This window comes from Eubacterium callanderi (assembly GCF_900142645.1).
Lineage (GTDB): Bacteria > Bacillota > Clostridia > Eubacteriales > Eubacteriaceae > Eubacterium > Eubacterium callanderi.
In genome coordinates, this window is the sequence record NZ_FRBP01000002.1 from 168,576 (window position 1) to 283,918 (window position 115,343).

The 115,343-nt window shown below is 47.0% G+C and carries 110 protein-coding genes, 7 tRNA genes and 1 riboswitch (1 of these 118 only partly in view); of the genes, 23 read left to right on the top strand and 94 right to left on the bottom strand.

Translation table 11 applies throughout. The annotated features are described in order from the left end of the window. Positions 1-124 precede the first annotated feature (124 nt). The gene (locus tag BUC22_RS03050) at positions 125-784 is read right to left on the bottom strand and encodes a hypothetical protein (RefSeq protein ID WP_073382318.1); all 660 of its coding nucleotides are present in this window, start codon (positions 782-784) and stop codon (positions 125-127) included. Between the two features lie 154 nt (positions 785-938). Here BUC22_RS03050 and BUC22_RS03055 point away from each other — a divergent pair, with 154 nt between their 5' ends. Then, positions 939-1,106 carry a YjzC family protein gene (locus tag BUC22_RS03055; protein WP_013379637.1) on the top strand — a complete coding sequence of 56 codons (168 nt, stop codon included), beginning with the start codon at positions 939-941 and terminating at the stop codon, positions 1,104-1,106. A 74-nt stretch (positions 1,107-1,180) separates the two neighbouring features. Continuing rightward, positions 1,181-1,396 carry a KTSC domain-containing protein gene (locus tag BUC22_RS03060; protein ID WP_041690115.1) on the top strand — a complete coding sequence of 72 codons (216 nt, stop codon included), beginning with the start codon at positions 1,181-1,183 and terminating at the stop codon, positions 1,394-1,396. On the opposite strand, the gene BUC22_RS03065 is transcribed toward BUC22_RS03060, so the two are convergent. The 5 genes from BUC22_RS03065 to BUC22_RS03080 form a co-directional block, all read right to left on the bottom strand. After that, positions 1,391-1,900 (bottom strand): GNAT family N-acetyltransferase, encoded by a 510-nt coding sequence (locus BUC22_RS03065; RefSeq protein WP_013379635.1) that lies wholly within the window; start codon positions 1,898-1,900, stop codon positions 1,391-1,393. The two genes, BUC22_RS03060 and BUC22_RS03065, sit on opposite strands and share 6 nt — an antisense overlap. 101 nt (positions 1,901-2,001) lie before the next feature. Beyond that, entirely contained in the window at positions 2,002-2,340 is a 339-nt protein-coding gene (locus BUC22_RS03070) for a cupin domain-containing protein (protein WP_013379634.1), read from the bottom strand. Positions 2,341-2,570: 230 nt separating this feature from the next. Then, positions 2,571-2,726, bottom strand: coding sequence for a hypothetical protein (locus BUC22_RS22015; RefSeq protein WP_013379633.1), 156 nt, complete (start codon positions 2,724-2,726; stop codon positions 2,571-2,573). A 38-nt stretch (positions 2,727-2,764) separates the two neighbouring features. Continuing rightward, a complete protein-coding gene (locus BUC22_RS03075) occupies positions 2,765-3,385 on the bottom strand; it encodes a lysozyme family protein (protein ID WP_050814041.1) in 621 nt (206 codons plus the stop codon). A 197-nt stretch (positions 3,386-3,582) separates the two neighbouring features. After that, a tRNA-Gly gene (locus BUC22_RS03080) sits at positions 3,583-3,657 on the bottom strand. 221 nt (positions 3,658-3,878) lie between these two features. Here BUC22_RS03080 and BUC22_RS03085 point away from each other — a divergent pair. Then, positions 3,879-4,466: a hypothetical protein gene (locus BUC22_RS03085; RefSeq protein ID WP_013381521.1), complete on the top strand. Its 588-nt coding sequence runs from the start codon at positions 3,879-3,881 to the stop codon at positions 4,464-4,466. 70 nt (positions 4,467-4,536) lie between these two features. Here the strand turns inward: BUC22_RS03085 and BUC22_RS03090 are convergent. The 9 genes from BUC22_RS03090 to BUC22_RS03130 all read right to left on the bottom strand — a co-directional run bounded on the left by BUC22_RS03090 (position 4,537) and on the right by BUC22_RS03130 (position 10,425). Next, a tRNA-Cys gene (locus BUC22_RS03090) sits at positions 4,537-4,610 on the bottom strand. 7 nt (positions 4,611-4,617) lie between these two features. Continuing rightward, positions 4,618-4,692: transfer RNA gene (locus tag BUC22_RS03095), tRNA-Gly, on the bottom strand. A 42-nt stretch (positions 4,693-4,734) separates the two neighbouring features. Then, positions 4,735-4,810, bottom strand: a tRNA-Phe gene (locus BUC22_RS03100). Between the two features lie 107 nt (positions 4,811-4,917). Further along, positions 4,918-4,994: transfer RNA gene (locus BUC22_RS03105), tRNA-Asp, on the bottom strand. Between the two features lie 15 nt (positions 4,995-5,009). Continuing rightward, a tRNA-Val gene (locus BUC22_RS03110) sits at positions 5,010-5,085 on the bottom strand. A gap of 84 nt (positions 5,086-5,169) precedes the next feature. Continuing rightward, on the bottom strand, positions 5,170-5,913 hold the full coding sequence (locus BUC22_RS03115) for a class I SAM-dependent DNA methyltransferase (protein ID WP_013381522.1): 744 nt from the start codon (positions 5,911-5,913) through the stop codon (positions 5,170-5,172). Positions 5,914-5,936: 23 nt separating this feature from the next. Beyond that, positions 5,937-7,124: a M20 metallopeptidase family protein gene (locus BUC22_RS03120; RefSeq protein WP_013381523.1), complete on the bottom strand. Its 1,188-nt coding sequence runs from the start codon at positions 7,122-7,124 to the stop codon at positions 5,937-5,939. A 125-nt stretch (positions 7,125-7,249) separates the two neighbouring features. Continuing rightward, on the bottom strand, positions 7,250-8,071 hold the full coding sequence (locus BUC22_RS03125) for a PRD domain-containing protein (protein WP_073382320.1): 822 nt from the start codon (positions 8,069-8,071) through the stop codon (positions 7,250-7,252). A 125-nt stretch (positions 8,072-8,196) separates the two neighbouring features. Continuing rightward, a complete protein-coding gene (locus tag BUC22_RS03130; RefSeq protein ID WP_013381526.1) occupies positions 8,197-10,425 on the bottom strand; it encodes a PTS sugar transporter subunit IIABC in 2,229 nt (742 codons plus the stop codon). Positions 10,426-10,795: 370 nt separating this feature from the next. Continuing rightward, positions 10,796-10,966: riboswitch (Lysine riboswitch) on the top strand. 141 nt (positions 10,967-11,107) lie between these two features. On the opposite strand from BUC22_RS03130, the gene BUC22_RS03140 reads away from it, so the two are divergent. The 7 genes from BUC22_RS03140 to BUC22_RS03170 all read left to right on the top strand — a co-directional run bounded on the left by BUC22_RS03140 (position 11,108) and on the right by BUC22_RS03170 (position 17,353). Next, on the top strand, positions 11,108-12,106 hold the full coding sequence (locus BUC22_RS03140; protein ID WP_013381528.1) for an aspartate-semialdehyde dehydrogenase: 999 nt from the start codon (positions 11,108-11,110) through the stop codon (positions 12,104-12,106). A gap of 45 nt (positions 12,107-12,151) precedes the next feature. Further along, positions 12,152-13,033, top strand: a complete 882-nt coding sequence (dapA, locus tag BUC22_RS03145; protein WP_013381529.1) for a 4-hydroxy-tetrahydrodipicolinate synthase — start codon at positions 12,152-12,154, stop codon at positions 13,031-13,033. A gap of 40 nt (positions 13,034-13,073) precedes the next feature. Continuing rightward, positions 13,074-13,829: a 4-hydroxy-tetrahydrodipicolinate reductase gene (gene dapB, locus BUC22_RS03150; RefSeq protein WP_073382323.1), complete on the top strand. Its 756-nt coding sequence runs from the start codon at positions 13,074-13,076 to the stop codon at positions 13,827-13,829. Between the two features lie 20 nt (positions 13,830-13,849). Then, entirely contained in the window at positions 13,850-14,581 is a 732-nt protein-coding gene (dapD, locus tag BUC22_RS03155; RefSeq protein ID WP_013381531.1) for a 2,3,4,5-tetrahydropyridine-2,6-dicarboxylate N-acetyltransferase, read from the top strand. Positions 14,582-14,588: 7 nt separating this feature from the next. Then, positions 14,589-15,803 (top strand): aspartate kinase, encoded by a 1,215-nt coding sequence (locus BUC22_RS03160; RefSeq protein WP_013381532.1) that lies wholly within the window; start codon positions 14,589-14,591, stop codon positions 15,801-15,803. 9 nt (positions 15,804-15,812) lie between these two features. Next, positions 15,813-16,304 carry an ACT domain-containing protein gene (locus BUC22_RS03165; protein ID WP_013381533.1) on the top strand — a complete coding sequence of 164 codons (492 nt, stop codon included), beginning with the start codon at positions 15,813-15,815 and terminating at the stop codon, positions 16,302-16,304. 164 nt (positions 16,305-16,468) lie between these two features. Then, positions 16,469-17,353, top strand: coding sequence for a hypothetical protein (locus BUC22_RS03170; protein WP_013381534.1), 885 nt, complete (start codon positions 16,469-16,471; stop codon positions 17,351-17,353). 125 nt (positions 17,354-17,478) lie between these two features. Here the strand turns inward: BUC22_RS03170 and BUC22_RS03175 are convergent, their stop codons facing one another. Further along, the gene (locus tag BUC22_RS03175) at positions 17,479-18,411 is read right to left on the bottom strand and encodes a helix-turn-helix transcriptional regulator (protein ID WP_013381535.1); all 933 of its coding nucleotides are present in this window, start codon (positions 18,409-18,411) and stop codon (positions 17,479-17,481) included. A 106-nt stretch (positions 18,412-18,517) separates the two neighbouring features. On the opposite strand from BUC22_RS03175, the gene BUC22_RS03180 reads away from it, so the two are divergent. Next, a complete protein-coding gene (locus BUC22_RS03180; protein WP_073382326.1) occupies positions 18,518-19,165 on the top strand; it encodes a type 1 glutamine amidotransferase family protein in 648 nt (215 codons plus the stop codon). 93 nt (positions 19,166-19,258) lie between these two features. On the opposite strand, the gene BUC22_RS03185 is transcribed toward BUC22_RS03180, so the two are convergent. The 4 genes from BUC22_RS03185 to BUC22_RS03200 all read right to left on the bottom strand — a co-directional run bounded on the left by BUC22_RS03185 (position 19,259) and on the right by BUC22_RS03200 (position 21,171). Next, entirely contained in the window at positions 19,259-19,693 is a 435-nt protein-coding gene (locus tag BUC22_RS03185; RefSeq protein WP_013381538.1) for a hypothetical protein, read from the bottom strand. A gap of 18 nt (positions 19,694-19,711) precedes the next feature. Continuing rightward, positions 19,712-20,179: a hypothetical protein gene (locus BUC22_RS03190; protein WP_013381539.1), complete on the bottom strand. Its 468-nt coding sequence runs from the start codon at positions 20,177-20,179 to the stop codon at positions 19,712-19,714. A 17-nt stretch (positions 20,180-20,196) separates the two neighbouring features. Continuing rightward, positions 20,197-20,397 (bottom strand): helix-turn-helix transcriptional regulator, encoded by a 201-nt coding sequence (locus BUC22_RS03195; protein WP_013381540.1) that lies wholly within the window; start codon positions 20,395-20,397, stop codon positions 20,197-20,199. 210 nt (positions 20,398-20,607) lie between these two features. Continuing rightward, entirely contained in the window at positions 20,608-21,171 is a 564-nt protein-coding gene (locus BUC22_RS03200) for a TetR/AcrR family transcriptional regulator (RefSeq protein ID WP_013381541.1), read from the bottom strand. 148 nt (positions 21,172-21,319) lie between these two features. Here BUC22_RS03200 and BUC22_RS03205 point away from each other — a divergent pair, with 148 nt between their 5' ends. Together BUC22_RS03205 and BUC22_RS03210 are read left to right on the top strand one after the other, a co-directional pair. Then, complete coding sequence (locus BUC22_RS03205; protein ID WP_013381544.1) at positions 21,320-24,934, top strand: ABC transporter permease; 3,615 nt, start codon at positions 21,320-21,322, stop codon at positions 24,932-24,934. Positions 24,935-25,095: 161 nt separating this feature from the next. Continuing rightward, a complete protein-coding gene (locus tag BUC22_RS03210) occupies positions 25,096-26,211 on the top strand; it encodes an LCP family protein (RefSeq protein ID WP_073382330.1) in 1,116 nt (371 codons plus the stop codon). A gap of 78 nt (positions 26,212-26,289) precedes the next feature. Here BUC22_RS03210 and BUC22_RS03215 read toward each other — a convergent pair whose 3' ends face one another. From BUC22_RS03215 to BUC22_RS03310, 20 genes are all read right to left on the bottom strand, one after another. Next, the gene (locus BUC22_RS03215) at positions 26,290-28,530 is read right to left on the bottom strand and encodes a C1 family peptidase (RefSeq protein WP_013381547.1); all 2,241 of its coding nucleotides are present in this window, start codon (positions 28,528-28,530) and stop codon (positions 26,290-26,292) included. A 10-nt stretch (positions 28,531-28,540) separates the two neighbouring features. Then, complete coding sequence (locus BUC22_RS03220; RefSeq protein ID WP_013381548.1) at positions 28,541-28,978, bottom strand: DUF5684 domain-containing protein; 438 nt, start codon at positions 28,976-28,978, stop codon at positions 28,541-28,543. Continuing rightward, positions 28,975-30,969 carry a chitobiase/beta-hexosaminidase C-terminal domain-containing protein gene (locus BUC22_RS03225; RefSeq protein WP_013381549.1) on the bottom strand — a complete coding sequence of 665 codons (1,995 nt, stop codon included), beginning with the start codon at positions 30,967-30,969 and terminating at the stop codon, positions 28,975-28,977. The genes BUC22_RS03220 and BUC22_RS03225 overlap by 4 nt, the downstream gene beginning before the upstream one ends. A 45-nt stretch (positions 30,970-31,014) precedes the next feature. Further along, positions 31,015-31,923, bottom strand: coding sequence for a CPBP family intramembrane glutamic endopeptidase (locus tag BUC22_RS03230; RefSeq protein WP_013381550.1), 909 nt, complete (start codon positions 31,921-31,923; stop codon positions 31,015-31,017). Between the two features lie 135 nt (positions 31,924-32,058). Beyond that, a complete protein-coding gene (locus BUC22_RS03235) occupies positions 32,059-33,408 on the bottom strand; it encodes a GHKL domain-containing protein (RefSeq protein WP_013381551.1) in 1,350 nt (449 codons plus the stop codon). Further along, a complete protein-coding gene (locus tag BUC22_RS03240; RefSeq protein ID WP_013381552.1) occupies positions 33,405-34,124 on the bottom strand; it encodes a LytR/AlgR family response regulator transcription factor in 720 nt (239 codons plus the stop codon). Before BUC22_RS03240 ends, BUC22_RS03235 begins: the two co-directional genes overlap by 4 nt. A gap of 55 nt (positions 34,125-34,179) precedes the next feature. Then, complete coding sequence (locus tag BUC22_RS21225; protein ID WP_013381553.1) at positions 34,180-34,812, bottom strand: zinc ribbon domain-containing protein; 633 nt, start codon at positions 34,810-34,812, stop codon at positions 34,180-34,182. Positions 34,813-34,848: 36 nt separating this feature from the next. Further along, positions 34,849-35,343, bottom strand: coding sequence for a peptidylprolyl isomerase (locus tag BUC22_RS03250; protein ID WP_013381554.1), 495 nt, complete (start codon positions 35,341-35,343; stop codon positions 34,849-34,851). Positions 35,344-35,417: 74 nt separating this feature from the next. Next, entirely contained in the window at positions 35,418-36,149 is a 732-nt protein-coding gene (locus BUC22_RS03255) for an ATP-binding cassette domain-containing protein (RefSeq protein ID WP_013381555.1), read from the bottom strand. Continuing rightward, positions 36,142-37,059, bottom strand: a complete 918-nt coding sequence (locus tag BUC22_RS21375) for a glycine betaine ABC transporter substrate-binding protein (RefSeq protein ID WP_041689906.1) — start codon at positions 37,057-37,059, stop codon at positions 36,142-36,144. Before BUC22_RS21375 ends, BUC22_RS03255 begins: the two co-directional genes overlap by 8 nt. After that, positions 37,056-37,685: an ABC transporter permease gene (locus BUC22_RS21380; RefSeq protein WP_317416941.1), complete on the bottom strand. Its 630-nt coding sequence runs from the start codon at positions 37,683-37,685 to the stop codon at positions 37,056-37,058. Before BUC22_RS21380 ends, BUC22_RS21375 begins: the two co-directional genes overlap by 4 nt. A gap of 123 nt (positions 37,686-37,808) precedes the next feature. Then, entirely contained in the window at positions 37,809-38,228 is a 420-nt protein-coding gene (locus BUC22_RS03270) for a Fur family transcriptional regulator (RefSeq protein WP_013381556.1), read from the bottom strand. A 209-nt stretch (positions 38,229-38,437) separates the two neighbouring features. Continuing rightward, entirely contained in the window at positions 38,438-40,807 is a 2,370-nt protein-coding gene (locus BUC22_RS03275; RefSeq protein ID WP_013381557.1) for an endonuclease MutS2, read from the bottom strand. Positions 40,808-40,814: 7 nt separating this feature from the next. Next, positions 40,815-43,217, bottom strand: coding sequence for a U32 family peptidase (locus BUC22_RS03280; RefSeq protein ID WP_013381558.1), 2,403 nt, complete (start codon positions 43,215-43,217; stop codon positions 40,815-40,817). Positions 43,218-43,385: 168 nt separating this feature from the next. Beyond that, positions 43,386-45,017, bottom strand: a complete 1,632-nt coding sequence (locus BUC22_RS03285; protein ID WP_073382332.1) for a D-alanyl-D-alanine carboxypeptidase family protein — start codon at positions 45,015-45,017, stop codon at positions 43,386-43,388. 14 nt (positions 45,018-45,031) lie between these two features. Further along, complete coding sequence (locus BUC22_RS03290) at positions 45,032-47,950, bottom strand: insulinase family protein (protein WP_013381560.1); 2,919 nt, start codon at positions 47,948-47,950, stop codon at positions 45,032-45,034. Positions 47,951-48,011: 61 nt separating this feature from the next. After that, entirely contained in the window at positions 48,012-49,352 is a 1,341-nt protein-coding gene (locus BUC22_RS03295) for a replication-associated recombination protein A (RefSeq protein WP_013381561.1), read from the bottom strand. Positions 49,353-49,382: 30 nt separating this feature from the next. Further along, positions 49,383-51,401 (bottom strand): Eco57I restriction-modification methylase domain-containing protein, encoded by a 2,019-nt coding sequence (locus tag BUC22_RS03300; protein ID WP_013381562.1) that lies wholly within the window; start codon positions 51,399-51,401, stop codon positions 49,383-49,385. 81 nt (positions 51,402-51,482) lie between these two features. Beyond that, the gene (locus BUC22_RS03305; protein ID WP_013381563.1) at positions 51,483-52,712 is read right to left on the bottom strand and encodes a serine hydroxymethyltransferase; all 1,230 of its coding nucleotides are present in this window, start codon (positions 52,710-52,712) and stop codon (positions 51,483-51,485) included. Positions 52,713-52,748: 36 nt separating this feature from the next. Next, the gene (locus BUC22_RS03310) at positions 52,749-52,943 is read right to left on the bottom strand and encodes a hypothetical protein (RefSeq protein WP_013381564.1); all 195 of its coding nucleotides are present in this window, start codon (positions 52,941-52,943) and stop codon (positions 52,749-52,751) included. A 218-nt stretch (positions 52,944-53,161) separates the two neighbouring features. Between BUC22_RS03310 and BUC22_RS03315 the strand changes: the two genes are divergently transcribed. Together BUC22_RS03315 and BUC22_RS21670 are read left to right on the top strand one after the other, a co-directional pair. After that, entirely contained in the window at positions 53,162-53,419 is a 258-nt protein-coding gene (locus BUC22_RS03315; RefSeq protein WP_013381565.1) for a GlsB/YeaQ/YmgE family stress response membrane protein, read from the top strand. Positions 53,420-53,448: 29 nt separating this feature from the next. Beyond that, positions 53,449-53,607 (top strand): hypothetical protein, encoded by a 159-nt coding sequence (locus BUC22_RS21670; protein WP_013381566.1) that lies wholly within the window; start codon positions 53,449-53,451, stop codon positions 53,605-53,607. 184 nt (positions 53,608-53,791) lie between these two features. Here BUC22_RS21670 and BUC22_RS22020 read toward each other — a convergent pair whose 3' ends face one another. From BUC22_RS22020 to BUC22_RS03330, 4 genes are all read right to left on the bottom strand, one after another. Next, positions 53,792-53,968 carry a hypothetical protein gene (locus tag BUC22_RS22020; RefSeq protein ID WP_013381567.1) on the bottom strand — a complete coding sequence of 59 codons (177 nt, stop codon included), beginning with the start codon at positions 53,966-53,968 and terminating at the stop codon, positions 53,792-53,794. Positions 53,969-54,071: 103 nt separating this feature from the next. Next, positions 54,072-55,352: a serine--tRNA ligase gene (serS, locus tag BUC22_RS03320; protein WP_013381568.1), complete on the bottom strand. Its 1,281-nt coding sequence runs from the start codon at positions 55,350-55,352 to the stop codon at positions 54,072-54,074. Positions 55,353-55,574: 222 nt separating this feature from the next. Continuing rightward, the gene (locus BUC22_RS03325) at positions 55,575-56,516 is read right to left on the bottom strand and encodes a GGDEF domain-containing response regulator (protein WP_041689908.1); all 942 of its coding nucleotides are present in this window, start codon (positions 56,514-56,516) and stop codon (positions 55,575-55,577) included. Between the two features lie 483 nt (positions 56,517-56,999). Continuing rightward, positions 57,000-57,785 (bottom strand): HAD family hydrolase, encoded by a 786-nt coding sequence (locus BUC22_RS03330; protein ID WP_041690359.1) that lies wholly within the window; start codon positions 57,783-57,785, stop codon positions 57,000-57,002. A 163-nt stretch (positions 57,786-57,948) separates the two neighbouring features. Between BUC22_RS03330 and BUC22_RS03335 the strand changes: the two genes are divergently transcribed. Then, complete coding sequence (locus tag BUC22_RS03335; RefSeq protein WP_013381571.1) at positions 57,949-59,385, top strand: sensor domain-containing diguanylate cyclase; 1,437 nt, start codon at positions 57,949-57,951, stop codon at positions 59,383-59,385. Between the two features lie 26 nt (positions 59,386-59,411). Here BUC22_RS03335 and BUC22_RS03340 read toward each other — a convergent pair whose 3' ends face one another. Together BUC22_RS03340 and BUC22_RS22415 are read right to left on the bottom strand one after the other, a co-directional pair. Further along, the gene (locus BUC22_RS03340; protein ID WP_013381572.1) at positions 59,412-59,702 is read right to left on the bottom strand and encodes a hypothetical protein; all 291 of its coding nucleotides are present in this window, start codon (positions 59,700-59,702) and stop codon (positions 59,412-59,414) included. 324 nt (positions 59,703-60,026) lie between these two features. Then, entirely contained in the window at positions 60,027-60,152 is a 126-nt protein-coding gene (locus BUC22_RS22415; protein ID WP_013381573.1) for a hypothetical protein, read from the bottom strand. 201 nt (positions 60,153-60,353) lie between these two features. Here BUC22_RS22415 and BUC22_RS03345 point away from each other — a divergent pair, with 201 nt between their 5' ends. After that, complete coding sequence (locus BUC22_RS03345; RefSeq protein ID WP_013381574.1) at positions 60,354-60,536, top strand: FeoB-associated Cys-rich membrane protein; 183 nt, start codon at positions 60,354-60,356, stop codon at positions 60,534-60,536. Positions 60,537-60,555: 19 nt separating this feature from the next. Here the strand turns inward: BUC22_RS03345 and BUC22_RS03350 are convergent, their stop codons facing one another. Continuing rightward, a complete protein-coding gene (locus BUC22_RS03350; protein WP_013381575.1) occupies positions 60,556-61,002 on the bottom strand; it encodes a flavodoxin in 447 nt (148 codons plus the stop codon). A gap of 109 nt (positions 61,003-61,111) precedes the next feature. Then, positions 61,112-61,516: a DUF3887 domain-containing protein gene (locus BUC22_RS03355; protein ID WP_013381576.1), complete on the bottom strand. Its 405-nt coding sequence runs from the start codon at positions 61,514-61,516 to the stop codon at positions 61,112-61,114. A gap of 154 nt (positions 61,517-61,670) precedes the next feature. Between BUC22_RS03355 and BUC22_RS03360 the strand changes: the two genes are divergently transcribed. Further along, positions 61,671-62,129: a hypothetical protein gene (locus tag BUC22_RS03360; protein ID WP_013381577.1), complete on the top strand. Its 459-nt coding sequence runs from the start codon at positions 61,671-61,673 to the stop codon at positions 62,127-62,129. 19 nt (positions 62,130-62,148) lie between these two features. On the opposite strand, the gene BUC22_RS03365 is transcribed toward BUC22_RS03360, so the two are convergent. The 14 genes from BUC22_RS03365 to BUC22_RS03430 form a co-directional block, all read right to left on the bottom strand. Beyond that, on the bottom strand, positions 62,149-65,655 hold the full coding sequence (locus BUC22_RS03365; protein WP_013381578.1) for an FAD-dependent oxidoreductase: 3,507 nt from the start codon (positions 65,653-65,655) through the stop codon (positions 62,149-62,151). Positions 65,656-65,669: 14 nt separating this feature from the next. Further along, a complete protein-coding gene (locus tag BUC22_RS03370; RefSeq protein ID WP_013381579.1) occupies positions 65,670-67,430 on the bottom strand; it encodes an NADH-quinone oxidoreductase subunit NuoF in 1,761 nt (586 codons plus the stop codon). 3 nt (positions 67,431-67,433) lie between these two features. Further along, the gene (gene nuoE / locus BUC22_RS03375; RefSeq protein WP_013381580.1) at positions 67,434-67,952 is read right to left on the bottom strand and encodes an NADH-quinone oxidoreductase subunit NuoE; all 519 of its coding nucleotides are present in this window, start codon (positions 67,950-67,952) and stop codon (positions 67,434-67,436) included. Between the two features lie 223 nt (positions 67,953-68,175). After that, a complete protein-coding gene (locus BUC22_RS03380) occupies positions 68,176-69,081 on the bottom strand; it encodes a DMT family transporter (protein ID WP_013381581.1) in 906 nt (301 codons plus the stop codon). A gap of 12 nt (positions 69,082-69,093) precedes the next feature. Then, on the bottom strand, positions 69,094-69,582 hold the full coding sequence (ilvN, locus tag BUC22_RS03385; RefSeq protein ID WP_013381582.1) for an acetolactate synthase small subunit: 489 nt from the start codon (positions 69,580-69,582) through the stop codon (positions 69,094-69,096). A gap of 10 nt (positions 69,583-69,592) precedes the next feature. Next, positions 69,593-71,230, bottom strand: a complete 1,638-nt coding sequence (ilvB, locus tag BUC22_RS03390; RefSeq protein ID WP_041690361.1) for a biosynthetic-type acetolactate synthase large subunit — start codon at positions 71,228-71,230, stop codon at positions 69,593-69,595. Between the two features lie 95 nt (positions 71,231-71,325). Then, positions 71,326-72,477, bottom strand: coding sequence for a DUF362 domain-containing protein (locus BUC22_RS03395; RefSeq protein ID WP_013381584.1), 1,152 nt, complete (start codon positions 72,475-72,477; stop codon positions 71,326-71,328). An 11-nt stretch (positions 72,478-72,488) separates the two neighbouring features. Next, positions 72,489-73,337 (bottom strand): CvfB family protein, encoded by an 849-nt coding sequence (locus BUC22_RS03400; protein ID WP_013381585.1) that lies wholly within the window; start codon positions 73,335-73,337, stop codon positions 72,489-72,491. Between the two features lie 88 nt (positions 73,338-73,425). After that, positions 73,426-73,872, bottom strand: coding sequence for a hypothetical protein (locus BUC22_RS03405; RefSeq protein ID WP_013381586.1), 447 nt, complete (start codon positions 73,870-73,872; stop codon positions 73,426-73,428). After that, the gene (gene coaD / locus BUC22_RS03410) at positions 73,869-74,360 is read right to left on the bottom strand and encodes a pantetheine-phosphate adenylyltransferase (RefSeq protein WP_013381587.1); all 492 of its coding nucleotides are present in this window, start codon (positions 74,358-74,360) and stop codon (positions 73,869-73,871) included. Before coaD ends, BUC22_RS03405 begins: the two co-directional genes overlap by 4 nt. Continuing rightward, positions 74,357-74,926 (bottom strand): 16S rRNA (guanine(966)-N(2))-methyltransferase RsmD, encoded by a 570-nt coding sequence (rsmD, locus tag BUC22_RS03415; RefSeq protein WP_013381588.1) that lies wholly within the window; start codon positions 74,924-74,926, stop codon positions 74,357-74,359. Before rsmD ends, coaD begins: the two co-directional genes overlap by 4 nt. 12 nt (positions 74,927-74,938) lie before the next feature. Then, complete coding sequence (recG, locus tag BUC22_RS03420) at positions 74,939-76,990, bottom strand: ATP-dependent DNA helicase RecG (RefSeq protein ID WP_073382335.1); 2,052 nt, start codon at positions 76,988-76,990, stop codon at positions 74,939-74,941. A gap of 15 nt (positions 76,991-77,005) precedes the next feature. Then, positions 77,006-78,625, bottom strand: coding sequence for a DAK2 domain-containing protein (locus tag BUC22_RS03425; protein ID WP_013381590.1), 1,620 nt, complete (start codon positions 78,623-78,625; stop codon positions 77,006-77,008). Positions 78,626-78,637: 12 nt separating this feature from the next. Next, entirely contained in the window at positions 78,638-78,985 is a 348-nt protein-coding gene (locus BUC22_RS03430) for an Asp23/Gls24 family envelope stress response protein (RefSeq protein WP_013381591.1), read from the bottom strand. 155 nt (positions 78,986-79,140) lie between these two features. Between BUC22_RS03430 and rpmB the strand changes: the two genes are divergently transcribed. Next, positions 79,141-79,329, top strand: a complete 189-nt coding sequence (rpmB, locus tag BUC22_RS03435; protein WP_073382339.1) for a 50S ribosomal protein L28 — start codon at positions 79,141-79,143, stop codon at positions 79,327-79,329. A 53-nt stretch (positions 79,330-79,382) separates the two neighbouring features. On the opposite strand, the gene BUC22_RS03440 is transcribed toward rpmB, so the two are convergent. The 14 genes from BUC22_RS03440 to dapF form a co-directional block, all read right to left on the bottom strand. Further along, the gene (locus tag BUC22_RS03440) at positions 79,383-80,027 is read right to left on the bottom strand and encodes a thiamine diphosphokinase (protein WP_013381593.1); all 645 of its coding nucleotides are present in this window, start codon (positions 80,025-80,027) and stop codon (positions 79,383-79,385) included. A gap of 1 nt (position 80,028) precedes the next feature. Next, complete coding sequence (gene rsgA, locus BUC22_RS03445; protein ID WP_176731155.1) at positions 80,029-80,919, bottom strand: ribosome small subunit-dependent GTPase A; 891 nt, start codon at positions 80,917-80,919, stop codon at positions 80,029-80,031. Positions 80,920-80,936: 17 nt separating this feature from the next. Beyond that, positions 80,937-82,679 (bottom strand): Stk1 family PASTA domain-containing Ser/Thr kinase, encoded by a 1,743-nt coding sequence (gene pknB, locus BUC22_RS03450; protein WP_073382341.1) that lies wholly within the window; start codon positions 82,677-82,679, stop codon positions 80,937-80,939. After that, the gene (locus BUC22_RS03455) at positions 82,672-83,418 is read right to left on the bottom strand and encodes a Stp1/IreP family PP2C-type Ser/Thr phosphatase (RefSeq protein ID WP_013381596.1); all 747 of its coding nucleotides are present in this window, start codon (positions 83,416-83,418) and stop codon (positions 82,672-82,674) included. The genes pknB and BUC22_RS03455 overlap by 8 nt, the downstream gene beginning before the upstream one ends. A 4-nt stretch (positions 83,419-83,422) precedes the next feature. Then, positions 83,423-84,445: a dual-specificity RNA methyltransferase RlmN gene (gene rlmN, locus BUC22_RS03460; protein ID WP_013381597.1), complete on the bottom strand. Its 1,023-nt coding sequence runs from the start codon at positions 84,443-84,445 to the stop codon at positions 83,423-83,425. Positions 84,446-84,548: 103 nt separating this feature from the next. Continuing rightward, complete coding sequence (gene rsmB / locus BUC22_RS03465) at positions 84,549-85,874, bottom strand: 16S rRNA (cytosine(967)-C(5))-methyltransferase RsmB (protein ID WP_013381598.1); 1,326 nt, start codon at positions 85,872-85,874, stop codon at positions 84,549-84,551. Between the two features lie 6 nt (positions 85,875-85,880). After that, positions 85,881-86,579 carry a zinc metallopeptidase gene (locus BUC22_RS03470; RefSeq protein WP_013381599.1) on the bottom strand — a complete coding sequence of 233 codons (699 nt, stop codon included), beginning with the start codon at positions 86,577-86,579 and terminating at the stop codon, positions 85,881-85,883. A gap of 68 nt (positions 86,580-86,647) precedes the next feature. Further along, on the bottom strand, positions 86,648-87,589 hold the full coding sequence (gene fmt, locus BUC22_RS03475) for a methionyl-tRNA formyltransferase (protein ID WP_013381600.1): 942 nt from the start codon (positions 87,587-87,589) through the stop codon (positions 86,648-86,650). Then, positions 87,586-88,026: a peptide deformylase gene (gene def / locus BUC22_RS03480; RefSeq protein WP_013381601.1), complete on the bottom strand. Its 441-nt coding sequence runs from the start codon at positions 88,024-88,026 to the stop codon at positions 87,586-87,588. The genes fmt and def overlap by 4 nt, the downstream gene beginning before the upstream one ends. Positions 88,027-88,039: 13 nt before the next feature. After that, positions 88,040-90,268, bottom strand: a complete 2,229-nt coding sequence (gene priA, locus BUC22_RS03485; RefSeq protein WP_013381602.1) for a replication restart helicase PriA — start codon at positions 90,266-90,268, stop codon at positions 88,040-88,042. Between the two features lie 8 nt (positions 90,269-90,276). Continuing rightward, positions 90,277-90,609 carry a DNA-directed RNA polymerase subunit omega gene (gene rpoZ / locus BUC22_RS03490; RefSeq protein WP_013381603.1) on the bottom strand — a complete coding sequence of 111 codons (333 nt, stop codon included), beginning with the start codon at positions 90,607-90,609 and terminating at the stop codon, positions 90,277-90,279. Between the two features lie 2 nt (positions 90,610-90,611). Beyond that, complete coding sequence (gene gmk, locus BUC22_RS03495) at positions 90,612-91,244, bottom strand: guanylate kinase (RefSeq protein ID WP_013381604.1); 633 nt, start codon at positions 91,242-91,244, stop codon at positions 90,612-90,614. Positions 91,245-91,283: 39 nt separating this feature from the next. Next, positions 91,284-92,165: a YicC/YloC family endoribonuclease gene (locus BUC22_RS03500; RefSeq protein WP_013381605.1), complete on the bottom strand. Its 882-nt coding sequence runs from the start codon at positions 92,163-92,165 to the stop codon at positions 91,284-91,286. Between the two features lie 26 nt (positions 92,166-92,191). After that, positions 92,192-93,070, bottom strand: coding sequence for a diaminopimelate epimerase (dapF, locus tag BUC22_RS03505; protein ID WP_073382344.1), 879 nt, complete (start codon positions 93,068-93,070; stop codon positions 92,192-92,194). Positions 93,071-93,215: 145 nt separating this feature from the next. On the opposite strand from dapF, the gene BUC22_RS03510 reads away from it, so the two are divergent. After that, positions 93,216-95,027 (top strand): Rqc2 family fibronectin-binding protein, encoded by a 1,812-nt coding sequence (locus BUC22_RS03510; protein WP_041689909.1) that lies wholly within the window; start codon positions 93,216-93,218, stop codon positions 95,025-95,027. A 277-nt stretch (positions 95,028-95,304) separates the two neighbouring features. Here the strand turns inward: BUC22_RS03510 and BUC22_RS22025 are convergent, their stop codons facing one another. The 9 genes from BUC22_RS22025 to BUC22_RS03555 form a co-directional block, all read right to left on the bottom strand. Further along, a complete protein-coding gene (locus BUC22_RS22025; RefSeq protein ID WP_013381608.1) occupies positions 95,305-96,228 on the bottom strand; it encodes an RluA family pseudouridine synthase in 924 nt (307 codons plus the stop codon). Positions 96,229-96,249: 21 nt separating this feature from the next. After that, on the bottom strand, positions 96,250-96,984 hold the full coding sequence (locus BUC22_RS22030; RefSeq protein WP_013381609.1) for a YlmH/Sll1252 family protein: 735 nt from the start codon (positions 96,982-96,984) through the stop codon (positions 96,250-96,252). Between the two features lie 9 nt (positions 96,985-96,993). After that, on the bottom strand, positions 96,994-98,337 hold the full coding sequence (locus tag BUC22_RS03525) for an MATE family efflux transporter (RefSeq protein ID WP_083257326.1): 1,344 nt from the start codon (positions 98,335-98,337) through the stop codon (positions 96,994-96,996). A gap of 136 nt (positions 98,338-98,473) precedes the next feature. Beyond that, positions 98,474-98,839, bottom strand: coding sequence for a hypothetical protein (locus tag BUC22_RS03530; RefSeq protein WP_073382346.1), 366 nt, complete (start codon positions 98,837-98,839; stop codon positions 98,474-98,476). Positions 98,840-98,942: 103 nt separating this feature from the next. Continuing rightward, positions 98,943-99,212 carry a YggT family protein gene (locus BUC22_RS03535; RefSeq protein WP_013381612.1) on the bottom strand — a complete coding sequence of 90 codons (270 nt, stop codon included), beginning with the start codon at positions 99,210-99,212 and terminating at the stop codon, positions 98,943-98,945. A gap of 2 nt (positions 99,213-99,214) precedes the next feature. After that, the gene (locus tag BUC22_RS03540; RefSeq protein ID WP_013381613.1) at positions 99,215-99,706 is read right to left on the bottom strand and encodes a cell division protein SepF; all 492 of its coding nucleotides are present in this window, start codon (positions 99,704-99,706) and stop codon (positions 99,215-99,217) included. 10 nt (positions 99,707-99,716) lie between these two features. After that, complete coding sequence (locus tag BUC22_RS03545) at positions 99,717-100,379, bottom strand: YggS family pyridoxal phosphate-dependent enzyme (protein ID WP_013381614.1); 663 nt, start codon at positions 100,377-100,379, stop codon at positions 99,717-99,719. Between the two features lie 26 nt (positions 100,380-100,405). After that, positions 100,406-101,527 carry a hypothetical protein gene (locus tag BUC22_RS03550; RefSeq protein WP_013381615.1) on the bottom strand — a complete coding sequence of 374 codons (1,122 nt, stop codon included), beginning with the start codon at positions 101,525-101,527 and terminating at the stop codon, positions 100,406-100,408. Positions 101,528-101,707: 180 nt separating this feature from the next. Continuing rightward, positions 101,708-101,784 (bottom strand) — tRNA-Pro (locus BUC22_RS03555). A gap of 281 nt (positions 101,785-102,065) precedes the next feature. Here BUC22_RS03555 and gadC point away from each other — a divergent pair. From gadC to BUC22_RS03570, 3 genes are all read left to right on the top strand, one after another. Continuing rightward, entirely contained in the window at positions 102,066-103,493 is a 1,428-nt protein-coding gene (gene gadC / locus BUC22_RS03560; RefSeq protein WP_013381616.1) for a glutamate/gamma-aminobutyrate antiporter, read from the top strand. Between the two features lie 17 nt (positions 103,494-103,510). Beyond that, positions 103,511-104,548 carry a 2-hydroxyacid dehydrogenase gene (locus BUC22_RS03565; RefSeq protein WP_013381617.1) on the top strand — a complete coding sequence of 346 codons (1,038 nt, stop codon included), beginning with the start codon at positions 103,511-103,513 and terminating at the stop codon, positions 104,546-104,548. A 112-nt stretch (positions 104,549-104,660) separates the two neighbouring features. Then, entirely contained in the window at positions 104,661-106,385 is a 1,725-nt protein-coding gene (locus BUC22_RS03570; protein ID WP_013381618.1) for a SpoIIE family protein phosphatase, read from the top strand. Between the two features lie 31 nt (positions 106,386-106,416). Here BUC22_RS03570 and BUC22_RS03575 read toward each other — a convergent pair whose 3' ends face one another. From BUC22_RS03575 to BUC22_RS03615, 9 genes are all read right to left on the bottom strand, one after another. Then, complete coding sequence (locus BUC22_RS03575) at positions 106,417-108,378, bottom strand: FUSC family protein (protein ID WP_013381619.1); 1,962 nt, start codon at positions 108,376-108,378, stop codon at positions 106,417-106,419. A gap of 149 nt (positions 108,379-108,527) precedes the next feature. After that, on the bottom strand, positions 108,528-108,809 hold the full coding sequence (locus tag BUC22_RS03580) for a metal-sensing transcriptional repressor (protein ID WP_013381620.1): 282 nt from the start codon (positions 108,807-108,809) through the stop codon (positions 108,528-108,530). Between the two features lie 36 nt (positions 108,810-108,845). After that, complete coding sequence (locus BUC22_RS03585) at positions 108,846-110,174, bottom strand: MATE family efflux transporter (RefSeq protein ID WP_013381621.1); 1,329 nt, start codon at positions 110,172-110,174, stop codon at positions 108,846-108,848. Positions 110,175-110,274: 100 nt separating this feature from the next. After that, positions 110,275-111,060, bottom strand: a complete 786-nt coding sequence (thiD, locus tag BUC22_RS03590; RefSeq protein ID WP_013381622.1) for a bifunctional hydroxymethylpyrimidine kinase/phosphomethylpyrimidine kinase — start codon at positions 111,058-111,060, stop codon at positions 110,275-110,277. Next, positions 111,053-111,706, bottom strand: coding sequence for a thiamine phosphate synthase (gene thiE / locus BUC22_RS03595; protein WP_013381623.1), 654 nt, complete (start codon positions 111,704-111,706; stop codon positions 111,053-111,055). The genes thiD and thiE overlap by 8 nt, the downstream gene beginning before the upstream one ends. Positions 111,707-111,804: 98 nt before the next feature. Next, the gene (thiM, locus tag BUC22_RS03600; RefSeq protein WP_013381625.1) at positions 111,805-112,650 is read right to left on the bottom strand and encodes a hydroxyethylthiazole kinase; all 846 of its coding nucleotides are present in this window, start codon (positions 112,648-112,650) and stop codon (positions 111,805-111,807) included. A gap of 73 nt (positions 112,651-112,723) precedes the next feature. Beyond that, a complete protein-coding gene (gene thiC, locus BUC22_RS03605; protein ID WP_013381626.1) occupies positions 112,724-114,058 on the bottom strand; it encodes a phosphomethylpyrimidine synthase ThiC in 1,335 nt (444 codons plus the stop codon). A 216-nt stretch (positions 114,059-114,274) separates the two neighbouring features. Further along, a complete protein-coding gene (locus BUC22_RS03610; protein WP_073382358.1) occupies positions 114,275-114,889 on the bottom strand; it encodes a manganese efflux pump in 615 nt (204 codons plus the stop codon). A gap of 371 nt (positions 114,890-115,260) precedes the next feature. Continuing rightward, positions 115,261-115,343 carry the final stretch of a DUF2238 domain-containing protein gene (locus BUC22_RS03615; RefSeq protein WP_013381628.1) on the bottom strand. 772 nt of this gene lie beyond the right edge of the window, so the window shows 83 of its 855 coding nt (coding positions 773-855); its start codon lies off the right edge, out of view; it ends in the stop codon at positions 115,261-115,263.

The following is a 115,343-nucleotide window of genomic DNA, read 5'->3' on the forward strand; positions in this document are numbered from 1 at the left end:
ATGCACTTTGCCTCTGTTTACTGCTAAAATCTTGACAGAAAAAAATTCAAACGGATCTAAAACAGACAACTATTTTTAGCTATAGCCAATTTTAAACTCTAAAAGAGTAAAATTTTGCCTTTTTTTACGCTTTTTCTTTCATTTCTTTAAATAAAGGCTCGAAAAGCTCTCGAATAATAACCTCAACAGAAAAATATTCATCAATAGTATTAAAGGCTTCGATCATACTCTTTGGAATTGCTTGTCTTTGAAGCCTTATGCCGCAACACTGTTCTACTCCCTCGGCAACTTCTCTCTCCAACCCATCGGCATTCTCTATTTTACCTGTCAGATATTTTAAACAACACCGGTGGATAAGTCTGAGGGTTTTATACCAGAGGGGACGCTCGGGCACTAAGTCCATTCTTAATCCCAGACGCTCAACTCTTTTGCCAATGTCAAATCCAAAATTACACAAAATATGATTTACTGCAATTTCCTCTTTAAGCACAGTCTTACGTATATCCAGATCAACACTGATACCATCTGTATAGTTTAAGATTAAAATTCCTTTTGGCTTTTCCGTATAATTAGTCATGGCTAAAGAACCATAGCCTGATATTATTTTTTCCAGTTGTCCTGCCGTTATATTTCCTGTTAAGATCAAGTCGATATCCGAAAAACAGCCTGCCTTTCCTGCCGCCAGAGATCCCTCTAAAACAAGGGAAAGTCGCTGTTCATTGCATATATCCTGCATATAATCGATATACTTTCTGTGTTTTGGTGTTGGGTAATTTATTTTCATCTTTACTCTCCCAATTTCTAAATAAAACCGATTTTTCTTAAAGGTTTATTACTCTTACAGCAGGAGGCTGCTAAGAGCGTTATTCGTCATGCCCTTTGGATATATTTGTTCTATACAAATATAAAGACCTTTAAACTTGAAAGGAGTGATTTCTATGATGTCAGAACTCGTAAACCCTGGTACAGACAACCAGGCACCGGGTACCTATAAGGAAGTAGGCCCACGCGGCGGCGAAATTAAAAACGGCCGTGTTGTCACAATCGCCAAGGGAGACCGCCTTCCCCCTACTCAGGAAGCCGGCCATAAATGGAAAAAGCAATAATCCTACAAGCCACTGACTGTCAGTGGCTTTTTCCATATTCACATGTTATAATGAGAAAAAAGGGCGTGAATCCTATGTCAATGCATTTTGTCGCTTCTACCCTGGTCGATTCCATCGGCTACCACAACGGAAATTTGTATATCCAGTTTAAAAGCGGAAATTTATACGAATATTTTAATGTTCCTTTCCGCCATTACCAGGGCATGCTGGCTGCGGAATCCGTGGGCAAATATTACGGCAAACATATCCGCGGGCAGTACCCGCGCAAAAAAATCGCATATAGCTTATAGATAGCAATTCATCAAATTAGCCGGGGCGTACTGATCTCCGATTTTAAAGAATTTTTCGTAAATGCCGATGGTCCTAAAGCCAAATTTTTCATAAAGGTGAATAGCGGCCTCATTATCGGAACGAACTTCCAGCTCGACGACCTCACAGCTTATCCTCTCCTCTGCGAATGCCATCAGAGCCTGCATCATTTTTGTGGCGATCCCCTGATTCCAGTAAGACTTTCGAACAGTCAGGCCCAACTCGCCCCGATGACGGATACGCGGCTTATCATAGGCCGTGATCGAGCCCAGAGCTACGATTTCGCCATTAATTTTCCCAACATACATGACCGATTCACCGGATTCCTTTGTTCTTTGAATAAAAGTCTCCTGGGCTTCCACCGTCATGCCAGATCCTTCACTTCCATAGGTTAGATTATCACTCTCCGCGCCTATTGCGTCGCGGTATTGTAAGAGTGCCTTTGCGTCCTCCTTCTCAGCCTGCATAATGGTTAGATGATTCATCCTGTACTTTCCTCCTTTTCCGGTCATTAGCATTATATTATAATCTAAATTCCATTTTTTGACAAATAAAAAGCGGCCCTTTTGAGAGCCGGTTTTTTTACTTACTGAATGACCACTAAAAACATTTTAAATGCTTCAAGGGCATCCACACTGTGGGGAATACCTTTTGGCATAATAATCATTTCGCCTGCGCTGACAGCCTTCTGCGGATCATCACCGATGGTGATTCCTGCTTTTCCGTCCATAACGTAGAGCAATGCGTCGCCGCCCGCGACATGAGTACTCAATCCCTCACCTTCTGGGAAAGAAAAAACTGTGATACTCAAAACGTCGTTCTGGGCAAGGGTTCTGCTTTCTACTCTTCCCTCAGCGTAATCAACCAAATTCGCCAGGGCATGCACTGTTCTTAAATCTATATTTTTAAAACGTTCATTCATCATAAGTACCTCCATTTGTTTTGTTGTTATTAATATATACCCTTTTCCACAACAAGTCCGTGACATTCGCAACATTTAAGCGAAGCTTAAACAGAAAAATCCCCGGATCACAAAGACCCGGGGATTTTAAAAAAGGAAAAGTTGGGGGAGTAAGTTTTATTAATTTAAGTAAGAGGTATGTGTGTTCAAAAATAATTATACCCCTGTCAGAATGGTTTAATCATATCCGCAATCTAAACAATTAAATTTTTCTTCTTTTTAAAATGAACGCTCTCTTCTGGTGTCAGATTATCGACCTCTTTCAGCATTTGCTCAAGGATATTCTCAATCAGTCCGTCTACATAAAAAATATCCAGATTGCGGCTCTTCTGTTCCTGTGCTATCTTCATTTTTTCTCCTTTTATCAAAAATCCTGTTCTAGCCTTTCTCAGATATACTGGTAAACAAGCTGAACATAGAACATATTCCCATATTTATAACGCCAGCCACCATTTGCTTTCAGGGCAATGGGGTTTAGATAGGTCACTTCTTCACCGCCGGATTTCTGTCTGGCGTATTCCTCTGCCAGCTCAACAGTGTAGGTGCCTCCATTTTCTGCGACAAAGTCAAGAAACTCATCGCCGAAATTGTAAGCCTGCACGACAGTGTTAAAATCACATCCTTTTTCCGCAGCAAGCCTCAGCAGCTTTGCAAAATAGCGGCAGCCCTGGTTAATGGACTCATCTGTCTCAAGGCTGTTTGGCGGCAGCCCCAGCGACTCGCTGGACTGCATTACGTCCTCGTGGTTACCTCCGGATTCTACCTGCATAACCGCTAGCAGATAATCCGTATATTCTTCAATCCCATACTCGGCAGCGTACTGCGCGACCACAGGCCTGTATTCAACAACCGCTGACGAAAGCCCTCCTTCCTGGGCTTCATCATTGTTTTTATTTCCCCTTCCAGCCATAAAGCTGCAATTAAGAAGAAGGACACCTGCGATCACCACGATCCCCCAGATAAGCGGTCTGAACCGTTTCTTCTTTCTGGCACGCCTTCTTTTTTTCATAAAATTAAAATCCCTTTCAAAATAATGTTCAGACACTATTCTAATCTTTAAATCTTATATAAGAATTAATTTAAGCCCTCTATTAAATGTAAATTTAATAGAATTGTGCTGAGTACTTTATTCCAGGGCTGCCAAGTGCAAATAAAAAACCCGAACCCCAATCAGACACTGGGTTTCAGGCATCTTCTTTACTATAATGGAGCGGAAGACGGGATTCGAACCCGCGGTCCCCGGCTTGGGAAGCCAGTGCTCTACCACTGAGCCACTTCCGCTTAAGATTACTATTTTGTCTTATACTTATATCACTGAAATACGTCACACATGAGCAACTGCATATAATATTACTCTTTTACCTTGAAAATGTCAATAATATTTCAAAAAAATTTATGGACGGGCATAAGTAAAACCGATGTTTCATTATTTTCTTTTAGGATATATTAATGTAAAGGTGTGCTATAATGCCATTAAGACTTTAACAAGGAAGTGATTTTTTATGAATGGGCAAATCTTTAACCCGATTCCCTTCGAAATAACCATGGAGACTTTAAACGACGCTTTGAAGCTTCGGAATCGTAAACGGCTTTTAAATCAGGCGCAGCTCCTGCTGGATCAGACCAATGCTGCCGCAGTGCCAAAGGCGCTGGTCATTCCCGGCTCTGTCGATAAAAAAACGGAAACGCAGATTGTGATCAACGGCGCGTCCTTTACCAGCCCAAAGCTTATGACAAATCTGGATGAGGGCGATGCTCTTTACGCGTACATTGCGACCTGCGGCACTGAAATTGACGCTTATGCTGCTTCCTTAACGGATCAGATGGATCTTTTTATAATTGATGGCATCATGAACCTCCTGGTGGGCACCGGAAAGACCTTTGTATCGGAGAAGGTAAGCAGCTCCGTCGGCTGGCCTGATATTTACGACTATGTTCCCGGCATGGGTGAAGCATGGCCAAAAGACGAACAGGTTAAACTTTTTAACCTATTTGGCTGTTATCCTGCCGAAATCGGGGTTTCAATGGAGGACGCGGCCTTTGTTCTGCCCAGAAGATCCACCATCGGTATTCTGTCAAAAACCAAGTAATTTACCAAGAGCCTGCGAGGCTCTTTTTTAAATAAAAAAAGCCGCTGAATCAGCGACTAAAATTTAATATTGGAGGTGCTACCCAGAATCGAACTGGGGATAGAGGTGTTGCAGACCTTTGCCTTACCGCTTGGCTATAGCACCTTAAAAATGGAGCGGAAGACGAGATTTGAACTCGCGACCCTCGCCTTGGCAAGGCGATGCTCTACCACTGAGCCACTTCCGCTTATTAATCTATTAACACTGTCTGGCCACTTAGTGATCAAAGTGGTGCCCAGAGGCGGAATCGAACCACCGACACGAGGATTTTCAGTCCTCTGCTCTACCGACTGAGCTATCTGGGCTTGCATAAACTTGCAGTGACGAGTACTAATTATACTGTCTCAAGTTAATGTTGTCAAGTACTTTTTTAGAAAAAAATAAATACTTTTACGTTTATGTACAATAAAAATGGCGACCTGGAAGAGACTCGAACTCTCGACCTCCAGCGTGACAGGCTGGCATTCTAACCAACTGAACTACCAGGCCGCAGTACATAAAAAATGGTGGTCGCTATAGGGCTCGAACCTATGACCCCCTGCTTGTAAGGCAGGTGCTCTCCCAGCTGAGCTAAGCGACCATCAACTTGAGTACGTGCATTATTATACGGCAGCACGCACTCTTTGTCAACACTTTTTTCACACAAATTTTAAAAAAATTAAAATTATTTTTTTTCTGCCACAAACTGAACGCGGTCGCATTCGTTGCTTCCCTGCAGGAATGTGCCAAAAGCGTAGATTTTAATATTCATAAAGCCTGCGTTCTTGAGCATGTGGTAAATTTCCTCTACCGTATAAATATACTGACTCTGGCTTTCATCGTAACGGGAGTAGCGGCCGTCCTCCTCTTTTATGAAAAAGGAGAGATCGTAGTCCATACGCCCGGCTTCAAAGTCCGGCGAATTTTCCCACACGCAGTAGACATTGTCCAGGTCATAGACATAGGTATTGTCCTTTATAACCTCTTTAAACTTAACTGGGGTGTTGATGTCAAAAAGGAGTAGTCCGCCGCTTTTAAGGGCATCCTGGCTGCAATAAATGAAGTTCTGAACCGCCGCCTTGTCGGGCAGGTAGTTGACGCTGTCGCAGCAGGAAACCACCGCGTCAAATTCTTCGCCGATCTGAAAATTGCTCATATCTCCCATAAAGAACCGGACATCTCCCAGGTTCTGTTCGGCGATTTTTTCATCCGCGACAGTCAGCATTTCCTCGGACAAATCCACAGCGGTTACCGCATAGCCTTTTTGGGCCAGCTCGCTGGTAATATTACCGGTGCCGCAGCCAAATTCCAGCACGCTTTTCACTTCATTTTTCGCATTGAGCAGAAGGCGGAACACGTAATCCCCCCACTGCTTATAGTCAATTTCGCGCATCAGGTCATCATAGACCTGTGCAAATTCCTCATACATTCTGTTTTCTCCTCACTCTCTCTTTAAAGGGTGTATTCTCCCGCTTTGGTAAGAATATTCATATAAACCTGAAGTCCTCTCAGAAGAACCTTTTCGTCAAAATTAAAGCCGTGGGTGTGGAGGTTCTGGGTATAGCCCTTCTCCTCGCTGCCGGAGCCAAGGCCCATAAAAACACCGGGAATGGCTTTCCGGTACATGGCGAAATCCTCAGCCAGCATCACCTTTTTAAATAGCTTCTTTTCATCTGCCTCACCGCACAGGGGCCAGATCTGGTCGAACAGGACCTCACTGTTGATCACTGGAGGGTACATATCGACAAATCTGATTTCAATCCTGCAATGGTACATCTGCTCAATGCCTCTGGCCATATCCACCATGCGCTGTTTCATGGCCTTCTGGACATCCTCCGAGAATGAGCGCACTGTACCGGAAAGGATGACTTTATCGGCGATAATATTCATCCGTGTACCACCGTTTATGGTGCCGATGGACAGCAGGGCGCTGTCGTTTGGGCTCACTGTCCGGCTCACGATTTTCTGAAGGCCGGAAATGTAATCGGCAGTGGCTACAATGGCATCGATCCCCTGGTCCGGGTCGGCCGCGTGGCCGCTTTTCCCCAGAATATCGATATAAAATTCCGAGGTCATTGCCATCATCGGCCCTGGGGTGGTGCTGATGAGCCCTTCCTCTACAAAGGGGAACAGGTGGTAGCCAAAAATCGCTTTGGCTTTGTATTTTTCAAGCACGCCGCTCTCGACAATGGGGCCGGCTCCGCCTGGTCCCTCCTCGGCGGGCTGGAACACCAGCAGCGTGTTGCGCACTCGGGCTTCCGGGTGCTCCTTCAAATATCTGGCGACCAGGAGCACCATGCTCATATGGCCGTCGTGGCCGCAGGCGTGCATCATCCCCTCATGCTCGGAGGCAAAATCCACCCCGGTTTCTTCCACTACGCCCAGGCCGTCCATGTCGGTGCGGATGGCGATGGTCTCATCCAGCCCGTTCAGGCTTGGGATAAACAGGACAACGCCGGTATCGCAGACCTTCTCAGGGGTATAGCCCAGCTTTTCAAGGTAATCCATAATAAACGCTTGGGTTTCACGCTCATTAAAGCCCGTTTCCGGAATTTTATGTAAAGCCCGCCGGAGACTGACGGCTTCCGGCTCATAGGCTTTGATAGCTTCAGGAAGCTTTTGATAAAAGTCAACTGCCATGAAATCACTCCTTTTTTAAAGATTAAGCATAATTATATATTAAAGGCCGGGATAACACAAGCGCGCGCAGCCACCGCGGCCATTAAAAAAGATGACGTGTCAAAACGGCATGTCATCTCTTATGGTTAAGCGCTTCGGATACGCTCGATGTGCAGGGCCAGGTAGCTGACCTCTTTTTCGGTAAACGGCTCGCCCAGCTCGCGGGATAACTTTTCACAGATTTCTCCGGCCACCTCAAAGGCGTAGGCGCATTTTTCCTTTGTAAACTCGATCATATCGCTGTTGAGCTTCTCGTTATTGTGCACCCGGGCCATCATACACTTAATATGATATAAAAGCCGGTTGTAGGCAAAGGAGCCCATATCGATCCTGACGCCACATTCTTTCTCGATCCGTTCAATGCTCTCTCGGATGATTACTGGAATTTTGAGTGACTGGGAAACCTGAGTGTCGCTGAGAGCCGAGTGAATATACAGGGTAATGTAGCTGACCTCGTCGGGAATGCTGTAACCGGTACGCTCGCGGATGATCTCCCGACCCTTTTCGGCTATGGCATACTCTTCCTCAAAAAGCAAGCGGATATCCTCCGAAAAAGGGTTGGACAGATCCATCCGACTGTTCATACGGACAATGGAAAAGGCGATATGGTCAGCCAGCGGCAGCAGAATATTGGTATCCACAGCTTTGAATTTTTCCTCGGACAGACGGATAATATCATTGGCGATCTCCAGATAAACTGGATCGACCGCGCTGATAAGCTTGTCTGAAGGGCCTTTGCTGGTTTCTTTTTGCAAATGGTATTTTTTAACGCTTTTCGGGTCCTCAAAGGGCTGGTTGACTTTTTTGTTAAAGCCCACGCCCTTCCCCAGAAAGATGACCTCCTCCTTGCGTCTGAGGTCAACGGCCAGAACCGCGTTGTTATTTAAAACTTTTTTGACACAGTACACTCGCTGTATCCCCCCTTCTGTATCTTCTCTCAAAGCTGTAAAAAGGAAGGCCTTTCCTATTATAAAGAGCCTTCCTTTTGTCGTTCGCTGATGGTCTTGTTTTAGCTTTCTATCCTATTATACACTTATCCGTCAATTTCGACAACATCCATATCAGTGGTCGCGTCGCCTTTTGCCAGAATCTTCATATCCTTGCCCGCCGGCAGACCGGTAAAGATCATGGGCACAGCCGCGGACGGGGCGTTAGCCTCAATAAAGGGCAGGTCGATGGTCAGGAGCAGATCGCCGCGCTTGACCATATCGCCCTGCTCAACGTGCGGGGTAAAGCCCTTGCCGTCCAGATTAACGGTGTCAATGCCCACATGGATGAGCAGCTCTGTGCCGTCGGCGGATTTCATCCCAATGGCGTGGCCTGTGGGGAAAAGCACCTCAATGGAGCCATCACAGGGCGCGTGTACCTCGGAGCCGGTCGGGAATACCACAATGCCATCGCCCAGCATTTTCTGGCTGAAGGCATCGTCCGGGGTTTCCTCGATACTGGCAACGCAGCCGTCGATGGGGCTTGAGAAAAATTCGACAGTGCCATTCCTTTCAGCAGCTTCTGGCGTTTCTCCGGCCTTTGGCGCTTCGGTTTCAGCCACATCCAGCGACAGGTTATCCGCTTCCGGCGTTTCCAGGAATTCTTCAAGGTTTGACTTGATATTCGGTACGGTCGGTCCGTAAATAACCTGAACGCCCTGGCCCTTGATGACCACACCGGCTGCGCCGCTCTGTTTTAAAAGGTCTTCCCTGACAATGGATGAATCCTTGACCGTTGTACGCAAACGGGTTATACAGTTGTCCAGATCTTCGATATTCGCCTTACCCCCAAGGCCCACTGTGATCATGGCTGAAACAGGATCGCTGACGCCTACGGCAGGACTGCCTTCTGCGCCGCTGTTCTTTCTGGCGTCGACGTCGGCCCGGGTGTAGAGTTTGGTTTCTTCATCGTCATCCTCACGGCCTGGTGTTTTCAGGTTAAACTTCTTAATCAGGGTTCTGAACAGGATCCAGTAAATAAAGAAGTAAGCCACGCCCACCAGCACAATATTGACCCAGTGGGTCTTGTCATTGCCCTGGAGAATACCAAACAGGAACATATCAATGAGACCGCCGGAGAAGGTCATCCCAACCCCAACGTTTAAAATGTGCATGAGCATATAGGAGAGACCGCAGAGCACACAGTGAATAATGTATAAGAACGGTGCCACGAACAGGAAGGTGAACTCGATGGGCTCGGTAATCCCTGTCAGGACAGCTGTCAGAGCTGCGGACAACAGCAGGCCGCCGACGAGCTTGCGTTTTTCTGGCTTGGCGCACTGGTACATGGCCAGAGCTGCGCCCGGAAGCCCAAAGATCATGAATGGAAATTTACCGGACATAAAGCGTGTGGCCTCTACGCTGAACTGGGTCACGTTGCCGCTGGCCAGCTGGGCGAAGAAAATATTCTGGGCCCCTTCGATCATCTGTCCGTCCACGTTCATCACGCCGCCGACGCTGGTCTGCCAGAACGGGATATAAAACACATGGTGCAGGCCAAAGGGAATGAGGGCACGCTCGATAAAACCGTAGATAAAGGTGCCAATGTAGCCGGAATTGATGACCACATTGCCGATGGCGTTGATTCCAATCTGGATATAGGGCCATACAAAGAACATTAAAACGCCCACTACCAGGTAAACCAGCGCGGTGATGATGGGGACAAAACGGGTGCCGCCAAAAAAGGAGATCACAGACGGCAGCTTGATGTTATAGAATTTGTTGGTTAAGGCTGCTGCGCCGAGCCCAACAATGATCCCACCGAATACCCCCATCTGCAGGGATTCGATCCCGACGGTACTCGAGATGGAGCCAGACGGCAGCAGGCGGCTGGCCACAATTTCCGTAAAGGGCTGGTTCGCGGCTAAGGCGGCTGCCCTGGCGGTTTCGTTGGCGGCTGCCAGGGTTTCCGGCGAGTAGGTGCCGGTCAGGCCGATCAGGGTGCTGATAACTGTGTGCATGATGAAGAAGCCGATAACCCCTGCCAGCGCGGCAACAGCCTTTTCCTTCTTCGCCATGCCAATGGCCACGCCGATGGCAAAAATAATGGGCAGGTTGGCAAAAATAACATTCCCCGCCTCACTCATGACCGTTAAAATGGTATAGGCAACGGTTCCCTCGCCCATGACACTGGTGAGCCCGTAGGACTCCAGCATCACTTCATTTGTAAAGGAGCCCCCGATCCCCAGCAGCAGGCCCGCTACGGGAAGAAGGGCAATTGGCAGCATGAAGGCGCGGCCTACGCGCTGCAGAACACCAAAAATCTTGTCTTTCATTTGTTTCCTCCTCATTTTGTAATGGTGTTATGATTTGTACATGTTGGAAATAGAGACCTAATGCTATCGAATAAAACGATAACAAGCTTCTCAGGTTATATACCCAATTTTATAAGCTGGTCTCATTTCGGGCAACAAAAAAGGCATTAACTCTCAAAAAACTGTAACAAACAGCTCTTTGACAGTTAATGCCTGCATAACCAGTAACACACCATCGGTACAAATTATTTAACTACCACTATCATACGGCACTGTTAAGAATCTGTCAAGCTTTTTTTATGAAAATAATGTCTGCAAATTTTACATTATTTTGAATTTTTCTGTTTCTTTTCCTGTATACATCTGGTACAATAGGGATTACAAACTAATAAGTAAAGATAGAGGCGCGTTTTTAAAGAGTAACTGCCAGGATTACGACAGGGTAAGAGGAATGGCGGCCAAAGGGAAAAACGCCGAAGGGCCCGGTACTGTCAGCCGGCTTCCTGGGGTTATTGTGAAGAACAATAATACTGTCATCGAAAGATGGAGTGCTGTCAAAACTGCAAACTCGATACATTTTAGTCCTTCCGGACTCTGGCCCTCAGGGCTTTTGTGCTTTCCGGAATCTGTAACTTTTTGCAATTTTATAGCTGGTATCTTTACTGGCTTTTTTTATTATATTTAATCAAAGGAGGATTTCTCGATGAAATCATACAACGTTGCTGTGGTCGGCGCCACTGGCATGGTCGGTCAAAAAATGCTTCAGGTACTGGAAGAAATGAAATTTCCAGTAAATAATTTATATCCTATGGCTTCTGCCCGCTCCAAGGGTAAAACCGTCAAATTCGGCGATAAAGAATACGTGGTTGAGGAGCTCTGCGACGAGGCCTTTGACAAGGACATTGATATTGCCCTGTTCTCTGCCGGCGGCAGCACCAGCGAACGCTTTGCCCCTGCCGCTGCCAAGAGAGGCGTTATTGTCATTGACAACAGCTCTGCCTGGCGCATGGACCCGGAAGTGCCGCTGGTTGTGCCGGAGGTAAACCCAGAGGACTTAAAAAGACACAAAAACATCATTGCCAATCCAAACTGCTCTACCATCCAGGCCATGGTCGCCTTAAAGCCCATCTATGACAAATACGGGATCGACCGTATCGTCTACTCTACCTACCAGGCCGTCTCCGGCTCTGGCGTCAAGGGCTACAAGGATTTGGAGGAAGGCGTAAAGGGCGCCGAAAACCAGTTTTACCCACACCCCATCGCCTACAACTGCCTGCCCCATATCGACGATTTTCTGGACAACGGCTATACCAAGGAAGAAATGAAAATGGTCAACGAAACCCACAAGATCATGCATGACGACAATATCCGGGTGACCGCTACCACAGTGCGTGTTCCGGTTTACTACGGCCATTCCGAGAGCATTAACGTTGAAACCAAAAAGCCTTTTGAAATCGAGGATGTCAAGGCCCTTTTCAAGGACGCACCAGGCTGTGTCCTGAGAGATGACCCTGCCAACAATGTTTACCCGCTGGCCCGTGAAGCCGAAGGCACCAATGACGTCTATATCGGCCGTATCCGCCGCGATTTCAGCATCGACAACGGCATCAACTTCTGGTGTGTTGCCGACAACATCCGCAAGGGCGCAGCTGCCAACGCGGTACAGATCGCTTTCGCCTTAATCGAAGAAGGCTTAATTTAACACTTTCCGGCCCCGCGCCGGATAAAATACTGAGGAGGAACTATTATGTCCACTATTTTTACAGGAAGCTGTGTGGCTCTGGTCACACCATTCAGGGACAACAAGATTGATTTTGACCGGTTCAGAGAGCTCATTGACTGGCACATCGAAAATGGCACCGACGCCATTCTGGTGGCCGGAACCACCGGCGAGACCTCAACCCTCACCGATCAGGAGCATCTTGATCTGCTGCGGGTTGCCGGCGAACATATTGCCGGCCGCGTTCCCTACATTGCCGGTACTGGCAGTAATGATACCGCCTACTCCATCATGCTCTCAAAATACGCTGAGGAGCAGGGTGCGGACGCGGTTTTAGTCATTAACCCCTACTATAACAAATCCACCCAGAAGGGGATTTACGTGCACATTAAGGCCATTGCCGACGCCATCAAGGTGCCGATCATTGTCTACAATGTGCCCAGCCGCACCGGGGCCAACATCAGTGTGTCCACCATGCAGAAGCTGGCCGAGATCCCCAATGTCCAGGCAGTCAAGGAAGCCAGCGGCGACATCAGCCAGATCACAGAAATTGCCCGCACCTGCGGCGACAAGCTGGATGTTTACAGCGGCAACGACGACCAGACCCTGCCCATCCTTTCTGTGGGCGGCAAAGGCATTATCTCCGTTTCTGCCAACATCATTCCAAAGGATATGCACGACCTGGTCTCTGCTTTTATGGACGGAAATGTGGACAAGGCGCGGAAAATACAGTTTGACACCAACCTGATTAACCTGGCCATGTTCTATGAAACCAACCCGATTCCGGTTAAAACCGCCATGCGGCTGCTGGGCACCGATACCGGCGAAATGCGCCTGCCCCTGGTTGAAATGGAAGAGGCCAATGAAGCGCGTTTGGTTGAAGCCCTGAAGGAATACGGACTGCTTTAATAAGGCGGTTCATAAAATTTAATAAAAGAGGTACTCCCCTATGCTAAATATACTCTTATCCGGCGTCGGTGGCGCCATGGGGCATATGCTCCAGACCATTATCGGTGAAGATCCGGACTGCCAGATCGTGGCAGGCTTTGACATCAACACCGATCAGGACACCCCCTTCCCTGTCTATTCCGATTTAAGCCAGTGTGCGGAAAAGGCGGATGTCATCATTGACTTTTCCCATTACAAGGCCTTTGACAGCATCTTTGGCTATGCCAGAGACACCAAAACCCCCATCGTCATCGCCACCACCGGCCTCTCCGAAGCGAACCTGGCCGATATTGAAGACGGCTCAAAGGAATTTCCGGTTTTCAGAACGGCCAACATGAGCCTGGGCATCAACCTTCTGGCAAAAGCCCTGCGGGATATGGCCGGCGCTCTGGAGGACGGCTTTGACATTGAGATTATCGAAAAGCACCACAACAAAAAGGCGGACGCCCCCAGCGGCACCGCGCTGCTCCTGGCCGACGCGGTAAACGACGGCCTTGAAAATAAAAAGGACTATACCTTTGGCCGCTACGGCAGAGACTGTAAGCGGAACCCTCAGGAACTGGGTATCCACGCCGTCCGCGGCGGTACCATCCCCGGCGAGCACACGGTCTTATTCGCCGGCAACGATGAACTGATCGAAATCCGCCACACTGCCCTCTCCAAAAAAGTCTTTGCAAGCGGCGCAGTGACCGCGGCCAAATACCTTGTAGACCAGGCCCCCGGCCTCTACAATATGGAAATGCTAATTGACAATTAAACCACACGAAAGGATTTAACATGACAAACGAAGAACTGAAAAAACAATTTGATTTAAACGACCCATACCAGATCGCAAAATATATTAAGGCCGTCGAGAAATCCACGCCAGTAAAGGCCTATGTCCGCGGCTACCTGAGACCGAGCGACTTGGCCGGCTACGAATATTACGGCGATCCCTCTGCCTGCATCATCATCGGTGAGGCCGGTGAGATCAGCGCCCTTCTGGACGCCAAGACAGGCTCCATCTCCTCTGTCCGCATCGAATGTGACCGCCGCAACTCGGCCATTCCGTTGCTTAACTTAACCGAGGTGGACGCCCGCATCGAGCCTGGCTCCTTTATCCGCGAGGGTGCGCACATCCACAAAAACGCTGTGGTCATGATGGGCGCCGTGATCAATATCGGCGCGGTTGTGGGCGAGGGCACCATGATCGATATGAATGCTGTGCTGGGTGCGCGTGCTACCATCGGCAAGAACTGCCATATCGGCGCGGGCGCTGTGGTCGCCGGCGTGCTTGAGCCACCGTCAAAACAGCCGGTCATCATTGAGGACGAAGTCCTGATCGGGGCCAACGCCGTTATCCTTGAGGGCGTCAAAATCGGTAAGGGCGCTGTGGTTGCCGCTGGTTCAGTGGTGACGGAGGAAGTTCCTGCCGGCGTTGTGGTCGCAGGCTCCCCTGCCAAAGTCGTTAAAGACAAGGACGAAAAAACCGAGGATAAAACCGAATTACTCGACGATTTGAGAGGTTAAGTTTCCGATGAGCATCATTGTCCAAAAATACGGCGGTACCTCCATGGGCACCATCGACCGTATTAAAAATGTCGCAAGACGTATTATTAAGAAAAGAGAAGATGGCAATCAGATGGTCGTGGTGGTTTCTGCCATGGGCAAAAGCACCGACGAGCTCGTCAAAATGGCTTACTCCATCAGCGACGCGCCGCCAAGACGCGAGCTGGATATGCTGTTAGCGACCGGCGAACAGGTCTCTATCTCCATGCTGTCCATGGCCCTCAACGCCATGGGCTACGATGCGATCTCCTTTACCGGCCCACAGGTGGGCGTCCACACCATGGGCCACCACGGGAAATCCCGGATCATGGATATTGAAACCCGGAAAATCGAGGATGCCCTGAATGACGGCAAAATCGTTATTATCGCAGGCTTCCAGGGGGTTAATGAAAATGACGATATCACCACCCTGGGCCGGGGCGGCTCTGACACCAGCGCGGTTGCCCTGTCCTGTGTGTTAGAATGCCCCTGCGAAATCTACACCGATGTGGACGGTATCTACGGTGTGGACCCGCGGCTGTACCCGCCGGCTAAAAAGCTGGACACGGTAAGCTTTGACGAAATGCTGGAAATGGCCAGCCTGGGCGCCGGCGTCATGCACGCCCGCGCCATCGAGCTGGGCAGCAAGTACAACGCGGAAATCTATGTGGCATCCAGTATTCACGACGTGCCCGGTACTCTCATTAAGGAAGGTGACAGCAACATGAGTCCTATGGAACAGCAGGCCATTACCGGCCTCGCCATCGACAACGACGAGCTGATGGTGTCTCTCAAGAACGTTCCCTTTGATATGAACATTACAGCCCAGTTCTTCTCAGACCTGGCTAAAAAAAGCATTAACATCGACATGATCAGCCAGACCGCTCCGGTCTACGGCGCGATCAACATTTCCTTTTCCGCCCCCATCGAGGATCTGTCCGAGCTGCGGAAGATCCTGTATGATTTCATGGAAAAATACCCTCAGGTGGAAATGGACATCAACAAGGAAATCTCCAAGCTTTCTGTTGTGGGCATCGGCATGCGCAGCCAGTCCGGCGTTGCGGCCAAATTCTTCCAGCTTTTGGCCGACAACAATATCCCCATGCTCATGATCACAACCTCTGAAATCCGCATTTCCTGCGTGATTCCATCCGAGCTTCGGGATACGGCTGTCATGGCCACCGCCGACGCGTTCGACCTGTAGGAGGCCCTTATGACGACCACCTATATGGAGAGCCACAGTGTTGACGGCCTGACCGTTGACCACAAAAACCTCATGATCTCGCTGAAGAAAGTGCCGGTCAATTCCATTATCCTGACCCGCTGCCTCAGCGAGCTATCAGACGCTGACGTCAATGTCGACATCATCACCCAGACTGCTCCGGTCAAAAACGCCTTTGACGTTTCCTTTATTGTACTCGAGCGCGACCTGGAGAAGGTCAAGGACATCGTAAACGCCCTTGGCGAGGAATACCCTGAAATTAAAATCACCATCAATAAGGATATTACACGCCTGTCCGTCTCTGGCATTGGCATGCGCACCCAGTCCGGGGTCGCCGCCAAATTCTTCCAGGTGCTGGCTGACAACGACGTCCAGATTTTAATGATCACCACCTCCGAAATTCGTATCTCCTGTATCATCAAGATCGAGGATACCGAGAAAGCGGTCGCGGCCACAAAAGAGGCCTTTGATCTGGAGGATTGAAACGGCTTTGAGGTGGCGTGCCGAAACGGCGCGCCATCTTTTTTATGCTCTTCGGATCAGTCTCCTTTTTAAACAAAAGCTGGTTTTATCCCCGATTATTTAAGTTTTCCATTGTATAATAAAAAGCACTGTGAAATATTCAATAAAATCAGAGGTGAAAATAAATGCGTGAAAATTTATCTGCCAGAGGCAGTCTGGACGACTGGATTGACGCTTCTGAGGAGGCACTCTGGAACGCGGGCTTTGAGCGCGTGGAGGTGGATGAACATTTTGACCGCCTTGCCGCCGATATTGGCGAGAACGGTTATATCGATATTAATTTTCTGATACAGAACGACGGGCGGGTACGCCTGGAAATTGACGCCTCCGACAAGGAGCTCATCGGCCAGTTTAAATCTTCGGTGGCCCGGGTCATGCAGGACGGCGGCCGCGGCGAAGGCCGTTCCGGCGGACGTGACAGCCGCGCAGGGGGCAGTCGTTATGCGGACGAAGATACAGACCTGGCGGACGACGATGGCTCCGGCAGCCGGGGCAATAAGGGCAGGCGCGGTAAGAAGGGCCGTACCGGCGGGCGCGGGCTTCGTATGCCCGGCGGCAGACGTTCCGGCGATCCCTTTTACGCCCGCACCTGGTTCATCCTGCTTATGCTGGTTCTTGTACCCCCGCTCGGCATTTTTCTAATGTACTGCTATAAAAAGTTCGGTCTGATTCCAAGAATCCTTTTAACCCTGATCGCCGTGCTCTACACACTGCTGATCTGGCTCGGGCTTTTTGGCATAAACACAGGGATCAACCAGGAGACCATTAACAGCTGGATACAAAACGGCCAGTCCCAGATTACAAGGCTCATCAACAATCAGAAAAACAGCAGCCCCAGCCCGTCTGCCACGCCGTCCGCACCCCCCAGCACGGGCTCGGACAGCACCACCACGACAGCTCCGGGAAGTGGCACAGACAGTGGCTCTGACTCCGGCGGCGGCTCCAACTTCATCAAAGACGCTATCAATTCCATTCTCCCTTCACCCACTGCGGACGGGGAAAACGAATAAAAAACAGGGTCTTCGGGCAACACTCATAAAACAGTATGGGAATTAATTTCGGGAAACGGCGCAGCTTTGGCTGCGCTGTTTTTTTGTTTTACATATTTGTTTGACTTGTCACGCGCGACAGCCTGCTAGCCTTCGTATATCATCGCTATCTTCTGTATTCTGCGCTTCATTTCCGCTCGGACATGCAGCGGCTCTAAGCACTCGCATTTGTCCCCAAAGCTAAGCAGAATACCGTAGTGGTATTCGTTCTCTATGAAAGGAAAGCTGACAATATAGTGTGCGTCACCGTCTGGTAAAAAGTCCTCATAAGCGCAAAAATCAAGTACCCTGTCCATCACAGATTTATGAATACGGATTTTAATTTTTGTCTGCAGATTCGTCAGAATATTATCAAAATCCAGCGGCGGTTTTTGATACTCCCGCGGTGTAAAAGTTTTCTCCTGCATTTGCAGGTTTGACATGCGGGATAGCCTGAATAAGCGGTAGTCCTCTCTTTTATGGCAATACCCCTGTAAATACCAGTGGCTGCCTTTTAAGACAAGCTGGTACGGCTCGGCGGTTCGTGTGGTTTTGTTTCCGTGATGGGCTATATATCCAAAGGTCAGCAGCCTGCTTTCCTGCATCGCGGTTTTAATAATTTCCAGGTATGGCTGTATGTTTCTGTTTCCCATCCACTGACTCAAATCGATGTTTATTTGATTTGCTTTTAATTCAATGTCCTTTGCGCGGTCGGCAGGGATAAAACTCCTGACCTTGGCAAGCGCATGTACCAGCTCATCCCCCCGTACCATGCCCGAAAGACTGGAAAGCCCCATCAGGAGGGCTGAAAGGTCGTGCGCCGAAAAAACCTTTTTATCAATCTTGTATGCCGGCATGATTTCAAAGCCGCCGCCCGCTCCCGGGGTCGAATGAACAGGAATCCCCGCCATGTTGATCGCGTCGATGTCACGGTAAATGGTGCGGGGGGAAACCTCAAACATATTCGCCAACGCCTGGGCGCCGATACGCTTTTTATCAAGGAGTATCATCATAATACTGACAAGTCTGTCTATTTTCATCAAGCTGCCGCCTTTCTATTTGATTGTTGCCATACTGTTGTCAACAATGACATGGTACAATAAAAAAGCAGACAAATCAATAAGACAATGAAATTGGAGGAAATTTATGTTTACAATTTATGTTTATGTTCTTGATACTTTAGCGGACTGGGAATTAGGGCATGTTACTTCGGAGCTGAATTCCGGTCGGTTTTTTAAAAAAGACGCACGGTGTATATCGCTCAAAACGGTAAGCGATTCTAAAGCGCCAATCCATACAATGGGCGGGCTCACCATTCTGCCCGACTGCTTAATCGAGGACATTGTGGTGGGAGAAACAAGCCTGCTGCTGTTGCCGGGCGCAGACACCTGGAACGACCCAAGGCATGAGGCTGTCATCGAAAAAGCAAGCGAATTTCTCGCTTCAGGCGCTATGGTGTGCGCAATCTGTGGGGCTACCGCTGCCCTTGCCCGCTTTGGCTTTTTGGATAAGCGCCCGCATACCAGCAATGGGCCGGGGTTTCTTGAAATGGTCTCTCCCGGCTATAAGGGGCAAAGCTATTACATCGACAAACCCTCTGTATCGGAGGGCAATCTTATTACTGCCGGCTCTACCGGCGCTCTGCTGTGGGCAAAACAAATCATTGAGCATTTAGGCGTTTTTCAGTCAAACACGCTGGAAGCCTGGTATGAGTACTTTTGTACCGGGGAGCCTGAGCATTTCTTTGCCCTCATGCAAACTTTGCCGTCTGGCGATGGAAATGGAACCCTATAAAAAAGGCAGGCGTATCGCTAAAATAATACACCTGCCTTTTCCGCCCTGTATGGCGGCTGCTCTGCTTGAGTGCCTCTTTTGTGGGGTCTATTTTTATTCCTCAACCCTTTCCATGCGCTTATCGTAGATCAGACGGATGATGGCAGAGATAAAAATCGTCAGAAAACAGGCTGCCAGAACCGCGTGCTCGCCGTAATCGGTAATGGCGCCTGCGGTAAAAAGGGGCTCGTTGTGGCTGATGAGAAGAACCACATTGGCGAGAGCCACCAGCCCAAAGACGACCACAAAGAAAACCTGGCGGTCCTTACTCAGATAGACGCCCCGGATGTTCATTTCAACCGTACCGATGGTGATGGGTACCATGATCAGAATAATACCAGCGATGAATTTGTCCGGCCAGACAAAGCCCGCGTCCTCAATGATGCCATTGATTAAAACACAGATGCCCATGATCACCATAATATGCTTGCAGATGTTTCCCCGGATAATCTGCTGCCGCTCGTCGTATTCCTTACACAAATTAAACATTTCATAATCCTCCTGTCGTTAAAGTTCTTCTTTCTCTTCTACAACCCGAATTCTCCAGTTTATAAGCTTACGAATGATCAAAGCCGCGGTCATGACCAAAATACAGAGTAAAATCACACAGTGCTCGCCTTTTGTTGTCAGGCAGCTGTTATTTTCTGAAAAAATTGGTTTTGTGTTCCCCAGAAAAAAGGGAAGCTGAACAATAAACATTAATCCAAATGCAATAATTGTCCAGAGTGGTACCTTTCCACTTCTCGAAAAGAGGTTTCTGGCTAGCAGCTCAACGACGAACCAAGTCACGGGCAAAATCATGACCATTCCATTTTCCAGTTGCCGGCTTTCAAAGACAAAATTTTGATTCACAATGGCCGCATCGAGATAAATACATAATAAGGCTATTGCGAAAGAATGTTTATAAACCTTTCCCAGCAGCATTTCCTGTCGCTCGTCATATTCACCTTCACGGTAAGTCACTTGCTTTTTCATTACACTTCCTCCATGGTTCAGGCTTCTTCCCAGAAAAGCTCGTCCAATGTTTTCCCAAGTACCCTGCAGATCGCAACGCACAGCTTGATGGTGGGGTTATAGTCCCCCTTCTCAATGGCGTTCATGGTCTGCCGGGTAACGCCAACCGCCTCGGCCAGGTCCTTCTGGGTCATATCGAGGGCGGCTCTGGCGGCTTTGATCCTTAAGTTCTTCCCCATTATGTCACCATCCTTTACACCCTTATTCTAAACCTCATCCGACAAAAAGTCAAATATAATTTACTTTTTATCTTATAAATTTTAATTGCATCCCCTCTTCATTAGAAATCTTTATTTATCTAAAGCACTTCATAGGGCGACGCAATTATTTTATGCTAATCTGTCTTATTTTTATGCCTCCTTCAAAAAGCACAATGGGTTACAACTATTTTACACCATTACCACTCCGGAAAACACCTGTCTCATCACAAATCTGATAAACTGGTCGATGGTCATATCACCTGGAGCCTCAAGCCAGCGGGTTATGGCTGCCAGAAGTCCGGAGAGGTAAAACTCCGACAGAAGGGACTGCTCCTGGGTGGTAAGGGCGCTGGTATCAAGAACATAGCGGTTAAGCAAAGGCCAGATAAGCTCCTTGAGCCGTGTGACGAAGGTGGGGTCACCGTGGTCGCTGAGCAGCACCGACATATAGGCCGAATACTGCTGGGATAGCTTGACAATCAACCCCATATGTCCTGCAAAATCCAAGCCCTCCTTCTGGGGTAAATTATCATGGATGAGAATGCGTATTTCCTCCAGCAACTCCTCCTCGATCTTGTTAAAAAGGTCGTATACATCCTTATAGTAAAGGTAAAACGTGCCTCTGTTATATCCCGCGGCATCGGTTATCTCCTTGATGGTTATCTTTTCAATGGCCTTTTCTTTATAAAGGCTCCAGAACGCTGTTCTGAGGTTTGCTTTGGTCTGTTCAGTAACTTCGGGTTGTTTTCTCATGGGATCGCCTCCTTTTTGGTATCATAGCACAACAGCATGTTGTGTTCAACATTTCCCTTTGTTTTGTTCATTGATGCTGCCTGGTTTAAGCTCTATAATAAAGATAAAGAAATCAACACCATGTTGTTCACAACGGAGGCAAACAACCATGAAAAACGCATTCCTTAAAGATATTTGGCGAACCATCCAGAAAAGCCGCAAACGCTTTTTTTCCATCCTCCTGATCACAGCCCTTGGCGTCACCATGCTCACAGGCCTTAAGGCCGCCTGTGATGACCTGCGCTATTCGGCCGACCATTTTTTTGATACCCAGAAGCTCTATGACATTTCGGTCATGTCCACCCTGGGCCTTACAGATGAGGACGTGACAGCGCTCTCGCAGCTGGACGGCGTTGAAACGGCCGAGGGAGCCTACAGCGAGACGGTCTACACCCATGTAGATGATAAGCGCCAGAACGCCCAGGTCAAGGTGCTGAGCGCCAAGGGACTGAACGCGCCTTACCTGCTGGAGGGCGTTCTTCCGCAAAAGGCGGATGAGATCGCCGTGACGCAGAAATACATGAAGGACACCGGCAAATCCCTCGGCGACTCTCTTACCATCGAGGAGGATTTGAAAACAGCTGAACAAGAGGACAGTTCCGGGAATAGCGACGAATGGGCCGCAGACTTTGAGGACAAGACCGAAACGTCCACCTTTGCGAATACCACCTATAAGATTACCGGTGTGGTGCTGGACCCCATGGATGTCAGCAACAATGAGGGAGCCTCTGCCTTCCGTTCTGCCTCCACCACCGATTTCACCTTTTTTGTGACCCCCGGGGCTGTTAGCAGCGATGTCTTTACCGCTGTTTATCTGACGCTCGCGGACAGCCGCGACTTAATCTGTTACTCCGACGCTTACAAGGACAGCGTGCAGCAGGTTATTCAGGCCATTGAGGCTAAGATCAAAACGGACCGTGAGCAGGCGCGCACCCAGTCCGTTACTGGTGAGGCGGCCGACAAAATCGCCGATGCTGAGCAAAAAATGAACGCGCAGTTTGCGGAGGCAGACGCCGAGTTCGCTAACGCCGAGCAGGAGCTGGCCGATGGGCGGCAGAAGCTTACAGAGGGTTTTCGGGAACTGGAAAACGGAGCACGGGAGCTGGCCGGCCAGGAGCAGACAGCAAATGCCCAGTTTGAGGCAGCCCGGCAGCAGATAAACGACGGCTACGCTGCGCTCATCGCCAATGCCTCCAGACTTGAGGATTCCAGCGCTTTGCTGGATGAGGGTGAAACACAGCTGAGCCAGGGACGTGAGCTTCTGGCCCAAAAGCAGGCTGAAGTGAATGCCCAGCTGCAAAGCGCCCGTGCCCTGCTCGATGAGGAGCAGGCAAAGCTGGAGGATGCCCAGGCCGATTTAAACGCCCAGGAGGAAGCCCTGTCTGGTCTGTTTGGTCCAGCATGGCCCAATGATCTCTGGGAGGCCTGGCTCGCAGCGCCCCCGGAAGCGGAAACAGAAGCTCAGTCCGCCTTTATGGCTGCCTTTATGCCGGTGCTGAACGGCGCTGTTCAGGCCATCGACGAACAGATTGCCGCCCTAGACCCAGCCGATCCGGATGATGCTGCCCGGCTGGCAGCGCTTCTGGCCCAAAAGGCTCAGCTTCAGGCTCTGCCAGAGGTCATTCCTCAGCTGGCCAATGGTCTGCGCCAGCTGACTGAGGGCCGTAAAACCCTGGATGAAAACCGTGCGGCGCTGGAACAACAACAGACCGAGGCCGACGCCCAGTTTAAGGCCACAGCCGAGACATTGGAGGCGAACGCTGCGCAGCTCGCAGTTGCCCGAGCTCAGCTGGCTGAGGGCCGCACCCAGCTGCTGAGCGGACAAAACCAGCTGGACGTCGGCGCGGCTGAGATCTCCTCTCAGGAGGACAACGCCCGGAGACAGCTGGCTGAAGGACGTCAAACCCTCGAAAACGGCCGTCAGGAGCTGGTGGACGGAGAAGCCGAGCTGGATGAAGGTCAGGCGGAGCTTAATGAAAAGCGCCAGGAATACGAGGAAGCCAAAGCAAAGGCTGAGCAAAAGCTGGCAGACGCCCGGGCCGAGCTGGCCGACATCGACACTGCCAAATGGTACGTTCAGGACCGCAGTGCTCTGGGCGGCTACGCCAGTATTGAGAGCGACGCAGGCTCCATCGAGGCGGTCGGGACTGCCTTCCCCATTGTCTTTCTGGTGGTGGCGGTGCTCATCAGCCTGACCACCATCACCCGCATGGTTGAGGAGGAACGTGGGCTCATCGGTACCTACAAGGCATTGGGCTACCGGGATGCCGCCATTTACAGCAAGTACCTGCTTTACGCCTTGGCGGCCTGTCTTGCCGGCGGTATTCTGGGCGACATCTGCGGCTTTATCCTGCTGCCCAAATTTGTATTTACCATCTTCCAGATCCTTTATATGCTGCCGGAATACCTGTTCCGGTTTAACCTGCTCTATGGCCTGGGTGGTGTACTGCTGTTCACCGTCAGTATTTCGGGCGCGGCGGCCATCGCCTGCCGTACCGAGCTCATTCATATGCCTGATGTGCTCATGTGCCCTAAGGCCCCGCGCGGCGGCTCACGGGTTCTGCTGGAACGTATTCCGGCGCTCTGGAACCGTCTCTCTTTTTTAAACAAGGTGACCATGCGAAACCTGTTCCGCTACAAAAAGAGACTGTTTATGACCGTGGCGGGCATCATGGGCTGCACTGCCCTGGTGCTCTGCGGCTTTGCCATTAAAAACTCGGTTAACGACCTTATGCCCAAGCAGTATGAGCATATCTACCAGTATGACCTCATGGCTGTCACCTCTGCGGATGACAATACCGAGGTCATGGAACGCCTATCCGGGGATGATAACATTGCGGATTATATCAACGTGCTGACTGGCAATGTCAAGCTCAAAAAAACTGCCGAGGGCAAGGAGGAAAAGGTACAGCTCATCGTGGTGCCTGAGGGGCATTCCCTCAAAGGCTATATCCATCTTGAAAACACGGATGGCTTCCCGTCTTCTCTGCCGGACAACGGTGTGCTGATCACGGAAAACGCCTCCCGTATGCTGGACCTTGGCACTGGGGATGCGCTCTTTATCCAGGATGACCAGCTGGTTCAACAGGAATCAACCGTCTCGGGGATCGTGCGCAACTACCTTGGCAACGCGGTTTATATGCGCCAGAGCGTTTATGAGGCCATGTTTGGCGCCTACGAGCCTAACGCCGCCCTCGCCCATCTTTCATCCGCCTGCACCGATCATAAGGCCTATGCCGATGCCCTGGGACGTCAGGATAAAATGCTGTCTGTCACCAGCACTGCCGAGCTTAAGGAAAGCTTTTCCTCAGCCTTTTCCCTGGTGAACTCCGTCGTTTACCTGATTACAGCCATGGCGGCGGGTCTGGCCTTCATCGTGCTGTTTTCCCTGTCCTCTACCAATATATCGGAGCGGACACGGGAGCTGGCCTCCATGAAGGTTCTTGGCTTCTATGACAAGGAGGTTCACCTCTATGTGAATAAGGAAACACTTATTCTCACCCTTATCGGTATTCTGCTGGGCCTGCCGGTGGGCCGTGCCCTGGGCGGCAGCCTGACCTATGTGCTCAATATGCCATCGGTTCACTTTGCCGTCTATGTGGAGCCTGTCAGCTACGCCATCACGGCGCTGATCTCCTTCAGCTTTGCACTGATCGTCAACCTCATGACCAATAAGACTCTGGATCACATTGATATGATTGATTCGCTTAAGAGTGTGGAATAGAAGCATGACGCCAGTGCATCTTTTCATTCTGTATTCTTTCTTAAATGCACCTAAAATGTATCTATTTTGTATCAAAAGTGTGCTATACTTAACAAATCCTAATACATCGGTGTTTGGACTTGCGCGCAGTCAATACAAGCAGGTACAAAGGAGGTACTGGTATGCAATTAAGGAAAAAGGTGCTCAGTGTCGTTTTAGTTTGTCTGGTGATTTTGATTGCAAGCGGTGCGGTTTACTGCTTCAGCATTTTACAGGGGATCTCCGGCGACCGGCTTGATTCAAGCCAGCTCCATATTAACCAAAAGCTGGACAAGGATGTTTCCAATATTGCTGTTTTCGGTCTCGATGGCCGCAATGATGTTGAAGGTGACCGCTCCGACACCATCATGCTGGTCACAGTCAATTACAAAACCGGCAATGTCAAGGTCACCTCCCTTATGCGGGACCTTATGGTCAAAATTCCCGAGACCAGGGAAAACAACGTAAGCTATGAAAAGGTCAATGCCGCTTACGATTACGGCGGCCCTGAGCTCGCTGTCCAAACCTTGAATGAAAACCTGGACTTAAATATTTCGGACTATGTCTCCATTGACTTTAAATGCCTGGTGGATGTGGTCGATGCCCTGGGCGGGGTTGAGATCAATATTCCCAATGAATCTGTGCTCCATTGGACAAACCAGTACATCATGGATGACAACGACAAGGTCGGAAAATCCGACCCGTTCCTTACACAGACGGGTGTCCAGACTGTTACCGGAATCCAGGCGCTGTCCTTCTGCCGCGAGCGCTACAGTGACAATGACTATATGCGTACTAAACGCCAGCGGGAGGTCTTTGAGCAGATTGCTCAAAAGCTTTTTAACAGCGATATTTTTACAGATCTCAATCTCCTCGGCAGGGTTTATCCCTATGTGCAGACCTCTTTGCCGCTTAAGGATATGACAGGCTACGCCAAGACTTTTATGTCCCTGGATAATAAGACCTTTGATGGCTACAGAGTCCCCCTTGATGATTACTCCTATGGTGATATGATCGACGGCGTCTGGTACCTTGTCCCCGACACGCTGGCCGATAACGCCATTGTGCTGCACAAGATTTTATATGGCAATGATTCAGATTACACGCCCTCGGATGACCTTATGAAGATCAGCGATACTATCGCCGGGCAGACCGGTGGTAAAACTGGCATTACCATTGATACCAGCGCTCCCTTTGAAAGCTATTTAAAGGATTCTGCCAATGAAAATGTGGTGGTGCCTGTTGAGGACGCACCGTAAAAAAAGGTATCCCAAAGCACTTAATCTGCTTTGCGGATACCTTTTTTATTTTATGGCTTTGACTGGATGGATGTCTTTTTACGGATTGTTTCTACGTCTCCGGTAAACGACTCCCAGGCCTGCTGCCAGCAGTAACACTAACGCGACTGTACTCAGAACCGCAGCTGTTCTGTTTTCATGGATTCCGGTGCCTGCGTTTTTATCGGCGGCATTATTTTTTTCTTCCTCTGCGCTGTTTGTGCCCGTGCCGGGTTCTTCACCGGTACTCTGCGCTGTTTTGATCTCAAAGCTCAGACGATAGGTGTTAACCTCGCTATTATTTCCTCTGGGCCCGGTGGCCTGGGTGGTAAAAATGAGGCCCTCCTGTAAAAACTGATCCTTTGGTATCGGCGCTTCCGCGCTCACGGTCTGACCAGCGGCGGTGATCGTCAGAGTTCCTTCTCCCTCTAATGTGGGCATCAGGCGAATCGCCTCTGTGCCTTCTGGCAGCGCTACCTTTGAGAATTCGGTAACCTGCTGGCTGCCAAGACTCTGCCCTTCGGCGTTCAGTGCCTCAATGGACAGGCCTGCCAGTGTACAGCTGTCCAGATTGGTGGTGAAGGCCTTGATCATGGCGTTGCCGGTCTTCAGGGCATGGCCCTCTTTATCCACACCGTCGGTTCCATCCTTAGCCAGATCGACCCAGGCGCCTTCTTTATGCAGAAAGCTCTGGCCCTCGGCGACATCTGCAATGTAACGGATGGTGGTTTCTCCAGTTGGTTCAGTGGCTTCTTCATCCTCCACATCCACCACTTCACCGCTTCCACGCTCGATGGGCGCATAGCCGTTTCCGTCTCTGTTTTTGATGGTTTCCACCACCGCAAAGCTTTCACCTGCTTTTAATGGGATCGCCTCTTTTAGTGCGATGGTATGGTAGCCCGCGTAAGGTACACTCACGCTTTCCTGTTCTGCCACAAGCTCGCCCGAGGTGGGGTCGGTGGTTCCTGCGGCCACCTTATAGATCTGGATATCGGCTGTGCAGTCAGGCTCGGCAGTCATCACTGAGACTGCCTGAAGCAGCTCGTCCGAGGCGGCCGTAAACACATTGGCGGTCATGCCGCTGCATCCCGCTTCTGACGGCTTACGGCTGTCCGGCGATTTAAGCCCCAGATAGTCGTACTGGTAGTTGTTGTCGTAGGTAAACAGACCGTCTGCATCTGTATCGACCTGATAGGAGGTAAAATCGCAGACAGACTGGTCGTAGTAGGAGAGATAGAAATAGCCCTGACGGTCCACGGGAGATTCGTCTTTATGGCTTTCCCAGACTTCGTCTGATCTATCCTCAAAGTTTCCCCAGCTGTTTTTGACAATCCACGCGCCGTCAGCTGTTGGTTGATTTCCTTCTTTAAAGTTTTCAGCCGAATAGTTGTCATCCCAGCCCACAATGCTGACCGCATGGTTGGGGGTGGTATACTCATCGGTATAGTGGGCCTTGGTTTCCATATTCAGGTAACGCAGATCTGTCGTCCCTCCCGGCATTGAAACAGCCGCGCAATAGGAAATCTCTACCACGCCGTTGTCCACGATTGCCTGCTTGATGGCTGTAGTAGCTGCATCGGAATAGACGTAGCCTTCATGGCTTTGCTGATCTGTAAAAGTGGCGGTGCTAGGCAGGAAATCAATGTTCTGCACCCGCGCGCCGGACATGGCTTCCGAATCTCTGATAAGGCTGTCCGGCAGGCTCCAGTCCGCGTCTTGCGATTTGGTGTTCCCGTCATTTGCCTCATAGGGCGCTGCGCTTTCCTCTGCAGGCCCGGACCAGCTGGAAAGTACAGTTGCGCTGATATTGCGGTTTCCACCATAATCGAGACGCTTATCAGCATTTTTAACCGATTCGATCCCTTCTCCGTGGTCTGGCGTATAAGCAAACCAGGCGTGGTACCGCTCCGAAAAATCAACGTTTTTGGCGGCGCTGCCCGTAGTTTTGATATAATTCGACTCCACGGCCGACAGGGCTCCAAAAGCCCAGCAGGTTCCCCAGGGACTTTGTGCCTTTGCGATGGTAACATAAGGCGGTTCTGTAACCCCATCCCCATCCAGGTCGGCAGCCCGAAGATCCAGTTTTTCCGGCAGTGCGCTTTTCGGCGCGATCCGGTTCTCGCCTGCGGGATAGTTGCTGTAGCCTGCACCGGCGGTATCGCTGCTGTAGCCGCCAATGGCCGGTTGATCCGTCTGAGGCCCTGCTGCGCCCACACTGCCCATTAAGAGCGGCAGTGTGACTAAGGTTGTGAGCAGGACTTTTTTAAAACGCCTGGGTTGTCTGCTTGTTTTTTTGTGCATTTTCTTCTCCTCAGTTCTGTTCTGGATTGCCCTTGTACTCTGCGCTTCCAAAGCCAAGGATCAGTATGAAAACAGGTCTCAGCAAAAGCAGGCCGATGGTGTAGCCTGCTCCGTGCCCAAAGGCCTTTGACAGCTTATGGGTCTGGATGATCATCAGGACAAAGGATGCTAAAGAGAGCAGGCTGCTGATAGAGACCAGCGCGCCGTTTTCGGAAGCCCCCATAAAGCCGCCCACCACGACACAGGCCAGATAAACCCAGAACATGCTGGTTTTCCAGCTGATCTTATACAGGATATAGCTGCCGTAAATTGGAATCAGTGACTTCCAGCCAGGCTCGCCTGCTTTTTCAAACAGCTTCCAGCCTGCTACCAGGATGAATACATACCAGGCCAGGGCTAAAAGCAGCCCGACCATACCCGTTGTCTCATAGAAATAATTGTAGGTCATTTTTTAACTCTCTTTCTGATTAAAATACATCCGCCTGTGGCCAGAAGCAGGAGCGCCGCGGCTGCCAGAAGGGTTTGTGCCTGTGTACCCGTAATGCCAGTGCCCACATTTTTTCCTGAGCCGGTGGGGTTTGCGCCCTCGGCGTTTTTGTCGGTGATAGTGCCTTCTCCGGTGCCGGCCGGCGCTTCGGTTTTCACCTTATAGCTAAAGGCTGCCACGTCGGAGGTACCGTACGCATCGGCTGTGATGGCCTTGATGGTCATGTCCTGATCCACAGTGATGGGTTCTTCGTAGACCATGCCGGTTTCAGCGGTGGGGGCGGTGCCGTCTGTGGTGTAGCGCAGGGTGACGCCGGTATCTGTTGTGCTCAGAGTTACCGGGGTACCCTTATCCACAGTCATGGCGCCATCAACCGGGCTGTAGCCCTCAGCGGTCACGCCGTCGTAGTTGATGGTAATGCCGAGGTGGCGGATATGTTCGCCCGCTGCCGCCTTATCGACGGTGATACTGCCGTTTTCGATTTTGGTGAAGGTGGCTGCGCCTGCGCCGATCAGCTTCTGTGGTGCGTCTACCGCACTGGTGATGGTTGGTCTGGCTGCCTGAGAAAGGGAAAAGTTCCCCAGATTGTCGCCAAAGCTGTAAATGCCGTCTTTCTGTTGGAAGAAATTAGCTAAAGTATAGTTTCGGATAAGTGCGTCAAAGTCCTTGACCTGTGTGCCCTCGCCCATATAGCCCATTTTGGTCAACGCGTCTGTCACTGCTTCTTTATCGCAGGTTCCAAGACTAATCTGTTCATCGCTTACAGGGCTTTTTCTGGTCTCGCGGTTGGTATTTAGTATGGTTTTATATATTTCATCACCGCCGCCTTCCAAGCCTTCGGTCTGGCTGGCCAGATAACGCCCGAAAAGGTACCAGTTTATATAAGCGCCTGTACCGGCTGTATCCACCCTTCCCTGAGGCACATACAGGCCTGAGAAAACCATGGGAACGGTAGTGTTATAGGCATCGACATAGGTATTGTAGGCCGTCAGCTGTACATTTGGTACATCACCGCTCACGCCGCAGACAGCTACGGCGTTCTGGGCAAAGGTTTCATTCAGCCAGGTTTCACTGTACGTATAGGACTCGTCCGGCGGTGTGAGCAACTCGCCGCCGCCGGTTTGCGCGTAATTGATCAAATGCTGCCACTCATGGGTGGAAATTCCCATTCCCAGGCTTTCTCCATAGGTTTCGCCGTCCATTGTTGCGGCGCTGTTAATGTTGAGCATATCCATTTTATTAGATAGCAGATCGTCTGACGTAAAATGCCCACCTAAATGTGGGTTGGGCATGGGATAAAAAACAAATGCCACCTTGCCGTCACCATCGACGTCAATACTGTCAGAATTTCCAAAAGAAGTGGTGAGGTGTTGATAAATCTCTGTATCAATTTTATCCTTCAGGCCGAGGATAGTGTCCTCGGTCGCGAAGCCACCTTTATTCTCTGTGTCCAGCCAGAAGGTTGTGTGGTCTCCGACGGCGATACACTTTGCTTCAAAAGGAGCACCAGTCACATGGGTGCTTGATGTAAATGTTCTGGTATCGCCCACTTTATAGGGCACTGTTGCTGCCTGGGCCTGCGCTTCCAGCGATGCCTGAGCGGTATCCTCACTGTTTTCTACGAGGGCTTTTGCCTGTGTTATTTCCTCAGCGGCTGTTTCCACCGTATTTGCCGGAATCACCTGGCCGTCATTTCCTGTCGCTCCCGGGATTCCTGTCGCCTCCCAGCTTTCATAAAAATCCTTATCCATATCCAGATCTTCCAGATGATCTGGATCAAAATATTTAAGCGGGTCAAAATCATACCGCATATTCTGTGTCATCAGAATATCGCCGCTGTACACGCCGTCTTTCCCTTCATCAACGGTGATGGTCTGCGCAAAAGCAGGCGATGCTGTGGCCAGGCACAGCAGCAGGGAAATGAATACTGCAAAAATCCGTTTCTTTTTCATATAATTACCTCTCTTTATTTTTATTCCAGCCTTTCGGCCTGAAAGCTAAGCCTGTGCGCTCCGGTCAATGGGTTTTACCAAAAACACAATCGTGATCAAGACAATTGTAGTAAGCGTTGTAAAAATACTGGCCTCCAGTCCAAAGCTGCCGCCGGTCAGTATGGGGTTTCCCTCTGCGATCTGGGCGGAGAGGATGGCAGCGCTCTTTTCGTGACCACTCACTGAAAAGCCGAACAGGTTTCCCTGGGTAAAGTTCCAGGCTGTGTGAAAGCCTGCTGCCATCCAAATGCTGCCCCGCCTCAGAATAACCAACGCCAAAAAGACGCCGACGATGAAAATATTGAACAGAGGCAGAAAGTTAAGCCCCGTTGCTTTGATATGGGCCAGAGAAAAAAACGCAGCACTGATGACTGCGCTGGCCCAGAGAGGCAGCTTTTGAGACAAGGTCACCATCAAATAGCCTCTGGTGATGACTTCCTCGGTCATCCCCTGCACCATGTAGCTGACAAAGAGGAACAGAATACTGCCCCACGCGATGTCGGGCATCAGGCCGTTAATTTTGACCACGCCAGCCAGCATCCCAAAGCCCACGCAGGCCACAAAGCCGATAAAGCCAGCGGCTATTCCCACCAGATATTCACTGCCCAGGCCGGCTTTTACATAGCCCAGCCCGCGGGGAGGCCGCTTTTCGATAAACCAGCAGCAGGCAATGGCGCCGGCGATGCCGATGATATTCAAAAAATTTATGATTGCTTCAGGGCTTCCCACAGGCCACGCCGAGGAGTCCAGCGTTTTAATATAAGCGCCGCCCATTTTTGTCAGCTTGAAATAAACCAGAAAAAACACAATGAATGATGCGATTTCAATGATAAAACGCTGGTTCGTCTCTGCCTTCCGGACCTCTTTCATAAAAGCCGGACGAGAAAACAGCCGATCTATTCTTTTTTCATACATATTGTCGATCTCCTCCTTATTCTCTGTTATGTTTCATAATATCCATCGTAAACGTTATTATTATTATATCACGACTATCCACTAAAAAAAGTGCAACTCATCACGTTTACACGCAGTTCGTCACACTTTAAAGGGCTATTCTAAACACAAACTGATCTTTGTTACATAAAAGTTACCTTCTGGGCCAGCGTTCACCTGGCCGTCGTGGGCCTGGACAATGGCGGCCACACTTTTCATCCCCACTCCGCTGCCGTGTTCTGAAGCTGACACTTTGGGCTTCTGGCTGTTTTCCATGACAATCACGAGGGAAGCGCCAATGCATTCGGCGCGAAGGTCAATAAAGGTTATTCCCTCTGTTACCTGCCTGCAGGCGTTCAGGGCGTTTTCTAAAATATTTGAAAAGAGAACGGTCAAATCCACTGGGCTGATCCCCAGAAGCTCTGGAAGCACAATACGGTGTCTTAGCTCAATGCCATCTTTCTGGCATAAATCCAGGTAGTAGAGCACAATATTATTGACCAGATAATTCTGGCATACCGTAACCTGCGACTGAACATCCATGCGTTCCATATAGGTTTGGGTGTAGGCCTCTGCGCCTTCGCGGTCGCCTTTTTTCAGCATACTGCCAATCTGCCGCATATGATGGCGTACATCATGCCGGGCAGCCCGGGCCTGTTCAATGCTGCTCATCATCTTACGGTAGCTGAGGGCGTCGATTTCGACCTGCTGGGCCAGGCGCTGGGCTTCTTCCTCTGCCTTCATGGTCTGAGCGCTCTGGCGCACAATGGAAAAGAAAAGGGTAAAGGAAAAAAACACGCAGAGTGTCAGGCTGAAAAAGACAATGAGCATCGGCGGGGTATAAAAGGTTCTGGCGCCTGTAACTGTCGCAAAACTGACGCCGTAAATCAGCATGAGCAGGATGATCCCTGCGCCGATTTTACGCGTGATCGCAGGCTCCATATTTTTGAGGGCAGGCCGTACCTGCCTGCGCATAAACACCGCTGCCACCGGCACTAACAGAACATCAAGCGCCATATAAAAATACAGTGATCCATCCTGCAGCAGCACACCGGCTTCCTCGACCTGCCAGGGGTTTACATTACTGTACAGCGTGCCCAGGGCTGTTGTAAAAGCTGCGTAGGTAAAACCCATGGCGTAGACCAGGATTTTTTTCATCGCTGTGCTCCGCACACAGTAAAAATAGAGCGCCAGACAGACGAGCATGGTTACAAAACGGACCAGATTATCCGCTGTCGTAATGGCATTATCTCCTGTAAACAGGGTCTCATTCCTGACCAGCATCGCAGTCTCTGCGAGTGAAAGAAGCGCCATGCTGGCAATCCCCAGTGATACCAGTCTTTTTGGGGGCAGGCGGTAGTCTTCCCTGTCAAAAGGCAGCAGGCAGATAAAAGCAACGGGTACCACCTGAAACCAGAAGCCCAGCAGATAGCGCGCGAACATATTGGCATTGAGAAAAACATTCATAGAGGGCCCTTCTGCACCTGATGATACTGGTAATCGTAATATTTTCCGCGGATTTCCTTAGCGTGCTGACGGCTGAGCATGATTTCTTCGCCGGATTTCATTCTGCAGGTTCCGTTTTTAATTGTCTGGATCGCATCCATATTAACCACTACGCCCCGCCTGAGCATAAGCATTTCTGCACTCAGCTGCTCCTGGATTTTTTTGAGCTGACAGCGTGTTCTGATGACCTCACCACTGTCCATATAAATCAGAAGATAATTACCCTGGGATTCCAATTTTTCAATTTTTTGCTGGTCAATCCGAAGAGTCTCCTGGCGCTGCCGGATCGTGAGCGCTGTCACCATGTCCTGTTGTCTTATGCACTGCCGAAGCGCCTCAACAACCAGCCTCTGTTCCGCAGGCTTAAGAATGTAATCCACAGCTCTGACGCGATAGGATTCTGAAGCAAACTCATTCGACATGGTCAGAAAAATAATCGCTACCTCTGGATTAAGCTTTCGGACAGCCTCTGCCAGCTCGATTCCGTTTTTTTCTTTTAAAAATATATCAATAAACGCAATGTCGGGCGGCTGTTTTCTGATGGCCTTCAGACAGCTTTCTGCGTCCTCAAACACCTGAAAGCAGTGATCAGGAAAAATTCCATTCGCAACCTCTTCAATCAATCGGGCTGCGTTCTCTCTGTCCTCAGCATTGTCTTCACATAAAATAATGAACATAACCCTCTCACCTCTTCAAAAGCCCCGCTCTCATAAAGAAAGCGGGGCTTTATTTTTAATAATAGTAATAATAATTTCCAAAGGCCAGAATCATGGCGACAATGGAGCCAAAAAACATAAAGGAAATGACCACGCCAATGGCCATAATGATTAGCTGTGCCCTCGCGTAATTCTTTTTATTTGGGTCGATGTCGTTGGCTGCGCTCCAATAAATCAGCATAATAAGGTTGACAATTGGAATACAGACGAGAAACAAGGTAAGCAGCCACTCGCCAAGACCCATTATTTTCGGTACCGGGCCGGCCGATGCCGGCTGCAAAGGCTCTGGCCGCTCCGGCTCATTTTCAAAAGCGTTTTTATACTCTGATGCTGCCGGTGTCAGCTCAGCTGTTTCAGGTTCAGCGTCCTCACCGCAGCTGTTATCGTCAATCATGGATGCAACTACCACATCAGCTGCATCGCCAGGGTCTTCTGCCTCACCGCTTTCGGCTGGATTTTCATCCTCCGTCGTATCGCAGCTGGTGTTCTCAATTTTAGCAGCAAATACGTCTGCCGCATCACCCGGGTCTTCTGCCGGGAAGGATTCAGCCATTTTTGTTTCGTCCGGTTTCAGCTCTGCTCCGCAATTGGAACATACCTTATCCTCCGGGTCAATACCGACATAACAATTTGGGCAGTACTTGGTCATAAGATCACTTCCTTTTCGTTTATTTGAACACGGTGTTTACTCTTCGATTACATAAACCCGTTTCATTACCTGGTCTTCATAAGGTTTATCCATATAGTCACGGTCAGCATTGACGATTTCGTCGGCTGCTTCCATGCCTTCTGTCACAGCCCCAAAGGCTGCGTACTGGCCGTCGAGATGCGGTGCGTCCTCGACCATGATAAAGAACTGAGAGCCGGCAGAATCTGGACTCGCTGAGCGTGCCATGGACAGCACGCCTCTTTTGTGCTTCAGGTTATTCTCGACGCCGTTGGCTGCGAACTCACCCTTGATGGTGTGTCCTGGGCCGCCGGTGCCAGTGCCGCTTGGGCAGCCACCCTGAATCATAAAGCCAGGGATCACACGGTGGAAAATCAGGCCGTCATAAAAGCCGTCCTTTACCAAATTTAAAAAGTTTTCGACGCTGATCGGCGCAATATCCGGATACAGCTCTACCTTAATGGTCTTTCCGTTTGCCAGTTCAATGCCGACTACAGGATTTTTTTCACTCATAATTTCCTCCAAATGGTTGATATAAGATTATTACCCTAATGATACACTAAAATATCAAAAAAGAAAAGCGCAGCTTAACGGTCACTCACCAGTTCTTTTACAAAGTCGGTAGCTGGATGTTTGCGAATGTTCTCAGGCGTGTCAATCTGTACCAGTCCGCCATGGTCCATGACAGCCACGCGGCTGCCCAGCTTTAATGCCTCCCGAATATCGTGGGTAATGAACACGATCGTCACGCCCAGCTCACGGTGGATTCGCATGATTTCATCCTGAAGCATCCGCCTGGTAATCTCATCGACCGCCCCGAATGGCTCGTCCATGAGCAGGATCTCCGGTGCTGCGGCCAGTGACCGGGCAATACCCACCCGCTGCTGCTGTCCACCGGACAGCTCACTGGGGTAACGCTCCAGCAGGCTTTCATCAAGCCCCACAATTTTCACCAGGCGTGCCACAGCCGCCTCTGTTTTCTGCCGGTTCTGCTTGTTTAAAAGGCTGGGAACATAGGCGATGTTTTTCCGCACAGTCATGTGTGGAAACAGTCCTACCCCCTGAATGGCGTAGCCAATATTCCTGCGCAGGGCGATAAGATCGGTTTTTGAGATGTCCTGTCCCTGCACAAAGACTGTGCCTGTGTCGGGAATCAGCAGCCCGTTGATCATCTTGAGCAGGGTGGTCTTACCACAGCCGGAGCTGCCGATAATGGTCAGAAACTCTCCCCTGCCGATATCCAGACTGAACCGCTCCAGAATGGCTTCGTCATCGTATGCCTTGGTGACGTCTACAAACCGGATAATAGGCTCACTCATTGATCAGGCCCTTACTCTTAAGGAATTCCATAGCGACGTCGTGCTCGTCTCTGTTGTTGACTTCCAGGTCATAGTTCATTTTTGACATTTCTTCATTGGTGATGATACCGTCCATTTTCTTAAGCACTCCCTCCAGCTCTGGATAGTTTTCCAGCGTATCCTCACGAACAACGGTACCGCAATAGTAATTTTTAAAAAAGCCCTTGTCATCGGTCAGAGAGACCGCGTCCGCGACAGACAGCTGTCCATCGGTGGTATAGGCGTTGATAACGTCTACCTCACCGGAGTTCAGGGCGTTGTATTTGAGGCCGATGTCCATGTCCATATGATCCTTGAAGCTGAAGCCATAGGCATCGCAAAGCGCCTGATAACCATCCTCACGTTCATAAAAGTCCGGGTTAGCGCCAAAGGTGATCTCAGGGGTATATTTCGCCAAGTCTGAGAAGGTTTTGATGTTGTATTTATCTGCGATCTCCTTGCGCAGCGCCAAGGTATAGGTATTGTTAAATCCGTACATTCCCACCCATTTTAGACCGAACTGCGTATCGTACTCATCGGTCAGAGTGTTCCACAAAGTCTCGTCATCTGGGTACTCGGTTTTTTTCAGGATGTTGTTCCAGGCTGTGCCGGTGTACTCAGGATATAAATCAAAATCTCCCTTGATAAGCGCAGGGTGGATATTGCTGGTACCGCCACCTACCCCCTTGGTGATCTCCACATTCAGATCGGTATTTTCCTGAATCAGGATAGACAGCATCTCTCCCAGGATCAACTGCTCGGTCATGGGTTTGGTGGCGATCTTAATCGTGCCGCTTTTCTTTTGCCCGCCTGCGCTGCATCCGGTGATCATGGCCACGCCAAGCACCAGCGCCAGGGCCAGGGCTCCGATCATTTTTGTTTTCTTTTTCATGCAATCAGTCTCCTTTTTCTATTGATTATTTTAACAATCAGCCCAATCCCAAAATCTAAGATCAGGGCCAAAAGCGCGATAAGAATACTTCCAGCCACGGTCATGGCCATGTTGCTAGTAGTAATTCCCCGGTAAATAGCAACTCCCAGCCCTCCGGCGCCAATGAAGGAAGCGATGCCGGTCAGGGCGATGGTCATAACCACCATGTTCCTGAACCCGGTCAGTATGACTGGCAGGGCCAGGGGCAGCTTGATTTTATAAAGAATCTGAAAATCCGTGCTGCCCATGCCCCGGGCCGCCTCGATCACTGCCGGGCTGATACCGGTGATACCAGTCACGGTATTGCGCACCATGGGCAGCAGAGCGTACACGGTCAGGGCGATAATGGCCGTGGTGTTTCCAATGCCGGTAAAGGGAATCAAAAAACCCAGAAGTGCAATGGAAGGGATGGTGTAGATCACGTTAGTGGTGCCCAGAACCACAGGCGACGCCTTGGGATGCTCACTCACAACCACCCCGAGCACCAGACCGATCACTGCTGCGATGGCAATCGCTGTGCCCGAAATACGCAGGTGCTGAAGGGTCAGCTGCAGGAAAAAGGTCCCGCGTTCTGTATATAGACTCAATATTTCCTCTAGCAAAATTTCACTCCTTTATTAATTGCCAAATAATGATACCACTATTATTATAACATAAAGAAAACCAATAAAAAACCGCCGCATTGCCGCGGCGGCTTTACAGTATCTGCCTTAGGCAGACTGTGAATACAAAGCAATATCCAAATGATCAAGTGTAACGTCCTTGGGAAGCTTATCCTTCAGGTAGTCCTTCAGAAGCACTTCCAGGTCATTGTCGAAATAATCTTCAATCTGATTGGTCTTCTTGTTAAAGATGTGAACGTGAAAACCCGTGCGCGCATCAAAACGCATAACTTCGTTATGATCGTGCAGCTTCAAGATCAATCCTTTTTCCTCGAACGTTTCAAGAATGTTATAGATGGTTCCAACAGACATGATGCTACCTTCATTTTTCAGTTTATCCATGAGCATCTCAGCGCTGGGATGTTCATCCGTTTCTGAAAGAACTTTTAATACGCTTATTCTCTGTGGTGTTGCTTTCAAACCCACACTCTTAATCCGTTCTCTGTATTTCTGTAAATCTGCATTCATCTTTAGAACCACTCCTAGATAATAATTGATGATTTAATTATACTGAATCTCCTGAAATTTGTCAACCATTGTTAACTTTTCTTTATAAAGATAAAGGCTTTTTCCGAAAAAACAGACTTCATTCCATAGTCATCGTTTTTTATTCTAACATGTTTTCAGTCATAAAGCATTCGAAATACTGATGTATTTAAAAAAATACATCCTACGAACTACAGCTCCACAACCGTAACGCCAGAACCGCCCTCATTTTGCGCTCCAAGCCGGAAATCTTTAATCAGGCTGTTATCCTTGAGGTAGGCGTGTATGATCTGGCGTAGTTTGCCAGTGCCCTTGCCGTGGACAATCATGAGCTGATGAGTTCCTGAAACCAGCGCATCACTGATCATCTTGTCTACCAGATACAGGGATTCCTCCCCGTTCTTACCCCGAAGGTCAAGCTTAGTGTTCATGGTGTGGCGGTCTGCGCTTTTATAGCTGACCTTCTTTTCCTTTGGCTTGGCAATGGCCTTAGATTTGCTCAGATCTGCCAGCCCTACCTTCAGCTTCATATTGTCAGTCTGAACCATGACGCTACTGTCCTTTGGCATAATCTTAACCACCTCACCATCCTTGTGGAGGCTCTTAACATGCACCTTCATGCCCATTTTAATATCGTCGATATCCAGCTCCTCGTCCTCATCGGGCCGGGCAATTTTATACATATCAAAGATATTTTTTTCCTGATCTTTGATCTTTCTTCTCAGGGATTCCAGCTTTTTATTATCCTTGACGCTCTGGGCAGTCGTTTCCTGGATATAGCGGATTTCCTTATAAATTTCCTCAGTCTCCTGCCGGGTGTCTCTTACAATGGCGCTGGCCTCTTCCTGGGCGCGCTCGATCATCTCGGCACTTTCAGCCCTGGCCTTTTCCCGTTCATCTGCCATTTCAGCCTTCATATTCTCGATCTGGCGTCTCAGGCGCAGGATCTCCTCGTGCTCGGCCTCGGTCTTTTTGCGCTTTTCCTCGATTTTAATCAGGGTCTCCTCAAAGCGGATGGCTTCATTTTCAATGAGCTTTTTGGAAGCTTCAATGATATCCTCACTCAGGCCCAGCCGCCTCGCAATCTCGAAGGCATTGGATTTTCCAGGCACACCGATGAGCAGCTTAAAGGTTGGACGCAATGTAGCCACATCAAACTCGACCGACGCGTTGACAACACCTCGTGTGACCAGAGCGTATTCCTTAAGTTCACTGTAATGTGTAGTGGACACACTGGTCACACCCCGCTCGTGCAGAGTATTCAAAATGGAGATTGCCAGCGCCGCTCCCTCAGTGGGGTCGGTGCCTGCACCCAGCTCATCAAAGAGCACCAGAGCGTCGGCATCTGCATTCTTCATAATGTCCACAATGTTCGTCATGTGGGAGGAGAAGGTGCTGAGACTCTGCTCAATGCTCTGTTCGTCCCCGATGTCGGCGTAGATATTCTTATACACACGGGTAGCACTGCCCTCCCTGACCGGGACAAACAGCCCGGACTGCACCATGAGGTTCAGTAGACCGATGGTTTTCAAAGTAACGGTTTTACCACCCGTATTGGGTCCGGTGATGATCATGGTGTTGATGTCCTCGTCCATGTAAATATCCGAAGCCACCACCACCTTAGGGTCAATGAGGGGATGGCGTCCTTTAATAAAATGGATTTTGCCCTCCTCACTCACATGGGTAAGCACACCGCCGACAGCCAGGCCATATTTGCCCTTCGCAAACTGAAAGTCCAGTTCAACCAACAGGTTATAGTCCTCAATGACCTCCTCTTTGTAGTTCGCGACCTTTTCGGACAGATCCTTGAGGATGCGGATGATTTCCTTTTCCTCCTCAGCAGCCAGCACCTTAAGGTCGTTGTTGAGCTCGACCACAGCCAGTGGCTCAATGTAAAGGGTGGCGCCGCTGGCCGATCGGTCCAGCACAATGCCGGGAATCTGTCCCCGATACTCCTGCTTGACGGGCACCACATATCGGTTGTTGCGGATGGTAATGATGCGTTCCTGCAGATATTTCTCATTCTGTGACGCAGAGATAATGCCGTTCAGCTTGTCGGAAATGCGTGTGTTTTTAAAGTTGATCTCGCGCCGGATGCGTGAAAGCTCTCGTGACGCGTTGTCTGCCATCTCGCCCTCGGATAGAATTTTATGGCTGATCTCCTTTTCCAGCTCCTCACAGGGGGCCAGCAGGGTAAACAGATTTTTCAGCTGGTCCAGGGTTTCAAGCTGAGTATCATTGCAATAATAATTTTCCATGTCCTTGACAATGCGCAGCAAAGACGCAACGGCCAGCAGCTCCTTCATGGAGAGCATGGCTCCGATGGATGCCCGGTGTACATAGTCGCTGGTATTTTTGATTTCGGAAAGCGGCGGACGCCCGTTGCGCAGCATCATATTAAGCGCTTCACTGGTGACACCAAGTGCTCTTTCTACCTCGTAGACAGTCTCGTAGGGAACCAGGGAGGATGCCCGCTCTTTTGCTCCCTCGCTGACACAGTGTCCCTTGAGTATTTCCAATATTTTAGGGTACTCCAGTACCTTCAGACTTCTTTTGTCCATTTGATTGCTATTCAACTCCTCGTTTGAAATTTCCTTTTGTATAACGGACTCCGGCACGGCCGGGCATAGGACCAAAAACACCCTTGTCGAGCGCGTTTCGATAGTAGCTTACCACAGTCTCCAGCTCCTCTGGCCCTTCGTCTGTGGCGTAAATCCGCCATTTATCAATATACTTCTGACGCCTCAGCTCCTCTTTTAAGAGAAGGATATCGCCGTTGTAAATATGAATGATATTATCAACATCTTTGTACAGCGGGAAGGAGGCACCCCGCTCGTCAGTCAGGGCTGCCCAGCCACGGTATCTCTGGCAGCCTCTACATTGCTTGTCCGCACAGTTGTACACACAGTTGGCGCTCACCATGATCTCCTGCCGGCCATACACGGGCAGCACACAGCTGATGGCTGAGCGCTTTGCCAGGGCAGCCACCTCCGTGGCACTCAGTTCCGGCGACAGCACACCGCCGTCCGCCTGCCATTCCTTTAGCTGCTTCATTGCCAGAACGTTAAGCAGATTAAAAGGCTGGTCGGCTTCTCTGTAAACCGGCCTGTCCTGAAACAGGTTCAGCACCTCATAATTTTTTAAAAGGACGCCATCATGATCCAGTCCGCAGAAGTCTTCGAGACGAGCCTTTAGCCGCGCGGACGCTACAGTGTCCATAATCCTCGGAAAGGCCAGCAGCACACGCTTACCGCATACGTGGGCGTGGGCAATGGGTGCCTCACAGTCCTGTGGCCTGCTGAGATCCTGTACCGGAAGCACCAGCTCATCCACAGCCAGACCGCAGAGCGCCTCAAACGCTGCCCTGTCAGCTGGTTCCAACGACAGGAGGGGTTTTTTCACCGCCTGCCTGACTGGGATCTCACGGCTGAGTGAAAAGACCATCGGCGCAGCCTTTTCTTCTTTCTGTTCAGCGTCCAGAGCATCCACGATCTCCCGGCGCAGCGCATTCAGCTCGCCCTTTGTCAGGAAGATTCCCGGCTCGATGTCTGCGTCCAGACCATCAAACTGGTAACCCGTACCTCCCAGCCGTTCAAACTGTCTGGACAGCATCTCACAAGTCAGCGGCAGCTTCTGGGCTGCTGTAGGCATGATGTTTGAGATTCTGGTCACCACTTGTCCTCCCGCCTCCGCAGTAACCTCTGTCTGTTTACCAAGAGCCAGTCTCAGTCTGAAGCGCACAGTCTGCTGCCGGACATGCTTCGCCGCCCGGCTCTCACGTTTCAGCCTTCTGGTCAGTCGGGCGTCGTGGTTACGGTAGACTGGTGTGCCGGCAGGCACCTCAAACCTGCTTGGCACCTTAATCTTTATACCCGGTTTTTCTGAGGATAACGGGTGTCCTTTTAAATCGAAAAGCGCGTCGATCCGCATTCCCTTCTCAGAGTCCTCCCCAAAAGACAGACCGTCGCCCACCGAAAAGGCTGTGTCCGGCAGAGCCTCGATCAAAAGCCTGCCACCCTCACAGCCAATGACATGGCCTGCCAAAATCCCCCGGTTGCGCCCCACCACATCGCCAATAACCTGCGGATCACTAAAAAGGCGACCCTCTGTAAAAGAACGGTTGAACACCTGGGCCAGCTCTTTTTCCGTGATGGACGGTGCCTTTCCTTTTTCGTCCACAGCGTTCAGAGCTTCACGGTAGGCCCGGGTCACAGCGTACACATACTCTGGACTTTTCATCCGCCCCTCAATCTTCAGCGAGTCAATGCCTGCCTGTGCCACTTCATTAAGCCTGTCTTTAGTGTTCAAGTCCTTCATACTGAGCAGATAGCCTTCCTTAATCAGACGGTTATCCGCATCTCTCAGCTGATATTTTTTACGGCAGGGCTGGGCACAAAGCCCCCGGTTGCCACTTCTGCCGCCAATCGTGCTACTCATCAGGCACTGGCCTGAATAGGCATAGCAGAGAGCGCCGTGACAGAAAAGTTTGACCTCTACCCGGGTTTGCTCGGCGATCATGGCTGCTTCCGAAATGGGCATTTCCCTTGGAAGCACTACCCGCATAAAGCCCAGCTTTTCAAAAAACAAGGTTCCCTCAAGGCCGTACACAGATCCCTGTGTACTGGTTTGAAGCCTGAAATCAGGAAAATATTTTTGCAGCAGAAAGATCAGCCCCGGATCCTGAACAATAAGGCCATCAATACCCAGGCCTGCCAGAAAGTTCAGATAATGTACTATATCCTCAAACTCTTCATCCTTGATGAGAATGTTCAGCGTCACATAGACCTTCACGCCATACTGCCTGCATAGCGCTACAGCTTCTGTCATTTCCGTTTCGTCCATATTGCCCGCATTGCGTCTGGCATTAAAAGCCTTGCCCCCAAAATAGACCGCATCTGCCCCGCCGTTTATGGCCGCGCGAATGCTCTCCAAGGTGCCGGCTGGCGCCAGCAGCTCAGGTATTTTGTACATTATTCCTTCCTCCTTTATTTTATCGTATGAACCATTGGTCTATTATAACCTTTTTAACCGCAAAACAAAACAGGTAATCATAAACAGAATCCATAAATCACAAATCTTTCGCACACACAAAGCCCCGGACAGCGCTTGTCCGGGGCTTTGTGTGTATTTATTCAGTTTTTATCGCTTTTTTGTGCCTGTTCGCGGGCCTTGCTGCGGGCGGCTGCCCGACTGCCCAGAGGTTGGGCGTTTTTTCTTTTGTACCGGCCGTGCGGTGGCGTTCCGCTCCACAGGTCTTCCCGGCGAAGCTGAGCCAGAGGACTTTCTCCTTGGCGCGCTGCCAGAAGGGCGTTTCTGCTGGGGCTTGCGCGGGGGCTCACCCGCGGTGGTTTTACGCGAAGGTATCCCTGATCCGGTATAGCTCTGAGATTCATAGAGCTTCCGTTTCGCCATTCTTCGGGCCCGAGCCTGTTTTGCCCGCATAATTTTCCGTTTGCGGTAAACATAAAAGCGGAAAAAGACAAACAGGATCACCAACAGCGGAATGCCGATAAAGGCTGCAATTCTCAGATAATCCCAGAAATTTCTGGGACGAATCTGGTTCTGGGCGTACAGCGGTGTCGATTTTACCGAATCGGTTCCCTCGTAGATGGTCAGTGTCCCGACCTGGACGTCGGGCTCAATGTCACCCACTACCTTCAGCCCCTTATCGGTATCCGCCAGAAGGCTGGTGTCCCAGGAGACCTTGGCAGTATATTTATCTTCCTGTCCCTTTGGAATCATGGAGCTGTAGGCTTCCTTTGTCTTGACCGACAGATTTTTGCCGTCCTTGTAATGGGCATTAATTACCGTAAAATCCTTATAATGTCCAGAATCATCAGTCCAGTCCAACAGACGGTTATCGTCAAAGGCAGCGTTGATAGTATTGCTGGCCTCGGCAAAAATGCCCTTTTCGTCGCCCTTCATAATCACTCCGACAATCTTTGCGTCGCCATCCTCGGCGTTATAGACAAAGCAGCGGCCAGCTTCATCGGTGTTGCCAGTTTTACCGCCCTTTGCCTTAGCGTTATAGTAAGGATTATCGGTTCTTCCCTCCTCAATGGTTCCACCGTAGTCGGCGGCATCCTTGTAGAGAAGCATATCGGTATTTTTCCATTTCTGTGGTTCGCCGCGGTTGGTAGTCATTTCATAAACCTTGGTGCCCTCTACTTTTGAGATGGTCTCATTGGTGAAGGCTGTCTTCCCGATCACCGCCATATCCGCCGGTGTGGTGTAATGGTCGGGGTCATGGAGGCCGTGGGCATTTTTAAAATGTGTATTCTTAAGGCCCATCTGCTGTGCCTTGGCATTCATTTGATCCACAAAAACCGACATGGCCTGATTATAGTCCATCTTTTCATTTCCACTGAGCTTACGCCCGATGTTGGCTGCGATCACGTTGGCTGCGTCGTTGCCCGACGGCAGCAGCAGTGCGTACAGCAGCTGTTCCCAGGTGTAAATTTCTCCAACCTCCAGATGGGCCACGCTGCTCTCGTAGCCGATGAGCTTGACCTCATCGCCCACGGTTACCTTATCATTCAGGCTTGAGCCCACATAGTCTAGAGCTGTTAAAGCGGTCATAAGCTTTGTCGTGCTGGCCGGATAGTAGCGTTCGTCTGCGTTTTGCTCTACCAGAACATCGCCGCTGTTCACCTCAAAGACAACAACTCCCTCGTCGGGGCCAAAGGAAGGCATCGCCGCCCACGCACTGCTGCCAAAGCCCCCAAATACCAACAGCAAAGCCCCTAAAACTGAAATAATTTTCCTCTTCATTGATCCCCGCCACACTATTTAATATATTTTATTTCTTTAAACTCTTCCTCAGCTACGCGCACTGCTTCCTCGCTCCCGATGACACAGAGCACATTTTTGTCCATGGCCTCACGAATCATGGCTGCGGTGCTGCGCAGGCTTTCATTCGTCGTCCCAAGGATTTCATCTCGTTCCTTCTGAAGATCCTCCTGGGTGGTCTTGTTAAAATACATAGTATCTGCCGCGTCTGCTTTCAGGGCTGTCGATAAAGGCACATCCTTGCTGCTGATGGTCCCGATAATATATTTTTCCATTTCCCGCCTGGAGACCTCCAGATTTTCGACGTACTCAAAGGCCTCGTTATAGGCATCCAGTGTTTTGGACAGGTTAGGATCACGGAAAGAGGCAAAATAAAGCTCTCCGGCTCGATTGATGCCGAAATGCGCGCCGTAAGCCCCACCCTGGACACGGATGCGGTTCCAGAGGTAATCCATAGCTAGGATGGATTTAAGCACCAGCATACTGCCATTGTAGCTGTAACCAAGCTCTCGGATATTAAAGCCTTTGGAAACATACTGAATCTTGGCGGCTGTCATAAAGCCCTCATCCTTGACCGCCAGGTCAAAATGGTAGCCATAGGTTTCCAGATCACGGTCCGGCAGGTTTTCTAAAAATCTGCCCACTGCTTCAAGTACTGGCTCCTTCAGCTCCTTGTCACCAGTGATGCTGATGATCAGGCCTTTTTTATTAAAGATCGTATTCGCAACTTCCTTCAGTTTATCGGAAAGATCTTCCCATCGTTCGTCAAAGTGATCGTCGATATCTGCCAAGAACTGGTAAAACTCAACACCGCCAAGCTCTTCAAACATTCTGGCAGACTGGGAATAATAGGACTGGAGACGCTGGACACTTACTGTGTGTCCACCCATCAGGAACTGGTTTTCCTTGTTCATACGGATTTCACTCACAATGTCTTCGATCAGGTGGCGCTCGTCAAAGCGGCTCCGTAAAATCGTGGATTCGATGAGCTCCAGCAGACGCTTGACGTTGGCACCTACCGCTTTGCCCTTAATGGCAAATTTGCTCTCGTAGCACCCGCTCTCCTTGATATTATCATAAGTTTCAACACTGGAGGAGATGCCGCCAGTGCTGATCTCAATTTCCTGGTTCAGCCGTTCATAGTCATAATCCTCAGTGCTGACCCGGCCGATGATTTTATTGACCAAAGACAGATATTTCAGATCCTCCTGTGGGATGGTGTGCGTGTCAAAGTAGAACTTGACATAAGCGATACCTCCGGTATACCCCGGATGATATAGCAACTTATGTCCCTTGAATTCTTCTTCATAAAGGACAACCTTGCGGGCCTTTTTATTGATTTCGTCAAGACTCAGCTTCGGAATACTTTCGAGGGCTTCAGGACTGTCCTCATTGTTCTGGCGTTCTAAAAGCGCCTGTGTATCCGCCACCAGGTCATCCAGTTCTTCTGGTGACAGGGATCTCTTATAGGCTTCCAGCTTATCGCTGAGGGACTTTTCTTTTTTTTCAGCCAGGCTGCTGTCCGGGTGAATGCTCACAAATGCCTGGTGCGGGTTGCCCAGCAGGTAACGCGCGATCAAAGCCTCAAAGCCCCGGTTTTCACTGCTCATACGGAGCTTAGAAATCGCGTCGCGATACTTCAGATGTGACAGCGGGTCGCCGCCGTAAAGCCAGGTATCGAACATTTCCAGTCCGTACATCAATCCCTTGGGGTAGGAGCCATATTCACCCTCAATAAGCATAAATTCGTTGATGTTGATACCAGCTTCCACGCTGCGCTTATCAAGACCGTTTTTCACCAGATCTTCCAGAGTCTTTTCCACTGTCTCGATAAACAGCTCTTTATATTTTTCATCCGTATGCTTGAGCACAATGGAGAAATAAGGCTGCTTCATGGAGCTGGAATAAGCGTAATCCACCTCTTTACAAATGTTAAGGTCTAACAAAGCCTTTTTGAGCGGCGCAGAGTTTGCACCAAGCAGGATGTGGCCCAGCACGTCAAAGGCCAATATATCCTCAAAGGTCGGCTCGTTTTCCAGCACATAGCTCAGAGAAAGATAGTCCTTGTTTTTCTGATCCTCATCCGACGGAATCGGGTAGCTGTCTGAGGCGACAGCCATCTCCTCAAAGGGTACCTGTGTCGGAATCTCACTGTCAATATCTGCACGGTCAAACTGGCTCAGATAGGCCTCGTCCAGATATTTTAAATGAGCGTCCATATCGCCGTCACCGTAAAGGTAAATATAAGAATTGGACGGATGGTACAGTTTTTTATGGAACGCGGCAAAATCCTCAAAGGTAAGGTCCGGAATGTTTTCCGGGTAGCCGCCGGATTCCTCGCCATAAATTGAATCTGGATAAAGGGTCTGGAAAATTTTACGCTGCAGCACTTCCTCAGGGCTTGAGTAAACGCCTTTCATCTCATTGTAAACCACGCCGTTATAGGTAATGGGGTCCTCCTTGTTTTCAAGATGGTAGTGCCACCCCTCCTGATGAAAGATGTGCGGCGTATTGTAAATGTCTGGATAGAACACCGCGTCCAGATAGACGTCCATCAAATTCATAAAATCCTTGTCGTTGGTGCTGGCAATGGGATAGACTGTCTTGTCCGGGTAGGTCATGGCGTTTAAAAAAGTGTTCATGGAACCCTTGGCCAGTTCTACAAAAGGCTCCTTGACCGGGTATTTTCTGGAGCCGCATAAAACGGAGTGCTCCATAATGTGGGCCACACCGGTACTGTTGTCCGAGGGTGTTCTGAACCCAATGTGGAACACCTTGTTATCGTCATCGTTGGATATATAGATGAGGCGGGCCCCGGTTTTATCATGCTCAAAAACCCGGGCAATGCCGTTTACTTCTTCAATATTTTCCTCCCTCAAAAGGGTGAATCCATGTAGGTTGTCGTGTACTTTCAATCTGTTTCTCCTTATTTTGTATTTTGATGCGGTTCATCGCGTATTTTTATCTATACCATTTTTATTTTGTCTTTACTTCCCAGTTTTTCAGATGCTCCAGCCGATCTTTGATCTTTCGCTCATAGCCGTTCTCTGTCGGCTCATAAAACCGTGTTCCGGCCAGATCGTCCGGCAGATACTGTTGGGGGTAGTAGTTGCCCGGATGACTGTGGGGATAAACGTAGTTCAGCCCTCTGCCCAGCTTTTCGCTGCCTGGGTAATGAGAATCTCTCAAATGTCCCGGTACTTCGGAATTGGACTGATACCTCACAGCGGAGGAAGCAGCGTCCAGACCTGCGTAAGAGGCGTTGCTCTTTGGGGCAGAGGCCAGAAAGGTTACCGCCTGGGCCAGGTTGATGCGCGCCTCAGGCAGCCCGATCATCTCGACGGCCCGGGCAGCAGCTGTGGCCACCACCAGCGCCATGGGCTCTGCGTTTCCAATGTCCTCAGATGCGGAAATCACAATCCGTCTTGCGATAAATTTAGGGTCTTCTCCGGCTTCCAGCATCTTGGCCAGCCAGTAAAGGGCCGCGTCAGGGTCTGAGCCCCGGATGCTTTTGATAAAAGCCGAGATGGTGTCATAGTGATTGTCACCCTTTTTATCATACTGTACAGCCTTTTTCTGGATACACTCCTGTGCTGTTTCAAGGTCGATATGGATATAGCCCTGATCGTCCTTCTCCTTGGTCAGTATCCCAAGCTCCAGCGCGTTGAGCGCGCGCCGCACGTCACCGTTAGAAACGGCTGTCAGGTGATCCAGGGCTTCTTCGTCCACCTTGACCTTCATGCTGCCGTAGCCCTTTTTCTTGTCGGTAACGGCCCGTCTCAGTAGTCCCTTGATCTCATCGTCTGTCAGAGTCTTGAATTCAAAGATTGTCGATCGTGACAAAAGCGGAGAATTGATTTCAAAATAAGGGTTCTCTGTTGTCGCGCCGATCAGTATCACCAGTCCGCCTTCCACGCTCGGCAGCAGTGCATCCTGCTGCGCCTTGTTAAAGCGATGGATTTCGTCGATAAAAAGAATCGACTTACGGTTATAGATACCCAAATTATCCTTCGCCTTGTCTAAAATTTCTGTAATTTCTTTTTTACCGGAGGTTACAGCGTTCAGCTCGTAAAAAGCAGCCTGTGTCCGGTGAGCTATAATCTTAGCCAATGTGGTCTTGCCGGTTCCCGGAGGACCGTAAAAAACCACCGACGAAAGCTTGTCCGCCTCAATAAGGCGGTAAAGCAGCTTGCCTTTTCCGATAATATGGGTCTGTCCGACAAACTCATCCAGCGTGGTCGGGCGCATCCTCACCGACAGCGGTGCGTTGTCCTCGATCTGGTTTTCATAGTTCATGTCAAAAAAAGATGCCTGCACGTTGCCTCACCCCGTTTCTATCATTCGTTTTTACTGTTTTTCTATCCAGTTGATTTCTTCTTCATTTATGTCGAAATACCCATAAAGCCAGCGGTCAACCTCCAAAAGTAAGGCCTCCCGATCTTTTTTCTGGGTAGTCTCAGTCAAGTTTATAATTTTATCATAAAAACCCTTAAATTTGTCCGAAATTTCCATGCTCACGTCGGGAATTTTCAACTTTAGCACCGTATTGGGATAATACTCATATAAGTCAACGCCAAGCTTTTTAGCAAAGGACTTAAAATAAAAGTTGTAAAGGCGGCTGTTGAGCAGCAGCACTAAAAACTCCTCATTAACCTGACTGTACAGCCGGTTCTTCAGTGTGAGACCATAAATGTCCGCACTGAAGAAATAGCGATTCTCGTCAATGGCAAAACGGTTGTCCTTTGCCTTATATGGGAAGATGATCTTTTTTTTCATAAAGCACTCAGGATTTCTGCCCCATTGGATGGCGTACCAGGGCAGGCGCCCATTTTTACACTCCCGCCGGCTGGTCAGCTTTTCCCTGAACTGCTTCAGGTAAACTTCCTCATAGGGGTGTTTCTCAATGGCCTCAATCTCATTGGTATACAAAATCTGTTTGACCGGCGGTGTAATCTCAAAGGCGTGTACATTCCGGTTTTTTATCCATGGATGCAGAAACCGCGGGTTAAAGTTATACGCAGCCAGCTCATCATCGTCAAAGATAAAAGCTTTGTCATTGCCTGTGATGATCCCCTGAAAGCTGTCCACCAGATTCTCCAGGGTAAAGGGGGCGCGCTTCTCAATTTTTTCCACGACCGTTTTTGTCCTGGGACCATACAGCCGCCACAGTCCATCATCCATCTGGCTCTGGCTCGTCTCAAAGTCTTCGTGAAGCTTCGGCTGGCTGCTCTCCAAATCCTCGATATAAACCGGCGTTTCCCGCAGCTTACCTTTCTGGACAAAGAACCGGGAAACCCGCGCCGCATGCCGCGTGGGCGCCCTGCCCTTTACCAAAAGGCTCAACGCCGGGTCAATGCCGATGCCGCCTATAACACGCAGGCCATTAAAATCAATGAGACGTTTAATGGTAAAATGCTCACGGATAAACTTCCGAAGGGCCTGCGCGTTGTAGGCTTCCATAAAATACCGGGAGGTCAGGAATAAAAGCCTTCCTTTGTCCTTCAGAAGTTCATATCCACGTTTAAAAAAGCAATAGGACAGATCCCCTTTGTTTTGATAAACATCGCTGTAAAAGGCCTTCAGGTGTTTCATATATTCAGAGTCGATTTCCTTATGCCCAACATATGGCGGGTTGCCGATCACCACATCAAAGGCGCTGTCTTTAAAATCTGCTGAGGCCTTATCCAGACAGTCACCTACCATGATACCGGCCGGATAGCAATATTTTTCCCCTTTTAAAGCCAGCGTGATCCGGGTCACCAGCACTGCCAAAGGATCTTTATCCACACCGCACAATGATTTCTGGAGCAGCCGCTTGTGTACAGTCTCCTTTTCCAAATCCTTAGTGTTCTTCAGGATGTAGTCATAGGCTGCGCTGAGCAGCGACCCGCTGCCACAAGCCGGGTCCAGAATTTTTTCTTTTCTCACAACGCTCACACACAATGAAACCATATACTCTGCCAGAACATCTGGTGTGTAAAAAATTCCCTGGCTCTTTTTATGGCTGCGGTGCAGACACTCCTCATACAGCTCTCCGATGACGCTGGCATTTTTATTTTCAAAGCTGTCCGTATCCTCGATAAAACGCTTCACATCCTCCCAGATCAGCCCGCTCAGGGTCAGTTTTCCCTCATCAGTCCAGTGATGGGCGTTTGAGACGCCGCGGCTCCATACCCGCAGGATGCCGCCAACGGTAAAGTCCATCCTCAGTTTCTGGGCATTTTTCCTGTCTAAAACGACGCGGCCATTATCCACTAAAAATTTCAGCATCAATATTTTAATGAGAAAGAGCAGCATCTCGCCCTTGTTCTCAACATAATCGTAACGTTTATAGACCTCATCGATCTTCTGTATTATTTCCTTCATCCCGGGAATCACTCCTTAGTCATACTCAGACCATTATAACAAAAAAAGATGCTGATGGACAGCATCTTCATAAATTCTCTTTTATTCGTATAAAGGATATTTCTTGGTCAGGTAGGCCACCTTTTCTTTTGCCAGCTCCAGGTCTTTTTTGATCAGTGCTGCCTCAAAGGCGTCTGCGATAACCGACATATCTTCTTCCTTCATACCGCGGGTAGTGACAGCCGGTGTCCCCACACGCACACCGCTTGTCACAGTCGGCTTCTGCTTATCATAGGGGATGGCGTTTTTATTGGCGGTAATATTAACACTGCCCAGGATATCATCAGCCTCTTTACCGGTCAGGCCAACAGCGCTGACGTCCACCAGCATCAGGTGGTTATCTGTCCCGCCGGACACAATGCGGAAGCCCTTATCGGTAAGCGCGTTGCACAGTGCCTTGGCATTCTTAATGATCTGCTTCTGGTATTCTGTGAACTCCGGACTGGCAGCTTCCTTAAAAGCCACTGCCTTTCCGGCAATAATATGCATCAGCGGCCCCCCTTGAATCCCCGGGAACACAGCTTTGTCGATTTTTTCCGCAAATTCCTCCTTACACAGAATAAGGCCGCCCCTTGGACCACGCAGGGTTTTATGGGTCGTGGTGGTGACAAAATCCGCATAAGGTACCGGGTTCTGGTGCAGTCCCGCTGCCACCAGGCCCGCAATATGGGCCATATCGACCATCATCAGCGCATCATTGGCCTTGCAGACCTCTGAGATCCGTTCAAAATCAATGGCTCTCGGATAAGAGCTGGCCCCTACAACCACCAGTTTCGGCTTCTTTTGGACGATCAGTCGTTCCAATTCTTCATAGTCAATGGTCTCAGAGTCCGGGCTGACGCCATAAGATATAAAATTAAAGTATTTTCCTGAAAGGTTTACCTTGCTGCCGTGGGTCAGATGGCCCCCTTGGTCCAAACGCATTCCCAGTACCAGATCTCCCGGCTCCAGCACGGCAAAGTACACTGCTGTATTGGCCTGAGCGCCGGAATGGGGCTGGACATTGGCGTGGTCGGCGCCAAACAGCGCTTTGGCCCGCTCGCGCGCGATCCTTTCTACCTCATCCACAAACACACACCCGCCATAATAACGAGCTCCAGGTACGCCCTCGGCATATTTATTGGTCAGATGGCTGCCCATGGCCTCCATCACAGCTTCTGAAACAAAGTTTTCGGAAGCGATGAGCTCGATATGACTTTGCTGCCTTTTGAGCTCCTTTTCCATAAACTCATAGATCTCCGGGTCTTCTCTTTTCACGTGTTCAAAATTCATTCTTTCTCCTCCACATACGCTCTTTTTCTATTTATTTTAATATTGGTTATCATTTTGCCGGTTAGACAGTTTTTCTAATGAGATGGCGATGCTCTTCACATAGGCCATCATCTCTTCCATCTTTGCTTTAAAGTAAAAAACAAACATAATTCCGGCCATCAAAAACAAAATTAAGATGATCGGAACAATGGTCCAGGCCGTACTGGCCAAGCTATTCATAAAGGTATTCATATTTTCTCCTAAGTTTGTCAATTTGAATTGTCCTCAATATAAAGACTATCGTCTGCAAATTAGTTACATACTATTTTAACACGAAAATACATTATTGCAAGCAGATTTTAAATTTTTCCTGTTCCTTTTTAGCACTTAAATAAAAAAACTATAAAATGTTTAGAAATTCTGCGTAGAGGTATATATATGTATAAATTTACTATAAAGGAGTGACAATTATGTTCCACCTGATTTGGGTTTTAATTATCGGCGGCATCATTGGTGCCATCGCCGGTGCTATAACAAGCAGAAGACTGCCGGCCGGCTGGGTCGGCAATATCGTTGCCGGGATCATCGGTTCTTATCTCGGCGAATTACTTTTAGGCAACTGGGGGCCTCAGATTGCCGGTATGGCGGTTTTCCCGTCCATTATCGGAGCGATCATCCTTGTTGTCATCGTATCGCTTATTCTTGGTCTAGGAAGAAAAGAAAGCTAAACATAGCATAAATAAAGGAGGAATTAACCATGACACGTATATTACGCGCAGCTGCTGCCATCGGGGCGGCTGTTCTGATCTTCAGTCTGCTGAAAAACAAAGGTACTGAAAGATCATCCGACGATAAAAGCCTGAGAGATAAGGCAGAAGAAGCTGTTGAGGAGACGGCCTCAGACATTTCCGAATAATTGACCAAGTCCGGCATAGCCGGACTTTTTTATGTAAAAAACACCCCGGAGTACAGCCGGGATGTTCGTTTGGGGAAAATGCTAAGCGCTCTTATTCACTAAAAAAGAGGCGATGTTCTTGGAAACAAGCTCATTCTACACCACCTCTGCGTTAAGATTCAAGCCAAACAGTATAAAAATTTCGTTAAAATTCTGCAAAACGCTGTTCCTGTGCTTTCACTTGGCTTTTAAACTTTTCGATGACTTCGCCCACTGTCAGGCCAACTACCACCTCACCGGTCTCATTGATAATTCCTTGTATCCGTTCATCACTGTAAATTATATCCATATAGTGCCCCTGGTATTCTTTTGCTAGCTTCATTTCAGGTTCCTCTTTCGTAGATTGATACCATTGTTTCTACCCAATCTGCCTATAAAAAAATCATAAAAGGAGATGTATCTTGCAATACACCTCCTTTTTGGTTCTATTGAATTTTTTCCTTGCCGCCCATATACATGCGCAGAGGTTCCGGAATATTAATGGTACCGTCCTCGTTAATATTGTTTTCAAGGAAAGCGATAAGCATACGTGGTGGTGCAACTACGGTATTGTTCAGCGTATGGGCAAAGTATTTTCCCTTTTCCTTGCTGCGGACACGGATGCCCAGACGACGAGCCTGCGCATCGCCCAGATTGGAGCAGCTGCCCACTTCAAAGTATTTCTGCTGACGCGGCGACCATGCCTCAACATCGATGCTTTTTACCTTCAGGTCTGCCAGGTCCCCTGAGCAGCATTCCAGCGTTCGCACAGGAATATCCAGCGTCCGGAAAAAATCAACCGTGTTGGTATACAGTCTCTCAAACCACATCATGCTGTCCTCCGGCTCACACACCACGATCATTTCTTGTTTTTCAAACTGATGGATACGGTAAACACCGCGCTCCTCAATCCCATGTGAGCCTACTTCTTTTCTGAAACATGGTGAGTAGCTTGTAAGGGTCTGTGGCAGCTGGTTTTCGTCTAAAATGGTGCCAATGAATTTACCGATCATGGAGTGCTCGCTGGTACCGATCAGGTAGAGATCCTCGCCCTCGATTTTATACATCATGTTTTCCATTTCAGAGAAGCTCATAACACCAGTGACCACATCGCTGCGGATCATAAACGGCGGAATGTAGTAGGTAAAGCCCCGGTCAATCATAAAGTCACGGGCATAGGACAAGATACCTGAGTGCAGTCTCGCGATGTCGCCACTCAGATAATAAAAGCCATTACCACTGGTCTTACGGGCACTGTCAAGATCCACACCATTGAATTTTTCCATAATATCAATGTGGTAGGGAACCTCATATTCCGGTACCACGGGTTCGCCAAAGCGTTCAACCTCAACATTTTCACTGTCGTCACGTCCGATGGGAACAGAGGGATCAATGATGTTTGGGATTACCAGCATTCTTTCACGAATATCTCCTTCAAGCTTTGCCTCCAGAGCTTCTAACTCTTCCAGCTGCTTGTTAATTTCCACAACCTGTGCCTTTGCCTTTTCAGCTTCATCCTTCTGCCCCTTGGACATAAAGCCGCCGATTTGCTTGCTGATGGTGTTACGCTGTGCTCTGAGAGTATCTCCCTCGGTTTTGGAGTCACGATACTTTCTGTCCATTTCGACAACTTCATCAACCAGAACCAGCTTTTCATCCTGGAACTTTTTGCGGATGTTTTCCTTCACAAGCTCTGGATTGGTGCGCAGTAATTTAATATCTAACATGTTTCCTCCTTGAATCTATAAGGTGCATCTTTGCTGCCTAACGACAATCAAAAATCCCTCTTGCTCATTATTATTTTACAGATACCACCAATTATAACAAATCTAAAACAAAATAGCCATTCTCTCATGGTCGAAATACCATTAATTCAAAAATTTTTTTGTCTCCACCCAAAAAGCACAAAGCAGCGTATCCTGTGCCGCTTTGTGCTTCATTCGTTTCTTTTATTTCGTTTCGCCTTCAACCTGAGTCAGTACAGATTGGAAAGGCAGGCTGGTACAGCTTTCATCATAAAACTGGTACCCATCCTTTCCTGAACGTTTCAGGTGGTAAAGAGCCTGGTCTGCTTTACAGAAAAGAATACCATAGCAGTTCCCATCCTCTGGATACCGCGCCACACCAATACTTCCAGTGATTTGTCCCTCGGCTGTATAGCGCCTGAAGTTCTCACAAATACCAGCAATTTTTTGTTTCAGCCGCTCCACGGAAGAATAATTTCGAAAAAAAATCATAAACTCATCCCCGCCGATCCGTCCTACCGCATCCCCGGGCAGGGCGCAGCTTTTTAAATTTTCAGCCATCTGCTTCAGCACTTCATCGCCGTACAGATGTCCGAAGCTGTCATTGATGGTCTTAAAGTTATCAACGTCGATGAAGCACAGGGCCCCGCACTGGGTCTCGGGATTGTTCAATATCCCTCCGATCCTATCTTCCATGGCCTTTCGGTTAAAGATTCCCGTCAGAGCGTCATTCTCTGCCTCATTTTTCAGCTTTTTAAATTCCCTTTTATGGATTCCCAGCTCAATAATATTCTCTACTCGTCTCTTTATCACAACAGGATCAAAGGGCCTTGTCAAAATATCCAATGCACCAAGCGCATAGCCCCTGCGCGCTGCTATTCCAGGCTCCTCTGCAGCGATTAGCACCACGGGCAGTGCTTCTGTCAGCGCCTCATCCTGCATATGCTCAAGAACCTCCAAGCCGTCCATCACTGGCATCACCACATCCAACAGCACCGCCGCCAGCACATCCTGGTTTTCACGTATACAGCACATGGCCTCATATCCGTTTTCAGCCTCTAAAATCTCGAAGGTGTCCTGAAACATCATCCCCAAAATCTTCCGGTTTTGTTCCATATCATCAACTATTAATATACTCTGACGCATACTGTCCACCCCTTTACCTGCTCTCCGCTCTGAAGAGTCTTTCTAAAAATACCACCCGGCCGAGCCAACAGCTGACCAGGTGGCCAAAACACAGGAAACATCATAAAAAAAGCCGTGCAGGGACACGACACCCATACACAGCTAAAAGTCATTAAAGCGAAAAAATGCTTACACAAATAAGCCTACCAAAAAATATAGGTCTTCTCTTGTTTTTGGAAGAAAAATAGCCTATAATAATCAGTATGCGGTACGGCCCCCACGGGACGTTGTGTATGGTGGTAGTGTCACCCTGCGCAAGCCGGACAGTGCTCCCAACACTTTCCGGATGCCGCATTTGTTTATTTAGTTTTCCTTATGCATTATTATACGTCTTTATTCCTTTTTAAGCAATCATTTTATATTATTTTTCTTCCAATTTCTCCTGTTTACTGCAATAAAAAAGGGCAGTACGTCTTTTTTCAAAACGTCTGCCACAGGCTGTCTTTACTTGAAATATGCCCTTATTGCTTCCACCACACCGTTTTCATCATTGGATTTTGCCGTATAATTGCAGATTTCCTTAAGCTGTGGATGAGAATTTTCCATAGCATAGCTGTATTTTCCGGTTTTCATCATCTCATAATCATTAAGGTAATCACCAAAAAGCATGGTCTCCTCATAACTGATCCCGTATTTTTCCTGAATTTTGCTGATGGCTGTTCCTTTATTACAGCCCGGGTTTGAAAGATCCACCCAATGTTCACCCGAAACAGCGATCTCCATCTGTTCTCCAAAGGCCTCCAAAAGCGGAACATGGCTGTTTATTTCAGCATTCACATAGTCGTAGACGGCAATTTTACAGATATCATCTTCAGCTGCCAGAATATCGTCCATTATCTCATATCGGCGGTAATACATCTTAATGTTTTCCAAAAGCTCCGGCTCATCGCTTTCAGCGTAAGCTCCCTTCAGTCCACAGATGACAGGGCTGGCTCCGGTTATCTTTCGGATCTCTTTTACAATTTCTTGAACAGTCTCCCTGTCAATCACATTGGCAAAGCTGTTCACATCATTCTCAAAAACCACCGAACCATTTTCAGCGATGAAAATCATCTTATCCTTTACCGGCTCAAAAATATGTTCCAGATTATAATATTGTCTGCCGCTGGCTGCTGCGAAGCGGACACCCTGTTCTGCGAGCGACTCAATCAATGGGAAAAGCTCTGGTGAAAGCTCTTTATTACTGTCTAAAAGCGTACCGTCCATATCTGCCGAAATTAATTTAACCATTTTTAGCAAACCTTTCAATTCAGTATTTCTTTTTTGCATTTTTTATCTTATAATACCTAATAATAACACTAAAAGAACGGTATGACCAGATGGTAAGCCATTGTTTACCATTTCAATTTTTGCTGGTAGCCTTTGTGGTTAAGGGATGAGGGGGGATTGGATTATGCTTAGGAAAAGGACGTCTTCCAATATAATATTGATTGCCATTGTGGTTGTACTCGTTTTATTGTCTGTTGTCAGCTTTGTTCTGTATCAAAACAATACTCGAAATATCCTGGCAGAAAAATCAAAAGCTGACATGAAAAAATCCACTGACCAGAGCATCATACTGACCAACAGCCTGATCGACAACTACTTCAGTGAGCTTGACACCATTGCTATTTTCTGTAGCGTCAACACCGGCATTAATGACCATGAAATATTTGAACTTCTCCAGCAGAAAAATCTGGGAAACACTTATTCTCAAATCGGAGTTGCCGGCCTTGACGGCTTCATTTATACCGGCAGCGGCTCGAAACAAAATGTATCGGGCCAGGATTATTTTCAGCGTGCCATTAAAGGCGAACGCGTAGTCTCAAATGTTATCACTGACGCCAATACAGGGCGGGATATCATTGTCCTCGCCATTCCCATTGAGCGTAACGGTGTCATCACTGGCGCTGCCTGTTCCCAATACGATGTCCAGTCCTTCACCGACCTGCTCAGCAGTTCACAGTTCAAGGGCGCTGGCGCAACCATGATCATGCAGAAAAACGGAAAAATGGTCTCGAGCTATGTCGGTATGGAGGCTTTCGATACGTTTTACGACGCTCTTGAACAACAGATGGAATTCAGAGGAGAAAATACTCTCGAAAGCTTCAAATCCCGTGTAAAAAACGAAGAATCCGGCCTGTTCACCTATTTTCGCAATAATAATGAGCGCTACGTCTATTTTGAGCCCGTCGGCATTAACGACTGGACTATGATCTCACTGGTGATGGCTGAGACCATTGACAAGCAGACTACCGCCATCAACGCCGGAGCTTTTGTTCTGATGATTTTCAACATTCTGCTTTACGGCGTTATCCTGGCCATCGTCATCGCCATTATCAAACGCTTCGGAAAACAGATGGAAGCCAACCAGCGCGATCCACTCACACGTCTTTACAATAAAGACATTGCACATACCATCATTGAACGCCATTTGAAAAAAGAGGGGCAAAAGCAGCGTCATGCCTGTTTTTTCCTTGACATTGATGATTTTAAGCACATCAATGACACTTACGGGCATCAGACCGGCGACGACGTTCTTTTTTCTGTGGCCCAGATACTTCTTCACTGCTTCCGGGAAACAGACATTATCGCCCGCTTTGGCGGCGATGAATTTGTTGTCTGGATCAAGGACCTGCCGAGTGCAGATATTGTAAGACAAAAGGCTGAAATGCTCTGCAACATTACTGCTGCCGGTCCTAATATCCCCATTTCACTAAGCATTGGCATCGCCTGGTATCCCAGTGACGGCACTTCCTACACAGAAGTTATGCAACACGCTGATGAAGCCCTTTACCGAACCAAACATTCCGGAAAAGGCAACTATCAGTTTTACAGTGATCTACAATAAAAAAAGACGGACACGTCCGTCTTTTTTTAATCCTCATATGTCTCGATCAATCGCTCGATATTTGCAATGGTCTCTTTCTCAAACAAAGGGCAGAAGAGCTCTACCTCTGTCCTCAGCCGTACCTCGTCATAAAAGCGGTTCAGCTTGTCCTCCATCACATATTCATCCATTATTTCAGGGTTGATGTCTTTAAAAAAGCCTTCGCCCATTTCCGTGATAAGATCTGCTTCATCTGGCGACATGGGTGCCAGTGTGATGAACTCCAGAGGGTACTCTTCCAGTCCAAGATAGATTGTAATGCGTTTTATTTCTTCCATTCTATTACCTCTCGTCTATGCTTGCTCATCGTTAAAAAAATTCAGAGCATTTTTGGCAGTTCACTCCACCAGTGTACATAAAAGCGCACTCTCTTCATCTGTAAAGTTTTCTGTCAAAATCTTCAATCAGTTTTTTGTATTGTTTTTATTTTCTGATAACAGGCCTTTGCCTTATCTGTGGGATACAGACAGATGGTTCGTTTTTCTCAGCTGTTTGTCTCCTTGGTTACAAATCTTTTTTTGCCCGCTGAGCGATACCTCTGGTAATATAAATCAAAGACTGCAGCATATCCTGAGTGATTCCAGGCTCCCCGCAGATTTTTATCACAAAAAATGCTGGCCTAAGTTGAGGATTCTCTCAGACGATTCCTTATCCAGAGCCATTCCTGTAAAACGATTTGTTACCGACAGCCACTTCACCAGATTTCCTGAAGACTCAAGTTTATCCATAATATCCTCTTTAGTTCCAGACATCCGCAAATAATTCGTTGAGTCTGCGTTTATTATAGCTTACTGTTCCCAGCTTGTCAAAATCAACCTTAGCTTAAATTCCTTTTTGCCCCTTGACAAAATATGTTAGAGCGTTTAAACTATAATTATAAGTTAAACTAAACTTACTTTTGCGAATCCAATTGATAAGGAAGTGACAATATGAATTTGGCAACCTTTATTATTGCCGCCATTGTTTTTATTCCAATGGTGCTGATTATCTATAACCAGGTAAAAAAAGCTCGAAACGGCCAGACAGGTTGTGGTTGCGGCTGTAGCGGATGTTCTCATTCCAGCCAGTGCCATCCGGCTCAGGAAACGGAAATAAAAAAAGACAGGAAATGATTTTCCTGTCTTTTTTTTATTAAAAGCTTGCAAAGGCCTTTCCAAACTCAACACAGGCATGACGGCCGGCATCATCCGGGAATTCCTTGATCATCAGCCCTTCATCAAACAGACGTGCTCCGGTATGCCCGATCCGGTCTTCCCAGTCCCGCATCCATTCACCGTTGCCCCATCCATAGGAGCCAAAAAGCGCTACCTTTTTTCCCTTGAGCTTGGACTCAATTTCCTCAAAAAAAGGTTCAAAGGTATTCTTTTCAAGAGCTTCTCCATCCATGGAAGGGCATCCAAGGGCGACTTTATCATAATCCTCAATCCGCTCAATCGGAAACTGGCTTACATTATAAAGATCTGCTTTCTGGCCAGTCTCATCGATCCCATTGGAAATTTTTTCGGCCATGATCTCTGTATTTTCACTATTGCTCCAATAAATAACAGCAATATTTTTGTTATCTTCATTTTTTCTCATCATCGTTCTCCTTAACGGTTCATAAATCATCGAATATCTTAGTAAGAGGTATACCCCTGCGTTTGGAAATTAATCATATCTCGAACCAATATATCCGTTTTTTTCACTCTTAACCAGTATAAATTGATTTTATCTTTACCGTCCGATCAAACGCTACCACAAGCTCTGCTGTTCCTTTTTCAAAGGAACACACCACTGTAATCTTCAGCTCCTTATCCCAGCTATCGTCCTCAAGGCCAGCTATTTCTCTGAACTCGCCTTTTCCTTCAGACAGTCCCTCCCAGAGTATTTTGAGGTTCTGGGCATCCATTTCTTCTTTCGCTCTGGTGGTATATGGGAAATCGTCAGCCGCTTTTGCATAATCTCCTTCAGCCAGGACCTGCACCAACGAACGGGTGATTTCTTCAGATTTCGTCTTCGTATCCTCGCCATATTTTCCCTTGTTGCAAGCCGTAAAGAGAAGCATAAGTGATACTGCAACTAAAAAAAATGCCAGATATTTTTTCTTTTTCATTAATTCCTCACTTTCCTTAGCGTATTATATCTTCTATTGGGAATAATATCAAGTAAAAGACTTTTTCACAAATTCAAAAAGCTTTTGCTTTTCGTCTCTATTTATATTAAACTAGAGAGTAACCACAAATTCTCAAATAATAAAGGGGTATCTGATGAAACTTAAGATTAACTCGCGGGGAATTGGAAATGTTTTGCTGATTGCCCTTTTGGTTTTACTGATCATTCACATTCTGGTATTATTTGGAGTGGTATCACCCGACATTATCTGGGACACCACCATCACTGATAAGGCGTCAGTCGTAATTTCTGAATGGATTGCCATTTTTTTCATTCTGATGTTTATCTTTGGCATATTGCTCAAGCTAAACTATCTTCCTATGAAAAGCTTACGAAAAAGTGCGGACAGCATTCTCTGGATTATGAGCCTCTATTATCTGCTGAATATCATCGGCAACTTCATGTCTGACAATCCCATTGAAAAGCTTTTGTATGCTCCTTTAACGCTGATAATGATCCTTATGGCACTTCGCCTGATCTTTGCAAAGGATCTTGACCCAAAACACAGACGCAGAGCCCAGAAACGGCCTCAAAAAATACGAAGAGCTTCCTGAAACAGGAAGCTCTTCTTTTTTATTTGCGTGTTACCTTTTTAATTTCACCAGTGATTTCATTCATCAGGAAGTCCGTATATGGTATTTCCTCAAATAGGAAACCGTCCCTTTTCATCGGTACCAGACGGGCTGAGCCTTCACATCTGCCGCCTCGTATCTGGCCGCCAATCTCAACATCTAACAGCTCAGGTATCGCTGTCTGCAGTTCTCTGCGAATCAGGCCAGTACAGGTAGAACCAAGCTCTTCACCCAGAATTTTTCCAATTTCCACCACCATACCAATGTTGGTATAGGGCAGTGCGCGGGGGACAACTGGTGTGACACGCTGCATTCTGCCTTCGGTATTGATAAAGGTTCCTGCAACTTCTGGGAACGCCAGTGCCGGAAGAACAATGTCTGCCTTCTGGGCAGCCAAAGTCAGATGTGTATCCTGAACCATGATGAAATCATAGCCGGATAAATCTGCGTTGGGGTCTTCGCCAAAAATCATAATCCCTTTTGCATTGTCCAGTACTTCAGGTGTCTGAGTAACGCCCAGCAGGCCAAGTGCTTTGCTGTTATTTTTCTGTTCAACTCTGAAAACGCCGCGTCTCGGTCCATCACTCTTTCCTAAGAGAACCGCAATATCTGCTGCCAGAGCAGAAGCTTCTTCCGTGATATATTTGCCGCCAAGAACCACCATCGGGTGTTTTGCGTTCACCAGTGCATTCCCGATCATTTCAGATTCTTCGCTGATCTCAAGCGCTGCCAGAGAATCCCTTAAGGCTTCTAAACCATCAGGTATGTCCACTGCTTTACGATTCTCAAGAACATATTTTGTAATTTCACCCAGGAAATCCAGGTCGTCACATTCGGTGGTGAATTCATCCCCAATGCGGTTCATCCCATCTTCAACAGCATTGATGAAGAAGATTGAAGCACCGCGTTTAGATGTCTGGCTGAGCTTATAGCGCAGTACAGGATTGTTTATACGCAGACATCCCAGCACCAGTATAGCGTCTGCTGAAAGGACTTCATCCATACTGTGGACTTCACCGCTGCATGGCAGCACGGCATCTTCGCCGTGGACAGTGTTGCTGAAGGAGAAGGTTTCTGCTCTCAAACTGTCTGCCAGCTTTTTAACCATGGCAATCTCTTCAGTAGTATATTTGGGTGAAACAGCAACTTTTAAAGCTTCCGCTCCATTTCTTGCAGAAATGGTCTGTGCTTTTTTGGCAATCGCGACAAAAGCGTCATACCAGTCTGTTTCCTCCAGCTGTCCCTTCGCATTTCGGATTAACGGTTTGGTCAGGCGGCCACCCAGCTGAACCTGGTTCGTTCCAAAACGTCCGCGTCCACACATCACGCCTTCATTATGCGCAGCGCTAATATTTGTTGGCACTGCTTTCACGATGGTGTTGCCCATGGTTTCAACTACCATCTGGCAGCCGGCGCCGCAGTATCCACAGGTTGTCAGTGTCTTTTTCGTATCGGTCGGTACGTTTTTGAAGCCTCTCGCCCGCTCTCCCAGTGCTCCGGTAGGACATACAGAGATACAGGTCCCACAGGAAATACAGCCGGAATCAGCCAGTTTTCCGCCAAGGGCCGGTACTACGACAGTATCAAAACCACGATTCATCAGGCCAAGAGCTGTCACACCAACTACCTCATCACAGGCGCGTACACAGCGCCCACAGAGAATACACTTATTGGGGTTACGTACAATAAACGGGTGGTCGTCTTCAAAAATCAGCTCTTCATTTTCACCGCTAAAGCGTTCTGGAGCCACATCATACTGATTGGCATAATCCACCAGCTTACATTCAAAGTAATCGTGACAGCCGCATTCCAGACAGCGTGACGCTTCTTCTCTGGCCTGCTCAGGCGTATAACCCTTAACGATTTCTTCAAAGGTATTCTTACGTTCCTCTGGTGACAGATGCGCCATCGGAGGCCGTTTATATTTCTTTTTGCCTTCCAGATAATCTGCGTCGATATCATCTCTGGTGACATAATAAGGTTTGCGATAATGGATTTCACGTCCCTGCAGATATTGGTTAATAAAACCGACCGCCTTTTTAGCTTCTCCAATGGCACGGATCGCAATAGAAGCTCCGTCATTTGCACAGTCACCACCTGCAAAGACACCTTCAAGGTTCGTTGTAAAGGTTTCTTCATCTGCGACAACTGTATTAAACTTTGTCAGTTCAATTCCGTCCATACCTTCCGGGTCAATCCCCTGGCCAATGGCCAGAATAACAGTATCCACATCAATAAGTTCAGTTTCACCTTCAATTGGAACAGGACGGCGGCGGCCGCTGGCATCCGGTTCACCCAGCTCCATTTTCTGAAGCAGCATCTGCTTGACATGACCATCTTTATCTTTGATAATTTCAATCGGATTGCACAGGTTTTTAAAGATAACGCCCTCTTCCTGCGCTTCCTTGATCTCTTCCTGTTCAGCAGGCATTTCCGCTACCGTACGGCGATACACATTGTAAACTTCCTTTGCACCTAAGCGCACTGCGCTTCTGCAGGCATCCATAGCAGTATTCCCGCCGCCAACAATGGCGACTTTGTCACCCAAGTTTGCCGGTTCATTATTGACAATCTGCCTGAGCAGTTCAATCCCGCCAATGACACCATCAGCGTCAACGCCTTCACAGCGCAGCCCGCTGCTGGTCCAGGCGCCAATAGCAACATACATGGCGTCATGCTGTTTTCTCAGACTCTCAAAGGGCATATCTGCGCCGATACGCACCCTTGTCTTAATGGTGACGCCCATATCCTCAATCAGCTTGATTTCCTCATCCAGAACTGTTTTAGGCAGGCGGTATTCAGGAATCCCATAGCGCAGCATTCCACCGGCTTTGGGCATGGCTTCATAAATGGTGACCGCATGACCTGCTTTTCTCAGAAAGTAAGCTGCGGTCAGGCCGCCAGGGCCGCCACCGATAACACCAATACTTTTGTGGGTATCTGGCGCGATTTCAGGCATAAACATTCCCTTGTCGATATCCAGATCCGCCGCAAAGCGCTTGAGCCATAAAATCGAAACAGGCTCGTCTACTAAACCCCGGCGGCAGGCCTTTTCGCAGGGATGCGGACAGACGCGTCCGATGGATGCCGGTAAAGGCAGGCGATCCTTGATCAGCTTGATAGCTTCCTCATATTCCCCATTGGCGATAAGCCCAACGTAACCCTGGCAGTCTGTCTGTCCCGGACATTCCAGCTGGCAGGGCGCCACACAATCGCCGATATGCTTGGATAACAGGAGTTCCAGATTTGTTTTTCTGGATTCCAGTACTCTGTCGGAATTGGTTGTGATGACCATACCCTCCGCGATGGGCGTTGCGCAGGCCTTCAATAGCTTTGGATTGCCCTCAACCTCTACCATGCAGAGTCCACAGGAGCCATAAACCTCGGTGCGTTCGTCATAGCAAAGAGTCGGGATGTCAATGCCGTTTTCACGGGCAACGTCTAAAATGGTCTGTTCTGCAAAACCCGTTACTTCTTTTCCATTAATATTAATTCTTAATTTCTTCATGTCCCTCACTCCTCCTAATCCACGGTTACCGCATCGAACTTACAAACGCTGGCACATTTGCCGCACTTGATACATTTTTCCTGATCGATAACATGAACTTTCTTAGGTGCGCCCGATATAGCCTCAACAGGGCAGTTTTTAGCGCAACGGGTACAGCCAACGCATTTTTCTTCATCAATGCTGTAGGTAATCAGGGCCTTACAGCTGTGAGCTGTACATTTATGTTTGTAAATATGATCTTCATACTCATTTCTGAAATAACGCAATGTGGTAAGAACTGGATTCGGTGCGGTCTGACCAAGTCCGCACATAGAGCCCTCTTTAACCTTGAGACAGAGCTCTTCGAGAAGCTCGATGTCACCGTCACGTCCTTCGCCTTCTGTGATGCGTGTCAGAATTTCCAGCATACGCATGGTCCCAATACGGCAGTAGTTGCATTTACCGCATGATTCTTTCCGGGTAAAATCCAGGAAAAACCGAGCCATATCAACCATACATGTAGTTTCATCCATAACAACCATCCCGCCGGAGCCCATGATCGCACCGGTTTTGGTAATGGAAGGGTAGTCGATAACCGTGTCCACCAGCTCAGCCGGAACACATCCACCAGATGGCCCACCCATCTGAACAGCCTTGAAGGCCTTGTCGTTTTTGATACCGCCGCCAATATCATAAATGACATCGCGGAGGGTTAGTCCCATTGGAATTTCAACCAGACCACCTTTTTTGATTTTACCGGTTAATGCAAACACTTTGGTGCCCTTGGAATTTTCATTTCCGAGCTGTCCATAGGTCTCGCCTGAATTTCTGAATATCCATGGCACGTTCGCATAGGTTTCAACATTATTAATATTGGTTGGTTTTGCCCAGTAGCCCTTCTGTGCCGGAAACGGCGGCTTGAGACGGGGCATTCCGCGCTCGCCTTCAAGTGATGCGATTAAGGCAGTTTCTTCACCGCAGACAAAAGCGCCGGCACCTGCTTTGATTCTCAGATCAAAGCTGAAGGCTGAGCCAAAAATATTTTCGCCCAAATACCCTTTTTCCCGAGCCTGTCCGATGGCATTTTCAAGACGCTTGATGGCCAGTGGATACTCGGCACGGACATAGACAACACCCTGTGCGGCGCCTATGGCCTTAGCGGCAATGATCATGCCTTCAATGAGGGCGTGGGGATCACTTTCGAGGACAGACCTGTCCATGAAAGCGCCAGGATCCCCTTCATCGGCGTTACAGACTAAATACTTAACATCCCCTTTTGCCTTATGAGCTTCGTTCCATTTAAACCATGTAGGGAAACCTGCTCCGCCTCGGCCAGCCAGACCAGCTACCTTAACGGTGTTGATTATGTCCTCCGGGGACATTTCCTTAATCGCTTTTTCAGCGGCTTTATAACCGTCTACGGCCAGATAATCCTCAATGCGTTCTGGATCGATAATACCACAATTCTGGAGCACCACGCGCTTTTGTTTAGCGATCATTTCCTTGTCCTTCGCGGCCATTTCCAGATCTGTAATATTTTTCTGCCCAAGGATATGTTCATCTACAATGCGTTCGACATCAGAGGTATCTACATTGACATAGGTAATCTTATTGCCGGAAGGATCAACCACATCCACAATGGGTTCCAGATAACAGGTACCAATACAGCCGGTTTTTTCAAGATCGATGCTCAGATTCTTTGCGGTAATCTGGTCTTTAAAAGATTCTTCTACCTTTGCGGCGCCAGCAGCGATACCACAGCTTCCCTGTCCAATGATTACTTTATATTTTTCCATCGCCTACGCCTCCTGTTCCTTCAGTTCTGTTAAAATGTTAACCACCTTATCCTTTGTGAGCTGCCCGTAGGTTTCTCCGTCGATCATCATAACCGGCGATAAAGAGCAGCAGCCCAGGCATGCGACATTCTCTAAAGTGAAAAGGCCATCCTCAGTGGTTTCCCCCTCCTTGATACCAAGATGCTCTACAACAGCTTCCTCAATCATCGAAGACCCATTAACATGGCATGCTGTTCCCTGGCAGAGCATGATCAAATGTTTACCGACAGGATTCATACGGAATTGGGCATAAAAAGTTGCGACACCGTATATTTTCGCTACGGGAATATCTGTTTCACGAGAAATATACAACATTAAATCCGGAGACAGATAGCCGTAGGTTTCCTGAGCCTTCTGCAGGATGGTAATCAGGCTTCCTGCTACATCGGCGTATGCGTCCAGAACTGCATCTAATTCTGGAAATTTGGGTTCATCCTGACAGCCGCAGCCACAGTGATGATCATGATGGTGTTCGTGATTCATAATTACTCCTTACTTTCTTCTTCCTGATTTAACAGGATTCCTCATTTTCTTCCACTTGCACAATGTATCCAATTTTTCAAAAGAAATTTTCCCGTTTTAAGACTAAAACGGGAACGTTTTGCAGTAATATTTTCTTATTCTATAATATAAATCCTTATTGTTTTTATTATACTACTATTTTTAAAATTTGCAAGCTTTTCTTGCGAATTTTTTCACCTTTATTCTAATAATTTTTTCTTTCACTTTTCATCTCAATGTTTTCTCCCAGCTGTGTTGCCGAAACTGCTTTTTTATTTGGAATAAGCGTCAGTATAATCCCACATAAAATAGCTGCAAACCCGCACATTGTATAAAAACTCGGAACCTCTCCAACAAAGAAAAAGACAAAAACAGGGTTAAGTATTGGCTCCAGTAACGAGAGAATCGACGCTTCAAAAGCCGATACCAGACGGACCCCTTTTAGGAAAAACAGGTAAGAGATACCAATTTGGAATACACCGAGCAATATAAGGTACAGCCAGTTTACCGCGGGGATGCCCGAAAAAGCTATCTGGCTGTGCATAAACAAAAGCATTACCCCAGCCATGATAAAATTGATAAATCCGATAATAGTGATGTCATCCATCGGATACTTTTTCTCCATAAAATACTGTTCAAGTGCATAGGCAATACCTGCCGATAAAGCTAAAAGATTTCCGGCAATAGCGGCCACATTCCCAGAGGCGTTCAGCGGGTCACAAAAAATAATGATAATTCCAGCCAAGATCGTAACCCTTGGAATAAACTCCCGTGCAACCAGCTTTTTTTTACCTCCGATAAGATAAGCCATATAGAGCCACAAGGGGGCCGTGCACTGCAGTATAATCGCGTTGGCGGCAGTTGTCAGCTTAGTGGCAATGACAAAACTGATGGTTAAATAAGTATAAGAAATAATAAGCCCGATATAATTTTTGCTGAACTTAATTTTTTTCCATTTTATAAACGGTAGAAAAACGCAGCCTGCAATTAAACTTCTCGCAAAAGCAATGCTGATCGCACTCGCTTCAATGCTTTTAATCAAAAGGCCGCCTGTGCTCATTAGCGTGACGGCCAGTAAAATGAAGCATGCTCCTCTATTTTTTGAATTCATTCCCCGCAGCACCTAAATCATCCGATGCCCTCTCTGAAGGCCAGTATCTCCAGAGCGCACAAATTCCAAAATTCCATAGGGCTCAATCATATTAAAAAATGCGTCGACCTTATCCCGGGTACCGGTAATCTCCAACACCAGGCTTTCGCGCGCCACATCTACAACATTGGCTCTGAATAAGTTGGAGATTTCTACAATGTTGGAGCGGGTTTCATCATTGGCTTTGACTTTAATAAACACGAGCTCCCTGCGAATGGAATCCTCAGGCTTTAGCTCAATGACCTTGATGACATCGATAAGCTTATTCAGCTGTTTTTTTATTTGGGCGAGGATATGTTCATCACCTGTAACTGTAATGGTGATACGTGAGACTTTGGCATCCTCTGTTGTGCCGACAGTCAGGCTGTCAATATTATAGCCGCGCCTTGCAAAAAGCCCTGCAATACGGCTCAAAACCCCAAAGTTATTTTCAACCAAGAGGGATAAACAATAGTTTTCCATGGCTTCTCTCCTAAATTTTTATAAAGTCTTCATGAACCTGACATTCAATCAGAGTCGGCCCGTTATGAGCGATGGCATCGTTCAGGGCCGCTTCGGCTTCTGCATTTGCGCTCGCCCGATACCCTTTAATGCCATATGCCTCAGCCAGCTTCATAAAATCAATGCTGAAATTAATGTCTGTGCCGCTGTAATGGTTCTTGCCATAAATATCATGCTGAAGCTGACGGACCATTCCAAGCTTATGATTGTTGATCATAATAATGTTGATATTCAGGTTGTGCTCTGCAATAACCCCCAGCTCGCCCATGGACATCTGGAAGCTACCGTCGCCGCAAATCGCGAAAATCTGCTTCGTATTTTCCCGTGTCGCAAAAGCAACGCCACCGGCTGCCGGGATACTATAGCCCATCGTTCCCAAGCCGCCTGAAGTAAAGTAATGCCGATCTTTACAAACCTTAAAATAAAGCGCAGACCAAATCTGATTCAACCCGACATCCGCAACGACAGTTGCGTTATCCGAAGCGATCTCCCCTAACTTCTCAAACAAAAGCTTGGGATTCACCAGTCCTAAATCCAGATGAGTGTCGTACAGAAGAGGGTGGTTTTCCTTGATGATCTCAATGGTTTTCAGCCAGTCTCTTGTATCCTTTTTTAAATCCTTCTGGATCAGGTCAAGTAAAACCGTACGTGCATCGCCTACGATGGGCACATTGGTATCGTCAATGTTTTTCCCAATTTCTGCAGGGTCAATGTCAATATGGATGAGTTCCATATCATTGATCATATCCATCAGGTTGTTGGTTCCTCTGTCAGACATCCGGGCGCCTACACAGATGCAAAGATCCGCTGCCTCTAAAATTTTATTCGAATACTCGAAGCCATGGCTGCCGGCAATACCGCAGTACAGCGGATTGTCTTCCGGAAAACATCCAACCCCCATCAGTGTCGTGATAACTGGGATACCGTTTTGTTCTGAAAATGTAAGAAGTTCTTTTTCGGCATAGCTTAAAACCACTCCGCCGCCGGCATAAATAATCGGACGCTTGGCAGCTTTCATCTTTCTGATCGCTCTCCGTATCTGACCTGTATGTCCCTCGTAGGTTGGCTTGTAGCCCCGTATCTCTACCTTCTCACAGTATTTGACACTTTTAAGATTTGTATTCTGCACATCTCTTGGAATGTCGATCAAAACAGGACCCGGGCGACCTGTGGAAGCAATGTGAAATGCTTCTCTTATAATCCGCGGAATATCTGCCGCATCTTGAACCAGATAAGAATGCTTGGTAAATGGCTCGGTGGCACCAGTAATATCCGCTTCCTGAAAAGCATCCGTTCCAATGAGATCTCTGTTAACCTGTCCTGTAATGGCGACAAGTGGAATAGAATCCAAATAAGCGGTAGCGATTCCAGTGACCATATTGGTTGCTCCCGGGCCAGAAGTTGCCAGGCAGACGCCTACCTTGCCGGACTCTCTTGAATAACCGCTGGCGTAATGCGGTCCAGCCTGTTCATTCCGGACCAGCACATGCTGGATGGGGGATTCACGAAACGCTTCATACAAGGGCAGCAGCGCACCGCCCGGATAACCGAAGACGACCTCCACATTCTCTTTCTCCAAACACTTTAAAATCAATTTTGCTGCTAACAGTGGAATCACTCCCTTTACTTTAGTATAATTTAGTAATTCAGTCTATGATATTATTTTTAAAATAAACTGTCAAGACTATTTTAAAAGATAAAAATTTAACGATATATCAGTAATTTGCCTAAAAGCGGTGTTTTAACTGTAATGGCCTTTTTAGGACACATTTCCTGGCAACAGTAGCATCGAATACATTTATGGTAATTGTAATGCGGTACACGGCCATTGCGTGTCTCTTTCCAGGTCAACGCTTTATCTTCCAGAGGACAGGAGGCTACGCAGATACCGCAGCGCACACAGCGCTCTTCAATGATAACGGGCTTTCTGGTAATCAGTCCTCTGATTTTAGACAACTGGCCAATAGTACTGTTTACCTCGGACCGAACCGGAATCCGTTCAACATTAAAGTTGCGGTTGACGTGATCCTCCAGCTTTTCGCCAAGGATCTCAATTTTATTAGCATCACCAGTGCCAAGTCCCATTTCTTCACCAGACGCAATGGTTGGCACATAAGACGGCTCCAGATCCACCAGACGGGCAAAGGTGGCGTCCAGCGCGACAGGATCATCTGAGATCAGGAGCAGGTTCATGGCGACAGGTGTGCCTGACGCCGGACCGTTCCCCTCCATCGCGATGATCCCATCCATGACAAAAAGACGTGGTCTTATGCACAGGTTCAGATCGACCAGCATTTTTCCAAATTGCAGACTGTCTGGGTAGCGCGCGTGGCACGCTCCCTTATTAAATCCATAAACACAGCCCAGCTGGTTTTTCACCGCCCCGGTGATCCGCGTGAGCCCGTGGGTTTTCATCTTACAGATGCTGATAATGGCATCGCTTTCCAAAACACCCTCAGCCAATTCAAATTTTTTAGTTGTCACCCCTTCAGGATAGGCAACCGTTTTTCCCTTTGAGAACTCCAACAGTGAGATACCATGTCGGTCAGCCACTTCCTTGATTCCCGCTTCCTCTGCGACCTTTTCAGGGTTTCCGATCCCCGGGGAATCACCATAGCACAGATTCTTACACGCCGCTTCTTTTAAAATACGAACCATCGCTTCAAACACTGCCGGATGTGTCGTTACAGCGCTTTCCTTTTTCTTCCCGCGAAGCAGATTAGGCTTCAACAAAATTTTTTCCGTCGGGCAGAAAAAACGCTCGATTCCTCCAAGCGCTGTAACCCCCTGCTTTAAAGCTTTGTAGACCATTTCCGCGTCATAGGAATCGCATTGAATTAAAGCTACCTGAGACATTTTTTACCTCTTTATTTACCAATCAGCTCGATGCCATTGGCTGTTTGTTTTATTTTCTTTTCCTTCATCAGCTTGCCCAACGCGCGTTTAAAGGAGCTCTTGCTCATTTTAAACTCCTTACTGATGATTGAAGGATTGGTTTTATCATTATATGGCAACATTCCACCGTTTTTCTTCAGCTTATCCAGAATTAAAAGCGCGTCCTTTGGTATTTCTTTATAAGCTTTTTTATTAGGGCTTAAAACCAGCTTGCCATCCTTACGAATCTCCGTGACCCTGGCTTTAATCTTATCGCCACAGTGAAAATCAGTTGTCATTTCCTTTTTCAGAATCATACCGTGATAAGCGTTATCTACGGCGACAAATCCCCCGAGCTCTGGATTAATCTGATATATGTAACCCTCGACCCAGTCGCCGTCCTTATAGGGTGATTGGGATTTAAGCAGTGGATAAACCTTCATGGTGGCACAGAGACGGTTGCTCTTATCAATGTAAAGATTCACAAGGTACTCGCGTCCCTTCTGTACCTTTGTAATCTGCTCATGGTAGGGCAGCAAGAGGTCTTTCTCCAGACCCCAGTCCAAAAAGGCGCCGACCTTAGTAATGTCTACTACCCTTAAGGGCGCAAACTCGCCCAGCATAATCTTGGGCTTTCTTGTCGTCGCAATGAGCCGGTCCTGGGAATCCCGGTAAACAAACACCTCAACTTCATCGCCAACCTTACAGTTTTTGGGGACTTCTTTCTGTGGCAGCAACACACTGTCCTTTTTTTTATCTTCACTATCGCCGGCTGTTAAATATAAACCTACTGATGTCTGACGGTCAATTGTCAGATGCTGCATTTTTCCTATTTCAATCACTTTACTTTTCCACTTATTCCTTTTTAAAATTTTGTATACAAATTTATCTTATTGCAAAAAATAGGACTTAAAAAGTCCTATTCAACCATTACTTAATTTCTTTAATTTCTTTCCGGTTCGCTTCGATTTTATCGTTCAGTTCTTTTAGCTGTACCTGGAGATTATAGAGTATTTTATCCGAATAATGCTGTGTCCCTATGCGCAGCTCCTTAGCGCTTGCCTGGGCATTTTTAATGATCGTTTCCGCCTGAGCAGTCGCAGTTCTGGTGATTTCATTGGTATCGATCATTTCCTTCAGCTTTTTCTCGGCTTCATTCTTGATCCGCTCTGCATCTCCTTCTGCTTCAACCATTATTTTTTTCTTTTGCTCTACTATTTCCCGGGCTTGTACCAGCTCTGCCGGCAGCTCTTCCCGTATTTCATCGATAATTTCCATTATTTCTTCAGGACTGACCAAAGCCTTTGACGAAAATGGCAAGGTATTTCCCTTTTCCACAAGTTCTTCCAATTCAGTTAGCAGTTCTAAAACCTTCATTCTCTAGCATCCTTCCCATATTTTATCCGTATCGCTTTTTCAACATGTGGAGGTATGAAATCTGACACATCCCCATCGAATTCCATAAGCTCCCGCACAACGCTTGAGCTTAAATAGGAATACTGATTGTTTGTCACCATAAAAAAAGTTTCAACATCATTGTCCAGTTTTTTATTTGTCAGAGCCATCTGCAGTTCAAATTCAAAGTCCTGTACTGTCCGGAGTCCTTTCAGGATCACCTGGGCTCCTTTTAATTTTGCATAATCCACAAGCAGCGAGGACGAGACATCAACCTCTACATTTTCCAAATGCGCCACACTCTCTCGGATCATCGCGCACCTTTCTTCACTGGAAAACAGGTAATTCTTTTTATAATTTACCATCACGCACACAATGACCCTGTCAAAATGCTTTGAGGCTCTTTCTATAATGTCCAAATGACCAAAGGTAACCGGGTCAAAGCTTCCGGGATACACAGCACTTCTCATTGATCAAAATTCTCCCAACTATAAAAACTGACTAATGTCGTTCCATACTTTTTTTCTTTATATTTTGCAAATGATTTAATCGCTATTGGCATTATAACAGATTTTTCGTGTTCCATCATTATAATTCCATCAGAATTCAAGATTTTTTTCTCACAGATTTTTTCCACGATCGAAATCATACTAATCCCATCCTTATACGGTGGATCCATGTATATCATATCACATTTTACTGAATTTTTGCATAAAAAACCAATTCCTTCTTCTGCTGAACAATTTTTTACAATTGCTTTGCTTTCGAAACCAGTCAATTTTAAATTTTTCTTAATAATACCGATGCTGTTTCTGGAAATATCAAAAAAATAGGCCTGCGGAATCCCACGACTGAGAGCTTCTATCCCCATAGCGCCGCTCCCGCCAAAAAGATCAACAAAAACCTGGGCTTCCCTCAACTCGACCTGAACACTGTTAAAGACAGCCCCTTTAACCTTATCTGTTGTCGGTCTTATAAAGTCGCCATCGATGGATACAAGCTTTGTTCCTCTTTTTTCTCCTGCTATTACACGCATTTCATTCTCCCTCTAATTCATAGAAATTTCCGATAAATTTTTGTAGAATGTTTCAATAATCCGAGCCCGATAGGCCATTGTTTCTTTATCGCCTGAATGATAGATCTCCTTCGCCACCTTTTTTGTTTCGCTAATGAGATCAAAATCCTCGTAGGGGTTCAAGGCTTTGAACTCAGGAAACCCGTGCTGCTTCATCCCAAAATAATCACCTGGCCCGCGCAGGCGGTAATCTTCATCAGCAATTTTTTTACCGCTGTGATTGTTGACGATCACGCGCATACGTTCAATGGTCTGGTCATTTCTGGAATTAGAAACTAAAAAGCAATAGGACTGATGCATACCGCGTCCCACACGCCCCCGAAGCTGATGAAGCTGAGACAGGCCAAAACGGTCTGCACTGAGAATCGTAATCACTGAAACATTGGGTACATCAATCCCAACTTCAATAATACCGGTCGCTACCAGCAGATCAATCTCACAGCGGTTAAAAGCATCAATAATCTGCTTTTTGTCTTCACCAGACATCCGGCTGTAAAGGCAGGCAATGCGGTATCGGCTTCCGTAAAACTGCTTTACCTCCGCAAATACGCTTTGAATATCTTTAACCTCGCTCATTTCCTCTGACTCTTCAATAAACGGACAGATAACAAAAGCCTGCCGTCCCTTGTCCATTTCGTTCGCCATAAAACTCAAAATCTTCGGATACGATTTCTCATTGTAAAAGTAAGTCTTGATTTTTTTCCGTCCCTTTGGCAACTCGTCAATATAGGAAACATCCAAATCTCCATAAAGGATCAAAGCCAGCGTTCTGGGAATTGGGGTAGCGCTCATAACCAGTGTGTGGGGCATTTCTCCCTTCAAACCGAGCTTTCCGCGCTGCTTAACCCCAAAGCGGTGCTGCTCATCGGTGATCACCAGGCCTAGATTATAATAGTCCACGCTGTCCTGTATAAGCGCATGTGTCCCGATGATCACCTGCGCCTCGCCGCTGGCAATGGTCTTCGTCACCGCGTTTCGCTCTTTGGTTTTCTGTGAGCCTGTCAGCAGTTCAACACATATGCCATAAGGTTCAAGATACTGCCTAAAATTTGCGGCGTGCTGGCCAGCCAATATTTCTGTCGGCGCCATATAAGCGGTCTGGTAACCATTGAGCGCCATGAGATAAGCGCACGCAACCGCGATAATCGTCTTACCGGAGCCCACATCCCCCTGAACCAGACGGTTCATAACGATTCCCTTTTTCATATCGCCTGCGATGTCATCAAGCACACTTAGCTGGCTGGCTGTCAGTTCAAAGGGCAGGCCTTTTGTGAAACGCCTGAGTGCCTCAAAATTGTCGAGACTGATCTTTGACACACCGTTTAAAGCCCGGCTGTTCATAATACCGATATTAATCTTCAACGCTTCCTCGAATTTTATCCGCCCTTTTCCCTCAACTACATCCTGGGGCGTATCCGGAAAATGTATTTTTTCAAGGGCTGCCTCCTTTGGCAACAGATGATACCTTTCCCGGTAGCATGCTGGCAAATCATCCCTTATGAGCAGGTGCTGCCTGAAAACAGAGGCCATGTATTTTTTTAGCGATTCCCTCGGAATCCCCTCAATCTTGGGGTAAACAGGGGTAAGAATAAAGAAATCCTCTAGCTTGCTCTCATGAGCAAACTGGGGATTATACATTTGACGCCGATTATTCTTTATGACAACCCTCCCGAAAAAATAATAGGTTTCATTTTCGGAAAAAACATCCCTGAGATAAGGCTGGTTAAACCAAACGATCTCACCCTTTACCGATTCACCATTTTCAAGTGTTTCCACAACCGGCAGCACAAAAAGAGACATATTTCTGCGGATACGCCGCAGTGCTCCTCTTTTTGCTGCAACGGCCTTTACGGTTACAGCCTCCTCCGTTTCTGTTTGAAGCGATCCCATTATTTTTCGATTAAGATATTTTCGGGGATAAAAATCAAGCAGCTCTTCAATTGTTGTAATACCGTGTTCTCCAAAAGCCTCGGCTCTTTTGGGACCGATACCCGATATGTTTCTAATTGAATCCGACAATTTCATTTTATCCCCTCTGATTTATTCTACTGACACAATGTAATAATACAATGGCTGTCCGCCTTCGTTGATTTCAACATCGCAGTCCTCAAATTTTTCTTCCAGATTTTCAACAAGTGCTTCCGCATCGTCCTCTGCAACATCCGAACCGTAGTAAACAGAAACCAGCTCGCTGTCCTCGTCGACCATTTTGTCCAGAAGCTCCTTGGTCACCTCGGCTACATCATCACCCTTCACAACGATTTCGCCGCCAAAGATACCAATAATATCATTTTTAGCAATCTTCAGGCCATTGATTTTGGTGTCACGAACTGCAAAGGTAATCTCTCCCGTTTTAACAGTTGGAATGACTTCCAGCATGTTTTTTTCATTTTCTTCCCAGTCAACCTCGGGCTGGAAGGTCAGCATCGCTGTGACGCACTGCGGAATTGTCTTGGTTGGAATAACATGCACATGCTTTTCTGAAATGGCCTGTGCCTGATTGGCGGCCATGATAATATTACTGTTATTCGGGAAAAGGAAAATTTCTTCCGCATTGGTCTTTTCAATTTCATCCAGAAAATCTTGGGTGCTTGGATTCATGGTCTGTCCGCCAGAGATCACTCGGGTAATCCCAAGATCCTTAAATAAATTGGTAAGACCTGCCCCCGGAGATACAGCCACAAAGCCATAGGGCTTAGGCGGTTCATTGTCCTCAGCTTCCTCTTCAGGTGCGCCCAGCATTTCACGCATATTGTCAACCTTCATGCGGATCAAAGCGCCATAGGTCAGCCCCTTTTCAAAAGCCTTGCCGGGGTGGTCCGTATGCACATGCACCTTAATGATGTCGTCATCTTTGATAACAAGCACACAGTCCCCAATCGTATTCAGGTATTCACGCAGCTCATTATCATCCGCCTTGGCAGCGTCCTTGACGATAAATTCTGTACAGTAGCCAAAGGTAATATCCTCGGGCCGCATGTTTGAATCGTCCACAAAGCGCTCGCGGTCACTGATATTCAGGTTTACCTCCTGACTCAGCTCCTGATTGGTCATTCCCTTATAGGCACCCTCCATAATAAAAATCAAGCCCTGTCCGCCGGCATCTACCACACCGGCTTCTTTTAGCACTGGCAACAATTCCGGTGTCTTTGCCAATGATTTTTTGCCGTAGGAAATGATGTTTTCAAGATAATCGTCAAGATTGTCATAACGGTCATAATTATCCATGGCAAATTCAGCCATTTCACGTGCAACTGTCAAAATTGTACCCTCGGTAGGCTTCATAACTGCTTTGTACGCAGCATCTGCGGCGGCGCGAATCGCCAACCCGAGACCCTTAATATCCAATTCTTCCTTGTCCTTACAGCCTTCGGCCAAGCCGCGGAGAAGCTGGGAAAGGATAACGCCAGAGTTCCCGCGCGCACCGATCAAAGCGCCGCTGGAGGCGGTTTTTGCCACACTGTAAAGGCTGACGCCCGTCATTTTTTCCAGCTCACTTACCGAATGTGAGAAAGTTAAAGACATGTTGGTTCCCGTATCACCATCCGGTACCGGAAACACATTAAGCTCATCCACTGTTTTTTTATAAATTTCGAGATTTTTTGCACCATACTCGAACATTTTTTTTAGTAAATTTCCATCAATAATTTGGGTCTTCATTCCTTCCTCCACCTACACTCTTACGCTTACGACATTAACACTGATGCGTTTTACCTTCAGTGAAGTTTGTTTTTCAACGCTATATTTTACGGCTGAAATAATATTTTCAGCAACAACGGAAATCTTTATAGCCTGCTCTACGATCACGTACAGATCGATAATCAGTTTTCCATCGTCGTCGATTTTGACGCCGACGCCTTTGCTGGCCTGCTCTCCGGACATTATTTCAATCAGACCGTCCTTACCGCGCTGATGTGCCATACCGACTAAGCCGTAGCATCCCATAGCAGCGTTTCCGGCAATATCCGCAATCGCTTTACGCGAGATATCAATATATCCTAATTCGTTTTTTATTTTCATTGGTAAATACTCCTTTATCTTCTTTACTCAACTATATCATATCTATTTTACATAAATATTTCAAGAAAGTCAAAATTCTTATTGCATTATTTTTAAATTTTGTGATATAATAACCTCTGTTTTAGTAGAAGAATAGCGCAAGGGAGGTTGGACAAATGGCTAAAGAATGTTTTGTATGTAAAAAAAGCGTTGTGTCTGGCAACAATGTCACTCACTCTAATAAACATAATAAAAGAGTATGGAAACCTAATTTACAAAAAGTTAAAATTGTACTTGATGGTACTCCACAAAGAGTTAATGTTTGCACCAGATGCTTACGTTCCGGTAAAGTTGAAAGAGCATAGTTCTCGCTTCAACTTATAAAAACGTGCAGGTATAATACTTGCACGTTTTTATTTTACTCATTTACAATGTCAACCATCAAAATCCCCTGCTCAACCGATATTTCAGGGCACTTCTCTACCGTTACGTTACTGATGCCGTACCCCGGAAAAAAATGCGCCATTACACCGTTTTTTACCGGATATTCAAACCCTTCAATATTAATTCCGCTGGCCTGATCAGTAAATGCCAGAATTGAAACAGTGGTTCCCACTGGCACATCCAGAACAGCCCGGTCCTTTACCAGAAAAACCCGATTATTTTCATTGACAATCTCGCCCCGAACCCCTTCTTTTAGAAGGCGATTAAGCAAATAAAGGTTCCCGAAGCTGTGGTCAAATCGGCTTCCCAGGGCGCCGAAGATGACCACCTCATCAAAGCCATTCTTTATGCAATACTCGATGGCCAGCTCCGTATCCGTTTCGTCCTTATGAGTCGAATGATGGTCAATGGTCACACCTTCTTCTGAATAATCCGCAAGCAACTCTGCATGGATCGAATCCATATCTCCAACTAACAGCTGCGGCGTTACGCCCAGAGCATGGGCGGCATTTGCACCGCCATCGGCACAGATCACCTGAAAAGCCTCCTGGCCCTCCAGATAATTTTTATAAAAACTTAGATTTTCGTATTGTCCATTTGTAAAGACGACTGCTTTCATTCTAATAGTCACTTCGCTTATTTTTTATTTCATCCAAAAGATAGCTGTAATGCTCATAGCGCACCTGGCTGATTTCACCCTTTTCAAGCTGTTGCTTCACTACACAACCAGGCTCACTCTGATGCAGGCAGCTCGCGAATCGGCAGGAGCCTTCCTCAAATTCCGGGAAATAAAATCGAAGGTCTTCCTTCTCAATTTCGCTGTCGAGCTTAAGGGATGAAAAGCCTGGGGTATCCAGCAGATACCCGCCAACCTTTAAATCCAGCAGTTCAACATGACGTGTGGTGTGCTTGCCACGGTTAAGCTTCTGGCTGAGCTCCCCGGTTTCCATGGCACCCGCCTCACACAGCCTGTTGGCCAGTGTGGACTTGCCTACCCCTGAGGGGCCTGCGAGAAAGGCTGTTTTTCCCGCTATTTCTCTTTCAATTTTCTGCAGGGCAATGTTGTCCGTCTGATCAAAAGCAAAGCATTTATAGGGTGTTTTAGCGTAAATATCCATAATCCTCTGCAGTTCATCTGCTTCCACGAGGTCTGTTTTTGTAATACAGATGACAGGCTCAACCGCTTTCATTTCCGATGCAATCAAAAGCTTATCCAAAAGCAACAGGTTTGGGCTCGGGTTTTCTCCGGCAAACACAATTAACGCCACGTCTACATTGGAAACAGGCGGGCGCACAAATTCGTTTTTTCTTGGTTTTATTTTATCAATTGCCAGTTCATCGCTGTCATTTTCGACTACCTCTACAAAATCACCGACCATGGGTTTGATTTTCTGATGTCTGAAAACACCCCGGGCTTTACATTCTAATAAAGAAGTGGAACCATCGGGTCTTACATAGTAAAACCCTCCGATTCCTTTTATAATTCTTCCTGAGATTCTATTTTGTTTCATACATAATCCAATTTTATTCATTCGTTTGTGGGTGGTGTTGGTGTTGGCGTTGGCGTCGGTGTCGGCGTTGGGCTTGGCGTCGGCTTACCGCTGCTGACTACAAAATTGATTGACGTGCCCCGCTCAGTTTGAGTTCCCTCTGTAGGAGACTGGCTGATAACAAGACCGGCGCTCACCGTGTCGCTTTCGCTGGTCGTTACCCGGCCAACACTCAGTCCACTGCTTTCAATCTGCGCCTCTGCGGCCGATTCGCTCAAACCCACAATTCCAGGAACAGTTACAAGATCCTGCCCCTTGCTGACATAAAGGGTAATGCTGGTGCCCTCAGCAACACTGACACCTTCGCCAGGATCAACCGAATAGACAATGCCCGTGGCAACATCGCTGTTGTATTCACGTTTGACATTTTTGACCAGCTTCAGCTTATCGATGGCCGCAGTCGCTTCTGCCTCACTCAACCCGATAACCTTTGGTACTGTGACATTCTGAGTTCCCTTGCTCACGGTTACCTTGACAGTCTGTCCTTTTTTCATTTCTCTTCCTTCTTCAGGATTTTGAGAAACGATTTTGCCAGATTCTACGTCTGAGCTGTACACCTGATTTTCAACTTCCAGCTTTAATCCGGCCTTTTCCAGCTCCTGGGTTGCCTGTTCCTGGGTCATATTTTTAATGTTCGGAACCATGACCGCCTTTGCCGTCAATGTATTCATCAGAATAACGATCAGAATAATGGCCAAGATACCGCCTGCGATAGAAAAAGCAATGATTTTTTTCTTTTTCTTCCGCTGGGCCTGCGCCAGATCATCTCCTTCTTCCTCATCATCGTCGTGATAACCGCTTTCGATCGGTCCTGTAACAGGCTCAATTTTGAATAATCCTTCATCACCGATAATCTGTGTTTCATCACTGACCACAGAGCCATTATCGCCCACTGCCGCATTGGCATCCACCATGACCTTTTCAAGATCATCGATCAGTTCATCCATATTCTGGTAACGGTCTTCAGGCTTTTTATGGGTCAGCTTGACCACAACATCATTAACACTGGCCGGTATATCCGGCATGATTTCCTTTGGAGGCACCAAATCCTCCTGGATATGCTTAATGGCAATGGTAACCGTATTTTCCTCATCAAAAGGAAGCTGTCCAGTCAGCAGCTCATAATACATGATGCCAAGGGAATAAAGGTCGGAACGCTCATCCACAAAGCCGCCTCTCGCCTGTTCAGGTGAAATATAGTGAACAGAGCCCATGGTCTGGTTGGTCATGGTTACCGTAGAGCTGGTAATAGCTCTCGCAATACCAAAATCCGCAACTTTTGGCACCAAATCGCGGGTTAAAAGAATATTGTGAGGTTTTATATCCCTGTGGATAATCTTATGCTCATGGGCGCATTTAAGCGCAGCTGCCACGTCAATGATAAAACGGGTAGCTTCCTTGTAATCCAGATGCCCTTTTTTATTCAAGTATTGCTTCAGGGTAATACCATCCACATACTCCATAATGATATAATAAATATCCCCTTCCACACCCACATCGTAAACTGAAACGATATTCGGATGGGAAAGTCCCGCAGCAGCCTGGGACTCACGGTCAAATTTCTTAATGAATTGTTCGTTTTCTGTGTACTCTTCACGCAAAACCTTAACCGCTACATAACGGTTAAGCTTACGGTCCTTTGCTTTGTAAACATAGGCCATGCCTCCGCGCCCGATCAATTCAATTATCTCGTAGCGATTGTTCAAGACCTTACTAATCATTGGCAGTTACCTCTTCCTTTGGGTTAAACAGTACAACGGTAATGTTATCATTGCCACCGTTGTGGTTTGCTAAGTTAATCAATTCCTTGGTCGCGTCTTCCAGAGAATGCGTTAATACAATTTCCCGAATAGCCCCTTCATCAACCATATTGTAAAGACCGTCGGAGCAAATCAAAATGACATCCTCCGAGGTTACCTGGTAATCATACAGATCCGGCTGAACAATATCGTCTGTCCCGAGAGCTCGGGTAATGACGTTTTTCTGAGGATGGACACTAGCTTCCACCGAAGTGATTTTCCCCTCATCCACCAGCACTTGAACCAATGAGTGGTCCTTTGTTAACTGCTCCATTCCATCTTTGTTAATGCGGTAAGCCCTGCTGTCGCCCACATGAATAACGCCTAAACGGCTGCCGTCAAGTATGCACATGGTGAGAGTGGTCGCCATACCAAGACACTCTTCACAATTGCGGCTTACATCAATAATCTCATGATTGATTGCATTGACAAAATGGTACATCTCGTCATAGTCAAAATAATTTTCGACATCTGACAGCTTTTCTTTTATATAATCAACAGCCATCTGACTGGCAATTTCACCGGAACGGTGACCGCCTAAACCATCGGCTACTGCGAAGACATAGTATTTTCTTCCACTGTTTTCAATGGTAGCTGCCAGGCAGGCGTCCTGATTCACTTTCCGCTTGGCACCTATGTTTGAAGAATACGCGCACTTCATCTCATCACCTCTTCATTCCGTCTGCTTTCTGGCGCAGCTGTCCACAGGCCGCGTCGATATTATCGCCTATTTTCCTTCTAATTGTACAAGTAATACCGCGCTTTTTCAACTCATTGCTAAAAAAATTTACATTTCGGCTTCCCTTGTACGCACTTTCCGTAACCGGATTCAGGCCAATCAAGTTGATATGACAAGGCATTTTCCCCAGTATTTCAGCAAGCTCAGCTACATCTTCGGGGCGATCATTAAATCCATCGATCAATGCATATTCAAAAGTGATTCTTCTCTTTGTTTTTGTAAAATAATTGTTACAAACCTTAAGAAGTTCTTCAATCCGATATTTTTTTGCCACTGGCATCAATGTTTCCCGGCGCTCCTGAAAGGGGGAATGCAGTGAAATGGCGAGGTTAATCTGAAGGTCCAGTTCTGCCAACGCTTCAATTTGTGGAACAAGGCCGCAGGTAGACAGGGTGATTTTGCGCTGTCCGATTCCCCAGCCCTCGTTTGCAATATTTAAAAATTTCAGTATATTATCGTAATTGTCCAGCGGTTCACCGATCCCCATAATCACGACATTGGAAATCCGGATTCCTGCTTCCTGCTCTACCAGATAAATCTGATCCAGAATCTCGCCTGCTTCAAGGTCTCGGATTTTCCCACCTTTTGTAGATGCGCAGAACGCACAGCCCATCCTGCAGCCCACCTGGCTGGAAACACACAGAGAATAGCCATGATGGTAGGACATCAGTACGGTTTCAATACTGTTGCCATCCGGCAGACGGATCAGGTATTTTCTTGTCCCATCCTCTGGGTCTTCCTGTGTTTTTTCAATGCTTCCATGTTCGATATTGTAGTGGCTTTTCAGTTTTTCACGAAGGTTTTTCGAAAGATTCGTGCAATCGTCAAGTTGCGCCGCTTTCTTTTCATACAGCCATTGATAAAGCTGTTTTCCCCTGAAGGATGGCTCTCCGGCCTCTTCCATCAGCATTCTACACTCAGTTAATGTTTTTCCAAATATATTTTCCATCAGAAAATGGATTACCTTTCTATCCAATTAAAAATCCGGCATAAAGCCGGATCCTCATTGAGTCAATACACTTTTAATTATTATAACATAAATTCTAACAAAGTTAACAATCTTTTTTCAATTTTGCCATAAAAAAGCAGTCGCAGCCATCATCAAGGGGGCTTGTATGAATGCTGTTTTCCCCTTCAGAGACGGCTTCTATGCGCATAAAGGGATAGTCTTTCTGCACCCGCTCAATCTGCCTTTCATTTTCGTCGCTGTTGACCGTGCAGGTACAATAGACAAGGGTACCGCCTGGCTTCAGGTATTGAACCGCATGATCCAGAAGCTGCCTCTGAATCCGGACCAGCTCCTTTCGGGCTTTCTTTGTGATGGTGTAGCGTATCTCAGGCTTTCTGCGGATGATGCCAAGGCCTGAGCACGGCGCATCCAGCAGTATCCTGTCAAAGGCTTCACGATCCTCCGGCCTGAAAATACAGCCGTCTGTTTTCTCCGTTTCAATATTACAGATGCCAAGGCGCGCGGCTGTCTCCTCAATGAGCTTAAGCCGGCTGTCAAAAATATCTCGGGCAATAATCGTGCCTTCGTTTTCCATTATCTGGCTTAAATGGGTCGTTTTTCCACCCGGCGCAGCACACATATCCAGCACGCGGTCCGTCTTTTCTGGCCCTAGAAGCCGGGCGGCTTTCATTGCCCCCTGATCCTGAATCATAAAACAACCAGCTGTGAACAGCGGGTCACACTGCACCTGATTTTCAAAGCCCCCCAGGTGGCTTAAATGGAGTGCATCACAGTCCAGTGCTCCTTTTTCACAATAAATCCCCTTATCCGAAAGTTTTTCTTCCAAAGTGTTTCTGTCGACCTTAAGGGTGTTTGCTCTTATAGTAAAGGGAGGCTTTTCATTAAGAAGAGGAATGATTTTCTCTGCCTTTTCAGCGCCAAAGGTTTCATAATATTTATGGATGATCCAGACCGGTATAGAGTATCGAACGGACAGCGCTTCTTTCTCATTGCTGAAGGAAGAAAAATCAAAAGCCTCATCCGTCTCCTTACTCCGGAGTATATTTCTGAGCACTCCGTTGACAAAACCTCTGGCCTTTGGCTTGATCCTTCCGGTGATCTCAACCGATTCATTCACCGCTGCATAGGATGGGATTTTGTCCAAAAAATAAATCTGATAAACCGCAATCCTGAGTATTTCCAACACCTCGGGGTCAAGCTTATTCAGATCTTTTGAAATATGCTTTTTTAAAAGGTAATCCAGATACAGTTTATTTTGGAGAGTCCCGTAGACAATATTGAGATAAAGTCCACGGTCCTCTTCTTTGTAATGATTTTCTCCAAGCACTTTTTTAGTTTCCAGATTGGAATAAGCGCCTTCTCTGCTGACTCTGAGAAGCGTTTTAACGGCTTGTTCGCGAATCTTCATAGGCGGTTAGTTCCTGTTCCGAAGCGCCAGCAAACGCAGCAGGTTCAAAAATGCCATAAGGGTACTGGCGACATAGGTCAATGCGGCCGCCCGAAGCACTTTCTTAACACCCTGTTCTTCACCCGGAGCAATGAGCTGATACTCTTCCAGGGCCGCTACAGCCCGTCGGCTCGCATTAAATTCCACCGGCAGTGTGATAATATAGAACACCAGGGAAACACAGAATAAAATAATCCCGATGTTCATTAACGTTACGCCAAACCCGGTGCTGCCTCTGCCAAAGATCAGGCCAATGAAAAACAGCGGCCACGCAGCATTGGAGGCAAAATTGCAGACTGGTACAATGGCATTGCGGAAACGCAGAGGAAAGTAGCCCTCTTTGTCCTGAATGGCATGACCGGTTTCATGTGCCGCGACACCGACAGCCGCGATGCTGTCCTGACTGCCAACGCCGCCAGACAAGCGCATGACCTTGTGCCTGGGGTCATAATGGTCGGTCAGGTTCCCGCCAATGCTCTCGATGCCAATATTGCTTAATCCATTGATATCCAGCAGCTTTCGGGCTGCCTGAGCCCCGGTCAGACCGTTTCTGGTCCGCACACGGCTATAGGTTTTATAGGCACTGCTGACCTGATACTGTGCATAGGCGGCTAATATAAGCCCTGGTATCAATATCAGCATTGAGCTATAGTAACTTAAAAACATTTTATTTTCCTCACATTTTTAATTATTTGTGACCTATTATACAAAAGCACTCTAAAATCAAGCTTAATCTATTCAAACCGTGAGCCAAGGGCGATGCTGTTTCCGTTGAAATAAACCTTTGACAGCATTCTTTTCTTGCCCGGCATCTGGATTTCTCCAACCGCCAGCGCGCCATCACCGGTTTTTACCACTAAGCCATGCTTTGTATCTGCCTGCAGGACAGTTCCAGGAAGTTCTTCCCCAGAATAGTCCAAACTTTCCGGCGCAAAACATTTTATCTTTTCACCGTTTAATTCAGTATATGCACCTGGGAAGGGATCCGTTCCGTTAATACGCCGTAAGATTTTAAAGCTTGTTTGATTCCAGTCAAGCTTTCCAGTGGTCTTTTCAACCTTATCCGCGTAAGTTGCCATATTTTCATCCTGCTTTTCAGGAATAGCTGAACCATTGCTGAGGGACTCCAGCGTATCAAGCAGCAGCTCCGCTCCCTTTTCTGCCAAAAGATCATGAAGGTAGCCTACGGTTGTTTTCGCATCGATGGGCACACTCACCTTTGAAAGCATATCTCCTGTATCCATGCCAATATCCATTTTCATGATTGTAACGCCCGACTCTGTTTCTCCGTCGATAATGGCATGGTGCACCGGAGCTGCGCCCCGGTATTTGGGCAGCAATGAACCGTGAATATTCACAGAACCCAGAGGCGGCATGAACAAAATCTCTTCAGACAGAATCTGACCATAGGCTGCTACCACAAAAACGTCTGCTTTCAGCGCACGCAGCTCTTCAACCACTTCCGGTACCTTAATTCTCTCAGGCTGCAGAACCGGTATTCCCAGCTCCAGCGCACGCTGCTTTACAGGCAGAAATTTTATTTTTTTCCCCCGCTGGTTTGGTCGGTCGGGCTGGGCGACCACAGCCGCCACATCATGCCCGGCTTCCACCAGCTTATTGAGGGCGGGAACCGCAAAATCGGTGGTTCCCATCAATACAATACGTAATTTTGTCATTTAATTACCCTGTCCAAAAACACAATGCCGTTCAGATGATCAACCTCATGGCATACCGCTCGGGCCATCAGCCCCTGGCATTCCATTTCATAGCGGTCACCGTTTAAATCGGTGTATTCAACCGTGACAAATTCTGGGCGTTCCACCTTACCGGAGCGGTCTGGAAAGCTCAAACAGGCTTCTTCCTCAACGACTGAGCCTTCCTGCTTTGTGATCTCCGGGTTAATCAGGGTCACCGGACCCTCACCAATATCAATGACGATCAGCTGTTTCAGCACCCCAACCTGCGGCGCTGCCAAACCGACACCTTCCTCAGCATACATTGTATCCAGCATATCTTTTTGCAGTTCAATGATCCGATCATTTATTTCAGTAATCTCGCGGGTCTTTTTTCTGAGAATCGGATCGTCGTTTACCCGCATTTTTCTTATGGCCATTCTATTCTCCTTTCTACAAGGTGGCAGGGGGATCAATTTCGATTGACACCTTTGAGGCCAACCGCTCTATTTCCCCCGCCGCCGTTACTTCTTCAATAATATGTTTAAAGGCATCCAAATCCTTTGTTTTCAACAAAATTTTCCAGCGAATCTGTCCGTTTCCACGGATGACGCCAGATAAAAAGGGCTCAAAAATTTCCACAGATGTTCCAGATCCGGAGACTTTCTTTAACGAATGGAAAAACGCACGGCTGTCATTTGCCACCTGTGCTTCATTCGCATGAAACAAACTGAACAATACAAGATGCTTTTCCGGCGGATAGCCCATGAGACGCCGATATTCAAATTCCTGTCTGTAAAAATCTGCCGGATTTTCTGAAGTCAGCGCCGCATTCGTGATGTTATCTGGTTCGTAGGTCTGAATCAGACAGGGTGTAGCCTCCGTCATACGGTTAAAAAAACGCTTGTAAAGCTGGTAAGCGTTCTCCGATGAGCTGTAGTCCCCATGGTTTAAATCGCCATCAATGAGCAGCGCAGCAGCTAACCCGATATTTTGAAAATCAAAATTTCTCAGCAGCATCCGTGTCCCCAAAATAATATCCCAGTGTTTCTCCGAGAGCTCTCGATTGACTTTTTTAAAATCTTCATAGGAGGTGATGGTTTCACCGTCCAGTTTTAAAATTCGACTGTCGGGGTAGCGCTTTTTCAGCAGCTCATAGACCTGGTCAATCCCCAGCCCCAGCGCCTTGATTTTTTTCTCTCCGCATTCGGGACAGATCGTGTTTCTTTTTTTAGTATACCCGCAGTAATGACATTTTAAAACATCACCTCCTGCATAGTATTTCAGACTGACGCCGCAGGCAGGGCATTTTTCCACATAACCGCAGCTCCTGCAAAAGACATAAGAGGCATAGCCGCGTTTATTGATCAGCAGCATGGCTGTCTTTTTTTCCGCCAGTGTTTTTTCAAGACACTCTTTGAGGCGGTAGCTCATAAAGTCAAAATTCCCTGACTTCATTTCACTCTGCATATCCACAATGGCCGGCACAGGCTTCTTTCTTGCAAAACAGGGCGCGTTGTAAATTCCTGTCCATTCCCCGGTTTCCGTCTTTTTTACCGCCGCGACAGATGGAATCTCATCACTGATGATCATATCCGCATCGCAGAGGGACGCGTATTTCTGAGCAATGGTAATGGTATTATACCGGGGCATTGCAGACGCATAATAGGATGGATCGCGTTCTTCATCCACAATGATGAGCCCAAGCTTTCTGAAGGGCATGAATAATGCCGCCCTCGACCCTACTAATACCTTTATCTCGCCACAGCTTACCCGTTTAAAAATCTGATACCGCTCCTTTTGGCTGAGCTTTCCATGACAAACCGCCACAGCGTTTCCAAAATATTGGTATAGCAAGGTCCGCGTCTCAAGGGAAAGCCCAATTTCCGGGAACAGCATCAATGCTGTCTTTCCCCTGCTCAGACACTCCTCCACCGCCTTACAGTAGAGCATAAGTCTGGTTTCTAAATTTTCCTCAAAAATAAAGCACGGAGTTCCCTTTTGTCGTTTCTCTGAAAATTGGCGATATAAAAAATCGCCGCTCTCCGAGATCACAATATCTTCTGGCTCTACTTTTTCACCTATCGCCTTACAGCTTGTATCCCGTTCATAGGCAGAAACCAGTCCCTTCTTCTCAAGGGAGCGAAGGCTGCTGCCAACATCTCCCAGCAGCTCACAGATCTCTCTTCTGGTGAAATCCCTTGTCTCAAGCAGCTCGAGAATTTGTTTCTGTACCGGTCCGCTCACCCTTTCTTTTTGTTCAAGCCGATAGACTTTTTCAGTGGATTCGTAGGGCTCAAAGGCGATCCGGTTCTCATGGGGGTTTTCCTCAGAGATCACCAGCCGCCTGACAACCTTCACAGGGCTTGTAAAATGATAAAGGCCCTCATAAAACAAAGAGCAGTAGGTGCTTTTCATCCAGAGACATAAAGCGATCTGTTCCTTTGTTAAAATCGGGCTTTCATCAATAACTGCTTCAAGTTCTTTGATTTTATCCGGATAAGCAGTTTCCTTTTTCACACGGACCACAAAGCCCTCAAGCTGACGGTTTCCGTTCCCGAAGGTTACGCCGACGCGCACTCCGGGAACAACGACCGGCTCAAACCTTTCCGGTATTTTATAATCGTAAGGATGATCAATTCGCTTATTCGTCTGATTTAAATAAATCTCAGCAAATTTCACAACTGTTCCTATAAATCTTCAGCCATATCAGCGGTTGTTTCAGCTTCGCTACAAAGTTCATCTTCCGGGAAAACAGCATCTTCAAAAACATCGTCAACCTCTGAGGCTTCTGCAGGCTGTACGGGGCGTACAAGGTCCTGCGCGATTTCCGCAGTCGCAATGGAAACCGGATTATCAATGGTAATTTTCACCAATGGTTCGTCACCATCAATGATTTCTCTTGCTCTTTTAGCGGTTGCCAGCACCAGCTCATATTTATTGCTCGCCTTGGAAATTAAATCGTTGATGGCTGGATAGCGCATCCCTTTACTTGTATAATTATCTGTAATATTTGGTTTCATTTCTACCTCCCTAGAATATCATTTACTTTGTTTTTCAAACGTTCGGTTCTGCATTTTTCAGCAGTGATAATGGATTCGACCTGGTGTGCCGCCACATTTTTATCCTGATTAATGACAATATAGCTGTAATCATCCGCATTTGTCATCTCATCATAAGCACAGCTCAGACGCATTTCCATCTGCTCTGCACTTTCTGTACCACGCATCTCAATTCTTCTGCGCAGCTCCTTCATAGACGGGGGCGCTATAAAAATATAAATACCTTCCTTGTAGTTCTCACGAACCTTTGCGGCACCCTGAATATCAATTTCCAGTATAACATCATACCCTTCTTCGAGCAGATTTTCAACATAATCCTTTGGAGTTCCATAATAATTATCATAAACCGTTGCGTATTCCAGGTACTTTCCCTGCTCAATGCGCTGTTTAAACTCTTCTTTGGTGACAAAGAAGTAATCCTTCCCCGGCACTTCATAATTTCTTGGTGAACGGGTGGTCTCAGAAATGGAAAGCCGTATCTCCGGGCGGTTTTCACGCACAATTCTGCACACTGTGCCCTTACCGGCACAGGAAGGCCCTGAGATGACAATCAGAATCCCTTTTTCCCGTTCAAAAAATTTTTCTTCACTACTCATATTTGCTTAAACTCCTCCAATTGCTGACGTTTTTTTATATCATTCGATATTCTGTATCTGTTCGCGGATTTTTTCAATTTCACTTTTGACATCTACTACAAGATTGGCAATGCCGATGTCGTTGGACTTTGAACCGATGGTATTGATCTCACGGTTTAATTCCTGTACCAGAAAATCCAGCTTACGGCCAACCGGTTCATCCTCTTCTCCCAGAATCTCTTTTAAACGGCCGGTATGGCTTTTAAGCCGTGTCAGCTCCTCGCTGATGTCCAGCTTGTCCGCCATAATGGCCACCTCGGTTAAAACACGCTTTTCATCCACTTCCATAGAATCTGTGTAGGCTTCCACTTTTGTGCGGAGCTCTTCCTGATATTTTTTCAGCATTTCAGGACTTTTAGCCTCTATGGCTGAAACAGCCTCTTCAATAACAGCGCAGCGGGCCGCAACATCCCTTTTGAGGGCTTCTCCCTCACGGCTTCGGCTGGTGTCCACCTGTTCCAGGGCTTCCTCCAGCACCGGGGCCATTTTACACCAGACCTCGTCATAATCCACGCTTTCATCCTCAAGACTTACAACATCTGGAAATTTGGCAATCAGTCCCGGGCTCAGATCATCATCAATCATGGAGTCCAGGGTTTTAATTTCATTCAGAACATGGATGTATGCCTTAGCAAGATCACGGTTAAACACAATCCGTTTATTCTGAGCGTCCAGCTCGTTATATTTGATAAAAATCTCAATGCGTCCACGGGCGATTTTTTCACTGATGGCCTTGCGGATATTTTCCTCAATGGGATTCAATGACCGCGGCAGCTTCAGAAAAAAATCTCTGAAACGATGATTAATCGTTTTTATTTCAATTGATATCTCCAGTGCTTCATCTCTGTAATCCTTACGGCCAAAACCTGTCATACTTTTCATTTTTGTTGCCTCCGTTCTTTTCAGGCTTACAATCCTCTTAAAGCTGCAAATAACGCTTCTTCTTCATTTGGAACCTGCATTTCATAGGTCCCCCTAAAAACAACCTTTGCCGGTCCTGTCATAAAGACAGCGCTCCCGTCGAGCTCAATCACCAGATCTCCGCCGGATAAACAGGCGTGGACCTTATTGCCAACCAAGCCCATGCGGTGCAGCACCGCAACCGTCACACAGGTACCAGTACCACAAGCCAGCGTACGGCCGACACCGCGTTCCCATGTATCCATGGCAATACTGTCATGGCTGATGACCTCCGCAAAGCTGATATTACATTTATTTGGGAACATAGGGTGCTTTTCAAAATAAGGGCCAACCTCCTCTATGGGGAAGCTGTCCACATTTTCGACTAAAACAGCCATATGCGGATTGCCCATAGACGCGCAGCCATAGGTAAGCTCCCGATCTTTGTAAGTGATCTTTTCACCGAGGAGTGTCGTTTTATCCGAAATGACCGGAATGTCCTGTGTCTGAAAACTGACACTGCCCATGCTTACTCTGATGGTTGATACCCCCCGGTAGGATTCTAAAACCTGGACGCCGATTTTACCGGCTCTGGTCTCAACCTCAAAGGGTTTTGACGCGTCCACAATACCAGCATCGGCTGCATATTTGGCAAGACAGCGGACGCCGTTGCCGCACATTTCAGCAATGGAACCGTCCTGGTTGTAATAATTCATTCGCACATCACAGGACTCCGAAGGCTCGACCAGAATCAAACCGTCTGCGCCGATGCCAAAATGCGGCCTGCACATTGCCTCTATTAACGGCGCCGGCAGCTCGATGGACTGATCCATATTGTCAATGACGATAAAGTCATTTCCGGCACCCTGCATTTTTGTAAAATTCATTCTTAAGCCTATCTTTCCATTTTGAATTATTTACCTTCTATCATATCCAAAAAACTTCCAAAAAACAACAGGAAATGCTAGAATTATTTGAAAAGATTAAATAAAGAAATAAAAATCTTTAAAATAGATGAAGGGAATTGAACCAATGGCATTTGACGGCATTACTACCAAACATTTAATAAAAGAATTACAGGCGACCATCATGGGTGGCCGTATCCGCAAAATATACCAGCCCGAAAACGATGAAATCCGCATGACGATTAACAGAGAAAAGGAAAATTATAACCTCCTGATCTCAGCCAACGCCAACAATCCGCGCGTCTACCTGAGTGAAAAGCTCAAGGAAAACCCCAACACGCCCCCCAGCTTCTGCATGGTGCTGAGAAAACACCTTCTCAACGGCATCATTGTGGACATTGTGCAGCACGAAACAGACCGGGTGATCGAGTTCAGCATCTCCGGTAAAAATGAATTCAACGATGTGGTGATCAAAAAGCTGATGGTCGAGATCATGGGCCGAAACAGCAATGTTATTTTAATCGATGATAAGACAAACGCCTCCGGCGAAACCCAGGATAGTGAGGACATCATTCTGGACGCCATGAAAAAAGTGGGCTCCGGCTCCAACCGCTACCGCCAGATTCTGCCTGGCAAGGCCTATATTTACCCGCCTGAAAGCGGCCGGCAGAATTTTTTATCTCTGACAGAGGCCCGGTATCATGAAATGGTGGCGGAAAACGCCGAAACCGTTACCGAACGCTTCTGGGTGCAGTGCTTTCTGGGCTTAAGCCCCATTATCGCCCGGGAATTCTGTTTCAGAGCCGGTCTTAACCCTGAGCTCAAGCTCAGAGAATTTTCAAAAAAGCAGCTTGGCTATTTATATCAGGCTTTCAGAGAGGTTATGGATGAAATTGAAAAGGGGCCCGACTGCGGCATTTATTACTTTCGGCGTGAAATCATTGATTTTTCAACGGTCAGCCTCCACCATATGACCGATAACGAACGCAGTGCCTACACAAGCGTCTCAAAAATGCTGGAAGCATTTTACTATATCAAGGATAAAAAAATCCGTTTCAAGGCAAAGAGCGCCAATCTGCGGCATCAGCTGGACACTCTGTTGAAAAAAAACTACAAAAAGCTCCAGAACCTGCATCAGGATATGGACAACTCCAAAAAAAACGAAAAAAACAAGCTCTACGGCGACCTGATTACCGCCAATATCTACAGGATTGAAAAGGGTATGGAGACCATTGAGCTGGTGGACTATACCGACCCGGAAATGAAAACCGTCAAGGTTCATCTCAAGGTCAATGAAACGCCCTCCCAAAATGCCCAGCGCTTTTATAAAAAATACAACAAGGGCAAACGGGCCCAGATACAGCTGGCCGAACAGATCAAAACCACCGAGGAACAGGTCTACTACCTGGAGAGCCTCACAGGCGGTCTGGACCAATCCACAGAGCTCAACGAGCTGGACGAAATCCGCCACGAATTCATGCATTCTGAATTTAACAAAAAGGGCCTGACCCCTAAGGAAGCCAAGAAAAAGGTTGCAGCTTCCAAACCTCTGCACTTCATCTCATCCGAGGGCTTTGACATTTTTGTTGGGAAAAACAATTACCAGAACGATTATATTTCCACACGCCTGGGCGTAGACGAGGACTGCTGGCTTCACGTCAAGGATATTCCCGGCTCACACGTCCTGGTGGTGGCAAAGGGGCGTTTCATCACAGAGGATACCCTTCTGGAGGCGGGAATGCTGGCAGCCTGGCACAGCAAGGCCAAAAACTCCGAAAATGTCCCGGTGGACTACGTTGAGTTCAAGTATTTAAAAAAGCCTAAAAAATCCAAACCAGGCATGGTTATTTTCACCAACCAAAACACCATGTACGTGACACCCAGCAAAGATAAAATCACCGCGATCCGGCAGGTTTTCGACAGCGACGAGCAAATGTAGTCTAAACATAGCGTTAGAAGCATCTTAAATCCTCCGGCTTTCATATGACACATATGGCAAAGCGCAGCGTCATGTGACATAAAAAAACAAGGGGTCTGGTAAGCATTTTTTAACTCAGTTTATTTATTTTACTATTTAATTGTATTATAATAAACAAAAGCGGTCTGCTTAAAAATAAAACAGACCGCTTATACTGCCTGCGCCTTGTCATATGTGTCGTATGAAAACGCGCAGCTTTATTTTTTTAAATGCTACGTTTGATTAAAATCCAAAGTTTTTACTCAATTTCCTTCAGCCCGTCCAGAATCGCCTGAAAGGCTTCGGGCAGGGGCGCAGAGAACTCCATGTACTCGCCGGTGCGGGGGTGCTTGAAGCCCAGCAGCTCAGCGTGAAGGCACTGCCCCTCCGTCTTAAAGGGATTTTTTTTATCTCCTTTATATAAGGGATCGCCCGCGATGGGGTAGCCAATGGCCTGCATGTGCACCCTGATCTGATGCGTTCTGCCGGTTTCAAGGCGAAACTGCATCAGCGTATAGCCCTCTGCATAGCGCTTAAGGGTCTCGAAATGCGTAACTGCCTCTTTTGAATTTTCCTTAACCACCGCCATACGGACACGATCCTTTGGATGCCTGCCGATGGGCATATCGATGGTGCCGCGGTTATTCTCCATGATGCCCTTCACCAGCGCCTTATACTGGCGGGTGATGGTGTGCGCCTTAAGCTGCTCCGTCAAATTCTGATGGGCGGCATTATTTTTCGCCACCATCAAAAGCCCAGAGGTATCCTTATCGATCCGGTGAATGATCCCCGGCCTGTAAACACCATTGATGTTTGACAGTGCGCCGGTATGGTGCATCAGGGCATTGACCAGCGTGCCGGACGGGCTGCCCGGGGCCGGGTGCACCACCATTCCCTTTGGCTTATTGACCACAATCACATCCTCATCCTCATAGATGATCTCTAAGGGGATATTCTCTGGCTCAATCGTGCTCTCCGCCGGCTCAGGAATCTCCATAGTAATGATCTCTTTGCCCTTCAGCTTATAGCTGGCTTTTTTCTGGCCGCCATCCACCTTCACGGCGCCTTCGTTCAGTAAATTCTTAATATAGCCTCTGGAAAAATCCGGCTCCTGCTCAGCGCAGTAAGCGTCAAGACGCACACCAGCCTTTTCTTCCGAGACATGGTATTCTTTTATTTCCATTGATTCATTCCTCAATTTCTTCTAAATATATTTATCAACAATCAGACGAAGGTTTCCCTTTTTGGTGACACCGCCAAGCTCTGTGATCACTGCTTTTCCCTTGCCTCTGAACGAAATAACATCGCCATTCTTGATCCGATAATCATTTTTAGTGACCGCTTCATAGTTGACACGGACACGGCGCTGTTTAATATAAGTAATGCTGTCCTGTCTTGAAAAGCCCCATATTTTATTGATCACACCATCCAGACGGTCCGATGCAGCTACCAGCTCCAGACGCTTAAACCGCAGCTCAAAGGTTTTAATCAGGTCAGGCTCCAGTATTTCAGGCTTAATGGTCCTGCCCTTCACCTTTGTAAAATTCAAGGTGATAAAATCTCTCAGGCGTTCTGCAAAAACCACCTGGACTTCTTCATCGTTCATATTAATATCGCCTACACATTCCCGCGTGATGCCCAAATGCATCAGCTCTCCGAGCACATTTCGGTGATCCATTGGAAATTCCTTGGGGAAAGCGACTGCCAGCATCGGCCATTCGAGTGTATCGGCTTCTAAATAATCCGGGTAGATACACAGCATTCGCCTTCCGGCATTTTCCGTTCCTCCCCAGAAAAGATAGGGCTCTCCAGAATGTTTTAAAATCTTTTCCATTTTCATCTGCATGGCCTCATCCTGAAAATCGAAAAACTGGGGGGCATAATTATTCTGGCAGGCTTCCTCTACCCTGGCCAGCAAAAATTCATCTTTTTTATCCATTTCCATACCTCATACCACGGGGGTTTTCCAACGCCCCAGTCTTAAATAAATGATCTCTGCCACAACAGAAACCAGAGTGGCTGCCGGCGCCGCCAGACCAATGGCCATTAGACTGCCAGACAGTGTCACACTTAAAATCCATGCCAGCGGCAGGCGGACAAGCAGGGACGCCGCCACACCGTTAACCATTGAAAAAGCTGTTCGTCCACAGCCGTTAAAAAAACCAAGAAAGCAGAAACCAAAGGCAACAAGCATAAAATCAATACTGAAGGTTCTCAGATAGGCTGTTCCGGCCGAAATAACTGCCGGTTCCGCTCTAAAAATCTGTAAAACAGACGCTGGAAAAACCTGGGCCCAGATAAAAAAAGGGATTGAACAGAGCAGTGACATCACAATACTGGCGAAAAGAGATTTCTTCGCGCGGTCAGGCTGCCCTGCTCCAATATTCTGAGCTGCAATGGCCGCGATAGCCCCCGAAAAGGCGCTGGCCGGAAGCATGGCAAAAGCGTCAAATTTTCCCGCAATACCAACCGCGGCGGCTGCAACAACTCCCATCGTATTGATGATAGCTGTAATAAACAAAAAGGAAATCTGCAGTAAAGTCTCCTGCAAAGATACCGGAATCCCTACCTTCAGAAGCCGTTCAGCCTTGTCTCTGTAAATCCTGAAGTTGTCTTTTTTAAATTTAAAAATAAAACTTTTCCGGTTCAGATAAACAATGGCCAGGATCATACTGACTCCCTGTGAACCGGCTGTTGCCAGGGCAGCCCCCGCCGCGCCCATTTTCAGGCCGCCTACCAGCAGTAAGTCAAAAACGATGTTAAACACACAGGCTGCCGCAATAAAATACAATGGGCTTTTAGAGTCGCCCAGACCTCTGAGCATTGCCGCCAAAGCATTATAACCAAAGATAAAAAAGATTCCGCAGGCACAAATCCGAACATAATCCATGGCCGAGGCAAAGGATTCCGCCGGTGTCTTCAGCAAACCCAAAAACGGCGCGGCCAGCAGAAACAATGCCAATGTCATTAGAAGCGCAGCGATGGCAAAAAGCGTCAGCATGGTACTGATGGTCTCAACGGTATCTTTTTCTCTGCCACCGCCATAATACTGGGCAATAATGATGGTGCCGCCCATGGTCAGCCCGGCTACAAAGCTTATGACAATCTGCATCATCTGTGTTCCGATGGAAACTGCCGCGACCACAGCTGCGTCATTAAACCAGCCAACGACCATCATATCCACCGCGCCATAGAGGGCCTGGATAAAATTGGCCATGAGGTAGGGCAGCGCAAACACTGCCAGTGTTTTATAGATATTGCCTTTTGTCAGATTTTGTACTCGCTGTTCCAAATGCCTGTCCCCCAAACGATTCATAAACAATCTTTTCTATTATAGCTAAAAACGCAAATGTTCTCAAGCTAAAACATACGACAAAAAAACCGGTGTTCCATCACCGGCTTTTCACATTAAACCTTTTTCCTTTAGCTCACTCCATATATTCGAGGATCTCATAGGATTCTGACTTTGACAACTCAAAAACGAACTCTCCCCTTCCGTTCTCTGTCATCCCCAAACGAAAACCAATGCGTTTATCTGCCGTTGTGACGATAAGCTTTTCCTCATCTTCATCCAGCAGCGTCAGATTTTCATTCCGATAGACGACCATTGTCTTAATCTGCATGACCTTTTCCAAATCTTCATAACGGACCATTTTGGTAAAATTACCATAGCTGCTTTGCCTGAAACCCGGCGGCGCCTTATTACCATCTACGATTAATTTAAATGTATCCGGCATAATCTCCTGACACTTAAAGGTTTCACCATGATACAAAGCATATTGCCCTGAGCGCATATTTTGTTCACCTCCTTTCATGTATAATAGAAGATTTTTATGTATTCGTTTTCTTTCAAGCTTTAAATGAAACCGTCTGTCCATGGCGGCAGACGGTTATATGCTAAAAAATCGCTTTAATCAGCATTTGATATAAAGGATAAATGATAAACTGAAGCAACACCACGGCCGCAATCCCAGAAAAATCAATGGGACCAATGACTGCAAAACGGCGCAGCGGTGACAAGATTGGCTCGGTTAAGCCATAAATCAGTTTCACGATCGGATTATCCGGGCTGGGATTAAACCAGCTCATCAGAATATTCGCTACAATCAGGAGCGTGATCAACTCAACAAGATAACGACCGGCAACAATTAAAATACTTTCGATCATTCCTATTTATCATCATCCCAGTTTAAAATAGGGGTAATTGTATCACTCTCGTCTTTTTCCATGCTTGTGGAAACAGAAACCTGTTTTGGCGCAAGGATAAAAACATTATCGGCTATACGGTTGATAGAACCTTCCAGAGCAAAAACCGCTCCGTTAAGGAAATCAAAAATTTTCTGTCCATCTTCGTATTCTGTATTTTTGAGATTGACAACAACCGTCTTATCTGCCTTGATTTTATTGACGATCCCTGGCGCGTCTTCAAAACGTTCGGGGTCTAAAACCAAAACCTCCGGACCATCGCCAATACCGACAAGACCTGTACGTTTCGGGGCAGGTGTTGTTTTCTTTGGCTGAGGTGCATAGGTGTTTCTCGGTTCTTCGACAACTTCTTCTACTTCATCATCATAGTATTCATCATCGTAATATTGATCGTCGTCATCCATTTCCATACCGAAAACCTTTATGATTTTATCTTTGAATTTTTCGTTTGCCATGCTGTTTCTCCTAACGATTAAATATTTTTCTTCCGATCCTTACAATCGTAGCCCCTTCTTCTATAGCGATGGGGTAATCATCCGTCATTCCCATAGACAGATATTGCATTTTAATATTCTCTCCATGGTATTCTTTTTCTATTGTATCATATAATTCTTTTAAATGCTTAAAAACTTTATGAATTTCATCAGATTTTTTTGTCATAGGCCCTATACACATAAGCCCCTGGACCTCAAGATGCGGGCAGTTCCCGACTTCTTTCATAACCATTTCGTATTCCTCAGCCATAAAACCCGATTTGCTGTCCTCTTTCGCAAGGTTAAACTGGATTAAAACATTTGTTTTAACACCGTGCTTGGCGCTTTCTTTTTCAATGGTTTTTAACAAAGGGACAGAGTGAACTGAATGGATCAGACTGACCTTTCCCATCAGGTATTTAACCTTATTGCGCTGCAGATGACCAATAAAATGCCAGCGCACCGGTCCTTTGACCTCATCAACCTTGGCCAGAAATTCCTGAACCTTATTTTCGCCGAGATCATAAACACCGGCGTCGACAACCGCTTGTGTTTCTTCCACACTGCGGTGCTTGGTCACACCCACCAGCGTTACATTTTCCGGAATATCTTTTTTAATTGCCGCAATGTTTTCTGCAATGACATTCTCTGTCATTCTGTTTCACTTCTTTCTCTGAAAATTTATGGATAAACCTTAATGGTCGTGCCGGAGGACAGTTTCTTATTATTTTCATCGTCCAGCTTTAAAATAGCCATACCCTTATCATATTTATATACTGTTACGGGTGTCAGCTCCTCAAAATAGCCCTTTTCAAGCGTTTTTACATAGGTAGCGCCGTCTTTTTTGATAATAGCACTCTGCGGCACCTGAAAACAGCTGAACCGCTCGATATTAACGTCGGTATTTATCATGATTTCATTGGCAAAAACATTGACATAATCCTTGACAAGCATGACGATTATTTTATTATCACCGTCATCAATAACATCGACCAGATAGCCCTTGTAGGTATTCTGTCCATTTTCAAAGGAAAGGGTAGGATAGTAACGGAGCTGATCAACCCGCTTGACCAGAAATTTATAATATTCTGTGTTTTTTTCTGAGCCACGGGTCCCCATATATTCTTCCTTATTGTCCAGCGCTTCCTCTTCGCCTTCCACCGCTTCACTTTTGGGAATCGAAAAAGCAGTGAAGATATGGTCGTTATTAATAATTTTCAGGGCCGTCTGATTCTCTTTATCAATTTTGCTGGCCGTCTTCAGAAAATTCGTATTGATATAGGGCAGTGCGCTTTCACTGACAACTTTTTCCATGGCGTTAAGAGTAGTATAAACATACCCTGAGCCCATCATCTGTAAACCACTTAATGTAATATCTCTTGGCTGACCATCATTTAAACTCTCGTATACAGCCTTTTGCTGGTTAAGTTCATCCTGGTTTTCTCCCATAAACTGGACAGAATCCACCAGAAATTCCTTTCGCTGCCGGTCGGCCTGACCAAATTGTGTGGTAATCTTTGCCATTCCCACATAGTTTGCTGTAATTTCATTAATGACTGAAGGCCAGTCATTATAGTATTTATCCGCCATAATCTGATCAATGGTATCTGTCTGGTACTTCAGAAAATTCTGATTAACTACCTTTGGAGACTGTGTCAGCGTTTTGTAACCATTGGTTTTTTCTCCTTCGGGCAGTGTTAAATCTGCCGCGGAAAAATTATCCAATTCAATATAATCAATGTCTTTAAAAAAGAAAAAATTGGTTTTATAGGCATTGGTATATTCAGAGGTTTCCAACAGCATCCGCTGGTTATTCCGGTAAATACCTGCAACGATTATGACGGCAATTAAAAAAAAACGACGCCAATAATCAATTTTCTCCGTTTATTGACCCGTCTCTTCCATTCCCGTGTAGCTTGACTCATCTTATTCACCTGTTAGTTTACTTATTTTATATAAATCTCTGATTTTGAATAAAAAAAATGGTCTGAGTGAGAGGATTCGAACCTCCGGCCTCGTGAACCCCATTCACGCGCGCTACCAAACTGTGCTACACCCAGACATCGAAGATTATTATAGCGGTTTTTATGAAAAATTTCAAGAGGAAATCTCAATATTTAATAAAATAATAAGAAAAGTATCAAAAAAAGATGGATAATGTGGCTTCGAGCTGCTTCTGAGCCTTTGCCCCACTTTTTATCGAACAAAATAAAGCGCTACTTATTTAGAGCAAAACTTCCATTTTTATCAATTGACTTATTTTCTTTGTCCGTTAACTCGCTTTCCATCTGGGTATTTAACTATTAGCACTCCAAAAGATAAGGAATGGTACCTGTTTAAAATGAAAAATCAACTACTTAACAATACATCAAAAACTTCAAAGCTGACGCTTTTCAGTTTTTTCGCAATGACAGCGTCAATGGTTATGACAGCGGATAAATACGCGACCTTTGCCTCCTCGGGCTTCTCACTGGCTTTTTTTCTGGTTGCAGGCGGCTTTTTATGGTTCATACCCGTCTCGCTCTGCGCTGCAGAAATGGCTACCGTTGAAGGATGGGAGGAAGGCGGCGTGTTTACCTGGGTCGGAAAGACCATTGGTGAACGCTTTGGCTTTGCAGCCATATTTTTTCAGTGGTTCCAGATTACCATCGGATTCATATCAATGATTTACTTTATCCTTGGCTCATTCTCCTATGTCTTTAACATACCTGCTTTGGAACAAAATCCTTTCATTAAATTCATTGGTGTTCTGGTGGTTTTCTGGGCCCTGAGCTTATCACAGCTTGGCGGCACAAAATACACTGCCATGATCTCAAAAGTCGGCTTTATCGCTGGTATCCTTTTTCCAGTGCTGCTGCTTTTTGGATTAACCGGTGCTTATGTTTCCTCTGGCGGGCCCTTACATCTGGAAATGAATGTACATACCCTGATCCCCGATTTTAAGGATGTGGATGATCTGGTGATTTTCGCTTCGTTTATTCTGTCCTTTATGGGCATTGAGGTTTCAGCCACTCACGTTAACCAGTTAAAAAACCCCAGCCGGAATTACCCTCTGACCATGATTATCTTGGTTGTACTGGCTATTATTTTAAACACCGTAGGCGGCATTTCCGTCGCAATGGTTGTTCCTGCCCAGAACCTGAGCTACAGCTCGGGGGTCGTACAGACCTTTGAAAATCTGTTCCGCTACTTTAATCCAAATATGCTCTGGATGGTCCGTATTCTCGGCGCTATGATTGCCATTGGCGTTATGGCCGAGGTCAGCTCGTGGGTGGTCGGCCCATCGCGTGGTCTTTATGTTGCAGCCAAGGATAACCTGCTGCCAAAAATTTTTAAAAAGACCAACAGCCGCGGCATTCCCACAAACCTGATTTTAGGTCAGGGGATCATCGTAACGATCTGGGCTGCTGTCCTGACCTTTGGCGGCGGTGGAAACAACCTTTCATTTTTAACCGCCATTTCACTGTCTGTTGTGATTTATCTAATCACCTACTTTTTATTCTTCGGTGCTTATTTTATTCTACTCTACAAACATCCAGAATATAAACGCGCCTATCAGATACCCGGCGGACGCCTTGTCAAAACCATTATAGCCAGTGTTGGGCTATTGATGTCCATTTTCACCTTTGTGGTGACTTTTTTCCCGCCAGACCAGCTGGCGCCTGTCAATTATATCCGGTACGATATGATCCTGATTATCAGCTTTTTAATCGTACTGGCCCTCCCCTTTCTGCTCTATCATATTGAACGGAAAAAACATAAAAACTAAAGAAAGAAGGCACTTAAATGAAAATTGCTTTTTATGATACAAGACCCTACGATAAACTCTGGTTTGACCCTCTTCTGAAGGACGCAGGCCACGAACCGCGCTATATTGAAAACCGTTTGGATATCCATACTCTGGAGTATGCCCAGGGCGCTGACGCTATCTGTGTCTTTGTCAACGACAAGGTCACAAAGGAAATCGTAGACCGGCTGTCAGAAATGAACATACACCTCATTCTTCTGCGAAGCGCCGGCTATAATAACGTTGACATGAAGGAAGCCTATGAAAAACATATTCGGATTCTCAGGGTGCCGGCCTACTCCCCGGCTGCCGTTGCAGAATACGCTGCCTCACTGCTGCTGGCGGTTAACCGTAAAACCCATAAAGCCTATGCCCGAACCCGTGACTTCAATTTTAATATTGACGGTCTGACCGGCATGGATCTCTACGGCAAAACTGCCGGTGTCATTGGCACTGGGCGTATCGGTCAAATGATGATTGATATTTTAAAGGGCTTCCATATGAACATCATCGCTTACGATGTTTTCCCGAATTCCAAACTGGACATCCAGTACGTACCACTGGAAGAACTGATGGAAAAATCCGATATCATCTCACTCCACTGCCCTCTGACAGAAGAGACACGGCATATTATCAATGACCAGACCATTGGCATGATGAAGGATGGCGTCATTTTAATCAACACCTCACGCGGGGCGCTGATTGATACTCAGGCCTTGATTAAAGGGATTAACGCCCATAAAATTGGCGGAGTCGGCATGGATGTCTATGAGGAAGAGGACAGCTATTTCTTTGAAGATTGGTCTGATAAAATCATGGATGACCGCGATCTCGCAAGGATCATCACCTTCCCCAATGTCTTACTGACCAGCCATCAGGCCTTTTTAACAACAGAAGCGCTGCACCAGATTGCAGCTACTACCCTTGAAAACATAAAAGCGTATGAAGACGATGTATTCACCCCCAATGAAATCTGTTATCAGTGTGAAGAAAAAGGGGACTGCCACCGCCGGGAAAACCATCAAAAATGTTTCTAAACCTGTTAATTACACAAGCTCCGAAGGACAGATGACCCTATCGTCCTTCGGCTTGTTGCGTTTTAGATAATCTGTGTTATAATGGGTGCAACCTTCATCAAGGAGATTTTATATGGACAACACAAACAGGGAGCTATCCATCCCTTTTAAAATAATGATTGCCCTGATCATGGCCTTTGTCTACGCGGCTCTTAACATTCTTCTGGCAGATTTCAGCCTGGTCGAAGTGCCTTATGTATCCATCCGGCCCCAGCTCATTCTTCCCTTGCTTTCAGGGTATCTTCTGGGGCCTTTTTATGGCTTTACTGTCGGCTTTCTCGGCAACGCCATGAGTGACATGGTTACCGGTTACGGCATTGAGTTTTTGCTGAACTGGAGCATCGCCAATGGCCTGTACGGCTTAATCATGGGCTTTTTCCCTAAAAACGAGGACAAAATCCGGACCAACCGGTCCTTTACCATCTTTTTTTTATATATTCTGCTGGTCAACATTGTCCCCGCAGCCTATGCCCTGCTGACGCGGGTCGTGGAACCTGGAGTCGATGCCCTGCAAAAATTCATTGGCCTGGGGCTACCCATTGTTGTCTCAAATACGCTTGTCTGCACGCTGCTTTTCCCGATAGTACTGATGTTTTTGAAAAAGATTGAGCTGAATTTTGAGATCAAAATCACTCTTTTAGTGTATTATTTTTCCCTGATCTCTGTAATGGCGGTTTTTGCAGCGACCATTGGTATCCTGTACAGCATGAACCTGCTCAACACCGATAACCAAACCTTTGCTCTGATTATTTATGACTTATCCATTATACCGCTGGTCGCCATCAACCTGATCGGTTTCGGCATTTCAAACGCCATCAGTCAAAAGCTTTTAAACCCTTTGCTGATCATGACAGAAGACATAAAACAGATGGATGGGAAAAGCTGGGATAAAAAACTGGATATCCATACAGGTGATGAGCTGGAGGTTCTCGCCACTGCTTTTAATGAAATGATTGATAAAATCAATGACACTATGCACAAGCTCTGGGATAATATTGCAGAAAAAGAACGTCTGGCGGCCGAAAAGGAAAGAACCTCTACCGAATTGAACATCGCTCAGCAGATTCAAACGGCCATGCTGCCCGATCCTTTTCCAACCTTCCCGGACCGGACAGAATTCAGCATCAGTGGCCGCATGACTCCAGCCAAGGAAATCGGCGGCGACTTTTATGATTTCTTTTTAATGGATGATGACAAGCTCGTTTTTATCATCGCAGATGTATCGGGCAAGGGCGTTCCTGCCGCTCTTTTCATGATGAGCTCAAAGGAACATATTATCGACCAGGTGCTAACCGGTCTGGATGTTGATGAAATCTTCACAAGAGCCAACCATCATTTATATAAAAACACAGCCGAAGGTGTTTTCCTGACCACCTTCCTTGGTATACTAAACCTGAAAACTGGTATCCTGTCCTTTGTCAACGCAGGGCACAATCCCCCGCTTTTAAGACGTCAAAATGAAAAGTTTGAGCCTCTTAATATGGATTCGGGTTTTGTCATGTCCATTCTTCCCGATGTGCACTACAAGCGCCAAACGCTTAAGCTTAATCCTGGCGACACACTCTTTTTATATACGGACGGTGTCACCGAAGCAGTGGATAAAAGCGGTGTCTTTTTTCAGGAATACCGCCTAAAAAAAGCGTTGAATGAACTCCCCCATTACGATGATCACTCTTCAGAGTATATTCTTCATCAAATTCGCGATTTTCTGTCCGAATTCACACAGGATGCCGAGCAGCACGATGACATTACCATGCTCTGCCTCAAATTCCGTCATCCAATGGTCTGTACAAATTAAAAAACCGGACTCTGTACAGGGGGCCGGTTTTTTAAAAACTACTGATGTTTTTTTCGACAAAGGCCAGAAACACCTTGGCCTCTGCCTGACCAGCGCTCAGCCGGCGCATGATGTAGCTTCCATCTGTTTTTACAATTATATCTTCCGGTTCCTGACCGGACGTATCCTCTCTTTTCAGACACTGCTGTATCTTTTTAAACCAGACTCCCAACCGTTCAACGGCTTCCCTGACAAACCATTCTTCCTTTATTTCAACTCCTTGCAGCGCAATCAGATAATAGACATCAATCAAAGCCGTCATAAGCTGACGGTTCTCCGCTAAAAAGCCTTCCACAAGCCGGCCACAAGAACCAAAGGCCGACGCCTGATAATTCATCTCAATCTGGTCGCTGATAAGATAGGATTTAAGGATAATTTCCCGAACAATGTCTCGGTGCGTCTCTCCATCCAGCAGCTCCTCTATACATCTAACCATCGCCTGGTCCAGCAGGACCAGACGATCCATATCTATTTTGAACTGATCATAATACCGCATAGGCAATATAAATTTACTGGCGAGTATGGACACAAGGACCGCACCTGTGGTAAAAAGCAGCCGCAGTTCCAAAGCGTAGGTGGACTGCATGGACAATGTTGTCTGTGAAAGCGCAAAGCAGGTGGCAAAAACCACAAGGGTTGAATAATCATCCGCCGCGTAAATGCAGAAAGCGGCAATGACCGCCAAAACCATATGTTCAGGATATGTGGTGAAAATCGAAAAAAGAAAAAAAGCGGCTATCAGCCCAATAACGGTTCCTTTTATTCGGTCCAGGCTTTTACTCACACTCTCATCATAAAAAGGACGTGTGAGTAAATAAGCGGCCAATGGCAGCCAGTATCCATGTGTTACTGGTAAAAGCCTGGATACTAAAAATGTAAACGTCAAAACCAACGATAGCCTGACGCCAAAACGAAATTTAAAAGACGATCTTGAAAGATGGGCATAGAGACGCCACAACATTCTCGATTTTCTTGGCACCACCCATTCCCTGTAAATACCCTTTCCGGCTGTTTCCGAAATGCCCTCCAAAGCGTTGATCAAAAGATTAATATCCAGCAGCATACTGTCATTAATATCCGCCTGATCCATAAAACAGTGGTCAGAAAAATCAATTAACTCGTGGATAACTTCGTTGTATTCACGGCTGTCAAAAACCCCGTTCAGGTGTTCCAGAACCTTTATAAGTTTCTCAAGATAAAGCCTGTTGGCATCAGTCATCAGTTCTGGCTTTCTGAAAAATGTCAGTATTAAATTTTCCATTCGCTGGAAAATCATCACCAGCCGAAAATAGCAGGCGCCCTCAATGGTTGTAAAATATCGAAACCGCCTTGTTTTATAAATCCGGCCGCACAGGTTCTGGTTGATATTTAAAAGGGCGCGCTGCGCCTCCTGGGCCGCTTTATGGTTGCCCTGAATCAGAGCCGAAAAAGACTCTGTGATCTTGATAAAAGCATTTTTTGAAATATCATGAATAGCTGGTACTGGCCTAAAATGCTTCCATATCCTCAAGCCAATATAGACCAGAAGAAAAGAGTAGACCAGCGCCAAAAGACGCATGGGAATATCGGTCAGCTGAATGGGGATCAGCTGCATAAAAACAAAACTCATTCCAAAAGGAAAGTAGCTGCCAGGTGTATACTCATCCGTCATAAAATAAACGAGTAAAAACGGAACCGCTAAATTAACGATAAGCGTCATCGCAAGGTTAAGCCCTGCCGCAAAGGCGCAAAAGGCGAGAAGTATGTTAATGCTCAGGGCTCTCAGGATATGCCACTCCACCCCATTCTCATCACGTGTTCTGAGAAAAAGAACGGTTACCGGTGACGCCAGCATAGCGTTAGCCACACCGAAAAAAAACTGATTGGAAAAGAAAATAGATAAAAGGATCAGCGCAGGCGGAAATGCCTTGATGAAATGCTCTTTAATTTTCAGGGCTTTTATAGACTCTCGCATACTGCTCTCACCTCTTTATCCCCTGTTTTTAAAACTTTGACACGAAAAATGAAGACCCACTTCCTGGCTAAACGCCTGTGTCCGTAAACCAAAAGAACATAACAGAAGGTCTTCAAATTTTAGAATATCATAAAATCCTTTAAATATTATTATTTTATAAACTTGTCGATGGCATCATTTAATTCCGCTAAAACCTCCAGATCATTTTCCTCCACAGCATCAACAACACAATGGCTGATATGATCTTTTAAAATCAACTTACCAATATTATTGATAGCAGATTTCACTGCAGATACCTGTATTAGAATTTCACTGCAATCTCTTCCTTCCTCCACCATCCTTTTTACAGACTCCATATGGCCGATGGCCCGTGACATCCGGTTGATAACCGCCCTGCGGTTTTCATGCTCATGTTCATGCTTAGCTGCCATTTTATTTCTCCTGTTCACCTTATTCTTTTATCTGTATTATATAGCAACCATCTGCCATTTGCCACCATTAAAACGCCGAAGCAGTAAAAAGCCCCGCACTGAGATATCAATAATATAGGCTGTCCATACCCCTATCAGACCAAAGCCGCAGATAATGCCAAGAAAATAACCAATGCAGACCCTTATCCCCCAGATACCAAACAGCGTTAAAAACATGGGATACCGCGTATCGCCAGCTCCCTGCAGAGCACTCTCGATGACTTGTGTGATCGCGCTGCAAGGCTGAAAAAAGGCAATCATCCGCAGAACTCCCACTGTAAGCATCTGCACCTCCGGTGTTGAGCTGAAGGCAGCTGCAAAGAACGGCGCAAAAATGAAAATTATGATCCCCATTGATACCATAAAGATTGTTGAAAGCGCGTTCGCAGCCAGCGCCATCCGGTGTGCCTTCTCCGGATTGTTCTCTCCCAGGCCAATGCCCACCAATGTTGCCGCTGCCACACCAAACCCCATGGAAGGGATATAGGTATAGTTTTCAATGGTTCCTGCAATGTTATGGGCCACATAGGCGTATGACCCGATGGATAAAATCATGGCACCGTATACCAGCTGGCCTGCACGCATAATAAGCTTTTCCCCGCCAGCAGGGACGCCAATACGCAAAATTGACCGGATCATTTCCACATCAACACCCCAGCCCCTGAGCGGCAGTCTCAAAAATCCGGTTCCCTTTGTCAGCCAGATAAACAGAATACCGACGCCAAAAGCACGGGACAACGTTGTCGCAAGAGCCAGTCCCATAATACCAAGTCCAAGCTTTATAAAAAAAATATTAAATAAAATGTTCAGTACATTGGCGATCCCTGTGGCGACCATTGGCGTAACATTGTCCTTAGTAGCTCTCAGACAGCTGGATAAAACCAACGAAAGACATAAGAACACAATGGGAACGACCACGACCATATAATATGGTATGGCATAAACCAAAATGTCCTCACCGGCACCAGAAATTTCAAGAATTGGCCTGTAAAACAATAAGTTCAGCGCTCCGACAATAATACCGATAAAAAAGCTAAGCAAAAAAGATTGCTGGAGTGCCCTGTTCCCCCTTTCCGCATCACTACGGCCAACATATCTACCAATAACTGCCAATGTGCCAACACTGACGGCTGTAAAAAAAGCAATAAAGATATTGACAATCAGGTTCGTTACGCCAACTGCTGCAATGGCATCATCTGAGATCTGTCCTGCAAAAAAGGTATCAACCGTCCCCAAAAGTGTCTGTAGAACAGTCTCCACCATTACCGGCAACGCTAACAAACCAATGACCTTCAAATCGTTTCTATTCATTTTCAAATGAAACATGATGCACCTCCATAACCCCTATGGGGGGTTATGTTCAGTATAGCATCCTTTATGCGGTTTTACAAGCAAATTAAAAACCCCCTTAGGGGGTTAAGTAAAATTATTTTTTCAATTGATACAAATGATTCAACGGTCCGTTTCCCTTTCCAAGATCAAGGCCATCCAATATTGCGCCATACACATAGGCTTTCGCATTTTTAACAGCATCCATCATAGCAACACCCTGTGCCAGATTTGCGGCAATCGCAGAGGACAGCGTACAGCCGGTACCATGCGTGTTGGGATTGTCGACCTTTTCTTCGGGGAGCCAGTAGCCAAACCCCTCATAATAAAACAAGTCATCTGCCCGGTCCTCTAAATGTCCACCTTTTACCAATATCGCACCTTTATAATAGCCAGCAATATCACGGGCAGCGCGGATCATATCATTTTTAGATTTAATGGGAATACCTGACAAAATCTCAGCCTCCGAAATGTTCGGAGTGATCAAATCCGCCAATGGCATGAGTTCGTTAATTAAAACTGACTGGGCTGTCCTGTCAAAAAGCGCGTCACCACTTGTGGCAACCATGACCGGGTCCAGCACAATATTCTTGGGGGCATATTCCTTTAACTTTTTCGCAATGGCATGGATAATCGCTTCTGAAGAAACCATACCTATTTTCACCGCATCTGGCACAATGTCTGTAAAGACTGCATCCATCTGGGCTTCCACCATCTTTTCAGAAATATTTTCTACAGTGAATACACCAGTTGTATTCTGTGCTGTTATGGCCGTAATGACGCTCATACCATAAACACCGTAAACCGTAAAAGTTTTGAGATCTGCCTGTATACCTGCACCTCCGCTGCAATCGGAGCCTGCAATTGTCAATGCCTTAATCATTTGATTTCACCATCTTTTCAGATAATTTTCGAATTTTCTGTGCCGCCGCTCGTGTATCTGGCTGAGCAAACACCGCAGAGATAACTGCGACGCCGTCAACCTTTGAGCCAGAGAGCTCTAAAAGATTTTCTTCACTGATACCACCAATGGCAACCACAGGGATTTTCACACTGCTGCAGATGCTCTTAAGTGTCTCAAAAGAAACCGCTTTGGCATCCGTCTTTGTAGAAGTTGAGAAAACTGCCCCCACACCGAGATAATCCGCGCCTTCTTTCTCTGCTGCCAAAGCCTGTTCCAGTGTCTGCGCAGATACACCCAGAATTTTATTTGGGCCGATCTTCTTACGGGTTTCCGCAACAGCGCCATCGCTTTGCCCAATGTGTACTCCGTCTGCGTCCACCTCTAAAGCAATTTCTACCTCATCATTGATGACATAGGGGATCCCTGCGGCCCTTGCCAGTTCCTTCAGGTTTCGTGCTTCGTGTAGAAAATCCTGATGCGCCATGTCCTTTTCCCTGATCTGAAGAAAGGTAGCACCGCCATCTATCGCAGCACAAACCTCTTCCTCAAGGGTACTTTCGCCAAGCCAGGAACGGTCTGTAACGATATAGAGCAGCATATCTTCTTTTTTCACATTGTTTTTCATAATTCTCCTAATTTGACAGTCAAATTTCAACTTTCACTTTTCCTGTTTATTTTATACCCGATTGAAATATTTTATAACATTATTTTAGCTTTTTCACCTCATGGAATCAAGGTAATTTTTGCATAAGTTTCAATGGTTTTTCCTGTCATCGTACTGATATTATCAATGATAAAAGTCCTTAGACTTCCTGTCCCCAGCTGATTATTTGTAACCTGACGCGAAGCCAGCTCACCGGCAATTCCCATGCTGGCCACCGCGCATACCACCGCTTCCAAAGCCTTCTCAGGATTGGCTGCCACATAGGCTGCCGTCATGGCACTGAGCATGCAGCCCGTACCAGTAATCTTAGACATATCGTGATGTCCGTTTTTGACCACATAAGCTTTCCCGGCATCTGCAATAAGGTCCATTGCTCCTGTGACCGCAATGACCGCACCTGCTCTTTCAGCCAGCTCTTTAGCTAAAGTGACGGTAGTGTCCAGTGTCTCATCAGTCACTTCATCATTAACATCGGCATCTACCCCCTTTGTGGTACCTGCTCCAGCATAAACTGTCTTAATCTCAGAGATATTACCACGGATAACAGCAAACTTCACTTCTTTCAATAGCTGATAAGTTGTTTCTGTCCTGAACTTTGAAGCGCCGGCCCCCACAGGGTCCAGTATCACAGGATGCCCCAGTTCATTGGCTTTTTTCCCCGCGGCAATCATAGATTCTACAGTCCGACTGTTCAGTGTCCCGATATTGAGTACCAAAGCACTGCAAATGGTGGTAATCTCCTCTACCTCTTCAATATCATCTGCCATGATCGGGGATGACCCCATGGCCAAAAGTATATTTGCACAGTCATTGACTGTGACATAATTTGTAATATTATGAACCAGCTGTGGCTTTATCTGGGTGTTTTCAAAAATATCGACAAAATTTTTGTTTAATTGGATCATCTTTTCTCCTTTAAAGTGAAAGCGCAGGTGACTGCCGGCCTTTTAAGCCGCACCATTCACCTGCGCACCTGGTTTATTTATCAGAAGGACACTCCTTTGTGTCTTCCATAATGTCCACATGCTCTCCGTTTAAAACCTTGTTCATGTTTCTAACTGAGCACATCTTTCCGCACATGGTACAGGTATCCTGGTTCTCTGGGGTCGACTCCGCGCGGTAACGCTTTGCTTTTTCGGGATCAATAGCAAGGCCAAACATTTTTTCCCAGTCCAGCTCGCGTCTGGCAACTCCCATCTGATAATCCCAATCAGCCGCCCCTGGCAGTCCTTTGGCAATATCCGCTGCGTGGGCTGCAATTTTTGACGCGATAATACCCTCCTTAACGTCATCGACATCCGGTAGTCTCAAATGCTCAGCTGGTGTGACATAGCACAGGAAGGACGCCCCGTAGGTCGCCGCGATAGCACCGCCAATGGCCGAAGTAATATGGTCATAGCCTGGCGCGATGTCTGTTACGAGTGGGCCAAGCACATAGAAGGGGGCGCCTTTGCAGATTGTCTGCTGAATTTCCATATTAGCCTGAATCTGGTTAAGCGGCATATGACCAGGCCCTTCAACAATGATCTGGACATTCTTATCCCATGCACGCTGTGTCAGTTCTCCAAGAACCACCAGCTCAGAAATCTGTGAAATATCACCGGCATCCGCAATACATCCAGGTCTGCAGGCGTCACCAAGGCTAATGGTAACATCATACTCCTGACAGATTTCCAGAATCTCATCATAAAACTCAAAGAATGGGTTTTCATTGCCGGTCATTTCCATCCATGCAAAAATAAGCGAACCTCCGCGGGATACAATATTCATCAAACGTCCGTTATTCTTGAAGCGGTCTGCAGTTGAACGGTTGATCCCACAATGCAGCGTCAGAAAATCAACACCATCCTCTGCATGCATGCGCACAACATCGATCCACTCCTGAGAAGTAATCTCCTGAAGCGGCTTATTGTAATAAACCACAGCATCGTAGATTGGTACAGTGCCGAGCATGGCCGGGCAGCTCTCTGTCAGTTTGCGTCTGAATTTGCGTGTATCTCCAAAAGAGCTCAGGTCCATGATGGCTTCTGCGCCCATGTCAACAGCACGCTTCACCTTTTCCATTTCTACATCCAGGTTCAAACAGTCTCTGGATGTTCCAAGATTGACGTTGATCTTTGTCTTCAACGCACTGCCGACCCCATAGGGTGTCAGGCAACGGTGATTCTTGTTGGCAGGTATAGCAACCTGCCCTTTTGCCACCAGGCCCATTAAATTACTTAAAGGCATATTTTCATATTCCGCGACGCGCTTCATCGCTTCCGTTTCAATGCCACGGCGCGCGGCATCCATTTGAGTTGTGTACAGCTCCATATTTTCTCCTTAACTTTTTCAGTTTTTCAACAAAAAAAGCGCACCCACGGGTACGCGCTTAGCTCAACTTGTCCTCCCTACGACGGCGTTACACCGCATCAGGTAAAACGGGTTTAGGATTCAATCCAATCTCAGCAAAAGCTCCCCGGGCATCAACTCATTTGTCTTTTTAATTCTATCCTAAGTGCACCAAAATAACAAGAAGTTTCTTCATATTTACCAAAACATTTCAATTAAACCTAAGATAACCAATAATACACCAGAAACGGCCGGCGCATAATCCCCCAAAAGAGGGCCGACCACCTGTCCTCCAAGCCGGAAGCCAGACCATAAAGCAACAAGGCTTATAATAAACGTACACACAGCAGTCAGGCCAATACTGACGCCTGTGATACTGGCGGCTATCCCTGTTCCCAGATTATTAAAGGTCAGACCAAGGGCAACTGTTACAATTTCACGGTAGCGAATATGGTCCTTATCCTGAACCGATGCATCCACCACATCTGCCATTTCACCTGTATTTTTCATAGCGTAGCTGCCTGATTTTTTCTCCTTTAAAAGCTTGATGATTCCCTGTATGGCAAAATAAACACCCAGCAGTATAATAATCCCAGCGCCAAGATCATTTCCTATCCTGTCTGGAATATAACCAGACAGCCATTTGCCAAAGAGCATGGCGATGACCGTTCCTGTTGTTGTAATAACAGCCACAGTCAGGTTCGAAACCGCGTTAAGATGAATTTTTTTAATTCCGAAGGCCAGACCAACCACAATGTTATCAAGATTGGACGAAAGGCTGAATAGCAAAGCGGATACAATGAAAATAAGCATTTTACCATGCTCCCTGTTTATTTTATACGTTCTTTTTTATATTATACCTTTTTATCCATGTGAATTATCGCTGTCCTCTGGTAAATTTTATCAAAAAACAAAGATACCTGGCACCCCCTTGCACCAGGTATCTAACTCCCCTTCATTTTCCCCATTAAGAAAACGTTCATCCAGATATCATTTTCGAAGATGGTATCCCCCTTGATTCCACCTTATATCTTACGTTTCAAAAACGTTTTCATTAACTGTCAATAATGATAACATTTCCATCAGTAATTGTCAAGTTATTTTATTAACAAATCGGCTACAGAAACCCTAAACCCCAATTAAATGCAGAGAGAGGCGCCACATTTTCGCAGCACCTCCCTGTTTTACTCTTTGGTGTTTATCCCAGAATTTCTCGAATTTTCAAAAGTATCCGTTTCCGCATTTTCTTCCAACTGTTTCTTCTTGA

Bases quoted from the DNA above. Each gene is read 5' to 3' on its own strand.
- BUC22_RS03050 (WP_073382318.1), bottom strand. From the start codon at position 784: ATGAAAATAAATTACCCAACACCAAAACACAGAAAGTATATCGATTAT.
- BUC22_RS03055 (WP_013379637.1), top strand. From the start codon at position 939: ATGATGTCAGAACTCGTAAACCCTGGTACAGACAACCAGGCACCGGGT.
- BUC22_RS03060 (WP_041690115.1), top strand. From the start codon at position 1,181: ATGTCAATGCATTTTGTCGCTTCTACCCTGGTCGATTCCATCGGCTAC.
- BUC22_RS03065 (WP_013379635.1), bottom strand. From the start codon at position 1,900: ATGAATCATCTAACCATTATGCAGGCTGAGAAGGAGGACGCAAAGGCA.
- BUC22_RS03070 (WP_013379634.1), bottom strand. From the start codon at position 2,340: ATGATGAATGAACGTTTTAAAAATATAGATTTAAGAACAGTGCATGCC.
- BUC22_RS22015 (WP_013379633.1), bottom strand. From the start codon at position 2,726: ATGAAGATAGCACAGGAACAGAAGAGCCGCAATCTGGATATTTTTTAT.
- BUC22_RS03075 (WP_050814041.1), bottom strand. From the start codon at position 3,385: ATGAAAAAAAGAAGGCGTGCCAGAAAGAAGAAACGGTTCAGACCGCTT.
- BUC22_RS03085 (WP_013381521.1), top strand. From the start codon at position 3,879: ATGAATGGGCAAATCTTTAACCCGATTCCCTTCGAAATAACCATGGAG.
- BUC22_RS03115 (WP_013381522.1), bottom strand. From the start codon at position 5,913: ATGTATGAGGAATTTGCACAGGTCTATGATGACCTGATGCGCGAAATT.
- BUC22_RS03120 (WP_013381523.1), bottom strand. From the start codon at position 7,124: ATGGCAGTTGACTTTTATCAAAAGCTTCCTGAAGCTATCAAAGCCTAT.
- BUC22_RS03130 (WP_013381526.1), bottom strand. From the start codon at position 10,425: ATGAAAGACAAGATTTTTGGTGTTCTGCAGCGCGTAGGCCGCGCCTTC.
- BUC22_RS03140 (WP_013381528.1), top strand. From the start codon at position 11,108: ATGAAATCATACAACGTTGCTGTGGTCGGCGCCACTGGCATGGTCGGT.
- dapA (WP_013381529.1), top strand. From the start codon at position 12,152: ATGTCCACTATTTTTACAGGAAGCTGTGTGGCTCTGGTCACACCATTC.
- dapB (WP_073382323.1), top strand. From the start codon at position 13,074: ATGCTAAATATACTCTTATCCGGCGTCGGTGGCGCCATGGGGCATATG.
- dapD (WP_013381531.1), top strand. From the start codon at position 13,850: ATGACAAACGAAGAACTGAAAAAACAATTTGATTTAAACGACCCATAC.
- BUC22_RS03160 (WP_013381532.1), top strand. From the start codon at position 14,589: ATGAGCATCATTGTCCAAAAATACGGCGGTACCTCCATGGGCACCATC.
- BUC22_RS03165 (WP_013381533.1), top strand. From the start codon at position 15,813: ATGACGACCACCTATATGGAGAGCCACAGTGTTGACGGCCTGACCGTT.
- BUC22_RS03170 (WP_013381534.1), top strand. From the start codon at position 16,469: ATGCGTGAAAATTTATCTGCCAGAGGCAGTCTGGACGACTGGATTGAC.
- BUC22_RS03175 (WP_013381535.1), bottom strand. From the start codon at position 18,411: ATGAAAATAGACAGACTTGTCAGTATTATGATGATACTCCTTGATAAA.
- BUC22_RS03180 (WP_073382326.1), top strand. From the start codon at position 18,518: ATGTTTACAATTTATGTTTATGTTCTTGATACTTTAGCGGACTGGGAA.
- BUC22_RS03185 (WP_013381538.1), bottom strand. From the start codon at position 19,693: ATGTTTAATTTGTGTAAGGAATACGACGAGCGGCAGCAGATTATCCGG.
- BUC22_RS03190 (WP_013381539.1), bottom strand. From the start codon at position 20,179: ATGAAAAAGCAAGTGACTTACCGTGAAGGTGAATATGACGAGCGACAG.
- BUC22_RS03195 (WP_013381540.1), bottom strand. From the start codon at position 20,397: ATGGGGAAGAACTTAAGGATCAAAGCCGCCAGAGCCGCCCTCGATATG.
- BUC22_RS03200 (WP_013381541.1), bottom strand. From the start codon at position 21,171: ATGAGAAAACAACCCGAAGTTACTGAACAGACCAAAGCAAACCTCAGA.
- BUC22_RS03205 (WP_013381544.1), top strand. From the start codon at position 21,320: ATGAAAAACGCATTCCTTAAAGATATTTGGCGAACCATCCAGAAAAGC.
- BUC22_RS03210 (WP_073382330.1), top strand. From the start codon at position 25,096: ATGCAATTAAGGAAAAAGGTGCTCAGTGTCGTTTTAGTTTGTCTGGTG.
- BUC22_RS03215 (WP_013381547.1), bottom strand. From the start codon at position 28,530: ATGCACAAAAAAACAAGCAGACAACCCAGGCGTTTTAAAAAAGTCCTG.
- BUC22_RS03220 (WP_013381548.1), bottom strand. From the start codon at position 28,978: ATGACCTACAATTATTTCTATGAGACAACGGGTATGGTCGGGCTGCTT.
- BUC22_RS03225 (WP_013381549.1), bottom strand. From the start codon at position 30,969: ATGAAAAAGAAACGGATTTTTGCAGTATTCATTTCCCTGCTGCTGTGC.
- BUC22_RS03230 (WP_013381550.1), bottom strand. From the start codon at position 31,923: ATGTATGAAAAAAGAATAGATCGGCTGTTTTCTCGTCCGGCTTTTATG.
- BUC22_RS03235 (WP_013381551.1), bottom strand. From the start codon at position 33,408: ATGAATGTTTTTCTCAATGCCAATATGTTCGCGCGCTATCTGCTGGGC.
- BUC22_RS03240 (WP_013381552.1), bottom strand. From the start codon at position 34,124: ATGTTCATTATTTTATGTGAAGACAATGCTGAGGACAGAGAGAACGCA.
- BUC22_RS21225 (WP_013381553.1), bottom strand. From the start codon at position 34,812: ATGACCAAGTACTGCCCAAATTGTTATGTCGGTATTGACCCGGAGGAT.
- BUC22_RS03250 (WP_013381554.1), bottom strand. From the start codon at position 35,343: ATGAGTGAAAAAAATCCTGTAGTCGGCATTGAACTGGCAAACGGAAAG.
- BUC22_RS03255 (WP_013381555.1), bottom strand. From the start codon at position 36,149: ATGAGTGAGCCTATTATCCGGTTTGTAGACGTCACCAAGGCATACGAT.
- BUC22_RS21375 (WP_041689906.1), bottom strand. From the start codon at position 37,059: ATGAAAAAGAAAACAAAAATGATCGGAGCCCTGGCCCTGGCGCTGGTG.
- BUC22_RS03270 (WP_013381556.1), bottom strand. From the start codon at position 38,228: ATGAATGCAGATTTACAGAAATACAGAGAACGGATTAAGAGTGTGGGT.
- BUC22_RS03275 (WP_013381557.1), bottom strand. From the start codon at position 40,807: ATGGACAAAAGAAGTCTGAAGGTACTGGAGTACCCTAAAATATTGGAA.
- BUC22_RS03280 (WP_013381558.1), bottom strand. From the start codon at position 43,217: ATGTACAAAATACCTGAGCTGCTGGCGCCAGCCGGCACCTTGGAGAGC.
- BUC22_RS03285 (WP_073382332.1), bottom strand. From the start codon at position 45,017: ATGAAGAGGAAAATTATTTCAGTTTTAGGGGCTTTGCTGTTGGTATTT.
- BUC22_RS03300 (WP_013381562.1), bottom strand. From the start codon at position 51,401: ATGAAGGAAATAATACAGAAGATCGATGAGGTCTATAAACGTTACGAT.
- BUC22_RS03305 (WP_013381563.1), bottom strand. From the start codon at position 52,712: ATGAATTTTGAACACGTGAAAAGAGAAGACCCGGAGATCTATGAGTTT.
- BUC22_RS03310 (WP_013381564.1), bottom strand. From the start codon at position 52,943: ATGAATACCTTTATGAATAGCTTGGCCAGTACGGCCTGGACCATTGTT.
- BUC22_RS03315 (WP_013381565.1), top strand. From the start codon at position 53,162: ATGTTCCACCTGATTTGGGTTTTAATTATCGGCGGCATCATTGGTGCC.
- BUC22_RS21670 (WP_013381566.1), top strand. From the start codon at position 53,449: ATGACACGTATATTACGCGCAGCTGCTGCCATCGGGGCGGCTGTTCTG.
- BUC22_RS22020 (WP_013381567.1), bottom strand. From the start codon at position 53,968: ATGAAGCTAGCAAAAGAATACCAGGGGCACTATATGGATATAATTTAC.
- serS (WP_013381568.1), bottom strand. From the start codon at position 55,352: ATGTTAGATATTAAATTACTGCGCACCAATCCAGAGCTTGTGAAGGAA.
- BUC22_RS03325 (WP_041689908.1), bottom strand. From the start codon at position 56,516: ATGCGTCAGAGTATATTAATAGTTGATGATATGGAACAAAACCGGAAG.
- BUC22_RS03330 (WP_041690359.1), bottom strand. From the start codon at position 57,785: ATGGTTAAATTAATTTCGGCAGATATGGACGGTACGCTTTTAGACAGT.
- BUC22_RS03335 (WP_013381571.1), top strand. From the start codon at position 57,949: ATGCTTAGGAAAAGGACGTCTTCCAATATAATATTGATTGCCATTGTG.
- BUC22_RS03340 (WP_013381572.1), bottom strand. From the start codon at position 59,702: ATGGAAGAAATAAAACGCATTACAATCTATCTTGGACTGGAAGAGTAC.
- BUC22_RS22415 (WP_013381573.1), bottom strand. From the start codon at position 60,152: ATGGATAAACTTGAGTCTTCAGGAAATCTGGTGAAGTGGCTGTCGGTA.
- BUC22_RS03345 (WP_013381574.1), top strand. From the start codon at position 60,354: ATGAATTTGGCAACCTTTATTATTGCCGCCATTGTTTTTATTCCAATG.
- BUC22_RS03350 (WP_013381575.1), bottom strand. From the start codon at position 61,002: ATGAGAAAAAATGAAGATAACAAAAATATTGCTGTTATTTATTGGAGC.
- BUC22_RS03355 (WP_013381576.1), bottom strand. From the start codon at position 61,516: ATGAAAAAGAAAAAATATCTGGCATTTTTTTTAGTTGCAGTATCACTT.
- BUC22_RS03360 (WP_013381577.1), top strand. From the start codon at position 61,671: ATGAAACTTAAGATTAACTCGCGGGGAATTGGAAATGTTTTGCTGATT.
- BUC22_RS03365 (WP_013381578.1), bottom strand. From the start codon at position 65,655: ATGAAGAAATTAAGAATTAATATTAATGGAAAAGAAGTAACGGGTTTT.
- BUC22_RS03370 (WP_013381579.1), bottom strand. From the start codon at position 67,430: ATGGAAAAATATAAAGTAATCATTGGACAGGGAAGCTGTGGTATCGCT.
- nuoE (WP_013381580.1), bottom strand. From the start codon at position 67,952: ATGAATCACGAACACCATCATGATCATCACTGTGGCTGCGGCTGTCAG.
- BUC22_RS03380 (WP_013381581.1), bottom strand. From the start codon at position 69,081: ATGAATTCAAAAAATAGAGGAGCATGCTTCATTTTACTGGCCGTCACG.
- ilvN (WP_013381582.1), bottom strand. From the start codon at position 69,582: ATGGAAAACTATTGTTTATCCCTCTTGGTTGAAAATAACTTTGGGGTT.
- BUC22_RS03395 (WP_013381584.1), bottom strand. From the start codon at position 72,477: ATGTCTCAGGTAGCTTTAATTCAATGCGATTCCTATGACGCGGAAATG.
- BUC22_RS03405 (WP_013381586.1), bottom strand. From the start codon at position 73,872: ATGAAGGTTTTAGAACTGCTAACTGAATTGGAAGAACTTGTGGAAAAG.
- coaD (WP_013381587.1), bottom strand. From the start codon at position 74,360: ATGAGAAGTGCTGTGTATCCCGGAAGCTTTGACCCGGTTACCTTTGGT.
- rsmD (WP_013381588.1), bottom strand. From the start codon at position 74,926: ATGCGTGTAATAGCAGGAGAAAAAAGAGGAACAAAGCTTGTATCCATC.
- recG (WP_073382335.1), bottom strand. From the start codon at position 76,990: ATGAAATTGTCGGATTCAATTAGAAACATATCGGGTATCGGTCCCAAA.
- BUC22_RS03425 (WP_013381590.1), bottom strand. From the start codon at position 78,625: ATGAAGACCCAAATTATTGATGGAAATTTACTAAAAAAAATGTTCGAG.
- BUC22_RS03430 (WP_013381591.1), bottom strand. From the start codon at position 78,985: ATGAAAATAAAAAACGAATTAGGATATATTGATATCTCGCGTAAAGCG.
- rpmB (WP_073382339.1), top strand. From the start codon at position 79,141: ATGGCTAAAGAATGTTTTGTATGTAAAAAAAGCGTTGTGTCTGGCAAC.
- BUC22_RS03440 (WP_013381593.1), bottom strand. From the start codon at position 80,027: ATGAAAGCAGTCGTCTTTACAAATGGACAATACGAAAATCTAAGTTTT.
- rsgA (WP_176731155.1), bottom strand. From the start codon at position 80,919: ATGAAACAAAATAGAATCTCAGGAAGAATTATAAAAGGAATCGGAGGG.
- pknB (WP_073382341.1), bottom strand. From the start codon at position 82,679: ATGATTAGTAAGGTCTTGAACAATCGCTACGAGATAATTGAATTGATC.
- BUC22_RS03455 (WP_013381596.1), bottom strand. From the start codon at position 83,418: ATGAAGTGCGCGTATTCTTCAAACATAGGTGCCAAGCGGAAAGTGAAT.
- rlmN (WP_013381597.1), bottom strand. From the start codon at position 84,445: ATGGAAAATATATTTGGAAAAACATTAACTGAGTGTAGAATGCTGATG.
- rsmB (WP_013381598.1), bottom strand. From the start codon at position 85,874: ATGAAGATTCGCGAACAAGCCGTTAAAACGCTTCTCAGAGTCAGCAGA.
- BUC22_RS03470 (WP_013381599.1), bottom strand. From the start codon at position 86,579: ATGTTTTTAAGTTACTATAGCTCAATGCTGATATTGATACCAGGGCTT.
- fmt (WP_013381600.1), bottom strand. From the start codon at position 87,589: ATGACAAAATTACGTATTGTATTGATGGGAACCACCGATTTTGCGGTT.
- def (WP_013381601.1), bottom strand. From the start codon at position 88,026: ATGGCCATAAGAAAAATGCGGGTAAACGACGATCCGATTCTCAGAAAA.
- rpoZ (WP_013381603.1), bottom strand. From the start codon at position 90,609: ATGAAACCAAATATTACAGATAATTATACAAGTAAAGGGATGCGCTAT.
- gmk (WP_013381604.1), bottom strand. From the start codon at position 91,244: ATGAGTAGTGAAGAAAAATTTTTTGAACGGGAAAAAGGGATTCTGATT.
- BUC22_RS03500 (WP_013381605.1), bottom strand. From the start codon at position 92,165: ATGAAAAGTATGACAGGTTTTGGCCGTAAGGATTACAGAGATGAAGCA.
- dapF (WP_073382344.1), bottom strand. From the start codon at position 93,070: ATGAATTTTACAAAAATGCAGGGTGCCGGAAATGACTTTATCGTCATT.
- BUC22_RS03510 (WP_041689909.1), top strand. From the start codon at position 93,216: ATGGCATTTGACGGCATTACTACCAAACATTTAATAAAAGAATTACAG.
- BUC22_RS22025 (WP_013381608.1), bottom strand. From the start codon at position 96,228: ATGGAAATAAAAGAATACCATGTCTCGGAAGAAAAGGCTGGTGTGCGT.
- BUC22_RS22030 (WP_013381609.1), bottom strand. From the start codon at position 96,984: ATGGATAAAAAAGATGAATTTTTGCTGGCCAGGGTAGAGGAAGCCTGC.
- BUC22_RS03530 (WP_073382346.1), bottom strand. From the start codon at position 98,839: ATGCGCTCAGGGCAATATGCTTTGTATCATGGTGAAACCTTTAAGTGT.
- BUC22_RS03535 (WP_013381612.1), bottom strand. From the start codon at position 99,212: ATGATCGAAAGTATTTTAATTGTTGCCGGTCGTTATCTTGTTGAGTTG.
- BUC22_RS03540 (WP_013381613.1), bottom strand. From the start codon at position 99,706: ATGGCAAACGAAAAATTCAAAGATAAAATCATAAAGGTTTTCGGTATG.
- BUC22_RS03545 (WP_013381614.1), bottom strand. From the start codon at position 100,379: ATGACAGAGAATGTCATTGCAGAAAACATTGCGGCAATTAAAAAAGAT.
- BUC22_RS03550 (WP_013381615.1), bottom strand. From the start codon at position 101,527: ATGCTGTTGGAAACCTCTGAATATACCAATGCCTATAAAACCAATTTT.
- gadC (WP_013381616.1), top strand. From the start codon at position 102,066: ATGAAAAATCAACTACTTAACAATACATCAAAAACTTCAAAGCTGACG.
- BUC22_RS03565 (WP_013381617.1), top strand. From the start codon at position 103,511: ATGAAAATTGCTTTTTATGATACAAGACCCTACGATAAACTCTGGTTT.
- BUC22_RS03570 (WP_013381618.1), top strand. From the start codon at position 104,661: ATGGACAACACAAACAGGGAGCTATCCATCCCTTTTAAAATAATGATT.
- BUC22_RS03575 (WP_013381619.1), bottom strand. From the start codon at position 108,378: ATGCGAGAGTCTATAAAAGCCCTGAAAATTAAAGAGCATTTCATCAAG.
- BUC22_RS03580 (WP_013381620.1), bottom strand. From the start codon at position 108,809: ATGGCAGCTAAGCATGAACATGAGCATGAAAACCGCAGGGCGGTTATC.
- BUC22_RS03585 (WP_013381621.1), bottom strand. From the start codon at position 110,174: ATGTTTCATTTGAAAATGAATAGAAACGATTTGAAGGTCATTGGTTTG.
- thiD (WP_013381622.1), bottom strand. From the start codon at position 111,060: ATGATTAAGGCATTGACAATTGCAGGCTCCGATTGCAGCGGAGGTGCA.
- thiE (WP_013381623.1), bottom strand. From the start codon at position 111,706: ATGAAAAACAATGTGAAAAAAGAAGATATGCTGCTCTATATCGTTACA.
- thiM (WP_013381625.1), bottom strand. From the start codon at position 112,650: ATGATCCAATTAAACAAAAATTTTGTCGATATTTTTGAAAACACCCAG.
- thiC (WP_013381626.1), bottom strand. From the start codon at position 114,058: ATGGAGCTGTACACAACTCAAATGGATGCCGCGCGCCGTGGCATTGAA.
- BUC22_RS03610 (WP_073382358.1), bottom strand. From the start codon at position 114,889: ATGCTTATTTTCATTGTATCCGCTTTGCTATTCAGCCTTTCGTCCAAT.